Annotated in this window: 110 protein-coding genes, 1 other RNA gene and 3 pseudogenes (2 of these 114 running past the window's edge); 63 read left to right on the top strand and 51 right to left on the bottom strand. The window is 62.0% G+C overall.

Annotation, left to right across the window (positions count from 1 at the left end):
* Nucleotides 1–127: the 3' end of a DUF4870 domain-containing protein gene (locus QMK50_RS13360; protein WP_095164884.1), read on the top strand. Its footprint begins 242 nt before the window's first position; 127 of the gene's 369 nt are visible here — the last part of the coding sequence; the start codon falls outside the window, past its left edge; it ends in the stop codon at nt 125–127.
* A gap of 155 nt (nt 128–282) precedes the next feature.
* Here the strand turns inward: QMK50_RS13360 and QMK50_RS13355 are convergent, their stop codons facing one another.
* A complete protein-coding gene (locus QMK50_RS13355; protein WP_003176915.1) occupies nt 283–1,062 on the bottom strand; it encodes an exodeoxyribonuclease III in 780 nt (259 codons plus the stop codon).
* A gap of 82 nt (nt 1,063–1,144) precedes the next feature.
* On the opposite strand from QMK50_RS13355, the gene pyrE reads away from it, so the two are divergent.
* Entirely contained in the window at nt 1,145–1,789 is a 645-nt protein-coding gene (pyrE, locus tag QMK50_RS13350) for an orotate phosphoribosyltransferase (protein WP_159998584.1), read from the top strand.
* Between the two features lie 105 nt (nt 1,790–1,894).
* Here pyrE and argB read toward each other — a convergent pair whose 3' ends face one another.
* The 4 genes and pseudogenes from argB to coaBC form a co-directional block, all read right to left on the bottom strand.
* Nucleotides 1,895–2,800 (bottom strand): acetylglutamate kinase, encoded by a 906-nt coding sequence (gene argB, locus QMK50_RS13345; protein ID WP_095164880.1) that lies wholly within the window; start codon nt 2,798–2,800, stop codon nt 1,895–1,897.
* A gap of 39 nt (nt 2,801–2,839) precedes the next feature.
* A pseudogene (locus tag QMK50_RS13340) lies at nt 2,840–4,246 on the bottom strand (phosphomannomutase/phosphoglucomutase); the annotation flags it as partial.
* Between the two features lie 255 nt (nt 4,247–4,501).
* On the bottom strand, nt 4,502–4,957 hold the full coding sequence (gene dut, locus QMK50_RS13335) for a dUTP diphosphatase (protein ID WP_095081992.1): 456 nt from the start codon (nt 4,955–4,957) through the stop codon (nt 4,502–4,504).
* A gap of 5 nt (nt 4,958–4,962) precedes the next feature.
* Nucleotides 4,963–6,171, bottom strand: coding sequence for a bifunctional phosphopantothenoylcysteine decarboxylase/phosphopantothenate--cysteine ligase CoaBC (gene coaBC, locus QMK50_RS13330; protein ID WP_159998582.1), 1,209 nt, complete (start codon nt 6,169–6,171; stop codon nt 4,963–4,965).
* Between the two features lie 135 nt (nt 6,172–6,306).
* Here coaBC and radC point away from each other — a divergent pair, with 135 nt between their 5' ends.
* Nucleotides 6,307–6,981, top strand: coding sequence for a RadC family protein (radC, locus tag QMK50_RS13325; protein WP_320333271.1), 675 nt, complete (start codon nt 6,307–6,309; stop codon nt 6,979–6,981).
* Nucleotides 6,982–7,061: 80 nt separating this feature from the next.
* Here the strand turns inward: radC and QMK50_RS13320 are convergent, their stop codons facing one another.
* Nucleotides 7,062–8,651 carry an ABC transporter substrate-binding protein gene (locus QMK50_RS13320; RefSeq protein ID WP_320333270.1) on the bottom strand — a complete coding sequence of 530 codons (1,590 nt, stop codon included), beginning with the start codon at nt 8,649–8,651 and terminating at the stop codon, nt 7,062–7,064.
* A gap of 480 nt (nt 8,652–9,131) precedes the next feature.
* On the opposite strand from QMK50_RS13320, the gene rpmB reads away from it, so the two are divergent.
* Both rpmB and rpmG (QMK50_RS13310) read left to right on the top strand, forming a co-directional pair.
* Nucleotides 9,132–9,365 (top strand): 50S ribosomal protein L28, encoded by a 234-nt coding sequence (gene rpmB / locus QMK50_RS13315; RefSeq protein WP_007894701.1) that lies wholly within the window; start codon nt 9,132–9,134, stop codon nt 9,363–9,365.
* Nucleotides 9,366–9,376: 11 nt separating this feature from the next.
* On the top strand, nt 9,377–9,532 hold the full coding sequence (gene rpmG / locus QMK50_RS13310) for a 50S ribosomal protein L33 (RefSeq protein WP_007894709.1): 156 nt from the start codon (nt 9,377–9,379) through the stop codon (nt 9,530–9,532).
* A gap of 119 nt (nt 9,533–9,651) precedes the next feature.
* Here rpmG (QMK50_RS13310) and QMK50_RS13305 read toward each other — a convergent pair whose 3' ends face one another.
* Nucleotides 9,652–9,960: a hypothetical protein gene (locus QMK50_RS13305; protein ID WP_320333269.1), complete on the bottom strand. Its 309-nt coding sequence runs from the start codon at nt 9,958–9,960 to the stop codon at nt 9,652–9,654.
* 123 nt (nt 9,961–10,083) lie between these two features.
* Between QMK50_RS13305 and rpmG (QMK50_RS13300) the strand changes: the two are divergent.
* A pseudogene (gene rpmG, locus QMK50_RS13300) lies at nt 10,084–10,176 on the top strand (50S ribosomal protein L33); the annotation flags it as partial.
* 80 nt (nt 10,177–10,256) lie between these two features.
* Here rpmG (QMK50_RS13300) and QMK50_RS13295 read toward each other — a convergent pair.
* From QMK50_RS13295 to QMK50_RS13285, 3 genes are all read right to left on the bottom strand, one after another.
* On the bottom strand, nt 10,257–10,475 hold the full coding sequence (locus tag QMK50_RS13295) for a peptidase inhibitor (protein ID WP_320333268.1): 219 nt from the start codon (nt 10,473–10,475) through the stop codon (nt 10,257–10,259).
* A gap of 113 nt (nt 10,476–10,588) precedes the next feature.
* Nucleotides 10,589–10,792 (bottom strand): I78 family peptidase inhibitor, encoded by a 204-nt coding sequence (locus QMK50_RS13290; protein WP_320333267.1) that lies wholly within the window; start codon nt 10,790–10,792, stop codon nt 10,589–10,591.
* 85 nt (nt 10,793–10,877) lie between these two features.
* Complete coding sequence (locus QMK50_RS13285) at nt 10,878–11,240, bottom strand: cupin domain-containing protein (RefSeq protein ID WP_159998574.1); 363 nt, start codon at nt 11,238–11,240, stop codon at nt 10,878–10,880.
* Nucleotides 11,241–11,465: 225 nt separating this feature from the next.
* On the opposite strand from QMK50_RS13285, the gene QMK50_RS13280 reads away from it, so the two are divergent.
* Both QMK50_RS13280 and QMK50_RS13275 read left to right on the top strand, forming a co-directional pair.
* Complete coding sequence (locus tag QMK50_RS13280; protein WP_320333266.1) at nt 11,466–12,959, top strand: aldehyde dehydrogenase; 1,494 nt, start codon at nt 11,466–11,468, stop codon at nt 12,957–12,959.
* A gap of 173 nt (nt 12,960–13,132) precedes the next feature.
* Nucleotides 13,133–14,278, top strand: a complete 1,146-nt coding sequence (locus QMK50_RS13275) for an MFS transporter (RefSeq protein WP_320333265.1) — start codon at nt 13,133–13,135, stop codon at nt 14,276–14,278.
* A gap of 9 nt (nt 14,279–14,287) precedes the next feature.
* Here the strand turns inward: QMK50_RS13275 and QMK50_RS13270 are convergent, their stop codons facing one another.
* Both QMK50_RS13270 and QMK50_RS13265 read right to left on the bottom strand, forming a co-directional pair.
* Nucleotides 14,288–15,823: a phospholipase D family protein gene (locus tag QMK50_RS13270; RefSeq protein WP_413787321.1), complete on the bottom strand. Its 1,536-nt coding sequence runs from the start codon at nt 15,821–15,823 to the stop codon at nt 14,288–14,290.
* 140 nt (nt 15,824–15,963) lie between these two features.
* A complete protein-coding gene (locus QMK50_RS13265) occupies nt 15,964–17,385 on the bottom strand; it encodes a PLP-dependent aminotransferase family protein (protein ID WP_159998572.1) in 1,422 nt (473 codons plus the stop codon).
* A 175-nt stretch (nt 17,386–17,560) separates the two neighbouring features.
* Here QMK50_RS13265 and QMK50_RS13260 point away from each other — a divergent pair, with 175 nt between their 5' ends.
* On the top strand, nt 17,561–17,803 hold the full coding sequence (locus tag QMK50_RS13260) for a DUF1127 domain-containing protein (protein WP_095164856.1): 243 nt from the start codon (nt 17,561–17,563) through the stop codon (nt 17,801–17,803).
* Between the two features lie 13 nt (nt 17,804–17,816).
* Here the strand turns inward: QMK50_RS13260 and QMK50_RS13255 are convergent, their stop codons facing one another.
* Entirely contained in the window at nt 17,817–19,127 is a 1,311-nt protein-coding gene (locus QMK50_RS13255; RefSeq protein WP_320333263.1) for an FAD-binding oxidoreductase, read from the bottom strand.
* Nucleotides 19,128–19,276: 149 nt separating this feature from the next.
* Between QMK50_RS13255 and QMK50_RS13250 the strand changes: the two genes are divergently transcribed.
* Nucleotides 19,277–19,630, top strand: a complete 354-nt coding sequence (locus QMK50_RS13250; RefSeq protein ID WP_095164853.1) for a YkgJ family cysteine cluster protein — start codon at nt 19,277–19,279, stop codon at nt 19,628–19,630.
* A 30-nt stretch (nt 19,631–19,660) separates the two neighbouring features.
* Here the strand turns inward: QMK50_RS13250 and QMK50_RS13245 are convergent, their stop codons facing one another.
* Nucleotides 19,661–20,149 (bottom strand): Lrp/AsnC ligand binding domain-containing protein, encoded by a 489-nt coding sequence (locus QMK50_RS13245; protein ID WP_003177284.1) that lies wholly within the window; start codon nt 20,147–20,149, stop codon nt 19,661–19,663.
* Between the two features lie 156 nt (nt 20,150–20,305).
* Between QMK50_RS13245 and dadA the strand changes: the two genes are divergently transcribed.
* The 6 genes from dadA to QMK50_RS13215 all read left to right on the top strand — a co-directional run bounded on the left by dadA (nt 20,306) and on the right by QMK50_RS13215 (nt 26,433).
* Nucleotides 20,306–21,610, top strand: coding sequence for a D-amino acid dehydrogenase (dadA, locus tag QMK50_RS13240; protein ID WP_095164851.1), 1,305 nt, complete (start codon nt 20,306–20,308; stop codon nt 21,608–21,610).
* The gene (locus QMK50_RS13235; RefSeq protein ID WP_095164849.1) at nt 21,582–21,935 is read left to right on the top strand and encodes a RidA family protein; all 354 of its coding nucleotides are present in this window, start codon (nt 21,582–21,584) and stop codon (nt 21,933–21,935) included. The genes dadA and QMK50_RS13235 overlap by 29 nt, the downstream gene beginning before the upstream one ends.
* A 92-nt stretch (nt 21,936–22,027) precedes the next feature.
* Nucleotides 22,028–23,101, top strand: a complete 1,074-nt coding sequence (gene alr / locus QMK50_RS13230; RefSeq protein WP_320333262.1) for an alanine racemase — start codon at nt 22,028–22,030, stop codon at nt 23,099–23,101.
* Between the two features lie 128 nt (nt 23,102–23,229).
* Nucleotides 23,230–23,778 (top strand): cupin domain-containing protein, encoded by a 549-nt coding sequence (locus QMK50_RS13225; protein ID WP_019694258.1) that lies wholly within the window; start codon nt 23,230–23,232, stop codon nt 23,776–23,778.
* A 182-nt stretch (nt 23,779–23,960) separates the two neighbouring features.
* Nucleotides 23,961–24,374, top strand: coding sequence for a c-type cytochrome (locus QMK50_RS13220; RefSeq protein ID WP_095164845.1), 414 nt, complete (start codon nt 23,961–23,963; stop codon nt 24,372–24,374).
* A 136-nt stretch (nt 24,375–24,510) separates the two neighbouring features.
* Complete coding sequence (locus QMK50_RS13215; protein WP_320333261.1) at nt 24,511–26,433, top strand: acetyl-CoA hydrolase/transferase C-terminal domain-containing protein; 1,923 nt, start codon at nt 24,511–24,513, stop codon at nt 26,431–26,433.
* 39 nt (nt 26,434–26,472) lie between these two features.
* Here the strand turns inward: QMK50_RS13215 and QMK50_RS13210 are convergent, their stop codons facing one another.
* Together QMK50_RS13210 and rep are read right to left on the bottom strand one after the other, a co-directional pair.
* Nucleotides 26,473–27,045, bottom strand: coding sequence for a xanthine phosphoribosyltransferase (locus QMK50_RS13210; protein ID WP_095081958.1), 573 nt, complete (start codon nt 27,043–27,045; stop codon nt 26,473–26,475).
* 57 nt (nt 27,046–27,102) lie between these two features.
* Nucleotides 27,103–29,112 (bottom strand): DNA helicase Rep, encoded by a 2,010-nt coding sequence (gene rep / locus QMK50_RS13205; protein ID WP_095164841.1) that lies wholly within the window; start codon nt 29,110–29,112, stop codon nt 27,103–27,105.
* A 265-nt stretch (nt 29,113–29,377) separates the two neighbouring features.
* Between rep and QMK50_RS13200 the strand changes: the two genes are divergently transcribed.
* On the top strand, nt 29,378–31,051 hold the full coding sequence (locus QMK50_RS13200) for a bifunctional diguanylate cyclase/phosphodiesterase (protein WP_320333260.1): 1,674 nt from the start codon (nt 29,378–29,380) through the stop codon (nt 31,049–31,051).
* Between the two features lie 18 nt (nt 31,052–31,069).
* Here the strand turns inward: QMK50_RS13200 and QMK50_RS13195 are convergent, their stop codons facing one another.
* Nucleotides 31,070–32,467 (bottom strand): NorM family multidrug efflux MATE transporter, encoded by a 1,398-nt coding sequence (locus QMK50_RS13195; protein WP_320334516.1) that lies wholly within the window; start codon nt 32,465–32,467, stop codon nt 31,070–31,072.
* Between the two features lie 158 nt (nt 32,468–32,625).
* On the opposite strand from QMK50_RS13195, the gene QMK50_RS13190 reads away from it, so the two are divergent.
* Nucleotides 32,626–33,546 carry a LysR substrate-binding domain-containing protein gene (locus QMK50_RS13190; RefSeq protein WP_320333259.1) on the top strand — a complete coding sequence of 307 codons (921 nt, stop codon included), beginning with the start codon at nt 32,626–32,628 and terminating at the stop codon, nt 33,544–33,546.
* Between the two features lie 13 nt (nt 33,547–33,559).
* Here the strand turns inward: QMK50_RS13190 and QMK50_RS13185 are convergent, their stop codons facing one another.
* Both QMK50_RS13185 and QMK50_RS13180 read right to left on the bottom strand, forming a co-directional pair.
* The gene (locus tag QMK50_RS13185) at nt 33,560–35,053 is read right to left on the bottom strand and encodes a YifB family Mg chelatase-like AAA ATPase (RefSeq protein ID WP_320333258.1); all 1,494 of its coding nucleotides are present in this window, start codon (nt 35,051–35,053) and stop codon (nt 33,560–33,562) included.
* A 259-nt stretch (nt 35,054–35,312) separates the two neighbouring features.
* Complete coding sequence (locus QMK50_RS13180) at nt 35,313–35,573, bottom strand: accessory factor UbiK family protein (RefSeq protein WP_159998562.1); 261 nt, start codon at nt 35,571–35,573, stop codon at nt 35,313–35,315.
* Nucleotides 35,574–35,986: 413 nt separating this feature from the next.
* On the opposite strand from QMK50_RS13180, the gene glnK reads away from it, so the two are divergent.
* The 4 genes from glnK to sutA all read left to right on the top strand — a co-directional run bounded on the left by glnK (nt 35,987) and on the right by sutA (nt 38,768).
* The gene (gene glnK, locus QMK50_RS13175; RefSeq protein ID WP_095164831.1) at nt 35,987–36,325 is read left to right on the top strand and encodes a P-II family nitrogen regulator; all 339 of its coding nucleotides are present in this window, start codon (nt 35,987–35,989) and stop codon (nt 36,323–36,325) included.
* A 35-nt stretch (nt 36,326–36,360) separates the two neighbouring features.
* The gene (locus QMK50_RS13170) at nt 36,361–37,698 is read left to right on the top strand and encodes an ammonium transporter (protein WP_320333257.1); all 1,338 of its coding nucleotides are present in this window, start codon (nt 36,361–36,363) and stop codon (nt 37,696–37,698) included.
* Nucleotides 37,699–37,913: 215 nt separating this feature from the next.
* Entirely contained in the window at nt 37,914–38,339 is a 426-nt protein-coding gene (locus tag QMK50_RS13165; RefSeq protein ID WP_095164827.1) for a secondary thiamine-phosphate synthase enzyme YjbQ, read from the top strand.
* A 102-nt stretch (nt 38,340–38,441) separates the two neighbouring features.
* Nucleotides 38,442–38,768, top strand: a complete 327-nt coding sequence (gene sutA, locus QMK50_RS13160; RefSeq protein ID WP_095164825.1) for a transcriptional regulator SutA — start codon at nt 38,442–38,444, stop codon at nt 38,766–38,768.
* Between the two features lie 207 nt (nt 38,769–38,975).
* Here the strand turns inward: sutA and QMK50_RS13155 are convergent, their stop codons facing one another.
* The 6 genes from QMK50_RS13155 to lptM are packed head-to-tail and all read right to left on the bottom strand — an operon-like array spanning nt 38,976 to nt 43,592.
* A complete protein-coding gene (locus QMK50_RS13155) occupies nt 38,976–39,680 on the bottom strand; it encodes an HAD family hydrolase (RefSeq protein WP_159998560.1) in 705 nt (234 codons plus the stop codon).
* Nucleotides 39,677–40,576, bottom strand: coding sequence for a tyrosine recombinase XerC (xerC, locus tag QMK50_RS13150; protein WP_095164821.1), 900 nt, complete (start codon nt 40,574–40,576; stop codon nt 39,677–39,679). Before xerC ends, QMK50_RS13155 begins: the two co-directional genes overlap by 4 nt.
* Before the next feature lie 2 nt (nt 40,577–40,578).
* Complete coding sequence (locus QMK50_RS13145) at nt 40,579–41,304, bottom strand: DUF484 family protein (RefSeq protein WP_320333256.1); 726 nt, start codon at nt 41,302–41,304, stop codon at nt 40,579–40,581.
* Between the two features lie 13 nt (nt 41,305–41,317).
* A complete protein-coding gene (gene dapF, locus QMK50_RS13140; protein ID WP_095164817.1) occupies nt 41,318–42,148 on the bottom strand; it encodes a diaminopimelate epimerase in 831 nt (276 codons plus the stop codon).
* Nucleotides 42,149–42,152: 4 nt separating this feature from the next.
* On the bottom strand, nt 42,153–43,400 hold the full coding sequence (lysA, locus tag QMK50_RS13135; protein ID WP_095164815.1) for a diaminopimelate decarboxylase: 1,248 nt from the start codon (nt 43,398–43,400) through the stop codon (nt 42,153–42,155).
* Nucleotides 43,401–43,409: 9 nt separating this feature from the next.
* Nucleotides 43,410–43,592 carry an LPS translocon maturation chaperone LptM gene (lptM, locus tag QMK50_RS13130; protein ID WP_095164813.1) on the bottom strand — a complete coding sequence of 61 codons (183 nt, stop codon included), beginning with the start codon at nt 43,590–43,592 and terminating at the stop codon, nt 43,410–43,412.
* Between the two features lie 239 nt (nt 43,593–43,831).
* Between lptM and cyaY the strand changes: the two genes are divergently transcribed.
* The 3 genes from cyaY (at nt 43,832) to rnk (ending at nt 44,951) form a co-directional block, all read left to right on the top strand.
* Nucleotides 43,832–44,164: an iron donor protein CyaY gene (gene cyaY / locus QMK50_RS13125; RefSeq protein ID WP_095164811.1), complete on the top strand. Its 333-nt coding sequence runs from the start codon at nt 43,832–43,834 to the stop codon at nt 44,162–44,164.
* A 4-nt stretch (nt 44,165–44,168) separates the two neighbouring features.
* Nucleotides 44,169–44,393 (top strand): DUF1289 domain-containing protein, encoded by a 225-nt coding sequence (locus QMK50_RS13120; protein ID WP_320333255.1) that lies wholly within the window; start codon nt 44,169–44,171, stop codon nt 44,391–44,393.
* Between the two features lie 147 nt (nt 44,394–44,540).
* Nucleotides 44,541–44,951 (top strand): nucleoside diphosphate kinase regulator, encoded by a 411-nt coding sequence (gene rnk, locus QMK50_RS13115; RefSeq protein ID WP_095164808.1) that lies wholly within the window; start codon nt 44,541–44,543, stop codon nt 44,949–44,951.
* Between the two features lie 7 nt (nt 44,952–44,958).
* On the opposite strand, the gene QMK50_RS13110 is transcribed toward rnk, so the two are convergent.
* The 3 genes from QMK50_RS13110 to QMK50_RS13100 form a co-directional block, all read right to left on the bottom strand.
* Nucleotides 44,959–47,808 carry a class I adenylate cyclase gene (locus tag QMK50_RS13110; RefSeq protein ID WP_320333254.1) on the bottom strand — a complete coding sequence of 950 codons (2,850 nt, stop codon included), beginning with the start codon at nt 47,806–47,808 and terminating at the stop codon, nt 44,959–44,961.
* Between the two features lie 184 nt (nt 47,809–47,992).
* Nucleotides 47,993–48,238, bottom strand: a complete 246-nt coding sequence (locus QMK50_RS13105; RefSeq protein ID WP_095164804.1) for a TIGR02647 family protein — start codon at nt 48,236–48,238, stop codon at nt 47,993–47,995.
* Between the two features lie 107 nt (nt 48,239–48,345).
* Entirely contained in the window at nt 48,346–48,645 is a 300-nt protein-coding gene (locus QMK50_RS13100; RefSeq protein ID WP_095164803.1) for a hypothetical protein, read from the bottom strand.
* 125 nt (nt 48,646–48,770) lie between these two features.
* On the opposite strand from QMK50_RS13100, the gene QMK50_RS13095 reads away from it, so the two are divergent.
* Entirely contained in the window at nt 48,771–49,430 is a 660-nt protein-coding gene (locus tag QMK50_RS13095; RefSeq protein WP_095164801.1) for a glutathione S-transferase family protein, read from the top strand.
* A gap of 62 nt (nt 49,431–49,492) precedes the next feature.
* Here the strand turns inward: QMK50_RS13095 and argH are convergent, their stop codons facing one another.
* Complete coding sequence (gene argH, locus QMK50_RS13090) at nt 49,493–50,887, bottom strand: argininosuccinate lyase (protein ID WP_159998550.1); 1,395 nt, start codon at nt 50,885–50,887, stop codon at nt 49,493–49,495.
* 470 nt (nt 50,888–51,357) lie between these two features.
* On the opposite strand from argH, the gene QMK50_RS13080 reads away from it, so the two are divergent.
* The 7 genes from QMK50_RS13080 to rsd all read left to right on the top strand — a co-directional run bounded on the left by QMK50_RS13080 (nt 51,358) and on the right by rsd (nt 57,756).
* The gene (locus tag QMK50_RS13080) at nt 51,358–52,104 is read left to right on the top strand and encodes a LytR/AlgR family response regulator transcription factor (protein WP_095164799.1); all 747 of its coding nucleotides are present in this window, start codon (nt 51,358–51,360) and stop codon (nt 52,102–52,104) included.
* 137 nt (nt 52,105–52,241) lie between these two features.
* Nucleotides 52,242–53,183, top strand: a complete 942-nt coding sequence (gene hemC / locus QMK50_RS13075; RefSeq protein ID WP_159998546.1) for a hydroxymethylbilane synthase — start codon at nt 52,242–52,244, stop codon at nt 53,181–53,183.
* On the top strand, nt 53,180–53,944 hold the full coding sequence (locus tag QMK50_RS13070; RefSeq protein WP_159998544.1) for a uroporphyrinogen-III synthase: 765 nt from the start codon (nt 53,180–53,182) through the stop codon (nt 53,942–53,944). Before hemC ends, QMK50_RS13070 begins: the two co-directional genes overlap by 4 nt.
* A gap of 16 nt (nt 53,945–53,960) precedes the next feature.
* Nucleotides 53,961–55,100 carry a uroporphyrinogen-III C-methyltransferase gene (locus tag QMK50_RS13065; RefSeq protein WP_320333253.1) on the top strand — a complete coding sequence of 380 codons (1,140 nt, stop codon included), beginning with the start codon at nt 53,961–53,963 and terminating at the stop codon, nt 55,098–55,100.
* Nucleotides 55,097–56,335: a heme biosynthesis protein HemY gene (locus QMK50_RS13060; RefSeq protein WP_320333252.1), complete on the top strand. Its 1,239-nt coding sequence runs from the start codon at nt 55,097–55,099 to the stop codon at nt 56,333–56,335. Before QMK50_RS13065 ends, QMK50_RS13060 begins: the two co-directional genes overlap by 4 nt.
* A gap of 233 nt (nt 56,336–56,568) precedes the next feature.
* Complete coding sequence (locus QMK50_RS13055; RefSeq protein ID WP_159998538.1) at nt 56,569–57,120, top strand: disulfide bond formation protein B; 552 nt, start codon at nt 56,569–56,571, stop codon at nt 57,118–57,120.
* Between the two features lie 177 nt (nt 57,121–57,297).
* Nucleotides 57,298–57,756, top strand: a complete 459-nt coding sequence (rsd, locus tag QMK50_RS13050) for a sigma D regulator (protein ID WP_095164787.1) — start codon at nt 57,298–57,300, stop codon at nt 57,754–57,756.
* A gap of 67 nt (nt 57,757–57,823) precedes the next feature.
* Here the strand turns inward: rsd and QMK50_RS13045 are convergent, their stop codons facing one another.
* A complete protein-coding gene (locus QMK50_RS13045; RefSeq protein ID WP_320333251.1) occupies nt 57,824–58,489 on the bottom strand; it encodes an FKBP-type peptidyl-prolyl cis-trans isomerase in 666 nt (221 codons plus the stop codon).
* Between the two features lie 192 nt (nt 58,490–58,681).
* Here QMK50_RS13045 and QMK50_RS13040 point away from each other — a divergent pair, with 192 nt between their 5' ends.
* A complete protein-coding gene (locus QMK50_RS13040; RefSeq protein WP_320333250.1) occupies nt 58,682–59,716 on the top strand; it encodes an AlgP family protein in 1,035 nt (344 codons plus the stop codon).
* On the opposite strand, the gene QMK50_RS13035 is transcribed toward QMK50_RS13040, so the two are convergent.
* Nucleotides 59,713–60,177 carry a TIGR02444 family protein gene (locus QMK50_RS13035; protein ID WP_320333249.1) on the bottom strand — a complete coding sequence of 155 codons (465 nt, stop codon included), beginning with the start codon at nt 60,175–60,177 and terminating at the stop codon, nt 59,713–59,715. The two genes, QMK50_RS13040 and QMK50_RS13035, sit on opposite strands and share 4 nt — an antisense overlap.
* Nucleotides 60,178–60,227: 50 nt before the next feature.
* On the opposite strand from QMK50_RS13035, the gene QMK50_RS13030 reads away from it, so the two are divergent.
* The 5 genes from QMK50_RS13030 to QMK50_RS13010 all read left to right on the top strand — a co-directional run bounded on the left by QMK50_RS13030 (nt 60,228) and on the right by QMK50_RS13010 (nt 66,005).
* Complete coding sequence (locus QMK50_RS13030) at nt 60,228–62,138, top strand: ATP-binding cassette domain-containing protein (protein WP_159998529.1); 1,911 nt, start codon at nt 60,228–60,230, stop codon at nt 62,136–62,138.
* Nucleotides 62,138–62,719, top strand: a complete 582-nt coding sequence (locus QMK50_RS13025; protein ID WP_095081887.1) for a mechanosensitive ion channel family protein — start codon at nt 62,138–62,140, stop codon at nt 62,717–62,719. Before QMK50_RS13030 ends, QMK50_RS13025 begins: the two co-directional genes overlap by 1 nt.
* A 107-nt stretch (nt 62,720–62,826) precedes the next feature.
* Entirely contained in the window at nt 62,827–63,459 is a 633-nt protein-coding gene (locus QMK50_RS13020; RefSeq protein ID WP_095164777.1) for a LysE family transporter, read from the top strand.
* Between the two features lie 146 nt (nt 63,460–63,605).
* Nucleotides 63,606–65,504: an FTR1 family protein gene (locus tag QMK50_RS13015; RefSeq protein ID WP_320333248.1), complete on the top strand. Its 1,899-nt coding sequence runs from the start codon at nt 63,606–63,608 to the stop codon at nt 65,502–65,504.
* A 45-nt stretch (nt 65,505–65,549) separates the two neighbouring features.
* Nucleotides 65,550–66,005, top strand: a complete 456-nt coding sequence (locus tag QMK50_RS13010; RefSeq protein WP_095164772.1) for a YaiI/YqxD family protein — start codon at nt 65,550–65,552, stop codon at nt 66,003–66,005.
* Between the two features lie 54 nt (nt 66,006–66,059).
* On the opposite strand, the gene elbB is transcribed toward QMK50_RS13010, so the two are convergent.
* Entirely contained in the window at nt 66,060–66,728 is a 669-nt protein-coding gene (elbB, locus tag QMK50_RS13005) for an isoprenoid biosynthesis glyoxalase ElbB (RefSeq protein ID WP_320333247.1), read from the bottom strand.
* A 114-nt stretch (nt 66,729–66,842) separates the two neighbouring features.
* Between elbB and QMK50_RS13000 the strand changes: the two genes are divergently transcribed.
* The gene (locus QMK50_RS13000; RefSeq protein ID WP_320333246.1) at nt 66,843–68,078 is read left to right on the top strand and encodes a sterol desaturase family protein; all 1,236 of its coding nucleotides are present in this window, start codon (nt 66,843–66,845) and stop codon (nt 68,076–68,078) included.
* Here the strand turns inward: QMK50_RS13000 and QMK50_RS12995 are convergent.
* The gene (locus QMK50_RS12995; RefSeq protein ID WP_095164766.1) at nt 68,059–68,688 is read right to left on the bottom strand and encodes a DedA family protein; all 630 of its coding nucleotides are present in this window, start codon (nt 68,686–68,688) and stop codon (nt 68,059–68,061) included. The genes QMK50_RS13000 and QMK50_RS12995 overlap by 20 nt on opposite strands.
* A gap of 207 nt (nt 68,689–68,895) precedes the next feature.
* Between QMK50_RS12995 and hemB the strand changes: the two genes are divergently transcribed.
* Nucleotides 68,896–69,909, top strand: a complete 1,014-nt coding sequence (hemB, locus tag QMK50_RS12990) for a porphobilinogen synthase (protein ID WP_095164764.1) — start codon at nt 68,896–68,898, stop codon at nt 69,907–69,909.
* A gap of 18 nt (nt 69,910–69,927) precedes the next feature.
* Complete coding sequence (gene ppk1, locus QMK50_RS12985) at nt 69,928–72,171, top strand: polyphosphate kinase 1 (protein ID WP_095164762.1); 2,244 nt, start codon at nt 69,928–69,930, stop codon at nt 72,169–72,171.
* Between the two features lie 75 nt (nt 72,172–72,246).
* On the opposite strand, the gene ppx is transcribed toward ppk1, so the two are convergent.
* Nucleotides 72,247–73,749, bottom strand: a complete 1,503-nt coding sequence (gene ppx / locus QMK50_RS12980) for an exopolyphosphatase (RefSeq protein ID WP_095164760.1) — start codon at nt 73,747–73,749, stop codon at nt 72,247–72,249.
* Between the two features lie 355 nt (nt 73,750–74,104).
* On the opposite strand from ppx, the gene trxA reads away from it, so the two are divergent.
* From trxA to QMK50_RS12955, 5 genes are all read left to right on the top strand, one after another.
* Nucleotides 74,105–74,434 carry a thioredoxin TrxA gene (gene trxA / locus QMK50_RS12975; RefSeq protein WP_003206727.1) on the top strand — a complete coding sequence of 110 codons (330 nt, stop codon included), beginning with the start codon at nt 74,105–74,107 and terminating at the stop codon, nt 74,432–74,434.
* 248 nt (nt 74,435–74,682) lie between these two features.
* On the top strand, nt 74,683–75,942 hold the full coding sequence (gene rho, locus QMK50_RS12970) for a transcription termination factor Rho (RefSeq protein WP_025216061.1): 1,260 nt from the start codon (nt 74,683–74,685) through the stop codon (nt 75,940–75,942).
* A gap of 140 nt (nt 75,943–76,082) precedes the next feature.
* Nucleotides 76,083–77,549 (top strand): 4-hydroxy-3-polyprenylbenzoate decarboxylase, encoded by a 1,467-nt coding sequence (gene ubiD, locus QMK50_RS12965; protein WP_320333245.1) that lies wholly within the window; start codon nt 76,083–76,085, stop codon nt 77,547–77,549.
* Entirely contained in the window at nt 77,549–78,517 is a 969-nt protein-coding gene (locus QMK50_RS12960; protein WP_095164756.1) for a CDP-6-deoxy-delta-3,4-glucoseen reductase, read from the top strand. Before ubiD ends, QMK50_RS12960 begins: the two co-directional genes overlap by 1 nt.
* A gap of 257 nt (nt 78,518–78,774) precedes the next feature.
* Complete coding sequence (locus QMK50_RS12955) at nt 78,775–79,443, top strand: gamma-glutamylcyclotransferase (protein WP_320333244.1); 669 nt, start codon at nt 78,775–78,777, stop codon at nt 79,441–79,443.
* Here the strand turns inward: QMK50_RS12955 and glpT are convergent.
* Nucleotides 79,419–80,015 (bottom strand): annotated as a pseudogene (gene glpT / locus QMK50_RS12950) (glycerol-3-phosphate transporter); the annotation flags it as partial. The gene QMK50_RS12955 and the pseudogene glpT overlap by 25 nt on opposite strands.
* Before the next feature lie 182 nt (nt 80,016–80,197).
* Between glpT and QMK50_RS12945 the strand changes: the two are divergent.
* Nucleotides 80,198–80,806: an energy transducer TonB gene (locus tag QMK50_RS12945; RefSeq protein ID WP_095164749.1), complete on the top strand. Its 609-nt coding sequence runs from the start codon at nt 80,198–80,200 to the stop codon at nt 80,804–80,806.
* Nucleotides 80,807–80,854: 48 nt separating this feature from the next.
* Here the strand turns inward: QMK50_RS12945 and QMK50_RS12940 are convergent, their stop codons facing one another.
* On the bottom strand, nt 80,855–81,832 hold the full coding sequence (locus QMK50_RS12940; RefSeq protein ID WP_320333243.1) for an NADPH:quinone oxidoreductase family protein: 978 nt from the start codon (nt 81,830–81,832) through the stop codon (nt 80,855–80,857).
* A 158-nt stretch (nt 81,833–81,990) separates the two neighbouring features.
* Between QMK50_RS12940 and QMK50_RS12935 the strand changes: the two genes are divergently transcribed.
* Nucleotides 81,991–82,407 carry a flagellar basal body-associated protein FliL gene (locus tag QMK50_RS12935; RefSeq protein WP_095164745.1) on the top strand — a complete coding sequence of 139 codons (417 nt, stop codon included), beginning with the start codon at nt 81,991–81,993 and terminating at the stop codon, nt 82,405–82,407.
* Nucleotides 82,408–82,546: 139 nt separating this feature from the next.
* Here QMK50_RS12935 and QMK50_RS12930 read toward each other — a convergent pair whose 3' ends face one another.
* The 4 genes from QMK50_RS12930 to QMK50_RS12915 form a co-directional block, all read right to left on the bottom strand.
* Nucleotides 82,547–83,665, bottom strand: a complete 1,119-nt coding sequence (locus QMK50_RS12930) for an ABC transporter permease (RefSeq protein ID WP_095164743.1) — start codon at nt 83,663–83,665, stop codon at nt 82,547–82,549.
* On the bottom strand, nt 83,665–86,385 hold the full coding sequence (rbbA, locus tag QMK50_RS12925) for a ribosome-associated ATPase/putative transporter RbbA (protein ID WP_320333242.1): 2,721 nt from the start codon (nt 86,383–86,385) through the stop codon (nt 83,665–83,667). The genes QMK50_RS12930 and rbbA overlap by 1 nt, the downstream gene beginning before the upstream one ends.
* Nucleotides 86,382–87,347, bottom strand: a complete 966-nt coding sequence (locus tag QMK50_RS12920) for an efflux RND transporter periplasmic adaptor subunit (RefSeq protein ID WP_320333241.1) — start codon at nt 87,345–87,347, stop codon at nt 86,382–86,384. Before QMK50_RS12920 ends, rbbA begins: the two co-directional genes overlap by 4 nt.
* Before the next feature lie 140 nt (nt 87,348–87,487).
* Nucleotides 87,488–87,937, bottom strand: a complete 450-nt coding sequence (locus QMK50_RS12915; protein ID WP_095164737.1) for an EVE domain-containing protein — start codon at nt 87,935–87,937, stop codon at nt 87,488–87,490.
* A gap of 198 nt (nt 87,938–88,135) precedes the next feature.
* Here QMK50_RS12915 and QMK50_RS12910 point away from each other — a divergent pair, with 198 nt between their 5' ends.
* The gene (locus QMK50_RS12910) at nt 88,136–88,282 is read left to right on the top strand and encodes a hypothetical protein (protein WP_095164735.1); all 147 of its coding nucleotides are present in this window, start codon (nt 88,136–88,138) and stop codon (nt 88,280–88,282) included.
* Between the two features lie 3 nt (nt 88,283–88,285).
* On the opposite strand, the gene QMK50_RS12905 is transcribed toward QMK50_RS12910, so the two are convergent.
* The 4 genes from QMK50_RS12905 to QMK50_RS12890 form a co-directional block, all read right to left on the bottom strand.
* Entirely contained in the window at nt 88,286–88,915 is a 630-nt protein-coding gene (locus QMK50_RS12905) for a 5-formyltetrahydrofolate cyclo-ligase (RefSeq protein WP_095165195.1), read from the bottom strand.
* An 88-nt stretch (nt 88,916–89,003) separates the two neighbouring features.
* A non-coding RNA gene (gene ssrS / locus QMK50_RS12900) (6S RNA) lies at nt 89,004–89,182 on the bottom strand.
* 30 nt (nt 89,183–89,212) lie between these two features.
* Nucleotides 89,213–89,530 (bottom strand): cell division protein ZapA, encoded by a 318-nt coding sequence (locus tag QMK50_RS12895; RefSeq protein ID WP_095164733.1) that lies wholly within the window; start codon nt 89,528–89,530, stop codon nt 89,213–89,215.
* Complete coding sequence (locus tag QMK50_RS12890; RefSeq protein WP_058413757.1) at nt 89,527–89,736, bottom strand: TIGR02449 family protein; 210 nt, start codon at nt 89,734–89,736, stop codon at nt 89,527–89,529. The genes QMK50_RS12895 and QMK50_RS12890 overlap by 4 nt, the downstream gene beginning before the upstream one ends.
* Nucleotides 89,737–89,863: 127 nt before the next feature.
* On the opposite strand from QMK50_RS12890, the gene QMK50_RS12885 reads away from it, so the two are divergent.
* From QMK50_RS12885 to gcvH, 9 genes are all read left to right on the top strand, one after another.
* Complete coding sequence (locus tag QMK50_RS12885) at nt 89,864–90,421, top strand: YecA family protein (protein WP_159998515.1); 558 nt, start codon at nt 89,864–89,866, stop codon at nt 90,419–90,421.
* 20 nt (nt 90,422–90,441) lie between these two features.
* Nucleotides 90,442–91,776: a Xaa-Pro aminopeptidase gene (gene pepP, locus QMK50_RS12880; protein WP_095164729.1), complete on the top strand. Its 1,335-nt coding sequence runs from the start codon at nt 90,442–90,444 to the stop codon at nt 91,774–91,776.
* A complete protein-coding gene (ubiH, locus tag QMK50_RS12875; RefSeq protein WP_095164727.1) occupies nt 91,773–92,960 on the top strand; it encodes a 2-octaprenyl-6-methoxyphenyl hydroxylase in 1,188 nt (395 codons plus the stop codon). The genes pepP and ubiH overlap by 4 nt, the downstream gene beginning before the upstream one ends.
* A complete protein-coding gene (locus QMK50_RS12870) occupies nt 92,953–93,150 on the top strand; it encodes a hypothetical protein (RefSeq protein ID WP_095164725.1) in 198 nt (65 codons plus the stop codon). Before ubiH ends, QMK50_RS12870 begins: the two co-directional genes overlap by 8 nt.
* A 9-nt stretch (nt 93,151–93,159) precedes the next feature.
* Nucleotides 93,160–94,377 carry a 2-octaprenyl-3-methyl-6-methoxy-1,4-benzoquinol hydroxylase gene (locus QMK50_RS12865; protein ID WP_320334515.1) on the top strand — a complete coding sequence of 406 codons (1,218 nt, stop codon included), beginning with the start codon at nt 93,160–93,162 and terminating at the stop codon, nt 94,375–94,377.
* A 130-nt stretch (nt 94,378–94,507) separates the two neighbouring features.
* The gene (locus QMK50_RS12860) at nt 94,508–95,509 is read left to right on the top strand and encodes an extracellular solute-binding protein (RefSeq protein WP_320333240.1); all 1,002 of its coding nucleotides are present in this window, start codon (nt 94,508–94,510) and stop codon (nt 95,507–95,509) included.
* Between the two features lie 214 nt (nt 95,510–95,723).
* Nucleotides 95,724–97,334: an iron ABC transporter permease gene (locus QMK50_RS12855; protein WP_320333239.1), complete on the top strand. Its 1,611-nt coding sequence runs from the start codon at nt 95,724–95,726 to the stop codon at nt 97,332–97,334.
* A 155-nt stretch (nt 97,335–97,489) separates the two neighbouring features.
* The gene (gcvT, locus tag QMK50_RS12850) at nt 97,490–98,572 is read left to right on the top strand and encodes a glycine cleavage system aminomethyltransferase GcvT (RefSeq protein WP_159998509.1); all 1,083 of its coding nucleotides are present in this window, start codon (nt 97,490–97,492) and stop codon (nt 98,570–98,572) included.
* 51 nt (nt 98,573–98,623) lie between these two features.
* Entirely contained in the window at nt 98,624–99,007 is a 384-nt protein-coding gene (gene gcvH / locus QMK50_RS12845; protein ID WP_320333238.1) for a glycine cleavage system protein GcvH, read from the top strand.
* Between the two features lie 276 nt (nt 99,008–99,283).
* Here gcvH and QMK50_RS12840 read toward each other — a convergent pair whose 3' ends face one another.
* The gene (locus tag QMK50_RS12840; RefSeq protein WP_320333237.1) at nt 99,284–100,423 is read right to left on the bottom strand and encodes a DegT/DnrJ/EryC1/StrS aminotransferase family protein; all 1,140 of its coding nucleotides are present in this window, start codon (nt 100,421–100,423) and stop codon (nt 99,284–99,286) included.
* 151 nt (nt 100,424–100,574) lie between these two features.
* On the opposite strand from QMK50_RS12840, the gene gcvP reads away from it, so the two are divergent.
* Complete coding sequence (gcvP, locus tag QMK50_RS12835) at nt 100,575–103,448, top strand: aminomethyl-transferring glycine dehydrogenase (protein ID WP_320333236.1); 2,874 nt, start codon at nt 100,575–100,577, stop codon at nt 103,446–103,448.
* Between the two features lie 62 nt (nt 103,449–103,510).
* On the opposite strand, the gene QMK50_RS12830 is transcribed toward gcvP, so the two are convergent.
* The 5 genes from QMK50_RS12830 to QMK50_RS12810 form a co-directional block, all read right to left on the bottom strand.
* Nucleotides 103,511–103,828, bottom strand: coding sequence for a DUF2388 domain-containing protein (locus QMK50_RS12830; RefSeq protein ID WP_320333235.1), 318 nt, complete (start codon nt 103,826–103,828; stop codon nt 103,511–103,513).
* A 72-nt stretch (nt 103,829–103,900) separates the two neighbouring features.
* Nucleotides 103,901–104,350: an NfeD family protein gene (locus QMK50_RS12825; RefSeq protein WP_320333234.1), complete on the bottom strand. Its 450-nt coding sequence runs from the start codon at nt 104,348–104,350 to the stop codon at nt 103,901–103,903.
* A 10-nt stretch (nt 104,351–104,360) separates the two neighbouring features.
* Nucleotides 104,361–105,281, bottom strand: coding sequence for an SPFH domain-containing protein (locus QMK50_RS12820; protein WP_159998499.1), 921 nt, complete (start codon nt 105,279–105,281; stop codon nt 104,361–104,363).
* A 70-nt stretch (nt 105,282–105,351) separates the two neighbouring features.
* Entirely contained in the window at nt 105,352–107,133 is a 1,782-nt protein-coding gene (locus QMK50_RS12815) for a GspE/PulE family protein (protein ID WP_320333233.1), read from the bottom strand.
* A 139-nt stretch (nt 107,134–107,272) separates the two neighbouring features.
* Nucleotides 107,273–107,611 (bottom strand): hypothetical protein, encoded by a 339-nt coding sequence (locus tag QMK50_RS12810; RefSeq protein WP_159998495.1) that lies wholly within the window; start codon nt 107,609–107,611, stop codon nt 107,273–107,275.
* A gap of 125 nt (nt 107,612–107,736) precedes the next feature.
* Here QMK50_RS12810 and QMK50_RS12805 point away from each other — a divergent pair, with 125 nt between their 5' ends.
* A complete protein-coding gene (locus QMK50_RS12805; RefSeq protein ID WP_095164706.1) occupies nt 107,737–108,210 on the top strand; it encodes an Lrp/AsnC family transcriptional regulator in 474 nt (157 codons plus the stop codon).
* Between the two features lie 67 nt (nt 108,211–108,277).
* On the opposite strand, the gene QMK50_RS12800 is transcribed toward QMK50_RS12805, so the two are convergent.
* On the bottom strand, nt 108,278–109,645 hold the full coding sequence (locus QMK50_RS12800) for an inorganic triphosphatase (RefSeq protein ID WP_095164705.1): 1,368 nt from the start codon (nt 109,643–109,645) through the stop codon (nt 108,278–108,280).
* Nucleotides 109,646–109,801: 156 nt separating this feature from the next.
* On the opposite strand from QMK50_RS12800, the gene argE reads away from it, so the two are divergent.
* Nucleotides 109,802–110,950, top strand: coding sequence for an acetylornithine deacetylase (gene argE, locus QMK50_RS12795; RefSeq protein ID WP_095164704.1), 1,149 nt, complete (start codon nt 109,802–109,804; stop codon nt 110,948–110,950).
* 134 nt (nt 110,951–111,084) lie between these two features.
* On the top strand, nt 111,085–111,149 hold the beginning of the coding sequence (gene argA / locus QMK50_RS12790) for an amino-acid N-acetyltransferase (protein WP_095164703.1). Its footprint extends 1,234 nt past the window's final position; only the first 65 of its 1,299 coding nucleotides appear in the window; its start codon is at nt 111,085–111,087; its stop codon lies off the right edge, out of view.

Here is a 111,149-nt window from a genome sequence, read left to right as displayed (position 1 = left end):
GGTGATCGGCTTCTTCTTGTTTGGCCTATTGGCCATTGGCGCGTTGGTGCTGACCATCATTGCCGGAGTCAAGGCCAATGAGGGGCAGGTGTATCGCTACCCGTTCACCTGGCGACTGATCAAATAATAACCAGGTGCGTTGCCGGTGGGAGCGGGCTTGCCCGCGATAGCGATCTGGCAGGCAGCACATGGGCTGAAGGTCATGACCTCATCGCGGGCAATCCCGCTCCCACAAAAAAGCCGACATCGCTGTCGGCTTTTTTGTGTCTTGCGAAACGACGCCTAGATGGTCAGCGTCCAGTCGTAGTCCACGATCAGCGGTGCGTGCTGCGAGAACCGCGGTTGACGTGGCAGGCGTGCACTGCGAACAAAGCGGCGCAGGCCTGGGGTCAACAGCTGGTAGTCGAAGCGCCAGCCCAGGTTGAGCATCTCAGCCTGTTCGTTGTCTGGCCACCAGCTGTACTGGTCGCCTTCACGGCTGACTTCGCGCAGGGCGTCGACATAACCCATGTTGCCGACAATCTCGTCCATCCAGGCACGCTCAGGTGCCAGGAAGCCCGGGGATTGCTGGCTGTCGCGCCAGTTCTTGATATCCAGCTTCTGTTGCGCCACGTACAGCGAGCCACAATAAATGTACTCGCGCCGCTTGCGCCGCTGTTTATCCAGATAACGGGCGAAATCGTCCATTAGCTTGAACTTCTGGTTCAAGTCTTCATCGCCGTTCTGCCCCGAAGGGAGCAGCAAGGTCGCGATGCTGACCTTGTCGAAATCGGCTTGCAGGTAGCGCCCGTAGCGGTCGGCCGTCTCGAAACCGAGACCGCTGATGACAGCCTTCGGTTGCAGCCGCGAATACAAAGCCACGCCACCTTGGGCGGGGACTTCGGCATCGCAGGCATAAAGGAAGTAGCCATCCAGTTGGAAGGCTGGATCGTCCAGTTCAAAGGCGGAGGCGCGGGTGTCCTGCAGGCAGATGACGTCGGCATTCTGGGCTTGCAGCCAACTGAGCAAACCGCGCTCGACTGCCGCCTGAATACCATTGACGTTCACACTGATGATCCGCATAAATGGCCCCAAAAATCGCGTGCGTGTATGATACACGGCGTCAAGCTAATTAGCTAAATCCGTGGTATTTGGGGTTTTTTGCATGCAAGCGTATCAGCGCGATTTCATTCGTTTTGCCATCGATCGCGGCGTTTTGCGCTTCGGTGAGTTCACCCTGAAGTCCGGGCGCACCAGCCCTTACTTCTTTAATGCCGGCCTGTTCAACTCCGGCAGCGCCTTGGCGCAGCTGGGTCGCTTCTATGCGGCGGCCATTGTCGAGAGCGGTATTGCCTTCGACGTGCTGTTTGGTCCGGCGTACAAGGGCATCCCGTTAGCGGCAACCACCGCAGTGGCCCTGGCTGAACACCACGACCGTGACCTGCCATGGTGCTTCAACCGCAAGGAAGCCAAGGCCCACGGCGAGGGCGGCAGCTTGGTTGGCGCGCCGCTGACCGGCGAAGTGCTGATCATCGACGACGTGATTACCGCGGGCACCGCGATCCGTGAAGTGATGCAGATCATCGCTTCCCAGGACGGTGCCAAGGCCGCTGGCGTGTTGATCGCCCTCAACCGTCAGGAGCGCGGCAATGGCGAACTGTCGGCGATCCAGGAAGTGGAGCGTGACTTCGCGATTCCGGTGATCAGCATCGTTTCGTTGAACCAGGTCCTGGAGTTCCTGGCCGATGATCCTCAGCTCAAGCAGCATCTGCCAGCCGTAGAAGCCTACCGCGCGCAGTTCGGCGTCTGATACGCCGCCTTGTAGGAGCGAGCAAGCTCGCTCCTACAAGGACCGCAGGCAAAAAAAGACCCCGCTCAGCCAGGCTGAGCGGGGTCTTTTTGCAGGTGCCAGCGCTTAAGGACGCTTGCGATTGCTGATCAGGGTGCCCACGCCGGTATCGGTGAAGATTTCCAGCAGGATCGCATTGGGTACCCGGCCATCGATGATCAGCGAACTGCCCACGCCGCCCTGAACCGCTTCCAGCGCGCAACGGATCTTCGGTAGCATGCCACCGTAGATGGTGCCGTCGGCGATCAGTTCGTCGACCTGTTGGGTCGTCAGGCCAGTCAGCACAGTGCCTGACTTGTCCATCAGGCCGGCGATGTTGGTCAGCAGCATCAGCTTCTCAGCTTTCAGCGCTTCGGCCACTTTACCGGCCACCAGGTCGGCGTTGATGTTGTACGACTCACCGTTGGCCCCCACGCCGATTGGCGCGATCACCGGGATGAAGTCGCCCTTGACCAGCAGGTTGAGCAGATCGGTATTGATCCCGACCACTTCGCCCACTTGCCCGATGTCGATGATTTCCGGTTGGGTCATCTCCGGCGTCTGGCGTGTAACGGTGAGCTTCTTCGCGCGAATCAGCTCGGCGTCCTTGCCGGTCAGGCCGATGGCGCTGCCGCCATGGCGGTTGATCAGGTTGACGATGTCCTTGTTGACCTGACCGCCGAGGACCATCTCCACCACGTCCATGGTCTGGGCGTCTGTCACGCGCATGCCGTCGATGAAATGACTCTCGATCGACAGGCGCTTGAGCAGGTCACCGATTTGCGGGCCGCCACCGTGCACTACCACCGGGTTGATGCCCACGGCTTTCATCATCACGATGTCGCGGGCGAAGCCGGTTTTCAGCTCCTCGCTTTCCATCGCGTTGCCGCCGTATTTGATCACCAGCGTCTTGCCGACATAGCGGCGAATGTAAGGCAGCGCTTCGGACAGGACCTTGGCGGTGTTGGCGGCGGCTTCGCGTTCGAGGGTCATTCAGGGCTCCGGCACTTGTGTAAAAGGCGCTTCAAATAATCAAAACGGGAGTTGGAGGTCAGGTGCGACACGTTTCAGTTGAGCGTGGAACACATCCTTGATGCGCTGCAATTCGGCCTCGTCGTCGGCCTCGAAGCGCAGCACCAGCACCGGTGTGGTGTTGGAGGCGCGAACCAGGCCCCAGCCCTTGGCGTAGTCGACCCGTACACCGTCGATGGTGGTCAGGTCGGCGCCGTCGCCCCACTGGGCGTCGTGCAGTGCATCAATGATGCTGAATTTGCTCTCTTCGGTCACATGGATATTGATTTCCGGCGTAGAAATATCGTTCGGGAAGGTCTCGAACAGTTCCTGGGCCGTGGATTTCTCCTGGCTGAGGATCTCCAGCAGGCGAGCGGCGCTGTAGATGCCGTCGTCGAAACCGAACCAGCGCTCCTTGAAGAAGATGTGCCCGCTCATTTCGCCAGCGAGCAGGGCGCCGGTCTGCTTCATTTTTTTCTTGATCAGCGAGTGACCGGTTTTCCACATCAGTGGTCGACCGCCGTACTCCTTGATCAGCGGGGTCAGGCGACGGGTGCATTTGACGTCGAAGATGATCTCGGCGTCCGGGTTGCGTGCCACCACGTCCTTGGCAAACAGCATCAGCAGGCGGTCCGGGAACACGATGTCGCCGGTATTGGTCACTACGCCGACACGGTCACCATCACCGTCGAAGGCCAGGCCCAGGTCGGCATTGGTTTGCTTGACCTTGGCGATCAGGTCCACCAGGTTTTCCGGTTTGCCCGGGTCCGGGTGATGGTTGGGGAAGTTGCCGTCGACTTCGCAGAACAGCGGGATCACTTCGCAATTCAGGGCCTCGATCAGCTGTGGGGCAATCACGCCGGCAGCGCCGTTACCGCAGTCAACCACCACTTTCAGGCGGCGTGCGAGCTTGATGTCCTGGACAATCTGGGCGCTGTAGCGATCGAGAATCTCGACCTTGGTGATGCTGCCTTGGCCGCTAGTCAGGTTGTTGCTTTTCAGGCGCTGGTGCAGGGCCTGAATCTGTTCGTTGGCCAGGGTGTCGCCAGCGATCACGATTTTGAAGCCGTTGTAGTCCGACGGGTTATGGCTGCCGGTGAGCATCACCCCGGACTTGCCCGCGAGGACGTTGGCGGCGTAGTACAGCGCCGGGGTTGGCACCAGGCCGACGTCGCTGACATGGCAGCCGGCATCGGCCAGGCCCTGGATCAGTTGCTCGACCAGTTCCGGACCGGACAGGCGGCCGTCACGACCGACGCTGATGTTCGGCTCATCCTGGGCCAGGGTCTGGGCGCCGATGGCGCGACCGATCCAGTAGGCCGTTTCAGCGGTCAGGGTCTGCGGGACCACGCCACGGATATCGTAGGCGCGAAAGATGCTGTCGGGAAATGCAGGGGCGACGCGGGTTGTGTTGCTCATCACTGGGGTTGCTCCAACTCAAAGGTTGCTGGACGGGCCGACGAGAGGTTCGTCGACGGGTTCAAACTGAAGGCTTTGACGGCGTTTTCGGTACAGAGTTCGTGGTGCACAAGTGCCATGCCATGGGGCTGGCACTTGTGCAGTCGACTGTTGTCTTGAATTCGCTCGCCAGATCCTGCAGTTGGCGTCTGTGCAAGGTTCATCCTGAAATGCAAAGCGTAGTGCCAGGGCCGTGCAGAGCGCCCGGTCCTGGCACTGGTGTTATCAGTGGCTGCCGGAATGGCCGAAACCACCGGTGCCGCGTTCGGTTTCAACGAACTCTTCAACCAGATCGAAATGCGCCTGCACCACCGGTACCAGCACCAACTGGGCCAGCCGCTCACCCACCACGATGTTGAAGTCGGTCTGGCCACGGTTCCAGCAGGACACCATCAGTGGCCCCTGGTAGTCGGAATCGATCAGGCCGACCAGATTACCCAGCACGATGCCATGTTTGTGGCCCAGGCCCGAGCGCGGCAGGATCAATGCAGCCAGGCCCGGATCGCCGATGTATACCGACAGGCCAGTAGGGATCAGCAGGGTTTCTCCCGGCTTGATGACGGTGTCCTGTTCCAGCATCGCCCGCAGGTCAAGGCCGGCGGAACCGGGAGTGGCGTACTGGGGCAGCGGAAATTCGCTGCCGATGCGTGGGTCGAGGATCTTGGCTTGCAAAGCGTGCATACGAATTAAACCTGGTTCAGACGTTCGGCGATAAAAGTGATCAGCTGGCGGGCAATCTTGCCCTTGCTGGTCTGGGCAAAAAGGGTGGCGTGCAACTCACGGTCGATCACGCTGCAGGCGTTTTCCTCGCTGTTGAAGCCAATGCTGGGGTTGGCCACGTCGTTGGCGACGATCAGGTCGAGGTTCTTGTCCTTGAGCTTGCGTGCGGCGTAATCGAGCAGGTGTTCGGTTTCGGCGGCGAATCCGACGCTGAACGGACGATCAGGTCGGGTGGCAATGGTGGCCAGAATGTCAGGGTTACGGACCATTTGCAGGACGAAGCCGTCGCCAGTTGTAGGGTCTTTCTTGAGTTTTTGCGGGGCGACGACTTCCGGCCGGTAGTCCGCAACCGCAGCAGACGCGATGAACAGGTCGCAAGGGATCGCAGCCTCGCAGGCGGCCAGCATGTCGCGGGCGCTGACCACGTCGATGCGCGTCACCCGGTCCGGAGTCGGCAGGTGCACGGGTCCGGTGATCAGGGTCACACGGGCGCCGGCTTCCACCGCAGCTTCGGCCAGGGCAAAGCCCATTTTTCCGGAGCTGTGGTTGGTGATGTAGCGCACCGGGTCAATGTTTTCCTGGGTCGGACCGGCAGTGATCAGCACGTGCCGACCGGTCAGCGCCTGGCGCTGGAAGCAATCGGCGGCGCACTGGGCCAGGTCATCGGCCTCCATCATGCGGCCCATGCCGACGTCGCCGCAGGCCTGGCTGCCCGAGGCCGGGCCGAAGACCTTGAAGCCGCGGCTTTCAAGCAACTGGGTATTGGCCTGGGTGGCCGGGTCGCGCCACATCGCCTGGTTCATGGCCGGCGCCAGAGCCACGGTGGCGTCGGTGGCCAACACCAGGGTGGTCAGCAGGTCGTTGGCGATGCCTTGGGCCAGACGGGCGATCAGGTCCGCCGTGGCGGGGGCGATCAGCACCAGGTCAGCCCACTTGGCGAGCTCGATGTGGCCCATCGCGGCTTCGGCCGCAGGGTCCAGCAGGTCCAGGTGCACCGGGTGCCCGGAGAGGGCCTGCATGGTCAGCGGGGTGATGAACTCGCTGCCGCCGCGGGTCATGACCACGCGCACTTCGGCGCCCTGGTCGATCAGGCGGCGAACCAGTTCGGCGCTCTTGTAGGCAGCAATGCCGCCGCCGACGCCCAGAACGATGCGTTTCCGATACAGCCGCTGCATAGGTCTGCCTTTCAATTCGTTGGTGACATACGTGGCGAAACCCCCTCCCCAGGGAACAATCGCCCGCAAAAAAGATGGGCTACGATATCACAGCGACCGCTAGGGAACAGCGGCGCCCATCGACAGGGAGGTGCTATGAGCATTCGAGATTGGCCGACGACAGAGCGGCCGCGGGAGAAACTTCTGGAGCAGGGTCCGGCGAGTCTGTCCGACGCCGAATTGCTGGCGATCTTTCTGCGCACCGGGGTCGCCGGGAAAAGCGCGGTGGACCTGGCCAGGCACTTGCTGCAGCAGTTTGGCGGCTTGCGTAACCTGCTGGAGGCGGACCAGCAAACGTTTGTCGGCCAGTTGGGGCTGGGGCCGGCGAAATTCGCCCAGTTGCAGGCGGTGCTGGAGATGGCGCGTCGGCATTTGGCCGAGCACCTGCGCCAGGCATCCGTACTCAAGAGTCCGATCGAGGTGCGCAACTACCTCAAGGCCATGCTGCGACATGAGCCCCATGAAGTGTTTGCCTGCCTGTTCCTCGATTCCCGGCATCGGGTCCTGGCATTCGAAATCCTCTTTCGCGGCTCGATCGACACCACTAGCGTGCATCCGCGCCAGGTGGTCAAGCGCGCCCTGGCGCACAACGCGGCGGCGTTGATCCTGTGCCATAACCACCCCTCGGGAAACGCCGAGCCGAGCTCAGCCGACCGGGTGCTGACCAAGCGTTTGCAGGAGACGATGGAGTTGGTCGATGTGCGGGTGCTCGACCATTTCATCGTGGGTGATGGTGATCCGTTGTCGATGGCCGAGTATGGCTGGATATGAGCGCAGCGGCGGCAAGCTGCAAGCTTCCAGCGGCAAGCCTGGAGCAGTCCGCGGACTGCTTTGAGCTTGCCGCTTGCCTCTTATGGCTTGAAGCTGACCCTGGAATAGTCCTGGCGCCCGAACGGGCTGACCGAGTAACCCTGGACATCCTTGCGGGTCAGGGCATAGGCGGTCGGGTGGGCCAGGGGTAGCCACAGCGCCTGCTGCTGGATCTGCCCCTGGGCCTGTTCGTAGAGCTTGGTGCGCACGCCCTGCTCGGTGGTGGTCTTGCCGGCGTTGATCAGCTTGTCCAGGCCTTGATCGCAGTATCGTGCGAAGTTGGTCCCGGACTTCACGCCCGCGCAGGAGAATTGCGGGGTCAGGAAGTTGTCTGGATCGCCGTTGTCACCGGCCCAGCCCATGAACAGCAGGTCGTGCTCGCCGGCTTTGGCCCGACGAATCAGTTCGCCCCATTCGATCACGCGTATTTCTGCCTGAATCCCGATTTCCGCCAGGTCAGCCTGCAACAATTGAGCGCCCAGGCTCGGGTTGGGGTTGAGCAGGCTGCCGGAAGGGCGGGTCCAGATCGTGGTCTTGAAGCCGTCCTTGAGTCCTGCCTTGGCCATCAGCGCGCGGGCCTTGGTGAGGTCCTTCGGGTAGCCCGGCAGGTCCTTGGCATAGCTCCAGGTGTTGGGCGGGTAAGGGCCGTTGGCGGCTTGGGCGGTGTCCTCGAACACGGCCTTGAGGTAGCTGGCCTTGTCGAAGGCCAGATTGATCGCCTGGCGCACCTCCGGTTTATCCAGCGGCGGATGCTGGCTATTGATGGCGACGAAGGCGGTCATGAAGGCCGGCGTGCTCTCGATCTTGAGGTTCGGCTCCTTGGCGGCAGCCTGGACGTCCAGCGGCTTGGGCGACAGGGCGATCTGGCACTCGTTGCGCCGCAGCTTCTGCAGGCGCACGTTGGCGTCCGGGGTGATGGCGAACACCAGGGTGTCGATCGCGGGCTTGCCGGCGAAGTAGTCGCGGTTGGCCTTGTAGCGGATCGATGCGTCTTTTTGGAAGCGCCCGAAAATGAACGGCCCGGTGCCGATCGGCTGGTTATTGAGTTTCTCGGGTGTGCCAGCCTTGAGCAACTGATCGGCGTATTCAGCCGAGTAGATCGAGGCGAAACCCATGCTCAGCGTGGCGAGGAAGGTCGAGTCGGGGTGGTCAAGGGTGAAACGAATGGTCAGCGGGTCGAGTGCGTCGATTTTCTTGATCAGCGCAGGCAACTGCATGGATTGGGCGTGCGGGAAGCCACTCTGGGCGATTTTGTGCCATGGCTGCGCGGGGTCCAGCATACGGTCGAAGCTGAACTTCACGTCTTCGGCGGTCAAGGTACGCGTCGGGGTGAAGTACTCGGTGCGATGGAACTTCACCTCCGGGCGCAGCCTGAAGACATAGGTCAGGCCGTCGGCCGAGACTTCCCAGCTATCGGCCAGGCTCGGCACGACCTTGCCACTGGCGGTGTCAAAGTCCACCAGGCTATTCATCAACACGTCGGCCGAGGCGTTGGTGGTGGTCAGCGAGTTGTATTGAACGACATCGAACCCTTCCGGGCTGGCCTCGGTGCAGACGCTCAGGGCGGCAGCCTGGGCCAAAGGGCTCAGCAAGAGTGGGGCAAGCAACAGCGGTAGGGCAGCGAGGCGCATGTGTGGATTCCTTTGCAGATCGAAGGCCCATCTGCGAGTGCAGTCTGGAAAAGGCTTACCCTAGTGGCCTGCCCGGCAAATGACTATCCCCTTTTTGTTTTGTGTCCTGCTCGACGGTACGTATTTTCGCTGTTTATTGCGCTTCGGGCGCAGCGAATTAGCGTAAGGTGGCGTGCCGGTACCCTCCATATGGGGGAGCAGGGCGATGCTCTGCGACGAGCGGTCGCTACCATCGATAGCCTTTATCCAAGGCGTCTGGCGCCGTAATTCCGGGGTTTTTGAAAACTCTCTTCACACCAATAGTTGTTGCTATGGGGTCTTTCTGGTATAAAGCAGCGCTCTTTTCTAGGGGCCCGGTTCCTTCACTGTAGGTGTAGCCGGTAAGACCTCTAAAGAAACGCGGCGCCTGGCGCCAAATGACTGAGAGATTAAGCGGCCAACCCATGCCGGGTTGGGCATGTGGTTTTAGAGGGCTGAGGCATGTCGAGAGTATGTCAAGTTACCGGTAAGGGTCCGGTGACTGGGAATAACATTTCCCACGCAAACAACAAAACCCGTCGTCGTTTCCTGCCGAACCTGCAGCATCATCGCTTCTGGGTTGAAGAAGAGAAACGTTTCGTGCGTCTGCGCGTATCTGCCAAAGGCATGCGTATCATCGACAAGCGTGGCATCACTGTCGTGCTGGCCGAAATCCGCAAAGCTGGCAAGATCTAAGGGAGCTAATCATGCGTGAATTGATTCGTTTGATTTCGAGCGCCGGTACTGGTCACTTCTACACTACCGACAAGAACAAGCGCACTACTCCGGACAAAATCGAGATCAAGAAATTTGATCCGGTTGTTCGCAAGCACGTGATCTACAAGGAAGGCAAAATCAAGTAATTGATTTTTCCCTCTTGAGAAAAAGGCCCGTATCGCAAGATACGGGCCTTTTTTGTTGTTTTTTCGAACCTGATGCTTTTAACGACCCAGTAATTCCTCAGCGAGGATCGATCAACCGATTAGCCGCACTTGAAGTGGCTGTAGTTATTTTTTGCATCGCTGAACACTCGCAGGCGATCATTCCTGTAGTCCTGGGTATAGCTCTCGCCGGTTTTTTCATGGCGTACGATTGCAGCCCCTGACAACTCGCGCAGCTCTTCCAAAAGGAGGGGTGTGACCTGAGCCGGCCTGAGGGTGCTGTATCCAAAGTTGTCATTGCATAGGCCGGGCTGATCGTTGTTCTCGGAGGCCGAGGCTTCAAGCATTCCCATACTCAGTGCAAGCAGGGGGAGCAGGGCTATACGTTGCAGATAAGTGATTCCAGACATGTTTGCTTCCTTGCGTGATTGATTTCAAAGCCCCTCGTTTATCGGGGCACAGTGATATAGTCATGTGAAACAGCACGAGCGAGTGCGGTAAATATGTATCGCTCTGTGTAAGTACTTGCGTCAAACGCGCGCACTACTCCGGACAAAATCGAGATCAAGAAATTTGATCCGGTTGTTCGCAAGCACGTGATCTACAAGGAAGGCAAAATCAAGTAATTGATTTTTCCCTCTTGAGAAAAAGGCCCGTATCGCAAGATACGGGCCTTTTTTGTGGCCTTGGGAAAAGCTTCAGTTGCTCAACCGCACTGAATGCTGACGATGACATTGTCGGCATTGGTCAGCAGGCTGATCCGTCGCGGGACTCGCTTGCGGTCTGATGCATGGCGAGGGCCGGTGACCCGCACCGGTGCGCCGTTGGCCAGGGCTCGCACTTCCTCGAGCAACTGAGGGGTGTAGGTCTGGCCGATGGTGTACTCAGCGATGGTGACGTCGCATGAGTCTGCAGTATCGGGCATGTTGCCTCCTTGCGTTGTAGGTCTGGATTGAGGCACGTCCTGTGCGCTCCCGTTAAAAAGGCCGGTATCGCGAGATACCGGCCTTTTTATGTCAGTACTGGCCTGGCGGGCATTCAACCGAAGTTGAAGGCCTCGATGGTGCCAGAGGCATCGGCGACGATGTGAATTCGCGCTCTGTCCAGTTCCCTGGTCGAGCCGTCGCCGGGGCCGACTACACGCGGCCGTGCAGTCAGTTCGCTGATATAGGCCTTCACTGCAGGCGTGTAGGGCTTGCCAATCAGGTGTTGAAGTGCGGAGCTTACTTCTTCATTGGTCATGTTCTTTAATCCTTTAAAGTGAACGAAATGTCCTTGGGGACAACTCGATCCTCCTCCCGACCAGGACCCGTTGTGCAGTATATGCTTATGGTTTTTGTTCAAACGCCACGTAGATCTTTCGGCACGTTTCCAGGACTTCCCAGGTGCCACGGAACCCGGCCGGGATGACAAATCGGTCACCGGTGCGCAGGGTCTTGGCATTGCCGTCGGTGTCGCGCAACACCGAAACCCCTTGGACGATTTCGCAGTATTCGTGTTCGGTGAAATTCACCGTCCACTGACCGACTGCGCCTTCCCAGACCCCGGCATTGAGCTGGCCGCATGGGCTGTTGTAGTGGTTGTAGACGGTCTGCTCAGGGTCGCCCTTGAGGATTTTGGCCGCGTCCGGGCGGTAGCGTTCGGCGGCGGTGCCGGCCTGGCTGAAATCGACGATGTCCTGGATGCTCATTCTGGTAATCCCCCCGTGTTTGCTTGGAAAGCCCCGAGTCTATGTTTATTAAAATGAACATCGCAAGGTCGTTTGCCGGCCTTGTGTCAAATATATTGAAACTTGAGGTGTGGCTGGTTTAGGGTGGCGGGTGCCTAGGGCCGATTGCAAGGCTGGCCGGGCAGAATTCCTGACAGCGCCCGCGAAGAACGCGGGTGTCGTATTCAATAAGAGGAGGACACTCGTATGACCACCCTGACTCGTGCCGACTGGGAACAACGTGCCCGCGACCTGAAAATCGAAGGCCGCGCCTACATCAATGGCGAATACACCGATGCGGTCTCCGGCGAGACCTTCGAGTGCATCAGCCCGGTCGATGGCCGTCTGCTGGGCAAGATTGCCAGCTGTGATGCCGCCGACGCCCAGCGCGCCGTGGACAATGCCCGCGCCACGTTCAATTCCGGTGTCTGGTCTCGCCTGGCCCCGACCAAGCGCAAGGCCGTGATGATCCGCTTCGCCGGCCTGCTCAAGCAAAATGCCCAGGAGCTGGCCCTGCTGGAAACCCTGGACATGGGTAAGCCGATCAGCGACTCCCTGGACATCGACGTTCCTGGTGCCGCCCAGGCGCTGAGCTGGAGCGGTGAAGCGATCGACAAGATCTACGATGAAGTGGCCGCGACCCCTCATGATCAACTGGGCCTGGTGACCCGTGAGCCTGTGGGCGTGGTGGGCGCTATCGTGCCGTGGAACTTCCCGCTGATGATGGCGTGCTGGAAACTCGGTCCTGCGCTGTCCACCGGTAACTCGGTGATCCTCAAGCCGTCCGAAAAATCCCCGCTGACCGCCATCCGCATCGCGGCCCTGGCCGTCGAGGCCGGTATCCCCAAAGGCGTGCTCAACGTACTGCCAGGCTACGGCCACACCGTGGGCAAGGCCCTGGCCCTGCACATGGATGTCGATACCCTGGTGTTCACCGGTTCGACCAAGATCGCCAAGCAACTGATGATCTACTCCGGCGAGTCGAACATGAAGCGCGTCTGGCTGGAAGCCGGCGGCAAGAGCCCGAACATCGTGTTTGCCGATGCGCCGGACCTGCAGGCCGCCGCTGAATCCGCTGCTGGCGCAATTGCCTTCAACCAGGGCGAAGTCTGCACCGCCGGTTCACGCCTGCTGGTCGAGCGTTCGATCAAGGACAAGTTCCTGCCACTGGTGATCGAGGCCCTGAAAACCTGGAAGCCAGGCAACCCGCTGGACCCGTCCACCACCGTGGGTGCGTTGGTCGATACCCAGCAAATGAACACCGTGCTGTCGTACATCGAGTCTGGGCATACCGACGGCGCCAAGCTGGTGGCGGGCGGCAAGCGCATCCTCGAGGAAACCGGTGGCACCTACGTGGAGCCGACGATTTTCGACGGCGTGAGCAATGCCATGAAGATTGCCCAGGAAGAAATCTTCGGCCCGGTACTGTCGGTCATCACCTTTGATACCGCCGAGGAGGCTATCCAGATCGCCAACGACACGCCGTATGGCCTGGCCGCAGCGGTATGGACCAAGGACATTTCCAAGGCTCACCTGACCGCCAAGGCACTGCGCGCCGGTAGCGTGTGGGTCAACCAGTACGATGGCGGCGACATGACCGCACCGTTCGGCGGCTTCAAGCAATCGGGCAACGGCCGTGACAAGTCGCTGCACGCGTTCGACAAGTACACCGAGCTGAAGGCGACCTGGATCAAGCTGTAAGCCTTTCAGGGAGCCTGGCTCCCTGAACGACGTAGATCCCTTGTGGGAGCGAGCTTGCTCGCGATAGCGGTATGACAGTCGACGTCGTGTTGAATGTTGCGCCGCCATCGCGAGCGGGTTCGCTCCCACATTGCTTTGTGCCACACATAAGAATATCCACAGGAGCGTGGAACATGCGTTGGGCGACTTATTTCGCCGTTCTGGCCTCGGTCCTGAGTGTCGGCCTCGCCCTGGGCGTGAGCATGCCGTTGGTGTCGTTTCGCCTGGAAAGCTGGGGTTATGGCGCGTTTTCAATCGGGGTGATGGCGGCCATGCCGGCAATTGGCGTCCTGCTGGGGGCGAAGATCTCCAGCCACCTGGCGGCTCGCCTGGGTACGGCTAACCTGATGCGCCTGTGCTTGTGGGCCGGAGCCCTCTCCATTGGCCTGCTGGCGTTGTTGCCCAGCTACCCGGTGTGGCTGGTACTGCGGCTGATGATCGGGGTCATCCTGACCATCGTGTTCATTCTCGGCGAGAGCTGGATCAACCAGTTGGTGGTTGAGCAATGGCGTGGCCGGCTGGTGGCGCTGTATGGCTGCAGCTATGCCTTGAGTCAATTGGCTGGACCGTTGTTGCTGGGGGTGCTGGGTACCGACAACGATATCGGTTTCTGGGTCGGGGTCGCGCTGCTGGTGACTTCGCCGCTGGTCTTGATGGGGCGTAGCGGGGCACCGAGCAGCGAAGCCCTGAGTGTGACCTTCAGTGACCTGTTGGGTTTCTGCCGTGGCCTGCCGGCGATCGCTTGGGCGGTGTCGTTGTTTGCTGCGTTCGAGGCGATGATCCTGACCCTGCTGCCGGTGTATTGCCTGCAACAGGGGTTCACCGCAGAAATTGCCCTGGCCATGGTCAGCACCGTGGTAGTCGGCGATGCGTTGCTGCAATTGCCCATTGGCGCCCTTGCGGACTATCTGTCGCGGCGAACCTTGTTTGCCGGCTGCGCGGTGATACTGATGCTGTCGAGCCTGGCGATTCCGCTGTTGCTCGACACCTTGCTGATCTGGCCGCTGTGGGTGCTGTTCGGTGCCAGTGCCGGCGGCTTGTTCACCTTGTCGCTGATTCTGGTGGGCGAGCGTTATCGCGATGATGCGCTGGTGCGGGCCAACGCCCACATCGCCCAACTCTGGGGTATCGGTTGCTTGATTGGCCCGCTTGCAGCGGGTGCCGGCAGTCAGTGGGTCAGCGGACACGCCTTGCCATTACTGATGGCGGCCGGGGCCTTTGGCCTGGTGTTGTTGTTGCTGCGCCAAGGGGCGTTTGGCGAGGCGGCGGCGCCGATCTGAGATCCGGGTTTACAGTATCCGCTCCAGGCCCAGGGTGTCGCTGAACCAGGCATTGAAGCGGCGCCACCAGTTTCCCGGCTCGCGAGTCAGGGTGTGCAGCTTGCCATCGTCTTCAGTGACCCAGACCAGTTGGCCCTCCTGTAACCGCACCGCATAGCTGAGAGGAGGCGCCATGCCTTCCAGGGCGAGTTCGCGAACACGCTCGGCAAGCGCCGGGCTGTCGACCAGCACCCCCACTTCGGTGTTCCACAGCACCGAGCGCGGGTCGAAGTTGAATGAGCCGATGAACGCCTTTTGGCGATCGAAGATGATCGCCTTGCTGTGCAGGCTGGATTCGGAGCCGCGGTAGCTGGAACTGCGAAACAGGCTTGGCCCGCTACCGCCGCCTTCGCCCGGTTGCCGGCGTAGTTCAAACAGTTGCACGCCGTGCTCCAGCAGCGCCTTGCGGTAAGGGGCGTAGCCGCCGTGGACGGCGGGCACATCGGTGGCCTCCAGCGAGTTGGTCAGGAAGCTGACGGACACTCCGGCATCGGCCCGCCCGGTGAGATACACCAGTCCGGGTGGGCCGGGCACAAAGTAGGCTGAGATCATGATCAGCTCTTTGCTCACCCCTTGCAGTTCGGGGGCCAGTTGGGTGGTCAGTAGCAGTTGCGGATCCGGCTCACCCTTGGCCAGCACTTTGCTCGGAGCGTCCCACAACGCCTGGTTCCAGGCCCAGATCAGCTCGCTGCGCCAGAGGTCCAGGCGCGGATCGGTCTGGTAGGCCTTCAACTGCTGGTACAGGGCCTGGTTTTGCCGATGGCTTTCGTCCAGGGACGCTTGCAGCTGCGCGCGGGTCTCGGCCAGGTCCCTGGCCGTGGGCTGGCTGGAGACAAACTCATCGATCGGCTTGCTCAGGGCGCTGTTCCAGTACTGATCGAAGCTGTGGCCGAGCTGCTCAGCGACGGGTCCGACACCCAGCAGGTCGATGTCGGTGAAATTCAGCTTGGGCTGCGCATCGAAGTACTCGTCGCCCAGGTTGCGCCCGCCGACAATGGCGGCGCTGTTGTCCGCCAGCCACAGCTTGTTGTGCATGCGCCGGTGCTGCAGCGAGAGATTGAGCAGGCGGCCCATGGTGCGAGTGACGCCGGTGCTGCGGCCCAGTTCCAGCGGATTGAACAGGCGAATCTGAATCTGTGGGTGAGCGGCCAGTGTGGCAATGGTCTGGACCTGGCCATCGCTGGTGAGGTCGTCGAGCAGGATGCGCACGCGCACGCCTCGGTCAGCGGCCTTGAGCAGTTCGCTGACCAGCAGTCGGGTACTGATACCGTCGTGGACGATGTAGTACTGCAGGTCGAGGCTGCGCTGCGCATTGCGGATCAACTCGGCACGGGCGGCGAAGGCTTCGCTGCTGTCCGATAGCAGGCGAAATCCGGATCGCCCTTCATGGGGGGCGGCCTGGGCCTGGATCGAGCGCCCGAAAGAGGACTCGGCAGCAGGCAATGCCTGGCTAGGCTCGCGGGGCACGTTGAGCGAGGCGCAACTGCTCAGCAACGCGGCGAGCATCAGGCAGAGCAGGGCGTTTTTTCGGCGCAAGTCGAATGTTCCTGCAGATGGGCAGGTAGGGAGTATGGCACGGCTGGCGAAGTCGTCGCGGCGTGCCGATGGCGCCTAGGAAGCTCTCGGGCATCGAGTTCCCAGATGAACTAGCTGGCCTCGGCCAGCAGGGCGATCGCCGCTGCACCCACCTTACGCACCGCTTCCTCGACCTGAGCCGTGGGTTTGGCTGCGTAGTTCATGCGCAGGCAATTACGGTACTTGCCTGAGGCGGAGAAAATACTGCCAACGGCGATCTGTACGCCCTGGTCGAGCAGCACCCGATTGAGCTTGAGCGTATCAAACCCTTCCGGCAGTTCGACCCACAGCATGAAGCTGCCCTGGGGACGGCTGGCGCGGGTGCCGAGGGGAAAGTAGCGGCTGACCCAATCGAGCATCAGGTCGCGATTGCGCTGGTATTGGTTACGCATTCGCCGTAGATGCGGCTCGAAATGCCCGCCCTTGAGAAACTCGGCGATGGCAATTTGCGGTTGTGGCGCGGTCGAGCCGGTGCTGATGTATTTCATGTGCAGCACCCGCTCCAGGTACCGTCCGGGAGCGACCCAGCCGATCCGCAGCCCAGGTGCCAGGGTCTTGGAGAACGAACTGCAGAGCAGCACGCGACCGTCTTCATCGAAGGACTTGATGGTGCGCGGTCGAGGGTAGGTGTAGGCCAGTTCGCCATACACATCGTCTTCGATGATCGCCACGTCAAACCGTTGTGCCAGGGTCAACAGCGCACGTTTGCGCGACTCCGGCATGATGTAGCCGAGCGGGTTGTTGCAGTTGGGGGTCAACTGTATGGCTTTGATCGGCCACTGTTCGAGGGCCAGTTCCAGGGCGTCGAGACTGATCCCGGTGAGGGGGTCGGTGGGAATCTCCAGGGCCTTCATACCCAGCCCCTTGAGGGTCTGCATGGCGCCGTGAAAGCTCGGCGAGTCCACCGCGACGATGTCGCCTGGTTCGCAGATGGCGCGAATGCTGGTGGACAACGCTTCGTGGCAGCCCGTGGTGATCACCAGGTCGCTGGCGCTCAGTTGGCTGCCTGAATCGAGCAGCAGGCGGGCGATCTGCTCGCGCAGTTCCAGCACCCCGTAGATATTGTCGTAGTACAGCCCCGGCATGTCCTGGCGCCGACTGATCCGCGCCAGGCTGCGCAGCAGGGGCTGCATGGTCGGTGTGGTGATATCCGGCATGCCGCGGCCCAGTTGCACCACGTCCTTGCGTGGCACGGCGCGGATCAGCTCCAGCACCTGGTCCCACTGGGAGATGTCGACCGGGCGCTGGGCCGGGCGGCCTACCGCCGGCAGTTCGGGCAGTTCCCGCCCCACAGGGACAAAGTAGCCGGACTTGGGCTTGGGCCGCGCCAGCCCACTGTCCTCCAGCACCCGATAGGCCTGCTGCACCGTGCTCAGGCTGACCCCATGCTCGACACTCAAGGCCCGCACGGAAGGCAGACGGTCACCGGGCCGGTAGAAGCCCTGTTCGATGCGCGTGCCGAGCAATTCGGCGAGGTTGACGTACAGCGTCATGTTTCAGCCTCGGTGTGAGAGGAGGGACCAGTACAGATCAGGAAAAAAACCATCATTCAGCGGTTAATTCAGCAAATCTGTATGGAGGTAATACAGGTCCATTGAATCTGTAATGGTTTTGCCTGCCCGCGCATCATGGAATCTCTGGCTACCCAAGTAAACAGGAGCACTAAAAATGAACGGCTTGAGCGATGTGCGGCTGACGTTACACAGTCAGGAACTGGTGGCAGGGCACGACCAGGGCATGCCGACGGCGATCCGCAATGCCCCGTCCTGCCTGGGGCGCTGGGGTTTGCTGTGGCACCGTCTGCACACGCGCAAGACCCTGCTCGAACTCACCCCGGAACAACTGCGCGATGTCGGCTTGAGTCGTGAGCAGGCGAGGGAAGAGGGGCTGAAGCCGTTCTGGCAGCTTTGAGCGGCTCTTCGGATCAGGCCAGCTCTTTGAGTCGGTGCCACAACATCCCCAGGGCCAGCAATGGCGAGCGCAAGTAGCGGCCGCCCGGGAAGGTCACGTGCGGTACTTTGGCGAACAGGTCGAAACCGCCGCTGTGCTGGCCGCTGATGGCTTCACCCAGTAGTTTGCCGGCCAGGTGAGTGGCATTCACCCCGTGTCCGGAGTACGCCTGGGCGTAATACACATTCGGCTGGTCCTTGAGCCGGCCAATCTGGGGCAGGCGGTTGGCGCCGATGCCGATCATGCCGCCCCACTGATAGTCGATCTTCACCGCGCTCAATTGCGGGAAAACCTCCAGCATCTTCGGTCGCATGTAGGCGCCGATGTCCGCCGGATCGCGGCCCGAATAGTGGCAGGCGCCGCCGAACAGCAGGCGTCGGTCTGCCGAAAGCCGGTAGTAGTCCAGCGCCACGCGTTGGTCGCACACGGCCATGTTCTGCGGCAGCAGGGCGTGGGCCTGCTCTTCACTCAAGGGTTCGGTGGCGATGATGTAGCTGCCGGCGGGCAGCACTTTGCCGCTCAGGTGCGGGTTGAGGTGATTGAGGTAGGCGTTGCAGCCCAGCACCAGGGTCTTGGCGCGGACCGAACCTTGCGCGGTGTGGACCTTGACCTCGGGCCCGTAGTCGATGCGGGTCACTGCCGATTGCTCGAACAGACGGACCCCCAGTTGCAGGGCGGCAGCGGCTTCACCCAGGGCCAGGTTCAGCGGGTGCAGGTGCCCCGAGCCCATGTCGATCAGTCCGCCCACGTAGCGGTCTGAGCCCACCACGCTGTGCATCTCGTGCGCTTGCAGCAGGCGGGTGGTGTGGCGATAACCGAGGCTGCGCAACTCGTCCGCGTCCGCGGCGAAACCTTCCAGGTCGCGGGGTTTGTTGGCGAGGTCGCAGTAGCCCCAGGTCAGGTCGCAGGGGATCTGGAACTGCTCGACCCGCTGGCGAACGATGTCCACCGCCTCCAGGCCCATCAGTTTCATCTGGCGTACGCCTTCGACCCCCAGCACATTGCTGAATTGGTCCAGGCCATGGCCGACACCACGAATCAACTGCCCGCCATTACGTCCGCTGGCGCCCCAGCCGATTTTGTGTGCTTCCAGCAGCACCACGCGAAGACCGCGCTGGGCCAGTTCAATGGCTGTGTTCAGGCCGGAAAAACCACCGCCCACCACGCACACGTCGGCCAGTTGCTCACCGGCAAGTACCGGATGATCCGGCTGCGGCAGGCTGCTGGCGGCGTAATAGGAGGCGATATGGGTGCTCGGGACAGGCGGCTGAACACGGGCAGTCATGGGTTGATCCTGATTATCGGGTGTTGAGTAAATTTTACGGAGCATAAGCCGGACCTTTCTGCCTGGGCAACACTGGTCGGTTGTTGCTGTCTGGCGCAGGGCTTTTAGGGCAAAATCCAACCTTGTTCACCTTAGGGGTATTTGTTTCGATGAGCTGCAACCGCGAGACCGTTCGTACCCTGCGCCAGCAGATTCCCTCGTTCGAGTGCGTGCCCGGCTGTCATGACTGCTGTGGTCCGGTCACCACGTCGCCGGAAGAAATGTCCCGCCTGCCGCGCAAGACTCGCGCCGAGCAGGATGCCGCCCTGGACGAACTGAACTGCGTACACCTGGGTCCCAATGGCTGCACCGTGTATGGCGAGCGGCCGCTGATCTGTCGCTTGTTCGGCACCACCAAGACCCTGCCATGCCCCAACGGTCGCGGACCGGTGGAGTTGATCCACCCACGGGTCGAGGCGCAGGTGTTCGAGTACATGGCTGCTAACCGACAGGTTTTGGTGTAGGTCACAGCGCACGGACACTTACCACAGGCCTCAATCCGGAATCGGCAAGCTCAGGCTCTCCTTCACCTCTTCCATCACGATGTAGCTCTTGGACTCACGCACGTGGGGCAGTTTGAGCAGGATATCGCCGAGCAATTTGCGGTACGAGGCCATCTCGGAAATCCGTGCCTTCACCAGGTAGTCGAAGTCCCCGGATACCAAGTGGCATTCCAGTACGTGCGGCAGTTTCAGCACCGCGCGGCGGAACTCTTCGAAGGTGTCACCGGACTTGTAGTCCAGGCTGATCTCGACGAACACCAGCAGGCTGCCCTTGAGGTGTTGCGGATTGAGCCGGGCGTTGTAGCCCATGATGATCCCTTCGCGCTCCAGGCGCCGCACCCGCTCGGTACAGGGCGTGGTCGACAGGCCGACCTTTTCCCCCAGCTCAGTAAACGAAATGCGCCCGTCAGCCTGGAGGATGCGCAGGATGTTGCGGTCGATCTTGTCCAGCTCACGTTTGGTTTGAGTGTTGGTCCGCATAGGGGATGCGCCTCCGTGAAAAGCCAAATTGCCGAGAATTGTCGCCAAATATAGGCACTTATATAGTGAAAAGCACTGGCGAATGTTTTTTACACTGCGCTCATCATTGCTTGTACACAACAACGTCAGCGGTTTGCCGCGATGAGGGATAAAAAAATGCGCGTTCTGGTCTTGGGTAGCGGCGTAATCGGTACCGCCAGTGCCTACTATCTGGCTCGGGCCGGCTTTGAAGTGACGGTCGTGGATCGTCAACCGGCCGCTGCCATGGAAACCAGTTTCGCCAACGCCGGCCAGGTATCGCCGGGCTATGCGTCGCCATGGGCTGCTCCGGGTGTGCCGCTCAAGGCCATCAAGTGGCTGTTGCAGCGCCACGCCCCGCTGGCCATCAAGGCCACCGCCGATATCGACCAGTACCTGTGGATGGCGCAGATGCTGCGCAACTGTACCGCCAGCCGTTATGCGGTGAACAAGGAGCGCATGGTCCGCCTGTCCGAGTACAGCCGTGACTGCCTCGACGAATTGCGCGCCGAAACCGGTATCGCCTACGAAGGCCGCAGCCTGGGGACCACCCAGCTGTTCCGTACCCAGGCGCAACTGGATGGCGCCGCCAAGGACATCGCGGTACTCAAGGAGTCCGGTGTGCCGTTCGAGCTGCTCGACCGCGCCGGCATTGCCCGCGTCGAACCGGCCCTGGCCAGCGTCACCGACATCCTGGCCGGTGCCCTGCGCCTGCCGAACGACCAGACCGGCGACTGCCAGATCTTCACCACCCGCCTGGCGGAAATGGCGATCAAGCTGGGCGTTGAATTCCGCTTCGGCCAGGACATCCAGCGCCTGGACTTCGCCGGTGACCGGATCAACGGTGTGTGGATTGACGGCAAGCTGGAAACCGCCGACCGCTACGTGCTGGCGCTGGGCAGTTACTCGCCGCAGTTGCTCAAGCCGTTGGGCATCAAGGCCCCGGTGTATCCGCTCAAGGGTTACTCGCTGACCGTGCCGATCACCAATCCGGCCATGGCTCCGACCTCGACCATTCTCGACGAGACCTACAAGGTCGCGATCACCCGTTTCGACAACCGCATCCGCGTCGGTGGCATGGCGGAGATTGCCGGTTTTGACCTGTCGCTGAACCCGCGTCGGCGTGAAACACTGGAGATGATCGTCAACGATCTCTATCCTCAGGGCGGCGACCTGCAGCAAGCCAGTTTCTGGACCGGCCTGCGTCCGACCACGCCGGATGGCACGCCGATTGTTGGTGCCACCCCGTTCAAAAACCTGTTCCTGAACACCGGTCACGGTACGCTCGGCTGGACTATGGCCTGTGGCTCCGGCCGCCTGCTGGCCGATCTGATGGCCAAGAAAACGCCGCAGATCAGCGCCGAAGGCCTCGATATTTCTCGTTATGGCAACACCCACCAGGAGTCTGCAAAACATGTCAATCCAGCGCCAGCTCACCAATGAGCGTTTGAGCCAGATCGTAGTCCACAGCGGTACGGTGTACCTGGCAGGACAGGTCGGCGACGACATGAACGCCGGAGTTGAACAGCAGACCCGCGAGACCCTGGCCAACATCGAGCGTTTGCTCGATCTGGCCGGTACCGACAAGACCCGGTTGCTGTCGGCGACGATCTACCTGAAAGACATCGATGCCGACTTCCAGGGCATGAACAGTGTCTGGGACAGTTGGCTGCCGAAAAACGTCGCGCCAGCGCGGGCGACGGTGGAAGCCAAGCTGTGCGAACCAGAAATCCTGGTAGAAGTGTCGATAGTCGCCGCTCTGCCGTAAACGATCCCTCTGCCGGTGCTGTTGGCGGTTCATACTGTCTTCAGCAGCGGTTTTTTCTTCCCCCCCCGCCAACCGCCTGGAAGCCTGCCGCCATGCGTCCTGCTCGTGCCCTGATTGATCTGCAAGCTCTGCGTCACAACTACCAACTGGCCCGTGAAGTCTCGGGGGCGCGCGCCCTCGCGGTGATCAAGGCCGATGCCTATGGCCATGGCGCAGTGCGCTGTGCCCAGGCGCTGGAAGCGGATGCCGATGGGTTTGCCGTAGCCTGCATCGAAGAAGCCCTGGAGCTGCGCGCTGCTGGCATCCGAGCGCCGGTGCTGCTGCTCGAAGGCTTTTTCGAAGCCGATGAGCTGTCGCTGATCGTCGAGCAGGACTTGTGGTGTGTGGTGCATTCGTTGTGGCAGCTCGAAGTGATCGAGCAGGCGACGCTGCGCAAGCCGATCACCGTCTGGCTCAAGCTGGACTCGGGCATGCACCGCGTCGGCCTGCATCCTGCGGATTATCAGGCGGCGTATCAACGGCTGCTGGCCAGCGGCAAGGTCGCGAAGATCGTGCTGATGAGCCACTTCGCCCGCGCCGATGAGCTCGATAGCAGCAGCGCAAGCGAGCAGGTCGCGGTATTTGAAGCGGCGCGCCAGGGCTTGTCGGCGCAGGTCAGCCTGCGTAACTCGCCGGCCGTGCTGGGTTGGCCGCAGGTGCCCAGCGACTGGGTGCGCCCCGGCATCATGCTGTATGGCGCCACCCCGTTCGAGGAAGCCAACTCTGTGGCCGCGCGTTTACAGCCGGTGATGACCCTGGAGTCGAAAGTCATCAGTGTGCGCGAATTGCCGGCCGGCGAACCCGTGGGTTATGGCGCCCGTTACATCACGCCAAAACCCATGCGCCTGGGTGTGGTCGCCATGGGCTATGCCGACGGTTATCCGCGGCAGGCGCCGACCGGTACGCCGGTGCTGGTGGCGGGGCAGCGCAGTCAGTTGCTGGGGCGTGTGTCGATGGACATGCTGTGTATCGATTTGACCGATGTGCCCCAGGCTGGCCTGGGTTCGACGGTCGAGTTATGGGGCAAAAACATCCTCGCCAGCGATATCGCGATGGCTGCGGGCACCATTCCTTACCAGATCTTCTGCAACCTGCGTCGGGTGCCACGGCTCTATTCCGAGGCCTGACGGGCCGCGGGGTACAGCCGCTGGGGCGCTGGCGAACCGGACCTGGGCTCAAGTGTTGTAAATACTGAACGCTGTCGCCATGATAACGCTCAATATTTACATAACCTGAATCCTGGGAGGCAAATGCATTGGACGTCGGTGAACGACTGCAATCGATCCGCAAACTAAAAGGTCTTTCCCAGCGTGAGCTCGCCAAACGCGCGGGTGTGACCAACAGCACCATTTCCATGATCGAGAAAAACAGTGTCAGCCCTTCCATCAGTTCGCTGAGGAAGGTGCTTGGCGGCATCCCCATGTCCATGGTCGAGTTCTTTTCCGAAGAGATCCTCCAGGAAAAACCAACGCAGATCGTCTATAAAGCCAACGAGCTGATCGATATCTCCGATGGCGCGGTGACCATGAAACTGGTGGGCAAGGCCCATCCGAGCCGTGCAATCGCCTTCCTCAACGAGATCTATCCACCGGGTGCCGATACCGGTGAAGAGATGCTTACCCACGAAGGGGAGGAAACCGGGATTCTGCTCGAAGGGCGCCTGGAATTGGTGGTCGGGCTTGAGACCTTCGTGCTCGAAGCCGGTGACAGCTACTATTTTGAAAGCACCAAGCCACATCGTTTCCGCAATCCGTTTGATGCGCCTGCGCGACTAATCAGCGCAGCCACACCGGCCAATTTCTAAGAAAAGAGGCGTCCGCCAAGGTTTTTCGAGGCGCCCGAGCAGTATTTCGCCATGACTTAATACCCCTAGGACTTTAGGGTTGTTTCAGTGTGGCGGGCTAACCGTTATACTTGCGCCCGCCTGCGAAACCGTGGCCGTGGGCGTGACTAGCCACCATTGAGGGTGTACGCGTGAACCTAATTATGAAAATGCTGGCCGCACCAGCAACCGTATTGGCCCTTTGGGCAGTCAGCGCTCAAGCTGCGACCAACGACGATATTGCCAAGCGCCTTGAACCAGTCGGCCAGGTCTGTGTGCAAGGTCAGGAGTGCAAGGGGATGGAAGTCGCTGCTTCGGCAGGCGGCGGCGGGGCGAAAACCCCGGATGAGATTATTGCCAAACATTGCAACGCTTGCCACGGTAGTGGCCTGCTGGGCGCACCGAAAATCGGTGACACTGCAGCCTGGAAAGAGCGTGCCGATCACCAGGGCGGCCTTGACGGCATCCTGGCCAAGGCCATTACCGGGATCAACGCAATGCCTCCTAAAGGCACCTGCGCAGATTGCTCCGATGATGACCTCAAAGGTGCCATCCAGAAGATGTCCGGCCTGAAATAAGCCGCCGTCTTCAGCAAAAAAAGCCGCTTGCGAGCGGCTTTTTTGTGCCTGGGATTTGACCTCAAGACTGGTCATGGCACGCAAGACCCGGCAAGCTCGGGTTAGCGTCATTCATGGATAGGTCGGGAGGGGTCTGATGGTGCAGTCCGTTTCAATCGAGCAGGCAGTCGATGAAGTACTGGCGCGGTTACCCGCGCACATCCACCTCGGCATGCCGTTGGGATTAGGCAAGCCCAACCGCTTCGTCAACGCGCTCTATCAACGCGTCGCCCAACTGCCCGAGCGCCAGCTGACGGTCTACACCGCTTTGAGCCTGGGTCGTCCGCCCCTGGGTGACGGCCTGCAGCGACGGTTCCTGGAACCTTTCATCGAGCGCGTGTTTGGCGACTACCCGGAGCTGGACTTCCTCGCTGACCTGCGTAAAGACCAAACGCCCGCAAACATCCACATCCAGCAGTTTTTCATGCAGCCTGGCAGCTTGCTGCACAGCGCTTCGGCACAGCAGGACTACGTCAGCAGCAATTACAGCCACGCCGCCCGGGATATCAACGCTGCCGGCTTGAACCTGGTGGCGCAACTGGTGGCCCACGACCCACAGCACCCTGGCCGCCTGAGCCTGAGCTGCAATCCCGATATCACCCTCGACCTGCTGCCCATGATTGCCAAGCGCAGGGCGGCGGGTGAAACCATCCTGATGCTCGGCCAGGTGCACAGCGACCTGCCGTACATGCCCGGTGATTCAGAAGTCGACCGCGAGACGTTCGACTGGCTGATCGACGAGGAGGAGCGCAGTACCCTGTTTTCCACCCCCAACATGCCGGTGGGTTTCCAGGATCATTTCATCGGCTTGCACGCCAGCACCCTGGTGCGCGACGGTGGCACCCTGCAGATCGGCATTGGCTCCATGGGCGATGCGCTGACCGCCGCGTTGCTCGCGCGGCAAGCGGACAACGAGCATTACCGCACGCTGCTGACCGACCTCGACGCGCACTACTGGGCACCCCTGATCAGGCGCGAAGGGGGTGTCGAGCCTTTTGCCAAAGGGTTGTACGGTTGCAGCGAAATGTTCGTCAACGGCCTGTTGGCGTTGTCTGACGCCGGCATCGTGCGGCGCAAGGTTTACCCCGACGTTGCCCTGCAACAGCAGGCCAATGCCGGCACCCTGGATGAGTCGATGGCGCAGGGCGGCGTGTCGATTCACGGTGGATTTTTCCTCGGCCCGCGCAGCTTCTACCAACGCCTGCGCGATCTGCCCCAGGACCAGCTCGGCGAATTCAACATGACCGCCATCAGCTATATCAACGAGCTGTACGGGCAGGAGCAGCTCAAGCGCCTGCAGCGCCAGGATGCACGTTTCATCAACAGTGCCTTCACCATAACCCTGATGGGGGCCGGGGTAGCGGACCAACTGGAGGATGGGCGAGTGCTGAGTGGGGTCGGCGGACAATACAACTTTGTCGTCCAAGGCCATGCCTTGGAGGGTGCGCGCTCGATCCTGATTCTGCGCAGTTGCCGTGAGTCGGGCGGCGACATCAGCTCCAACATCGTCTGGCAATACGGCCACTGCACGATCCCGCGCCACCTGCGCGACATCGTGATCACCGAGTACGGGATCGCCGACCTGCGCGGTCAAACCGATGCCAAGGTCATCGAATTACTGCTGAACATCAGCGATTCACGTTTCCAGCCGGGCTTGATCGAGCAGGCGCAGAAAGCCGGCAAGCTGGCCAAGGATTTCCGCCTGCAAGAGCGCTTCACCGACAACACCCCGCAGCGCTTGCAGGCCATCGCCGCACGGCACCCACAGTTGTTCCCGGAGTATCCGTTGGGCAGTGATTTTTCCAGCGAGGAACGGGACTTGTTGCGGGCGTTGAACTGGCTCAAGAGCAAATTCAAGCTGACCGAGATCCTCCAGTTGGGCAAGGCCGCGCTGGATGCGCCGCAGGCATCGGAGTACCCGCAGCACCTGGCGCGCATGCAACTGACAAAGCCTGAGGGCTTGAAGGAGGATCTGTATCAGCGCTTGCTGCTGGCAGGCTTGAAGGCCACGGCGCAGTAGCAGCCCCCACCAAACACTGGTGGGAGCGAGCGGGGGGTATTACTCGATGAAGGTCACTACGCCGCCTGCCAGGGATTTGACCCGGGCCAGGGATTCCACGCGGTAGCCCTGGGAGTCCAGCTCGGCACGGCCGCCCTGGAACGACTTTTCGATCACGATGCCCAGGCCGGCCACGGTGGCGCCTGCCTGCTTGATGATCGAAATCAGGGCCTGGGACGCCTTACCGTTGGCCAGGAAGTCGTCGATGATCAACACGCGGTCGCTGCTGGTCAGGTGGCGCGGGGAGATGGCCACGGTGCTTTCGGTCTGCTTGGTGAACGAGTAAACGGTCGCCGACAGCAGGTTTTCAGTCAGGGTCAGGGACTGGTGCTTGCGGGCGAAGATCACCGGAACGCCCAGGTTCAGGCCGGTCATGATAGCCGGGGCGATGCCCGAGGCTTCGATGGTGACGATCTTGGTGATCCCCGAATCCTTGAACAGCGCGGCGAATTCGTCGCCGATCAGCTTCATCAACGCCGGGTCGATCTGATGGTTCAGAAAGGCGTCGACTTTCAGGACCTGGTCGGAAAGCACGATGCCTTCTTCGCGAATTTTCTTGTGCAGTGCTTCCACAACAGCTTCCTCTGGTGGCGCGACGGGCGCCGAAAGTAGATTAAAAAGTAGTCGATTCTAGCGCTTTAACATCGCGCGTATATCTGCCAATGCGGTATTACCGCGCACGGCTTTGACTTCGGTCGGGGTGTCGTCATTGCCTTCCCAGGCCAGGTCGTCCGGCGGCAACTCATCGAGGAACCGGCTCGGGGAGCAGTCGATGATCTCGCCGTACTGCTTGCGCTTGGCGGCGAAGGTGAAGGCCAGGGTCTGGCGTGCGCGGGTAATCCCGACATAGGCCAGGCGCCGTTCTTCCTCGATGGTGTCGGCTTCGATACTGGAGCGGTGCGGGAGGATTTCCTCCTCCATGCCCATGATGAATACGTAGGGAAATTCCAGGCCCTTGGAGGCGTGCAAAGTCATCATCTGCACGCCTTCGGCGCCGTCTTCCTCTTCCTGCTGACGTTCGAGCATGTCACGCAGGACTAGCTTGCCGATGGCATCCTCCACGGTCATGTCGCCTTCTTCGTCCTTCTCGAGGGTGTTCTTCAACGCCTCGATCAGGAACCAGACGTTGCCCATGCGGTAGTCGGCGGCCTTGTCGCTGGAGCTGTTGGTGCGCAGCCAGTTTTCGTAGTCGATGTCCATGACCATGCTGCGCAGGGCCGAAATCGGATCTTCGCCGGCGCACTGCTCGCGGACCTTGTCCATGAAGCGCTTGAAGCGCGCCAGGCGGTCGGTGAAGCGGCTATCCAGGTGCTCGCCCAGGCCGATCTCGTCGGTGGCGGCGTACATCGAAATCTTGCGTTCGGTAGCGTAGTTGCCGAGTTTTTCCAGGGTGGTCGAGCCGATTTCCCGGCGCGGGACGTTGATCACGCGCAGGAAGGCGTTGTCGTCATCCGGGTTCACAATCAGCCGGAAGTAGGCCATCAGGTCTTTCACTTCCTGGCGTCCGAAAAAGCTGTTACCGCCGGACAGGCGATACGGCACCTGGTGGTGCTGCAACTTCAGCTCGATCAGCTTGGCCTGGTAGTTACCCCGGTACAGGATCGCAAAATCGCTGTATGGGCGGTCGGTACGCAGGTGCAGACTGAGGATCTCCACGGCTACGCGCTCGGCTTCGGCGTCTTCGTTGCGGCAGCGGATCACGCGGATCTCGTCACCGTGGCCCATCTCGCTCCACAGCTGCTTTTCAAACTCGTGGGGGTTGTTGGAGATCAGCACGTTGGCGCAACGCAGGATGCGGCTGGTGGAGCGGTAGTTCTGCTCCAGCATCACCACTTTCAAAGACGGGTAGTCGTCCTTGAGCAGCATCAGGTTTTCCGGACGGGCGCCGCGCCAGGCGTAGATCGACTGGTCGTCGTCGCCCACCACGGTGAACTGGTTGCGCTTGCCGATCAGCAACTTCACCAGCAGGTACTGGCTGGCGTTGGTGTCCTGGTATTCGTCCACCAGCAGGTAGCGAACTTTGTTCTGCCACTTTTCGAGGATATCGGCGTGTTCCTGGAACAGCTTGACCGGCAACAGGATGAGGTCGTCGAAGTCCACCGCGTTGAACGCCTTGAGCGTGCGCTGGTAGTGGGTGTAGACGATCGCCGCGGTCTGTTCCTTTGGATTGCGCGCATTTTCCAGCGCCTCGGGCGGCAGGATCAGGTCGTTCTTCCAGGCGCCGATCATGTTCTTGATCTCGTCGACGCCGTCGTCGCCCGAGTATTCCTTCTGCATGATGTCGGTCATCAGGGCCTTGACGTCGGTCTCGTCGAAGATCGAGAAACCGGGCTTGTAGCCCAGGCGCACATGCTCCTTGCGGATGATGTTCAGCCCCAGGTTGTGGAAGGTGCACACCGTCAGGCCGCGGCCTTCACCGCCCTTGAGCAGGGTGCCGACGCGCTCCTTCATCTCGCGCGCCGCCTTGTTGGTAAAGGTCATGGCGACGATGTACTGGGCGCGGATGCCGCAGTTCTGGATCAGATGCGCAATCTTGCGGGTGATCACGCTGGTCTTGCCGGAGCCAGCGCCGGCGAGCACCAAAAGAGGGCCGCCGACGTAGCTCACGGCTTCTTGCTGCCGGGGATTGAGTCGGGACATGACGGAAAAAGGAGTCGTTTGCGAAAAGGGCGGGCATTTTAACAGGATGCACGGATTCTGCCGCCTCTCTCCGACTTGTGACGTAGCACTCGATCTGTATTTGCCGGTTTTGTTACTTTCGCGCAGGATGCAGGGAGAATTTGCGTCTAATGTTCGATCTCTGAAGTGGCACAAATTTATGATTGAGAATCAATGACATTTGTCATTGTTCAGCTGTGCGTCATAATGCCACCGCCAACATCTTTGCAGAGTCTAGGGAGCTAGCTTGTCTACGCCTGTCGAACCCTTGCGTTTGCTGCTGCTGGCCGAAGAGCCAGTATGGGCAGCGTTGTTGCGCGAGTGTCTGGCTCCGATGGGGAGCTCGGCTGTGCTGATCAGTGCACCGACCTGGGAGTCGGTGAGCAGTCTATTTACCGATAACCGCTCTGCGGTCCTGCTGACTATTCCTGCTCTGCAACCGGAACCTGGGCGGTGCAGCCTGCCGACGGTGTTGCTGCTCGAACATGAACCCCTCAACCCACCGGACGGTGTCAGCGACTGGCTGGTGCGCGATGCGCTGGATGCCGGCATCCTGCGGCGTTGCCTGCGGCATGTGCGCGAACGCGGGGTACTGGAAAACACCTTGCAACGTCTTGCCGAACAGGACCCCTTGACCGGCATCGCCAATCGCCAGGGCTTCCAGACCTTGCTGGCCACGCGCCTGGCGGAAAACGAAGGCCGGGGCCTGGCGCTGGGGCACCTGGATCTCGACAACTTTCGCTACGCCAACGACGCCCTGGGCCATCAGGCCGGCGACCGGTTGATCCTGCAGGTGGTCGCGCGGCTCAAAAGCCAGCTTGAGGCCGGTGATCAACTGGCGCGCCTGGGCAGTGACGAATTTGCCTTGCTCATCGACACCCGCCGCGCGCCGCAACGCGCCGAGTGGATGGCCGAGCGCATCACCGAAGCCTTGTCCGAACCCTACTGGATCGACGGTGAAAGCCTGTTGATCGGCGCTAGCCTGGGGATTGCCCACGCGCGTGCCCAGGCCGGTGCCGACCCGCTGATGTGGCATGCCCATATCGCCATGCAGCAGGCCAAGAGCACCCAGGGTTGCACCTTCCATATCTTCAACGAGCGGATCAACCGCAACGCCCGCAGCATGGCTGACCTGGAAAGCGAGTTGCGCCGAGCCTTGCGCCGCGATGAGCTGGAGCTGCATTACCAGCCACGGCTGAACCTGGATGACGGGCAAATTGTCGGCCTCGAAGCCCTGGTGCGCTGGCGGCATGCTGAACGTGGCTTGTTGCCGCCCAGTGAGTTCGTGCCGCTGGCCGAGCAGAGTGGGCTGATCGTGCCGCTCGGTTACTGGGTCATCTCCCGCGCCCTGCGGGACATGCAGGCGTTGCGCGAGCGCGGCCTGCCGCCGTTGCACATGGCGGTCAATCTGTCGTTCCGCCAGTTTCAGGACAGCCAGTTGCTCTCGACCTTGAGCCGCTTGATCGCCGAGCGGGGAGTCGATGCGCAGTGGCTGGAGTTCGAACTCACCGAAACCGCGGTGATGCGGCGCAGTGATCTGGTCCAGCAGACTATGGATGCCCTGGGTCGCCTCGGCGTGCGGTTTTCCCTGGACGACTTTGGCACCGGGTTCTCCTCGTTCGTGCACCTCAACAGCCTGCCGATCGCCTTGTTGAAAATCGACAAGAGCTTTGTTGGCGGTATGGAAGGGCGTGAAGAGAATCGCAAGCTGGTCCACGCGATGATCAACCTGGCTCACAACCTCCATCTGGAAGTCGTCGCCGAGGGCGTCGAAACCCCGGAGCAGCTTGAGTTGTTGCGCGGCTTTGGTTGCGACCAGGTGCAGGGCTACCTGATCAGCAAGCCGTTGCCGCTGTCTGAACTGGTGGAGTACCTGACCTTCGGCTCCAGCCAGCAGACGGTGCTGGAAATCGTCAACTGAGCTCGCCCCACGAGTTGATCAATCCGGCTGAGGCATCTGCAGATCAGCTTGCGATGCCGGCTCTTGCCGGATCATCCGCTTCATCTTCCACTCGAACCCCAGCGTCAGGCTCACAGCCGCGCAGGCCAGCCCCAGGGCCAGGCCCCACCAGACTCCGGTTGGCCCCCAGTGCAGGTGGAAGGCCATCCACCAGGCGGCCGGTGCGCCGATCAGCCAGTAGCAACCCAGGCCCACCAGAAAGGTGGTCTTGGCGTCCTTGAGGCCACGTATGCAGCCCATGGCGATGGTCTGCACACCGTCGAACAGCTCGAACCATGCGGCCACGGCCAGCAGGCTGACGGCCAGTTGGATGACGTCGGCAAACTGTGGGTCGTTGTGGTCCAGGAACAAACCGACCAGTTGATTGGGCAGCAGCCAGAACACCATGGCGAAACCCAGCATCGCCACCGCGCCAAAGCCAATCCCGACCCGTCCGGCCAGGCGTGCGTCGAGCAGTTGCCCGGCGCCGTAATGCTGGCCGATGCGCATGGTGATGGCATAGGACAGCCCTGCCGGCACCATGAATGCCACCGAGACAATTTGCAGGGCAATTTGGTGGGCACCCAGTTGCGTGCTGCCCATGGTGCCCATGCACAGGGCCGCGAAGGCGAACAGCCCGACCTCGACCGCATAAGTTCCGCCAATCGGCAGGCCCAGGCGCCACAACTCCCGCAGGTACTGGCGATTGGGCCGGGACAGGCCTGCGCGCAATGGGTACGCCTCGTACGCCGGGTGCCGGCGAATGTGCCAGGCCAGGCCCAGGGCCATGCAGTTGGCCACGATCGCGGTCACCAGGCCGATCCCCACCAGGCCCATTTTCGGCAGGCCGAACATCCCGGTGATCAGCGCGTAGTTGAGCAGGAAGTTGGCCAGGGTGCCGATGACGCTGATGACCATCACCGGAGTGGCCCGGCCGATGGCGCTGGTGAAGCCGCGCAACGCCATGAAGCTCAGGTAACCAGGCAGGGCAAACGGCAGGATCAGCAGGAACTGGCCGGCCATCTCGACGTTACTGGCCGTCTGGCCGAACAACAGCAACACCGGTTTGAGGTTCCACAACAGCAGGCCCGCGACCAATGCCATCAGCCAGGCCAGCCATAGCCCGGCCTGGGTCAGGCGTGCCGCACCGGGAATGTCGCCCGCGCCCTGGCGGATCGAGACCAGCGTGCCGACCGCGGCGATCACGCCGATGCAGAAAATCGACACGAACGAATAGGTCGCCGCTCCCAGGCCACCACCCGCCAGCGCCTCGGGGCTGATTTTGGCCATCATCAAGGTGTCGGTGAGCACCATCAGCATGTGCGCCAACTGCGAGGCGATCAACGGCCCCGCCAGCCGTAGGATGGCCCGCAATTCGGTACGTGCTGGATGCTGCATGGTCATCACGCGTGTTTCCTGGAAATAAAGGGGAGCCGCTGATTCTCGGCGCTCTCAGACGAATGCACAAAGGGATAAAAACGATCACTGGCATGATTAAAACTCATGTTGGCGAGTTTCTGCTAGGGTTTGCCCATTGCGCTATAGGAGCTTTCCCAATGTCCCGTCGTCTTCCTCCGCTGTATGCCCTGCGTGCTTTCGAGGCTGCGGCGCGGCACAGTTCGTTCACCCGTGCCGCGCAAGAGCTGTCGATTACCCAGAGCGCCGTCAGCCGGCATATTCGTACGCTGGAAGATCACTTTGCCTGCCGACTGTTTCAACGCAGTGGTCGCAACCTGCAATTGACCGAGGCCGCTCGCCTGTTGCTGCCCGGAGTGCGTGAAGGTTTTGGTGCACTGGAGCGCGCCTGCAACACCTTGCGCAGCGAAGATGACATCTTGCGCATGAAAGCTCCTTCGACCCTGACCATGCGCTGGTTGCTGGCGCGGCTTAGTCGCTTTCGGCATCTGCAGCCGGGCAATGAAGTGCAACTGACCAGCGCCTGGATGGACGTCGACTCGGTGGATTTCAATCATGAACCCTTCGACTGTGCGGTACTGCTGAGCAACGGGCATTTTCCACCGGACTGGGAAGCCAGTTACCTGTTCCCGGAGCTGTTGATACCGGTCGGTGCGCCGAACCTGCTCAACGATCAGCCCTGGGATGTCGAGCGGCTGGCCAGTACCGAACTGCTGCACCCCACCCCTGATCGTCGCGACTGGCGCAGTTGGCTGGAGCGCATGGGGCTCTCCGAGCAGGTGTCGCTCAAGGGCGGGCAAGTGTTCGATACCCTGGAACTGGGGATGATCGCCGCGGCACGTGGCTATGGTGTGTCCATGGGCGACCTGTTGATGGTGGCCGAGGATGTGGCGCAGGGACGCTTGAGCCTGCCCTGGCCGACCGCCGTTGCCAGTGGCCTGAATTACTACCTGGTCTGGCCGAAAACCCGTCCGGGTGGTGAGCGTTTGCGGCGGCTCAGCGACTTCCTGCAAGGCGAGGCGCAGGCCATGGAGCTGCCGGACGTCGAGCGTCTGGACTGAGTCGGAGGCGGGTTTATTGATTGGCCGGCCGATAGTGCAGTGCTTCAGCCAGGTGTTCGCGGCTGATGTCCTGCGCCTGTTCGAGATCGGCCAGGGTCCGGGAGACCTTGAGTAGTCGATGGGCCGCCCTGAGCGACAGGGTCAGGCGTTCGCAGGCGCTTTCCAGCCAGCGTTCGTCCACTGTGGACAACTGGCAATGCCGGCGCAGCCCCGGCAGGTCGAGGAAGGCGTTGGCGCAGCCCTGGCGCTGCTGCTGAATCTCACGAGCCATGGCAACGCGCTCGGCAGCACGGGCGGAGTTGTCGCCCGGCTGGGCGGCGGGATTGAGTGCAGTGGTCTCGCGGGCGACGGTCAGGTGCAGGTCGATGCGGTCGAGCAGCGGGCCGGAGAGCTTGTGCCGGTAACGCTGGACCATCTCCGAGGTGCAGGAGCAGCGCCCGCTGGGCTCGCCCAGGTAGCCACAGGGGCAGGGATTCATGGCCGCCACCAGTTGGAAACGCGCCGGGAAACGCACTCGGTCCCGGGCGCGGGAAATCACGATATAGCCAGATTCCAGCGGCTCTCGTAATACCTCCAGCACCTTGCGATCGAACTCCGGCAGCTCGTCGAGAAACAGCACGCCGTGGTGGGCGAGGGTGATTTCCCCGGGCTGGGGTTTTGAACTGCCGCCTACCAGCGCCGGGCCGGACGCGGAGTGATGGGGCTGGCGGAAAGGTCGTTGCGGCCAATGACTCAACGGCACACCACTGGCAACCGACTGGATCGCCGCCACCTCCAGGGCCTCACTTTCCGTCAGCGGCGGCAGTAATCCGGGCAAGCGACTGGCCAGCAGGGTTTTCCCGGTCCCGGGTGGCCCGCTGAACAGTAGGTTATGGGCGCCCGCCGCGGCAATCAGCAGGGCCCGCTTGGCGGCGGCCTGGCCTTGTACTTCGCTCAAGTCGGGGTAGGGCTTGCTGGCATGGAGCAAACCGTTGGAGCGGTAAGGCTCGATGGGGGTATGGCCGTTGAAGTGAGCGACCGCTTCTAGCAAATGATGCACCGCGAGCACCTTGAGCCCGGAGGCCAGGCAAGCTTCCTCGGCATTCGCCCAGGGCACCACCAGCGCCCGCCCGGCCTGGCGCGCCGCCAAGGCGGCCGGCAACACGCCGCGAACCGCCCGCACCTCACCGGAAAGCGCCAGTTCCCCCAGGCACTCCACGTCATCCAGGGTCAGGGTTGGCACCTGCACGCTGGCCGAAAGAATCCCCAGGGCAATCGCCAGGTCAAAGCGCCCACCGTCCTTGGGCAAGTCGGCGGGAGCGAGATTCAAGGTGATGCGCCGCGCTGGAAACTGCAGGCCCGAATTGATGATCGCGCTGCGCACCCGGTCCTTGCTCTCTTTCACTGCCGCTTCGGGCAAGCCGACCATCGTCAGTGATGGCAAGCCATTGGCCAGGTGGACTTCGACAGTGACAGCCGGTGCCTCCACGCCAATCTGGGCGCGGCTGTGGACGATGGACAGGGACATGAGCATTCCTTGAACGAAAAAGAGCCGCTTCCTGCGGTTGTTCAAGGGTAGTTGCGAGGGGGTGTTCTAGCACCGCGCGAGACGCGCCAAACGTTCGCAGGATGTTGCCGGTGGCCTGCGCGGGGTTCGTGTAGGAGCGAGCTTGCTCGCGAAGAACTCGAGGGCGACGCGTTGAGTCAGGCTTGACGCGTTATCGTTGATGTCCATCTCGAGCAGGCTCCCACAGTGTGATCAGCCAGTGCCCACAAGGGGCAGGGAATTACTCGGCAGGCGGATTGAGCCTGGCTTCCAGCTCCGCGACTTTCGCTTCAAGGCTTTCCAGGCGTGCCCGGGTGCGGGCCAGGACGATCATCTGGCTGTCGAATTCTTCCCGGCTGACCAGGTCCAGCTTGCTGAAGCCGCTTTGCAGCAGGGCCTTGAACTGGCTTTCGATTTCGCTTTTGGGCAGCGGGGTGTCGCCGCTGAACAGGCGGGAGGCGTGGCCGCTCAGGGCGTCGAGGAGGTCTTTGGGCGCGAGCATGTAGGGAGTCCTTAAACTGATGGCGGGCAGTGTATCACGCAGTGTTCAGGCTCATTTATCCCGGTGCGGCGCACGCTTTTCGCGCATCGGTCCGTCTGTCGGCGCACCGTTATTGTGCGTATCTCTGGGCGCGCATTTCTGCACTGGCCTGGGTTTAAAGGCAAGAGATTGAAATCAGTGGTTTTTCTGGAGATGGCAAGCTTTCTGCTAAGGCTTGAGTAACCCATGCACTGATGCAGTCGCTGTGACGAATGCAGTGCGGCAGGCGAAACGGGGAGTTTCGTCGGCAGCGGTTAACTGGCGTCAGTCGGGCAGGTACGGCCGACGATGCGTTACAAAGCCAGGCACTGCGCTTAGACTTGAGTCGGGTTTGTTTTCCTGGGGCAAGTCCACCAATTCGGGAGAGAGTTTTCATGAAGCTAGTCACTGCCATCATCAAGCCGTTCAAACTGGATGACGTCCGCGAGGCACTGTCCGAGATCGGCGTGCAGGGCATTACCGTCACTGAGGTCAAAGGCTTCGGTCGGCAGAAGGGTCACACCGAGCTGTATCGCGGCGCGGAGTACGTGGTCGATTTCCTGCCCAAGGTGAAGATCGATGTCGCCATTGACGACAAGGATCTGGACCGGGTTATCGAGGCGATAACCAAGGCGGCCAACACCGGGAAGATTGGTGACGGCAAGATCTTCGTGGTCAATCTGGAACAGGCTATTCGCATCCGTACCGGCGAAACCGATACCGACGCAATCTAAGCCGCCACAACCCCAACGCCCCAGGAGAAAACAATATGACTCTGCGTAAATTCGCAGGGCTAGGAGCCCTGTTGTCCCTCGTAATGCCCAGCCTGGCCATGGCGGCAGACGAAGTGGCGGCTCCAGTCCTCAACTCCGGCGATACCGCCTGGATGCTGACCGCGACAGCCTTGGTGCTGTTCATGACCATTCCCGGCCTTGCGCTGTTCTACGGCGGCATGGTGCGCTCCAAAAACATTCTTTCCGTGATGATGCAGTGCTTCGCCATTACCGGTCTGATCAGCATCCTGTGGGTCATTTATGGCTACAGCATTGCGTTCGACACCGCGGGCATGGAGCAGGGCGTCGTCAACTTCAACTCGTTCTTCGGCGGCATGGGCAAGGCGTTCCTCGCCGGTGTCACCCCGGCGAGCGTGACAGGGCCGGCGGCACTGTTCCCTGAAGCGGTGTTCATCACCTTCCAGATGACTTTCGCCATCATCACCCCGGCGCTGATCGTCGGTGCCTTCGCCGAGCGGATGAAGTTCTCCGCAATGCTGATCTTCATGGGTGTGTGGTTCACCCTGGTGTACGCACCGATCGCGCACATGGTCTGGTCCGGCCCCGGTGGCCTGATGTGGGACTGGGGCGTCCTGGACTTCGCAGGCGGCACCGTGGTGCACATCAACGCCGGTATCGCCGGTCTGGTGGCCTGCCTGGTGCTGGGCAAGCGCAAGGGTTTCCCGACCACCCCAATGGCTCCGCACAACCTCGGTTACACCTTGATGGGCGCGGCCATGCTGTGGATTGGCTGGTTCGGCTTCAACGCCGGTTCCGCCGCGGCGGCCAACGGTACTGCCGGCATGGCGATGCTGGTAACCCAGATCGCAACCGCTGCCGCTGCCCTGGGCTGGATGCTGGCCGAGTGGCTGACCCACGGCAAACCTAGCGCCCTGGGCATCGCCTCGGGTGTGGTTGCCGGCCTGGTGGCCATTACTCCAGCCGCTGGCACCGTGGGCCCGATGGGCGCCCTGGTGATCGGCTTGTCGGCCGGCGTGGTGTGCTTCTTCTGCGCTACGACCCTGAAACGCAAAATGGGCTACGACGATTCCCTCGACGCCTTCGGCGTGCACGGTATTGGCGGTATTCTCGGTGCGATCCTCACCGGCGTATTTGCTGCACCGTCGCTGGGTGGCTTCGGCACCGTGACCGACATCGCTGCACAAGTCTGGATTCAGTGCAAAGGCGTGGGTTTCACGGTGATCTACACCGCGATCGTCACCTACGTCATCCTCAAGGTATTGGACGCCGTCATGGGTCTGCGCGTGACCGAAGAGGAAGAGGCAGTCGGCCTGGACCTGGCACAACACAACGAGCGCGGCTACAACCTGTAAGCATGCGCGGAAAAAAACTTGCCCGGCTTGCCGGGCATTTTTTTGTTCAGGATTTGTCACTCAGGCCTAGGCTGAAAGGATTTTTCTGGCAGCTTTGCCGGGGTTTTTCGCAGCGGTTTTTCCAGGGGCGATGGCTTACAGCATGGCGCGAATATTAGGGTCTTTGTTTTTTCCCAGAGCGCGCTAGAATGCGCCCCGAACGTGCGGAGAACTGTATGTGGCAACAGACTCTGATTACCCTGCGGGCCAAGCCCCGGGGCTTTCATCTGGTAACGGACGAGTTACTCGCCGGCCTGCCTGAACTCAAGGCATGCCGGGTCGGTCTGTTGCACTTGTGGCTGCAGCATACCTCGGCGTCGTTGACCATCAACGAGAACGCCGATCCGGCGGTACGTCGCGACTTCGAACGGTTTTTCAACCGGTTGATCCCACAAGGCGCAACCGGTTATGAGCATAACGACGAAGGCCTGGACGACCTCCCGGCGCACTTCAAGGCCAGTTTGCTAGGCTGTCAATTGAGTTTGCCGATCACGGCGGGCCGATTGGCGTTAGGTAGCTGGCAAGGTGTTTATCTGGGCGAGCACCGAGATCATGGCGGTGCTCGTAAAGTCCTCGCCACCGTGCACGGTGAAGGGGCATAAACCGCTGGTTACCAGTGGATTTTGAATTTTTTCTGGCAGTCGTCGACAGACGACGAAGCTGGGCTATAACTAATCTGCTTTTCGCAAGTCATGAGGTAGAACATGAGCGACGATGATCTGGAAAACGACGACCTCGAAGTAGGCGACGAAGACGAGGCCGAAGAAGGCCTTGAAGCTGCGGCGGAAGACGTTGCTGACGACGATGGTGGCGACGATACGCCGGCCCCGACCGCCAAAGGCAAGGCCAAGGCTGCGGTGTCGGTAGACGAGCTGCCAAGCGTTGAAGCCAAGAACAAGGAGCGTGATGCTCTGGCCCGCGCGATGGAAGAGTTCCTGGCCAAAGGCGGCAAGGTTCAGGAAGTCGAGGCCAACGTGGTGGCCGATCCACCAAAGAAGCCTGATAACAAGTACGGCAGCCGGCCTATCTAAGGGTCTGCACTGTGTTTGCTGAAAAAGCCCGCCGTCGCTGCGGGCTTTTTTATGGGTGGTGGTGGGTGGATCCGTTGCTGCGGTAACGGCTGCTTAGGGTTTCGCCCTTACGTGAACTGCCCTCCAATCCCCCGTAGCAGCTGCCGAGCCCGCGAGGCAGCGTTCGAAGACGCAGTCCTCGCCACCGTCAATACCACAAGCAGAGGCTTAACGCAGCTCCGACCAGCGTGCCAGCAACTCCGGCAGTTCTGTCAGGCAACGAATCTCGGCATCCGGTGCCTGGTCTGCTTCCCATGCCTTGCCCGCCGGGTTGAACCAGATTGCGCGCAACCCCGCTTGCTGGGCCCCGGCGATGTCATCACCGGGATGATCGCCGACATGCACCGCATTGGCGGCAGTGGTTGCACCGCGCTGCAGGGCTTCGTGGAACAGGCGGGCATCGGGCTTGGCGATGCCGATGTCTTCGGCGCACAGGGCAAATTTGAAGTAGTCGGCCAGCCCCAGGCGGCGTACGTCGGCGTTGCCGTTGGTGACCACGCCCAGGGCGTAGCGGTTGCGCAGGATCTCCAGTGTCGGTTGCACCTCGGGGAATATCTCGAGCTGGTGCCGTGCGTGCAGGAAGACTTCGAAAGCTTGCTCGGCCAGTTCGCTTGCCTGTGGGTGGGCGTAGCCGGCTTCTTCCAGGGCGTGCAGCAACACCCGGCGGCGCAAGGCGCTGATGCGGTGTTTGAGCTGCGGTTCGAGGCCCAGTACCCGTTCACGGATGGCCCACAAATGCTCGACCGGCAAGGCGCCCAGGACCGGCGTGTGCTCGGCCAGCCACTGGCGCAGTACGGCTTCCGCGCTGACGATCACCGGGGCGGTGTCCCACAGGGTGTCGTCGAGGTCGAAGGTGATCAGTTGGATTGTCATTGCTCATCGCCCTTGATGCGTTTGGCCCGAGGGTGGGCGCTGTCGTAGACCGTGGCCAGGTGCTGGAAGTCCAGGTGGGTGTAGATCTGGGTGGTCTTGATGTCCGAGTGGCCAAGCAACTCCTGCACGGCGCGCAAGTCTTGGGAAGACTCCAGCACGTGGCTGGCGAAGGAGTGCCTGAGCATGTGCGGGTGCAGGTTCTGCCCCAGCTCCCGCTCGCCTGCGGCCTTGACCCGAAGTTGCACGGCGCGTGAACCGAGGCGTCGGCCTTTTTGGCTGACGAATAGCGCATCGTCCGGCGGATTGGCCAGGGCGCGCAAGGGCAGCCAGCACTCCAGGGCCTCGCGGGCTTTCCTGCCGATGGGCAGCACCCGGGTCTTGCTGCCCTTGCCGAGCACTTGCACCAGGCCGTCCGCGAGGTCGAGCTGGTCGAGGTTCAGGCCGGTGAGCTCCGACAGGCGCAGGCCACTGGAGTAGAACAGCTCGAGAATCGCCTGGTCGCGACGGGCCAGGAAGTCGTCCTCGACGGCCCCTTCGAGCAGTTGCAGGGTGCGGTCGGTGTCGAGGGTCTTGGGCAGGCGTCGCTCGCCTTTGGGCGGGGCCAGGCCGTTGGCCGGGTCGTGGTCGCACAGGCCTTCGCGGTTCAGGTAGTGATAGAGCCCGCGCACGGCCGACAGCAAGCGCGCCAGGCTGCGCGAGGACTGGCCCTGGGCATGCAGGCGCGCGACCAGGCCGCGCAGGCGCTGGATGTCCAGTGCGCTCCAACTGCCGATGTGCAGTTTCTCGCAGTGTGCCAGGACCTTGTTCAGGTCACGGCGGTAGGCTTCAAGCGTGTGCGGCGACACCTGACGCTCACTGCGCAGGTGCTCGCAGTAGGCGTCCAATTGCCGTTCCATGGTCAGCGCACCGAGCGCAGGGTGCTGTTGACCCGTGGCAATACGCGGCCCATGACTTCGGCGATGTAGCTGAGGAACAGGGTGCCTACCGAGCTCTTGTAGTGCTGCGGATCGCGGCTGGCGATGGCCAGCACGCCATGCAGGCCCTGGTGACTGATGGCAACCACGGCCGTGGAGCCGATCTGCAGGCGTTGTTCTTCGCCAAACAGGAAGTCCAGTTCATGCTCGCGCAGGGTGCCGCTGACGCTTTTGCCTTCGGACAGCAACCCGCCAATGGCCTTGTGCGCTTCGGCGTCGCTGACCCAGCGGCCGACCGGCAAGGGCTCGTCGTTGAACAGGATCAGACTGACAAAGGGCACCTGGAAGTCCTGGCGCAGGCTGTCTTCAACACTGATGACCAGGTCATCCAGGCTGTTGGCGTCCATCAGGGCGAGGATCAGGCGGCGGGTCTTGTCGAACAGCCGATCGTTGTCGCGGGCGACATCCATCAACTGCGAAAGACGGTGGCGCATCTCGATGTTGCGTTCGCGCAGGATTTTCATCTGCCGCTCGACCAGCGAGATGGTATCGCCACGCTGGTGCGGTATGCGCAGGGCCGGGAGCAGTTCTTCGTGCTCGACGAAGAAATCCGGATGAGCCTCAAGGTACGCGGCAATCGCCGCCGCCTCCAGGCTCTCGGAAGGGCATTCGTCGGGCTGCGGGGCTGGAACCTTGGGCTGATCAGTCATGGATTTAGCTCACTCAAAGACGCACTTGTCCTTCGTATACGCGTACTGCCGGACCGGTCATCATCACCGGTTGGCCAGGACCTGCCCATTCAATGGACAAGCGCCCGCCGGGCAGGTCGATCAATAGCGGCGAATCCATCCACCCCTGGCTGATCGCGGCCACTGCAGCGGCACAGGCGCCGGTACCGCAGGCCTGGGTTTCCCCGGCGCCCCGCTCCCAAACGCGCAACTGCGCACGATTGCGGTCGATGACCTGGAGGAAACCGACGTTGACCCGTGCCGGAAAGCGCGGGTGATGTTCGATCTTCGGCCCCAGTGCATGCACTGGCGCGTTGTTGATGTCGTTCACGCGCAGCACAGCGTGCGGGTTGCCCATGGACACCGCGGCCAGCTCGACGGTCTGGCCGTCGACCTCGACCGGGTAGCTGTTGGCTTGCGCGTCGGCCTGGAACGGAATGTCCGCTGGCACCAGGCGTGGTGCCCCCATGTTGACGCTGATCTGACCGTCATTGCGAATATCGAGTTCGATAATGCCGCTCTTGGTCTCGACGCGGATCTGGCGCTTGGCCGTCAGGCGCTTGTCCAGCACGAAACGGGCGAAGCAACGCGCGCCGTTGCCGCACTGCTCCACTTCGGAACCGTCGGAGTTGAAGATCCGGTAACGGAAATCCACCTCCGGGTTGCTCGGTGCTTCGACAATCAACAACTGGTCGAAGCCGACACCGGTGTGGCGGTCGCCCCATTGCTTGGCGTGCTTGGGCAGAATGTGCGCGTGCTGGCTGACCAGGTCGAGGACCATGAAGTCGTTGCCCAGGCCGTGCATCTTGGTAAAACGCAGCAGCATGGGTTTACTCCGGCAGCAGGCTTTCGCCAGCAAACAACTCGGCTACCGTCTCGCGGCGACGCACTTCGAATGCCTGATCACCGTCCACCAGCACTTCGGCGCAACGGCCGCGGGTGTTGTAGTTGGAGCTCATGACAAACCCGTAGGCACCGGCCGAATGCACGGCCAGCAAGTCGCCTTCTTCCAGCGCCAGTTGACGATCCTTGGCCAGGAAGTCGCCGGTTTCGCAGATCGGGCCGACGATGTCGTAGGCGCGTGCCGCAGTGTCGCGTGGGCGCACGGCCGTGACGTCCATCCAGGCCTGGTACAGCGCCGGGCGGATCAGGTCGTTCATGGCCGCGTCGACGATGGCGAAATCCTTGTGTTCGGTGTGCTTGAGGTACTCGACCTGGGTCAGCAGCACGCCGGCGTTGGCGACGATGAAGCGGCCCGGCTCGAACACCAGCGCCAGGTCGCGACCGTCGATACGTTCGCGCACGGCCTTGATGTAGTCGGCAGCCAGCGGTGGCTCCTCATCGCGATAACGCACACCCAGGCCGCCACCCAAGTCGATGTGGCGCAGGTAGATCCCGCAATCGCTGAGGCGGTCGATCAGCGCCAGCAGGCGGTCGAGGGCATCAATGAAGGGGGGCAGGGTGGTCAGTTGCGAACCGATGTGGCAATCGACGCCGACCACTTCCAGGTTCGGCAGTTGGGCGGCGCGCACATAGACGTCTTCGGCGTCGGCGATGGCGATGCCGAACTTGTTTTCTTTGAGGCCGGTGGAGATGTACGGGTGGGTGCCGGCATCGACGTCCGGGTTCACGCGCAGCGAGATCGGTGCACGCACACCCAGCTCGGCGGCCACCACTTGCAGGCGCTCCAGTTCGTCGGTGGACTCGACGTTGAAGCAGTGCACGCCGACTTCCAGGGCGCGGCGCATGTCGTCGCGGGTCTTGCCCACGCCGGAGAATACGATCTTGTCGGCCGCACCGCCTGCAGCCAGGACCCGTTCCAGCTCGCCACGGGAGACGATGTCAAAACCGGCGCCCAGGCGCGCCAGGACATTCAGTACGCCCAGGTTGGAGTTGGCCTTGACCGCGAAGCAGACCAGGTGCGGGGTGCCAGCCAGGGCATCGGCATACGCCAGGTACTGGGCTTCGATGTGCGCACGGGAGTAGACATAGGTGGGGGTGCCAAAGCGCTCGGCGATGGCGGACAAGGCAACACCTTCCGCGAACAGCTCACCGTCACGGTAGTTAAAAGCGTCCATGATGTTCCCTTAGTAGGTGCTGTTGCTGTTGCTGTGTTCGTGCGCTTTGGACTGCGACGATTTGGCCTGTTCATCTGCAGGCTTGCTGTCATCGGGCAGGTACAGCGGGCCTTTTTGACCGCAGGCCGATAACAGGCAGGTAAAAGCGACGAGCGAAGCGAGCGCAGCAAGGGAAGAGATCAGGCGCTTCATGGCGAAATCCTTGAGAATGCGTTAATTGCGCCGGAGTATACCGGCCACCCGGCAGCTTGCCTATGCGACGGGCCACCCGTCCGGCGGGCCTTTGCCCGTGGCTTGCGATCGGGCAGACAATGGCAGGCGGTTATTGGTCCACCTTGCCCGGTGCTTGGTCGGTATCCTTTGCAATCGCCGGGGCGCGTCCGTATCTTGCGGCGCTTGAGCGTAAGTAGACACTTTTTGAGGTTGCCGCAATGAGTTTGACTGAAGCCCGTTTCCACGACCTGGTCGATGCCACCCAGCAGACACTGGAAGATATTTTCGACGACAGCGGACTGGATGTTGATCTGGAAAGTTCGGCTGGGGTCCTGACCGTCAAGTTCGAAAGCGGCAGCCAGTTGATCTTCAGCCGCCAGGAGCCACTGCGCCAGTTGTGGCTGGCAGCGGTGTCCGGCGGGTTCCACTTCGACTACGACGAAGAAAGCGAGCGCTGGATGTGTGACAAGAGCGAAGAGCAGCTGGGCGAAATGCTCGAGCGCATCGTCAAGCAGCAAGCCGATGCCGAGCTCGACTTCGAAGGTCTCTGACAGCGTGACTGAACCTGCCCCCGTTCGTGCGCCCAAGCCGCTGTACAGCAATGTCAGCCCGGCCGTGCCATCGCCCTGCACCAATGTCTGCCGGCTGGATGAGGAAAAAGTCTGCAAGGGCTGTTTCCGCCATGTCGAAGATATTCGTGAATGGCGTTCGGCGGACGATGAACGACGCCGGGTGATTTGCACCCAGGCGCACAATCGCCGCGCCCACGCCGTTCGGTAGGCGCCACCTGCCGCGACCGGCTTGTATATTTTTTGAGCTGTGATAGTGTCCGGTTACGCCTCAACCCATCGAGGCGCGTGAAAACCCCGCCTGTTTTATGGCGGGGTTTTGCTTTTTTCGTGCAGAAGAAAGGAGTCTGCCTGAATCATGACCGTACCTTCCATCACTCTTACCCGTCTGGACGTACAACGTCTGGAGCGCCTGATCGACAGCCTGGATGACACGCTGCCGGGCGTGATCGCGCTGCAAACCGAACTGGATCGCGCCGATACTCTGGTCGGTCACGATGAGGTGCCTGCCGATGTCGTAACCATGAACTCGCGTGTTCATTGCCGTGAAGAAAGCGGCGGCAAGGACTATCACCTGACCCTGGTCTACCCCAAGGACGCGAATGCCGATGAAGGCAAGATTTCCATTCTTGCGCCGGTCGGCAGTGCACTGCTGGGCCTGAAGGTTGGCCAGCACATCGACTGGCCAGCACCGGGTGGCAAGACCCTGAAGCTGACCCTGCTCGAAGTCGAGAACCAGCCAGCCAATGGCGGCGATTTCTCCCTCTGAGAAGGCTTCAAACCTGTTCGAGCGCCTTGTTCAAAGCGCGCTCCAGGTCTGCCTTGTAGCGCAGGTACAGATTGCTCGAGCCGGGGCTGTCAGCCAACAGCCCTGACAGATCCAGGTCGGTGATATAGCAGCGATAGGGCTGCATCTCCCGGCGACGCCCGACTATCTCCCGCGCCACCACGGCAAACAACTGATCGCCGTACTCCAGTTCGCTGTACTCCCGTTGATTGCAATACAGGGTGACCTGCACCTTCCCCGGCGCAGCTTTGCCGACAATCGCCTGCACGTCATAGAACGGCCTGTCGGCGGGGATCTGCGGTGCTGGCTGCGGCTCTGCCCGGCGGGCCCGCCCAGTGCCCGCGGGCAGTAACTGGTAGTAGTGGATGTCCAGCTGCGGCAGCGGCTGCGTGGCGTCCATGGGCAGCATGGCGTCGCGGCGAAACAGGATCGACTGCACGAACCGCTGCAGGGGCACCAGCAGGCTGTTGTCATCGTGATAGGGCTGGCGCTGGTACCACAGGGCGTTGAACTCATCCAGCACATACAGCTCGGCCCCGCTGTCGCCGACGCGGTAGAACACTTGAATGCAGCCGGGCTGGCCCATGGGCAGGATCAGCGCCAGGTCGTGCTCTTCCAGGGCCATTGGGTCCAGGTGCAGTGGGCTGTAGGCGGTCTGTTCCTGGCCCAGGTAATCGAGCAGGGCGGGCAGGGTGCCCAAGGCCATATGCCGGACCTGGCCGGGTACCAGCTCCAGCACGTGGTAGTGCTGCTGGACCTGGATCAGGTAGCGCTGGTTGAGGTCGCTCAGCAACAGGTGCTGCGCGGTGTCGAAGATTTCCTCGACCCGCCGGGCAATGAACTGTGCGCGGTTGTGGCAGAAGCACTGGACCCGCAGGCGCGGCTGCCGGGGGCCTTGGGGCAAGTGGTTGAGGTAATCGCGCAGGCAGTCGAGCAGGGCGTGGGGCCCGTCATGACGATTGACCAGCACTTCATTCCAGCTGTTGAGCGTGACCAGGTCGAGGGTCAGTACCAGGTTTTCACGGACCCCGGCATAACTCAGCGAGTCGGTGCGCTCGGTGGTCATCAGGATGTTCAGGTCGCGGTGATGCTTGAGTGGGTCGATGCCCACGTTCACCAGAATCAGCACCTCGGCTGGCTCGATGGCACGCAGCAGTTGCTCCTCGTCGACGCTGGCCAGGGGCAGGGCGATGGTCTGCTGCAGGCTGCCCAGCAGGTTGAACAGCTCGAACTCACTCAGGTCGCTGCTGCCTGGGTGCAGCGCCAGGCGGGTGCTGCTGTCGATCACGCCGTTTCGGTGGCACCAGGTCAGCAACTCGAGGAGGTGGCTGCTGCGTTTGAGCGGCGCGAAGTGTTCCCACTCCAGGTTACCCAGGCTGCCGTTGTACAGGCCCCAATGGGTCTGCCCGGGGGCTTTTTTGTTGGCCGACTGCACCAGCGTCAGGGTGTCTTCGGCCAGGTCCGGGGCAATGCCCGGGTTGATGAACTCGACCTTGTCGGCCTTGCGTTCGAAGGCCGCATAGAGCCGGCGGCCGAGTACATTGAGGTCGCGTTTGTTGATCAGGCTGACGCTGCGTTCAGTGCGGGCAAACTGGCTGAGGAAGCGATAGCTGTAGTTGAGCTCGTTGACCAGGGCCCGACGCTCGGCACTGACCTGGCGGACCTTCCACTGGCTGCGGCTGTCGAGCAATGCCAGTTGTCGATGGTCCCAGCGCCACTCCTCGGCCAGCCGTTGCAGGAGCTGGCTCTGCCAGCGGCTGTTGCGTTGAGCGCTGGTGCCGGTGAGCTTGCGGTTGACCTTGAGGTACAAGGCGCGTCGCACCAGCTCCAGGCGTTCCGTTTCGCCCCGGGCGTTGAGGTATTGCTCGATACGGCGGTACACCATGATGTAGGGGTCGAGTTCGTCCAGCTCCAGGCGGTTGGCGAACACCGCTTGCTTGAAGCGCAGGCTCAGGCATTCGACCTGCGGATGCTCACTGGCGTAGACCTCGATCAGCAGCAGTTTGAGCACCGACTTGTAGGGCGACTCGATGCCTTTGAACAGTTGCCAGAGCCCGGCGCCGATGAATTCCCCGGGCGGAATGTGGGCCAGGTGACCGAGGTCGAGGGTCTCCTCGGCGCGCACAAAACGCTTGGACAACAGGGTGTGGGTGTACAGCTCGTAGCCGGGCTCTTCATACACCGGTACCAGCCACCAGATTGGCGTGCGCCCGGCAAGCCAGATCGCAGTGCGATAGAACTCGTCCAGCAGCAGATAGTGCTGGCTGGTGCCGCAGTCTTCGGAGCTGAGCTGGCTATCGCGCTCGCCGCGGACAAACCGCTGTGGCTCGATCAGGAAGCAATGGGCCTCGGCGCCCTGGCTGGCGGCCCAGGCTTCGAGCAACTGAGCCTTTTTTCCCAGTTCAGCGAGTTCGTCCGCGCGAAGGTCCGGGGCGTGGCAGATCCACAGGTCCATATCGCTCTGATCGGCCTGGGCCAGGGTGCCGAGGCTGCCCATCAGGAACAGGCCGTGAATCGGCTGTGGCGGGTTGCCGCGCCGGGCCTTGTAGGAAAAGGATCGGGTCAGGCGCTGCGCTTCCGCGAGGGTGCCGGCATCAGGTTCGAAATTCGCCACGCCGGCGGGGGTGCTGCTCGAGACGTAGCCCGGCAACAGGGGATGATTGACATGGAAAAACAGCGGCAGCAGCTTGAGGACCATTTGCTGGCGCGGTGTTAACCCTTCCATGGCCCGGGCCATGCGGCCGTTATTGAGCGTGAGGAAGCGTGTGCGCAACTGGCTGAGAACCTTGCGATCGATTCCCTCGTCCAGGTCGGGGCGGATTTCATGGGTGCGGGTCATGTCAGCTCAAACCGGCTCGCAGTCAACGAACGTGGGAAAGTTTCAGATGCTGGGGCAGTCTACAGCCTCGCGCACAGGACTTTTAAGCTGATTGTTGATTTCTGGCGCCAAAAATCTATCGGTTGGCGACAGTCTGCCCGCGGAAATCCCGATGCAGGGGTTCCCGTGGGCGATACCGGTGTCGTTATGCGGTTTCTTCGACGGACAGGATGGTCAGTACAGTCTGCACATTCTGCGCGGCGTCACGCCCCAGGCTGGTCAGATACCCGCCATCGGGTTGATCGATCAATTCTTTTTCGAACAGGCGTTGTGCGGCAGCAATAGCTTTCGGGGCAGCGGTCTGATGAATTTTCAAACCTTCCTGGGAACTGTCCAGGTTGAAGAGTGCGAGGATTTCCAGTTCGGCAACCAGCTCAGGGGTAAGCGACATAAGGACTCCAGACTTTCTAGGAATATGACTGTAGCGCCCCTAAGGTGAACGCACTCGGGCGAGCTGTCCAGTGTTGGCTGCGGGCTTTTCGCCCGCCCGGGTGATTCTTATTTCTTTTCCGGTGGCAGCTCGGGCAGGGCGCGCAGGGCAGCTTCGTACCACTGGGTGTCGAACGCGCGGTCTTCTTCGAGGATCGCGTCGATTTCCACCGCCAGCACGTGGGCCATCAGGCTGAGAATTTCCTCGCGCTCGTAACCCACCAGGGTCAGTTTGTTGAAGGTGGCTTTGGCCGCGGGCGGGTTGTCGCTTGCGATCTGGTTTTCGATGGCTTCGACCAGGGTGTTCTCGGCGAACTCTTCGTCGTCGATGTCGTCGTTCGTATTGGTGCCGGGGGTCAGCTCGCTCATGGCAGGCTCCTCAAGGTAAGGCCAGCAGTTTACCTGCATTCAGCGCCGTGATGCTGCTGGCGAGAGTGCCCCTGAGGATCTATAACAGTCGCTGCCAACCCCCTGCACGGCCTGGAGGCTTTGTGATGCTCAAGCTTTATGGTTTTTCCGTCAGCAATTACTACAACATGGTCAAACACGCCTTGCTGGAGAAGGGCCTGGCATTCGAGGAGGTCGCCTTTTATGCCGGTCAAAGCCCGGAGGCGTTGGCGATCAGCCCGCGCGGCAAAGTACCGGTGCTGGGGGTCGAACAGGGATTTATCAACGAAACCAGCGTGATCCTGCAGTACCTCGAAGACACCCAGGGAGGCACTGTGCTGTTACCCAAGGCGCCGTTCGAGCGGGCCCAGGTGCTGGCACTGGCCAAGGAAATCGAGTTGTACATCGAACTGCCGGCCCGCGCGTGTTTCGCCGAGGCGTTTTTTGGCATGCCGGTACCTGACGCGATCAAGGAAAAAGCCAAGGGCGAGCTGCTGCTGGGTATTGCGTCCCTGGGGCGGCACGGCAAGTTTTCCCCTTACGTGGCGGGTGACAGCCTGAGCATCGCCGATCTGTACTTCCTGTACAGCGTCAGCCTGGCCTGTGCGGTGGGGAAAAAACTGTTCGAGCTGGACCTGTTGGCAGAGCTGCCGGCGGCCAGGGCATTGCTGGAGCGCTTGCAGGAAACGCCGATTGCGCAGCGCATCAATGCCGACAAAGAGGCGGGGATGCCTGCATTTTTGGCGATGATCGCTTCAAAGAAGTAAAGCTTTCGCTGGCGAGCCGCAAGCGGGCGCCGCAAGCGGGCGCCAGCGAAGCTTCCAGCGATTTAGCGGCTGGCCAACAGCGCCTGGCCGCGAATCACCGCCGCCTTCACCTGAGCCGGTGCAGTGCCGCCAATGTGATTACGGGCATTGACCGAACCTTCCAGTGTCAACACGGCAAATACGTCCTGCTCGATCTGGTCGCTGAACTTGCGCAGCTCTTCCAAGCTCATTTCCGCCAGGTCCTTGCCACTTTCCACGCCGTACTTCACGGCGTGACCGACGATTTCGTGGCAGTCACGGAACGGCAGGCCGCGGCGTACCAGGTAGTCGGCGAGGTCGGTTGCGGTGGAGAAACCACGCAGGGCCGCTTCACGCATGATGGCGTGTTTTGGCTTGATCGCCGGGATCATGTCGGCGAAGGCCCGCAGCGAGTCGCGCAGGGTGTCGGCAGCGTCGAACAGCGGTTCCTTGTCTTCCTGGTTGTCCTTGTTGTAGGCCAGGGGCTGGCCTTTCATCAGGGTCAGCAAGCCCATCAGCGCGCCGAACACCCGGCCGCTCTTACCGCGCACCAGTTCCGGAACGTCGGGGTTTTTCTTTTGCGGCATGATCGAGCTGCCGGTGCAGAAGCGATCAGGCAGATCGATGAACTGGAACTGCGCACTGGTCCACAGCACCAGTTCTTCGGAGAAGCGCGACAGGTGCATCATGGCGATGCTCGCGGCGGCGCAGAATTCGATGGCGAAGTCGCGATCCGAGACGTTGTCCAGCGAGTTGCCGCCCACGGCGTCGAAGCCCAGCAGTTGTGCGGTCAGCTCGCGGTCGATCGGGTAGGTAGTGCCAGCCAGCGCGGCGCTGCCCAACGGCATGCGGTTGGTGCGCTTGCGGCAGTCGACCAGGCGCTCGTAGTCACGGCTGAGCATTTCGAACCAGGCCAGCAGGTGATGTCCGAAGGTCACTGGCTGGGCGGTCTGCAGGTGCGTGAAGCCCGGCATGATGGTCTCGGCTTCGCGCTCGGCCTGCTCCAGCAGGCCTGTTTGCAGGCGAGTGATTTCAGCCAGGATCAGGTCGATCTCGTCGCGCAGCCACAGGCGGATATCGGTCGCTACCTGGTCGTTACGGCTGCGGCCGGTGTGCAGCTTCTTGCCGGTGACGCCGATGCGGTCGGTCAGGCGCGCTTCGATGTTCATGTGCACGTCTTCGAGGTCGATGCGCCAGTCGAAGGTACCGGCCTCGATTTCACCCTGGATGGTGCGCAGGCCGTCGATGATGCTGTCGCGCTCGGCGTCGGTCAGCACGCCGACCTTGGCCAGCATGGTGGCGTGGGCGACGGAGCCCATGATGTCGTGGCGATACAGGCGCTGGTCGAAAGTGACGGAGGCGGTGAAGCGGGCGACGAAGGCGTCGACGGGTTCACTGAAGCGGCCGCCCCAGGACTGATTGGTCTTGTCAGTGCTCATGAATTCGCTCGTGATCGGCTGAAGGAGAATGGCGTAAAAACCTGCGGCGGATAATAACAGGGTTGCCAATCGTGTCGTTGACGCTGGTCGATACGTTTTTTCCTGATGGAGGGCCATACTCAAGAGGTCGCCGCCACGAATGCGCAACGATATTTGTCAATTGCCCACTTTTGGCACGGCGAGCGTCTACAGTTGCACGTTAGGAGCCGCGCGAACGATACGCGCAGGGCTCAGACGCCAGGCCGAAAACCAACGAGCGGGGTGTTCATATTGGCTACCAACATTCCCTGCGGTGATGCCTGGCCAGGACTGATTTCGAACGCGTCTGCACCGGCACCGATAAATATTGCTGTCCGACGTGCGGCACTTTTTGGCGCTCGCGCTAGTCTTAGCGTGGATCGCGGTGACGGATGTCACTTCACCTGTCTACGCTATCCTTGTGCGAGACTCACGCAGGAATCCAGCGCAATATGAATGTCCTGATCGTTGATGACGAACCCCTAGCCCGCGAGCGCCTGAGCCGTATGGTCGGCGAACTCGAGGGATACAGTGTCCTGGAGCCCAGCGCCACCAATGGCGATGAGGCGTTGACCCTGATCGACAGCCTGAAACCTGACATCGTGCTGCTCGATATCCGTATGCCCGGCCTGGACGGGCTGCAAGTCGCTGCCCGCTTGTGCGAGCGTGAAACGCCACCAGCGGTGGTGTTCTGCGCAGCCCAGGATGAATTTGCCATTGAGGCCCTGCAAGCCAGCGCAGTGGGTTACCTGGTCAAGCCGGTGCGTTCGGAGCAACTGCTCGAAGCCCTGAAAAAGGCCGAGCGGCCCAACCGGGTGCAGCTCGCGGCACTGACCCGCCCAGCGGCCGAAAGCGGCAGCGGGCCACGCAGTCATATCAGCGCCCGCACCCGCAAAGGCATCGAGCTGATTCCGCTGGGGCAAGTGGTCTATTTCATTGCCGACCACAAATACGTGACCTTGCGCCACGAAGGCGGCGAAGTGCTGCTGGATGAACCCCTCAAGGCCCTCGAAGACGAATTTGGCGACCGTTTCGTGCGCATCCACCGCAATGCGCTGGTGGCCCGCGAGCGTATCGAGCGTCTGCAGCGTACGCCACTGGGGCATTTCCAGCTGTTTCTCAAAGGCCTCAACGGCGATGCGCTGATTGTCAGTCGGCGCCATGTAGCCGGTGTCCGCAAGATGATGCAACAGCTGTAGAACGCTGTCGGGCAACGATTACGCGGCCTTTTCGCGGGCAAGCGAGGCCAGGGAGGCCGCGCTGTTTCTGATACAAGTCAAAGCGAATTTGGCTGAGCTGTTATTATCCGCCGTATCTATTCAGTACGGATTGATCCATGTCCCCTCGCGAAATCCGCATCGCTACCCGCAAAAGTGCCCTGGCCTTGTGGCAGGCCGAATACGTCAAAGCTCGTCTGGAGCAGGCTCATCCCGGCCTGATCGTGACGCTCGTGCCCATGGTCAGTCGCGGCGACAAGCTGCTTGATTCGCCCCTGTCGAAGATCGGTGGCAAGGGCTTGTTCGTCAAGGAACTGGAAACCGCGCTGCTCGAAAACGAAGCCGACATTGCCGTGCACTCGATGAAAGACGTGCCCATGGACTTCCCCGAAGGCCTGGGCCTGTTCTGCATCTGTGAGCGCGAAGACCCGCGCGATGCCTTTGTCTCCAACACCTACGCCAGCCTCGACGCGTTGCCCCAGGGCAGTGTGGTCGGCACTTCGAGCCTGCGTCGCCAGGCGCAACTGCTGACCCGTCGTCCGGACCTGCAGATCCGCTTCCTGCGGGGCAACGTCAACACGCGCCTGGCCAAGCTGGATGCCGGCGAGTACGACGCGATCATCCTCGCCGCCGCGGGGCTGATTCGCCTGGGCTTCGAAGACCGCATCAGCGACTCGATCAGCGTCGACGACAGCCTGCCGGCCGGTGGCCAGGGCGCCGTGGGCATTGAATGCCGCAGCGCCGACAGCGAGATTCACGCGCTGCTGGCGCCTCTGCATCACCAGGACACTGCTACCCGGGTCACTGCCGAGCGCGCCCTGAACAAGCACCTCAATGGTGGTTGCCAAGTGCCGATCGCCTGTTACGCCGTGCTTGAAGGCGAACAGCTGTGGTTGCGTGGCCTGGTCGGCGATCCAAATGGTGGCCTGTTGCTCAGTGCCGAGGCCCGTGCGCCGCGCGCCGCTGCCGAGGCCTTGGGTGTGCAAGTGGCCGAAGACCTTCTGCGCCAGGGTGCCGATGACATTCTGAAAGCGGTCTACGGTGAGGCAGGTCACGAGTGACCGGCTGGCGCCTGCTGCTGACGCGTCCGGCAGAGGATTCGGCGGCACTGGCGAGCCTGCTGGCCGAACAGGGGATTTTCAGCAGCAGCTTGCCGCTTTTGGAAATGGCTCCCCTGGCATTGACTGACACAATGCGTGCGGTGATCGACGGTTTCGACCGTTACTGCGCGGTGATAGTGGTCAGCAAGCCGGCGGCCAAAATGGGCCTGGCCCTGCTCGAGCAACGCTGGTCGCCGTTACCACGCTTATCGTGGTTCAGCGTCGGCGCGGCGACGGCCCAGGTTCTGCAGGCACACGGCCTGGACGTCAGCTTTCCGCTGGAGGGCGATGACAGCGAAGCGTTGCTGCAGGTCAGGCAGTTGCGTGAGGCGATCGCGCAGCCCGCCGCGCGCGTGTTGATCCTGCGCGGCGAGGGTGGGCGCGAGCTGCTGGCTGAGCGTTTGCGCGAGCAAGGTGCTAGTGTCGATTACCTGGAGGTGTACCGGCGCGACTTGCCGCAGTACGCCGAGGCGGCCTTGCCGGAGCGGATTCAAGCGGAACGCTTGAACGGCCTGGTGGTCAGCAGTGGACAGGGTTTTGCGCACCTGCACCAAATGGCCGGTGATGCCTGGCCGGCGTTGGCGCAGTTGCCCTTGTTTGTGCCGAGCCCGCGTGTCGCCGAGATGGCACGGGCGGCAGGCGCCCGAACAGTTGTGGATTGTCGTGGTGCCAGTGCCACGGCCTTGCTAACGGCGTTGGGAGCAACCCGACCCGTTCTCTAATGCAAAGGATGGATACGTGAGCGAAACAGCCTTGCCTAAAGATGACGTCCAGCCCGCGCTCGAGGCGCCGGTTGAAACTGTGAACAGCCCAGAGCCACGCCGGGGTAACGGGCTGGCGATTCTGGCGTTGTTGGTGGGCGCCGCGGGCGTGGCCGTTGGCGGCTGGGGCGTCTGGCAGATGCGCAGCCTGCAGGTCAACACCCAGCAACAAGTGGCGCAATTGCAGGCACTGAGCGACCAGGCGCAAGGCCTCAAGCTCAATGAGCAACGCCTGACGACACGCCTGGAGCAATTGCCGGGCGCCGACGAACTGGACGCCCGGCAGCGCCTGGTCACCCAGTTGCAGGGCGACCAGCAGCGCTTGAACCAGCGATTGGAAACCGTGCTGGGGGCCAGTCGCAAGGACTGGCGCTTGGCCGAGGCCGAACATTTATTGCGCCTGGCCAGCCTGCGTTTATCCGCCCTTCAAGACATCAGCAGCGCCCGGGCATTGGTCCAGGGTGCTGACGAAATTCTTCGTGAGCAAAATGATCCCGGTGCCTTTGCGGCCCGCGAGCAGCTCGCCAAGAGCCTGGCAGCGTTGCGCAGCACCGAGCAGCCGGACCGCACCGGGTTGTTCCTGAAGCTGGGCGCCTTGCGTGACCAGATCGCCGAGCTCACCGAACTGGCGCCCGAGTACCACGACCGCGGCGACTCGCTGCTCGGCCTGACCGCCGATGGCGATGGGGCCAGTCGCTGGGCGCAGTGGTGGGATCAAGTCTCGCGCTACATCCGCATCGATTTTAATGCCGACAAAAACATCCGTCCGTTGCTTGCCGGCCAGAGCCTGACCCAAGTCCGCCTGGCCTTGAGCCTGGCGATCGAGCAGGCGCAATGGGCCGCGCTCAACGGTCAGGCGCCGGTCTACAGCCAGGCGCTGACCGAGGCACGGGATGTGCTCAAAGGCAGCTTCAATCAGGACAACCCGCAAAGCCAGGTGATGCTTGAACAGCTCAATGAGCTGAGCCAGCAGCCGGTCACGGTGCTGACCCCTGATCTGGCGACCACCTTGAGCGCGGTCCAGGGTTATCTGGAGCGGCGTAACGTGAATGCCGAGGAGTCGGTCAAACCTGCGGCCAAGGCCGCTGCGGGCGTCACGCCGGAGACCAGTCCATGAAACGTCTCTATGTGATTGTGTTCCTGGTGATCGCCGCCGCTGGCGCTTTGGGGCTGGCGATTGCCCAGCACTCTGGGTATGTACTGATCGCCTACAAGACCTTCCGTTATGAGTCGAGCCTGTGGGCGACCTTGCTGCTGGTCGCGCTGATCTGGCTGGTGCTGTGGGGGATCAAGGCCCTGGTCGAGTTGGTGGCGGTCTCCAGCGGTGTAGTCAACCCCTGGTCGAACCGCAACCGCAGTCGGCGGGTTCAGGTGGCGATCGAACACGGTCAGCTGGATCTCGCCGAAGGCCGCTGGGCGAGCGCCCAACGCCACCTGCAGCGGGCCGCCGAAGCCGAGCGCCAGCCGCTGCTCTACTACCTGGGGGCTGCCCGGGCCGCCAATGAGCTGGGGCGCTATGAAGAAAGCGACAACCTGCTGGAGCGCGCCCTGGAGCGCCAGCCCCAGGCCGAGTTGGCGATTGCCCTGAGCCACGCGCAATTGCAGACCGATCGTGGCGATACCGACGGCGCCCTGGCCACGCTGCTGGCCATGCACGAGCGTCATCCCCACAGTGTTCAAGTGCTGCGCCAATTGCAGCGCCTGCATCAGCAACGTGGCGATTGGTCCTCGGTGATCCGCCTGTTGCCCGAGCTGCGCAAGGACAAGGTCTTGCCGGCCAGTGAACTGGCTGAGCTGGAGCGGCGGGCCTGGGGTGAAAACCTGACCCTGGCGGCGCGCCAGGAAGAGGGTGGGGCCGTGGGCTTGCAATCGCTCAATCGCGCCTGGCAACAGCTGACTGCGGCCCAACGCCAGGAACCACAACTGGTGCTGGCCTATGCCGAGCAGTTGCGTCAGCTGGGCGCCGAGGTCGAAGCCGAAGAGGTCCTGCGGGCAGCCCTCAAACGTCAATACGACAGCCACCTGGCGCGCCTGTATGGGTTGTTGCGCGGCAGTGATCCGGCGCGCCAGTTGCAGACCGCCGAGGGTTGGCTGAAGCAGCACCCCGACGATCCGAGCCTGTTGCTGACTCTCGGCCGCCTGTGTCTGCAGACCAGCCTGTGGGGCAAGGCGCGAGACTATCTGGAGAGCAGCCTGCGTCTGCAGCGCAATCCGGAAGCCTGTGCCGAGCTGGCGCGGCTGTTGGCTCAATTGGGTGATACCGACCGCAGCAATCAACTCTTCCAGGAAGGGCTGGGGCTGCTGGATGAGCGCCTGCTGGCTTCACCGTTACCGGTTCCCGTTCGCGCGTAGGATGGGGTCAGGCAGGGCCGTCCAAAAGGGGCGGGCCTGCCGTGTCACGAAGGCCGGATTACACCTCGATCTTGGCGGTGTAGGCGCAGTCTTACAGTGGGCTACATGGGGTCTTGCTGCACCTGTTGGCGTTTCCCTACGTTCTTGTCGAAGTCTCCACGCCCCCCCCGCCTTGAAAGGCGTCAGCGCTTTCCTCTACCGTAATGACCTGTCCCTTCTTCTACGGATATGCCATGTCTTTGGCCTGCTCACGCTCCTTGTTCTTCATGGCGTTCCTTGCTGGCGCCATGGCCTTGGGCGCTTCGTATTATCTGGAGTACGCCATCGGGCTCGAGCCTTGTGGCCTGTGCATGCTGCAGCGGGTCTGTCTGCTGCTGTTCACGCTGGTCTGCATGAGTGCTGCTTTGCACGGCCCTCAGCGCCTGGGCAGCGTCGTGTACTGGCTGGCGGGCCTGACCTGTGCCGGCGCGGGCACGGCCATTGCGTGGCGCCAGGTGCTGTTGCAAAGTGACCCGGTCAAGCAATTGGTGGCCTGTGCGCCAGAAGCCCTGGGCTATTCACCCGACACTCCGTTGTTGTGCCTGCTCAAGCGAATGTTCGATGGCACTGTCGATTGTGCGCATATTTCCTGGTCGCTGTTCGGCCTGAGCATCGCCGAGTGGAGCTTGATGTTTTTTTTCGCGGTGCTGATTCTCGCCGCGTACCAAACCCTCCGCCTGGTCTGGTATGCCTGTCAGCGACCGTCCAGCGGCGAGTCGTCGCACCCGGGCTGGACAACGGATTAAACACTTGTATGAACTTTATCTCCTGCGTACCTTGAAGCAGTTGGCGTGCGAGCATAATCTGGCCCGCACGTGTCATTGGATTCATGTTGCTCGATGGTGCCTTGCCTGGCCGAACCTTGATCCTCAAGTCTTGCGGCCAGCGCGGGTGGCATTACCCAAAAGGGAAGAGAGATCACCATGCTCGAAAGTTGTCAGAATGCTCAGGAACGCTGGGGTGGAGTGCACCTGCTGATCGATCGCTGGTTGCAGGAGCGTCACGAGCTGGTTCGGGCCTATGATGCTCTCGGTGCCAAGCCCGAGGCGCTGGGCGACAATCGACAGCCTTTACAGGAGTTCTGCGGGGTCCTGGTCGACTACGTCTCTGCCGGCCATTTCGAGATCTACGAACAGCTCACCGGCGAGGCCAAGGCGTTTGGCGACAAGCGCGGTCTGGAGTTGGCTGAAACCCTCTACCCACGCATCGATGTCATCACTGAAAAGCTGCTGGCGTTCAATGATCTGTGCGATGCCGGCAAGTGTGTTGCCGAGAAGTTCAAGGAGCTGGGTGGCTTGCTCCACGAGCGCTTCGAACTGGAAGACTGCCTGATCGAAGTGCTGCACACCGCCCACAAGGAAGAGGCTCCGGCACAAGCCTGAACCTTGAGCGGTTGGTAACCTCCAAAACGGTGCGCATGGCGCGCCGTTTTGCGTTTTCGCGGATTGATCAGCCGGAGACGCCGAGCAGCTCCACTTCAAATACCAAGGGTGTAAACGGGGCGATCAGGTCTGCGGCGCCGTCGGCACCATAGGCCTGCGCCGAAGGAATCACCAGGCGCCATTTTGCCCCCACCGGCATTTGCTGCAGGGCGGTGCGCCAACCATGAATCACGCTGTCGAGACTGAACCATTGTGGCTGCTCGTTCTGATCGAACACCGTGCCGTCGGGTAGCCTGCCAACGTAGCGAACCTGGACCTTGCCATGGGGACCGGCCTTGGCGCCGCTGCCGGCAACTTGCTCGGTCAGCAGAATGCCGTCCGCCAGTTCGCGCACGCCCGGGCGGGACTTTTCGCTAGCCAGAAAACGCTGCTCCGTTTGCAGGGCAACTTCACTTTGCGGTACGCCTGGCTGCTCGCTCATCCGTGCTTCGTGCTCGGTCAGGATCCGCTCGATCTGCTGGTCGTCGAGCGCCAGCGGCTTGCCTTGATAGGCCTGTTGCAAACCTTCGATCAGTGCCTGGATCTGCAGGTCGGGAGCCTCCTGGCGCAGGCGTTCACCCAGGCTCGCACCGAGGCTGTAGGCGAGATCATGAGCCTCATCCCCAGGTTTTTTTTCAGCAGCCTGCGCCATTGAAAAAATCAGGCACAGGGGTAAAAAAAGCAGACGCGACATGAGCATTCTCCAGCGTGGAATGCGCAGGATTATGCCAGTGAGAATGTCTCGGTCGGTGAACTGCTTTGAGGTGCAGGCGGAACATTTTCAGTTCCGTGCAACCCACGGCAATCGATACTGTCAACATGCCCTAGCGGCGGTAGCAGCAGAGGTCTAGTATGAGCCGCACTCACGTCAGCCAGGAGGTAACCCATGTCGGCCAATAAGAAGCCTGTAAATACTCCGTTGCACTTACTCCAACAGCTTTCGGGCAGCCTGCTCGAACATTTGGAAAATGCTTGTTCACAAGCCTTGGCTGATGCTGAAAAACTGCTCGCCAAGCTGGAAAAGCAACGCGGAAAAGCTCAGGAAAAACTGCACAAATCGCGCACCAAATTGCAGGACGCTGCGGCGGCCGGCAAGTCCAAGGCACAGGCCAAGGCCAAGGGTGCGGTCAAGGAACTTGAAGACCTGCTCGACGCGCTCAAGGACCGTCAATCCGAGACGCGCAACTACATCCTCAATCTCAAACGCGATGCCCAGGAAAGCCTGAAACTGGCCCAGGGTGTAGGCCGGGTGAAAGAGGCCGTTGGCAAGGTCTTGACCCAGCGTTCGGCCAAGCCAGCACCGGCGGCAAAAAAAACTGCGGCCAAACCGGCAGCGACCAAGGCTCCAGCTAAAACTGTGGCCAAGCCTGCAGCCAAGACCCCGGCTAAAACTGCAGCCGCCAAACCAGCGGCCAAGCCAGTGGCAAAAACCGCTGCAGCCAAACCAGCGGCCAAGCCAGTGGCGAAAACTGCTGCGGCCAAACCAGCAGCCAAGCCAGTGGCAAAACCAGCCGCCGCCAAGCCTGCCGCGAAAACCGCCGCCGCAAAACCGGCCGCCAAGCCAGTAGCGAAAACCGCTGCCGCGAAACCGGCCGTCAAGCCAGCAGCCAAACCGGTTGCCGCTAAACCAGTGGTCAAGCCGGCTGCTAAACCAGCCGCCAAGCCTGCTGCCAAGGCACCTGCCAAGCCAGCAGCAAAACCTGCAACCAAGCCAGTAGCGGCCAAGCCCGCCGCCAAGCCTGCGGTGAAAAAGCCGGTGGCCGCGAAACCGGCTGCTGCCAAGCCTGCCACCGCTGCCGTGGCTGCCAAACCGGCGACCCCCACGCCAGCCGCTGCGCCAGCGTCAGCGCCGGTCGCAGTGACCAGCACCGCGCCAGCCGCCACCAACAGCACCACCAACACCCCGACCAGCGCTTCCTAAGCCGAGGTCAACGCGACGCGCAGCTGCTGCAGCGCGTCGCGATCAAGGTTGGCGGCGTCCGTCGCCAATCCTTCCAGCCACGCGGCCAAGTCGTTCGCTTGAGCTGCCGGCCAATCCTGTGCCGAACTTTCCAGACGCCCCAACAGTTTCCGCTCGGCTGCAAGCTCCAGTGCCTTGACCTGCGCGCGCAGAGTCGCGAGCTGTGGGTCAGCTGCCGCGGCAGTTTTCCATGACGTGCGCAATTGCCGGAGGGGCTCCACCACGTCGCGGGACCAGGGCAAGGCGACTTGCTGAAGGTCTAGAAGGCGTTGGCGGTTGCAGGCGACACCCCGTGCACCGAGCCAGGCCGCGCAGAGCAGCAGGCAGACATTGGCCCCGGCGCCTTGCAATCGCAGGCACGCGTCCTCCACGCCAGGTCGTGCATAGGTGTCGAGGGAAAAGCTCCACAGGTCAGAGGACATAGTGCTACTCGCGCTAGTTGCGAGCGAAGCTGGTAGACTCCGCCGCCATTATGATTCGACTTCAGAACCTGACTTTACAGCGTGGCCCGCAACGTCTGCTAGAAGACGCCGAGCTGACCCTGCACGCCGGCCACAAAGCCGGCCTCATCGGTGCCAACGGCGCCGGCAAATCGAGCCTGTTCGCCTTGATCCGGGGCGAGCTGCACCCGGATTCGGGTGACTGCTTCCTGCCGGCCGATTGGCGTATCGCCCACATGCGCCAGGAAATCGAGACGCTCGAACGCCTGGCGGTCGACTACGTGCTCGATGGCGACCTGCGCCTGCGCGAGGTCCAGCGCGACCTGGCGACAGCCGAAGCGGCCCATGATGGTGCCGCCCTGGCGCGCCTGCATTCGGAACTCGATAGCGCCGACGGCTATACCGCCGACGCCCGTGCGCGCAAATTGCTCGCCGGGTTGGGGTTCACCAACGAGCAGATGGACCGTCAGGTCGGAGATTTCTCCGGTGGCTGGCGGATGCGTCTGAACCTGGCGCAGGCATTGATGTGTCCATCGGACCTGTTGCTGCTCGATGAGCCGACCAACCACTTGGACCTCGACGCCATCATCTGGCTCGAAGAGTGGCTAAAGAGCTACCCCGGCACCCTGCTGCTGATTTCCCACGACCGTGACTTCCTCGATGCGGTGGTCGATCACGTGGCCCACGTCGATCAGCGCAAGATCACCCTGTACCGCGGTGGCTACACGGCGTTCGAACGGGCCCGTGCCGAACGTCTGGCGCAGCAGCAACAGGCCTACGAGAAGCAGCAGGCTCAGCGGGCGCACATGGAAAGCTACATCGCCCGTTTCAAGGCCCAGGCCACCAAGGCCCGCCAGGCCCAGAGCCGGATCAAGGCGCTGGAGCGGATGGAGGAGTTGTCCGCTGCCCACGTCGATTCGCCGTTCGACTTCGTGTTCCGCGAGTCGACAAAGATCTCCAGCCCACTGATCGACCTGTCCGACGCCCGCCTGGGGTATGGCGACAAGACCATCCTGGAGAAGGTCAAGCTGCAACTGACCCCCGGCGCCCGGATCGGCCTGCTCGGCCCCAACGGTGCGGGCAAGTCGACCCTGATCAAGAACCTAGCCGGTGAGCTCGAGCCGCTGGCAGGCCGCCTGACCCGTGGCGAGAACACGGTGGTGGGTTACTTTGCCCAGCACCAACTGGACTCGCTGGATGCCAAGGCCAGCCCGTTGCTGCACTTGCAGCGCCTGGCGCCGACCGAGCGTGAGCAGACCCTGCGCGATTTCCTCGGCGGCTTCGACTTCCGTGGTGCGCGGATCGACGAGCCGGTGCTGAACTTCTCCGGCGGCGAAAAAGCTCGCCTGGCGCTGGCCCTGATCGCCTGGGAGCGGCCGAACCTGCTGCTGCTCGACGAACCGACCAACCACCTGGACCTGGAAATGCGCCTGGCGCTGACCATGGCCCTGCAGGAATTCAGTGGTGCGGTACTGGTGGTCTCCCACGACCGTCACTTGCTCAAAAGCACCACCGACAACTTTTTCCTGGTGGCCGATGGCAAGGTCGAGGAGTTCGACGGCGACCTGGAAGACTACGCCCGCTGGCTGGTCGAGTATCGCCAGCGCAACGCGCCCGTGAGCAACACCCCGGTCAACCCGGACAAGACCGACAAGAAGGCCCAGCGCCAGGCAGCCGCGGCGTTGCGCCAGCAACTGGCACCGCACAAGCGCGAAGCCGACAAGCTGGAAGCCGAGTTGGGCAAGCTGCACGAGAAACTGGCCAAGGTCGACACCAGTCTGGGCGACAGCGATATCTACGAGCCGGCGCGCAAGAACGAATTGCGTGACCTGCTGGCCGAGCAGGCCAAATTGAAAGTCCGTGAAGCCGAGCTTGAAGAAGCCTGGATGCAAGCCCTGGAACTGCTGGAAGGCATGCAGGCGGAGCTGGAGGCGTTGTCGTGATGGAAGCCTTCAAGCTGCCATTGCCGGCCGTGTGGGTCGAGCCGATCTGGCTCGGCGTGCAGATCCTGCTGATCCTGTTGGCGGGTTACCTGACGCAGCGCTTCGTGGCGAAAGGCCTGACTCGTCTGGGTGAGCGTTACCCGTTTCCGCCGCAGTTGCTGATGCCGCTGCGCGGCGGCCTGCGCTGGCTGATCATGGGCAGTGCGCTGATCTTTGTCCTTGAGCGCCTGGGGGTTTCCGCTACGGTGCTGTGGACCGCGCTGTCTGGGTTTGTCGCGGTCGCCGCGGTGGCTTTCTTCGCCATGTGGAGTGTGCTGTCGAACCTGCTGTGCGCGATCCTGATCTTCACCGTCGGGCCGTTTCGCCTGGGGGATGTGGTCGAGTTGGTGGACACCACCGATAAGCCCGGCGTCAAGGGTCGAGTGGTGGCGATCAACCTGCTGTACACCACGTTGATCGAGGCCGAGGAACTGGGCACCGGTAGCGCCATGGTGCAAGTGCCCAACAGCCTGTTCTTCCAGCGCTCCGTGCGCCGCTGGCGCGGTAGCGACGTACTGCCTTCCAGTGGCTTTGAAAAATAGCCGACACGCTGGTCGGCAGCGGCCACTTCCTGCAAAAAATCGATAGTCATTCGCCGGCTGGCGCATTAGCTTAGACGCCTGACAAGAAGCTTGAGTCGAGGTGTGCGATGGTGCTTGAAACATGGCTGGCGTTTTTTGCCGCCTGCTGGGTGATCAGCCTTTCTCCGGGCGCCGGCGCCATCGCGTCGATGTCCAGCGGTTTGCGCTACGGGTTCTGGCGCGGTTACTGGAACGCCCTGGGCCTGCAACTGGGCCTGGCCTTGCAGATTGCAATCGTCGCGGCCGGGGTCGGGGCGATTCTGGCGACGTCGGCCACTGCGTTTTATGTGATCAAGTGGTTTGGTGTTGCCTACCTGGTGTTTCTCGCCGTCAAGCAATGGCAAGCGCTGCCCAGCGACCTGAACGATGATGCGGCGGTTCGCCCGATCGGCAAGCCCTTGGCCCTGATGTTCCGCGGTTTCCTGGTGAACGTCAGCAATCCCAAGGCGTTGGTGTTCATGCTGGCGGTACTGCCACAGTTCATTGACCCGCACGCACCGCTGGTGGCGCAGTACCTGATCCTGGGGGCAACGATGATCTGCGTCGACCTGGTGGTGATGGCCGGCTACACGGGCCTTGCGTCCAAGGTGCTGCGCCTGCTGCGTACTCCCAAGCAACAGAAACGCATGAACCGTACCTTTGCTGGTTTGTTCATTGGTGCTGCGGCGTTTATGGCGACTCTGCGTAAAGCGGTGGTGTAAGCCGTCCGGCACCCGGCAAGGCGACCCCGAGAGGTCGCCTTTTTCATTTCTGCGCGGGATAAAACGCCCAAAGCACGACAAAGCTTGAGTGAAGCTCATTCGAAGTGAACAATATGTAACTTCGTATTTCCAATTGAGATTCATTCATGACTGCCCCGTCCCGTTTTCTGGCCTGGCTGGTGCTCCCGTGGTTATCGCTGTGCAGTTTCAATCTGCTGGCCGACACCGTGGAAGGCGCTCCCCAGGCCCTGCATGTACTCGATTACATTGGCGCCGATTACCCGGCGGCGGTCGAGGCAGGCAAGGTCATCGATGCCGCCGAGTATCAGGAGCAGGTCGAGTTTCTGCGGGCGCTGCAGGGTTTTGTCGCGGGATTGCCAGCCAGGCCGCAGAAGCCTGAGTTGGAGCAGGGCGTGCTCGCACTGAGCAAGGCGGTCGCCGAGCGCCAGGACGGTGTGAGTGTCGCCCGCCAGGCGCGGCAGTTGGGTGCGAAGCTGGCGGTGGCCTACGAGGTCAGCCAAGCGCCGATCATTACCCCCGACCCCGTGCGCGGTGCACCGTTGTATGCCCAGCATTGCTCGGTGTGCCATGGCGCCAGCGGTGCTGGCGATGGCCCCGCCGGGGTCGGCCTGGAGCCTGCGCCGGCGAACCTGCGGGATAGCTCGCGCCAGGACCGCCTGAGTCTCTACGCGATCTACAGCACCCTTGGGCAGGGCATCGAAGGCACCGACATGCCGGCGTTCGCCGATCAGCTGGACGAGCGTCAGCGCTGGGACCTGGCGACTTACATCGCTAGTTTCAGCGTCGACGCGGCGGCGGTGAAAAACCAGCAGACCTACAACCTGGCCGATCTGGCGCGCCAGACGCCGGCCGAAGTGCTGGCGGCCGACGGACCTGAAGCGGCGGCCACCTTCCGTGCGCAACGGGCCCAGCCTCCGCAAGTCAAGCGTGGCCCGGGGCAGTTGCTCGACTACACCGCCGCGACCCTGGACAAGAGCATCGCCGCCTACCGTGCCGGCGACCACGACCAGGCCTACGACCTGTCGGTGGCGGCGTATCTGGAGGGGTTCGAGCTGGTCGAGAGCTCGCTGGATAACGTCGACGCCACAGTGCGCAAAGACACCGAAAAGTCGCTGATGGCCTACCGTCAGTCGCTGCAGGACGGTTTGCCGGTGGAGCAGGCCCAGCAGCGCCTGGATACCGCCAAAGCCAAGCTCAAGGAGTCCGCCAGCCTTCTGGGCAGCGATGGCTTGAGCTGGTCGCTGAGCTACATCTCTGGCCTGTTGATCCTGTTGCGCGAAGGCCTGGAGGCGATCCTCGTACTGGCGGCGATCCTCGCGTTCCTGCGTAACACTGGCCAGCAATCGGCGGTGCGCAGTGTCAATGTCGGCTGGGGCCTGGCCTTGCTGGCCGGTCTTGCCACCTGGGCGTTGGCCGCCTATGTGATCGATGTCAGTGGCGCCCAGCGCGAACTGCTCGAAGGGGCGACCGCCCTGTTCGCCAGCGTCATGGTGCTATGGCTGGGTGTCTGGATGCACGACCGTCGCCATGCGGCGGCCTGGCAGGATTACATCAAGAGCAGCCTGGTGGGCGGAGGTGGGCGTTTCGGTTTTGCGATCCTGGCGTTTTTCTCGGTGTACCGCGAGCTGTTCGAAGTGATCCTGTTCTACGAAACCCTGTGGCTGCAAGCCGGCCCGGCCGGGCACAACGCGGTGCTGGCGGGTGGTGCAACCGCGCTGGTGCTGCTGATCGGCCTGGCCTGGGTGATTTTGCGCGGCTCGGCGAAATTGCCCCTGGCCCTGTTCTTCGGCATCAATGCCGGGCTGCTCTGCGCCTTGTCGGTGGTGTTTGCCGGGCATGGTGTGAAAGCCTTGCAGGAAGCCGGGGTCTTTGGCACGCGTCCGGTGCCATTCTTTGACTTCGACTGGCTGGGGATTCACGCTGATGCCTATTCGCTCGGTGCGCAGGCAGTGGCGATCCTGGCGATTGTCGTGTTGTACAGCCGCAGTCGTATGGCCGAGAAGCGGCGCATGCCGGTTTCGTAACCAGCATTCGACTTGCCCGCGATGCTTTCAACAGAGGAAAACACAATGCGAGTCTGGATCGATGCCGATGCCTGCCCCAGGGCGGCGAAGGATCTGGTAGTGAAGTTTGCCCTCAAGCGTCAGTTCGAGGTGCTGCTGGTGGCGGGGCAGCCGCAGACCAAGCCGGGCCTGGCGCTGGTCAAGTTGATCGTGGTGCCCAGCGGCCCGGATGCGGCGGACGACTACCTGGTGGAGCATGCCGTACCCGGCGAGTTGGTGATCTGCAGCGATGTGCCGCTGGCCGACCGCCTGGTGAAGAAGGGCGTTGCCGCGCTGGACCCGCGCGGCAAGGAGTTCGATGCACAGAACATGGGCGACCGCCTGGCGGTGCGCAATCTGTTCACCGACCTGCGTGAACAGGGGCAGATGAGTGGCGGTCCGGCGCCGTTCGGCGAACGGGAAAAACAGGCGTTCGCCAATGCGCTGGACCGGATCCTGACCCGGCTCAGCCGCCAGGCCTGAACGTTGCCACCCAGGCCCTCTGCGCTGGCACGCCAGCGCCTGCTGCGGGGTAGGTCAGGCGTCGTTTTCGTGGGTCAGTTCGAGCACCCGGTCCACCAGCTTGTTGATACCTGAAGCCACTTCGCTGATCGACTGCGCCATCATGTAGGCCGGGGTGCTCACCAGTTTGCGCGCCTTGTCTTCGACGATGTCGGTGACGGCGCAGTCGGTGTGGGTGGCGCCCATCTTGGTCAGCGCCGCAGCGGTATCGGCATCGTTGCCGATGGTGCAAGTGACGCCGGGACCGTAGATCTTCGCCGCCAGGGCTGGGGAAATACAGATCAGGCCCACCGGCTTGCCGGCTTCGGCAAAAGCCTCGGCCAGGGCCAGGACTTCTGGTTGCAGGCTGCAGCCCGCGCCTTCGATGGCAAAGTTGGAAAGGTTCTTGGCGGCACCAAACCCTCCGGGAACGATCAGCGCATCGAAGTCCTCGGCGTTGGCGTCACGCAGGTCCTTGACCTGGCCACGGGCGATGCGGGCCGACTCCACCAGCACATTGCGCGACTCGGGCATTTCTTCGCCAGTCAGGTGATTGATCACATGCAACTGGGTGATGTTCGGGGCAAAGCACTGCACCTGTGCGCCACGCTGGTCGAGGCGCAGCAGGGTAATCACGCTTTCGTGGATCTCGGCGCCGTCATAGACGCCACAGCCGGAAAGTATCACTGCAACTTTTTTGCTCATGGGTTCTTCTCCAGGTTCATGGCGCTAAATGTCCACTAATTTGTCGCTCGTTGCCATAGGGTTGCTGCGTGTCTGGGCCTAATCTCTGGACAACCACTGCCCACGGGTCGCGTCATGAATTTCATTTTGTATGCGGTGCCGTTTTTCTTCGTGCTGATTGCCATCGAGCTGCTGGCCGACCGTTGGCGGGGAGTCAGTCATTACCGCCTGGCGGACGCGATCAACAGCCTCAGCACGGGCGTGTTGTCGACCACCACCGGGCTGCTGACCAAGGGCGTGGGCCTGCTGACCTACGCCTTTGCCCTCGAGCACCTGGCGCTGTTCGAACTGTCGGCGGACAACCCGTGGACCTGGGTGTCGGCCTTTGTCCTCTATGACTTGTGCTACTACTGGCTGCACCGCTGTGGCCATGAGCGCAACATCCTCTGGGCGGCGCATTCGGTGCACCATCAAAGCGAGGACTACAACCTGTCCACGGCGCTGCGCCAGACCAGCACCGGGTTCCTGCTGGGCTGGATCTTCTATCTGCCGCTGGCAGTGCTCGGCGTGCCCCTGCTGGTGTTTGTCAGTGTCGCGGCGCTGAACCTGCTGTACCAGTTCTGGGTCCACACCCAGCACATTCCCAAGCTGGGCTGGTTCGAGTGGTTCTTCGTGACCCCATCCAATCATCGTGCTCACCATGCACAGAACGCTCTCTACATGGATCGCAACTATGGCGGGGTGTTCATTATTTGGGACCGGCTGTTTGGTTCTTATCAGGAAGAGGACGACAACGAGCCGGTGATTTTTGGCGTGACCACGCCGCTGGCCAGCTGGAATCCGTTGTGGGCGAACGTGCAGTTCTACGCGCAGTTGTGGACCGATGCGCGGCGCGCCGAGCGGCGATGGGACAAGCTGCGGATCTGGTTCATGCGTACCGGTTGGCGGCCGGCGGACGTTGCCGCCAAGTACCCGCTACACAAGCCGCAGTTGAGCCAGTTCCGCAAGTTCGAGGTGCCATTGGCCGGGCGCCAGCAACTGTACGTAACCCTGCAGTTCTGTGTGTACGTTGCCTTGGGCAGTTACCTGCTGGGTCGCGAGCAACACCTGCCCGGCAGCGCGTTGCTGCTGGGTTGGGCTGCGCTGGCGTTCGGTCTGTTTGTGCTGGGCATGGCCCTGGAGAATCGCCCGCAGGCGCTCAGGCTGGAACTGCTGCGGCTGCTATCGAACCTACCGCTGGTGTGGCTGGCACCTCTGGCGGGGCTATGGCCGGCCAGCAATCTGATCTGGGTCGGCCTGAGCGCTTACAGTGTGCTGAGTGGGATTGCGTTGTACGCTTGCCAAAAGTCGTTCACTCGGCTGGCGTCGTAGGCTCGTTCTTGGCCTTTTCGGCGATCAAGGCCTGCTCGTCGGCATAGACCTGGCGGGCCAGGCGAGCGTTCTTGAAACGGCGACGCAGCCACAGGACGACGCCCAGCACCAGCAGGGCGCCAAGCACCCATAGCTCGTACTTCTTGACGCTGCCCAGCATGCCTTCGAGCACTGCGCCAAAATGATAGGCGGCAGCCGCCAGCGCGGTAGCCCAGATCGCCGCGCCGATGCCGTTGAGGATCAGGTAGCGTCCCGGCGGGTATCCCGAAAGGCCGATGGCCACCGGCATCACCGTGCGCAGGCCGTAGACGAAACGAAAGCTCAGGACCCAGATGTCCGGGTGCTTGCGGATATGCTCCAGCGCCCGGTCGCCCATCATTTGCCAGCGTGGTTTGCGCGCCAGCAGCTTGCGCCCGTGCTTGCGTCCCAGGAAGTACCACAGCTGGTCACCGGCATAGCTGCCGAGGAACGCCACGACCACCACCACATTGATGTCCATGTATCCGCGGAACGCGAGGAATCCCGCAAGAACCAGGATGGTTTCGCCTTCGAAGAACGTGCCTAGAAAGAGGGCAAAGTAGCCAAAATCATGCAGGAATTGTTGGAGCATTGTCTGGGTGCTGGCGAAATGAACGCGCAGCCTAACCCTTCGGGCTCAGGGAGGAAAGTATCCAAATGTGTCTCGACGTGAACATTTCCTACAAGGACAATGAATGCGGCTACTGGTCACAGGGGTGCACACAACTGTCATACGACGGTCATAATGAGCGCTTATAACTGTCACGCTCGCCCGCCAGCGCGGGCTCAGGAGTCTGCCGTGAGCTTTACCCCCGCCAACCGTTTGTTTCCTGCAACCCGCCTGCGTCGCAACCGTCGCGATGACTTTTCGCGCCGTCTGGTGCGGGAAAATGTCCTGACCAGCAACGACCTGATTCTGCCGGTGTTTGTGCTGGACGGTGAGAACCGTCGCGAAGCGGTGGCCTCGATGCCGGGCGTAGAGCGCCTGACCATCGACTTGTTGCTCGAGGAAGCGGCCCAGTGGGTAGAACTTGGCATCCCGGCCATCGCGCTGTTCCCGGTGACCCCGAGCGAGCTCAAGTCCCTGGACGCCGCCGAGGCCTGGAATCCGGACGGCATTGCCCAGCGCGCTACCCGCGCGCTGCGTGCACGGTTCCCGGAGCTGGGGGTGATCACCGATGTCGCACTGGACCCGTTCACCACCCACGGCCAGGACGGTATCCTTGATGAAGAAGGCTACGTGCAGAACGACATCACCGTCGATGCATTGGTCCGCCAGGCTTTGTCCCATGCTGCGGCAGGTGCCCAGGTGGTGGCCCCCTCGGACATGATGGATGGACGGATCCAGGCGATCCGCGAAGCGCTGGAGCTGGCCGGTCATGTCAACGTGCGGATCATGGCTTACTCGGCCAAGTACGCCAGTGCCTACTACGGTCCGTTCCGCGATGCAGTCGGCTCGGCCCTGAACCTGGGCAAGGCAAACAAGGCGTCCTACCAGATGGACCCGGCCAACGGCAACGAAGCCTTGCATGAAGTGGCTAGCGACTTGTCAGAAGGTGCGGATATGGTCATGGTCAAGCCAGGCATGCCGTACCTGGATATTCTTTATCGAGTCAAAGAAGAATTTAAAGTGCCGACCTTTGTCTATCAGGTCAGCGGTGAATACGCCATGCACATGGCGGCAATCCAGAATGGCTGGTTGAGCGAAGGGGTGATTCTTGAATCCCTGACCGCTTTCAAACGCGCCGGTGCTGATGGCATCCTCACCTACTTTGCCGTACGTGCCGCTCAATTGTTACGAGAGCAAAAATAGCCCTCCCAGGAACACGCGATGAATACCGAAGGACTCACTGAAGTTGCTGTAAACGAAGCTCAGCCCGTGGTCGAGCCCGTCGTTGAATCCACCCCCGAAGCGCTGCCGGAACGTGAACCGGTCGCAGCGCCGCCGGTGGTGGTCGCCGACGCCGCCCCTGCGGCGCCGGCCATCGCGATCCCGGGCCTGGATGACAGCAGCCTGTACATCCATCGCGAGCTGTCGCAACTGCAGTTCAACATCCGCGTGTTGGAACAGGCGCTGGATGAGTCCTATCCCTTGCTGGAGCGGCTGAAGTTCCTGCTGATCTTCTCCAGCAACCTGGACGAGTTCTTCGAGATTCGTGTCGCCGGGCTGAAGAAACAAATCACCTTCGCCCGCGAACAAGCCGGTGCCGACGGCCTGCAGCCGCATCAGGCGCTGGCCCGCATCAGCGAACTGGTGCACGGCCATGTCGATCGCCAGTACGCCATCCTCAACGACATCCTGTTGCCGGAGCTGGAGAAACATCAGGTCCGCTTCATCCGTCGGCGTCACTGGAACACCAAGATCAAGACCTGGGTGCGCCGCTATTTCCGCGACGAGATCGCACCGATCATCACCCCGATCGGCCTCGATCCGACGCACCCGTTCCCGTTGTTGGTGAACAAGAGCCTGAACTTCATCGTCGAGCTCGAGGGCATCGACGCCTTCGGTCGTGACTCCGGCCTGGCGATCATCCCGGCACCACGTTTGCTGCCACGGGTCATCAAGCTGCCGGAAGAAGTCGGCGGCACCGGCGATAACTATGTGTTCCTGTCGTCGATGATCCATGCGCACGCCGACGACCTGTTCCAGGGCATGAAGGTCAAGGGCTGCTACCAGTTCCGCCTGACCCGTAACGCCGACCTGTCGGTCGACACCGAAGATGTCGAAGACCTGGCCCGCGCCCTGCGCGGCGAGCTGTTCTCGCGGCGCTACGGCGATGCGGTGCGCCTGGAGGTGGCCGACACTTGCCCGAAACACCTGTCCGACTACCTGCTCAAGCAGTTCAACCTGCACGAGACCGAGTTGTATCAGGTCAACGGCCCGGTCAACCTGACGCGCCTGTTCAGCATCACCGGCCTGGACAGTCACCCCGAGCTGCAATACACGCCGTTCACCCCGCAGATCCCGAAACTGCTGCAGAACAGCGAGAACATTTTCAGCGTGATCAGCAAGCAGGACATTCTGCTGCTGCACCCGTTCGAGTCGTTCACCCCGGTGGTCGACCTGCTGCGCCAGGCTGCCAAGGACCCGCATGTGCTGGCGGTCCGCCAGACCCTGTACCGTTCCGGCGCCAACTCGGAAATCGTCGATGCCCTGGTCGACGCCGCGCGTAACGGCAAGGAAGTCACTGCGGTGATCGAGCTGCGTGCGCGCTTTGATGAAGAGTCCAACCTGCAACTGGCCAGCCGCTTGCAGGCTGCCGGTGCGGTGGTGATCTACGGTGTGGTCGGCTTCAAGACCCACGCCAAGATGATGCTGATCCTGCGTCGCGAGGCTGGCGAAATCGTCCGCTACGCGCACCTGGGTACCGGTAACTACCACGCCGCCAACGCCCGCCTGTATACCGACTACAGCTTGCTGACGTCCGACGATGCCTTGTGCGAAGACGTCGGCAAATTGTTCAGCCAGTTGATCGGCATGGGCAAGACGCTGCGCATGAAGAAGCTGCTGCACGCGCCGTTTACCCTGAAGAAGGGCATGCTCGACATGATTGCCCGCGAAACCCAGTTCGCGCTCGACGGCAAGCCGGCACATATCATTGCCAAGTTCAACTCGCTGACCGATCCGAAGATCATCCGCGCGCTGTACAAGGCCAGCCAATCAGGGGTGCGCATCGACCTGGTGGTGCGTGGCATGTGCTGCCTGCGGCCAGGCATCGCCGGGGTCTCGCACAACATTCACGTGCGCTCGATCATCGGTCGCTTCCTCGAGCACACACGGGTGTTTTACTTCCTCAATGGCGGCGAGGAGCAGATGTTCCTGTCCAGTGCCGACTGGATGGAGCGCAACCTGGATAAACGGGTTGAGACCTGCTTCCCGGTAGAAGGCAAGAAACTGCTGACCCGGGTCAAGAAAGAGCTGGAGCTGTACCTCAGCGACAACACCCACAGCTGGAGCCTGCAGTCGGACGGCCGGTACATCCGCAACACCCCGACCGGCAACCAGAACCCGCGCAGTGCGCAGGCGACGTTGCTCGAACGTCTGGGCAGCCCGATCTTGCCGGTCAGCAGTTGATCGACAGATAGCAGGCAAAAAAATGGCGATCCCTGGGGATCGCCATTTTTGTTTCTGCACCGCTCAGGCCATGCCTCAGCGCACGTTGAGGGTGAACCCGATCCGCGCCAGCCACTCGGCCTCCAGGGCGAAGTCGGCCTGGGTCAGCTGATTGTCGTCCAGCCACTGTTCCGGGAACTGCACTTCCAGGCTGTCGCGGTTGGCGTGCAGGGTGACCTGGGGCATCGTCTGGGTGCCGCGGATGTGATGGAACAGGATCGCGAAGCGCAGCAGCACGCACAGGCGGATCAGCTTGATGCCTTCGTCGCCGAACTCGGCAAACTTGTCCTTGGGAATGTTGCGTCGGTGACCACGTACCAGCAGCGCCAGCATCAGTTGGTCTTCGCGGGAGAAGCCGGCGAGGTCGGAGTGCTCGATCAGGTAGGCGCCGTGCTTGTGGTAATGGTAGTGAGCGATATCCAGGCCGACTTCATGGACCTTGGCGGCCCAGCCCAGTAGCTCGCGCCACACACCGTCATCCAGCTCCCAGTCCACCGCCACCTGGTCGAACGCGTGCAGGGCCTTGCGTTCAACCCGAGCGGCTTGCTCCAGGTCGACGTGGTAACGGTCCATCAGCGAGCTCAGGGTGCGCTCACGGACGTCTTCGTGGTGATGGCGGCCCAGCAGGTCGTACAGCACGCCTTCGCGCAGGGCACCGTCGCAATGGTCCATGCGCTGCAGTTCAAGGGCGTCGAAGATGGCTTCGAGAATCGCCAGGCCGGCCGGGAAGATCGCCCGACGGTCAGGCTTGATGCCTTCGAAGTCGATCTTCTCGGCGTCGCCCAGCTTGAACAGCTTGCGCTTGAGCCAGGCCAGGCCTTCGGCATTGACCTCGCCCGCGCCGTGGCCGCCGGCCTTGAGGGCCAGGCCGATGGCGCGAATGGTGCCCGAGGAGCCGATGGCCTCATCCCAGGTCAGGCGGTGCAGGGCGTGTTCGATGCTCATGATCTCCAGGCGCGCTGCGGTGTACGCCTGGGCGTAGCGTGCCGGGGTGATCTTGCCGTCCTTGAAGTAGCGCTGGGTGAAACTCACGCAGCCCATTTGCAGGCTTTCGCGCAGCAGCGGCTCAAAGCGCTGGCCAATAATGAATTCGGTACTGCCGCCACCGATGTCGGCGACCAGGCGCTTGCCCGGAGTGTCGGCGAGGGTGTGGGAGACGCCCAGGTAAATCAGGCGCGCTTCTTCACGCCCGGAGATGACTTCGACCGGGTGGCCGAGGATTTCTTCGGCGCGGCGGATGAATTCGCCACGGTTGCGCGCTTCACGCAGGGCGTTGGTGCCGACGATCCGCACCGCACCCAGGGGCATGCCGTTGATCAGTTGGGCAAAACGCTTGAGGCAATCGAGCCCGCGCTGCATGGATTCTTCGTTGAGTTGGCGGGCCTCGTCGATCCCGGCCGCCAGTTGCACCTTTTCGCCGAGCCGCTCGAGAATGCGGATCTCATTGTGGTGAGCCTTGGCCACGACCATATGGAAGCTGTTCGAGCCCAGGTCGATAGCGGCGATCAGGGACAGATTCTTGGCTTGGGATTGGGGCATGGTCTAGAGGTCTCGGTCGATAACCCGACCATCGTGCCACGATCAATCGCTGCCGCCAACGCGCAGTGTTTAAAGCATTGATCCAACTCAGTTGTGTGGGTGAGCGCTGTGGGGGCAATCGCGAGCAGGCTCGCTTTCACATGGACTCAGGCAATGCACGCGACGGGCGGTCGGCGAACCGCCAAATCCTGCTGGGCGTCGCCAAATGGCATCCCTGGCTCCCGCCGCCGCCGGAGTTGAGCTATACCCAAACTCACGCAACACCATAGCGAGACTCAATCAACTGCGGCTTCCTGAACGAGGGAAGGGCGGCTATGATGGGCCACGTTTTTTTGCTTACAACCTGGAGACTTCCATGAGCAGCGATCTTATCAAACACGTTAGCGACGCTAGCTTCGAAGCTGACGTACTCAAGGCCGAAGGTGCTGTACTGGTCGACTACTGGGCTGAGTGGTGCGGTCCATGCAAGATGATCGCTCCGGTCCTGGACGAAATCGCTGAGACCTACAAAGGCAAGCTGACCGTTGCCAAGCTGAACATCGACGAAAACCAGGAAACCCCGGCCAAGCACGGCGTGCGTGGTATCCCGACGCTGATGCTGTTCAAGAACGGCAACGTCGAAGCCACCAAGGTCGGTGCGCTGTCGAAGTCGCAACTGGCTGCCTTCCTCGACGCCAACATCTAAGCGTCGTTGCAGGTGGTACCCGAAAAGCCCCGCAAATTGCGGGGCTTTTTCGTTATTGAGGGCTAGACGCTCCGAAACTCAGGTGGTACATTCGGCCCCGCACTGGTTTCTCCATTGCCCCCTGCTAGCCGTCGCCGACGCACTCCTTTTCGAATAAGTACGCGATCCTGTCGCCTTCTCTGCGGCGCGGCCTCATTAAGCCAAAAGCTTAATTTCCCCCCCTCCATAAATGATTACGTCATTCCTATATGAATCTGACTGAACTCAAGCAAAAGCCGATTACCGAACTGCTCGAATTGGCCGAACAGATGGGCATAGAAAATATGGCCCGTTCGCGCAAGCAGGACGTGATTTTCTCCCTGCTGAAAAAGCACGCGAAAAGCGGCGAGGAAATCTCCGGTGATGGCGTGCTGGAGATCCTCCAGGACGGCTTCGGCTTCCTGCGCTCTGCAGACGCTTCCTATCTCGCCGGCCCAGACGATATCTACGTCTCGCCGAGCCAGATCCGCCGTTTCAACTTGCGCACCGGTGACACCATCGTTGGCAAGATCCGCCCTCCAAAGGAAGGCGAGCGTTACTTCGCACTGCTCAAGGTCGACACGATCAACTTCGATCGTCCGGAGAACGCGAAGAACAAGATTCTCTTCGAGAACCTGACCCCGCTGTTCCCGACCGTGCGCATGAAGATGGAAGCCGGCAACGGTTCCACCGAAGACTTGACCGGTCGTGTCATCGACCTGTGCGCCCCGATCGGCAAAGGCCAGCGCGGTCTGATCGTTGCACCGCCGAAAGCCGGTAAAACGATCATGCTGCAAAACATTGCAGCGAACATCGCCCGTAACAACCCGGAAGTTCACCTGATCGTGCTGCTGATCGACGAGCGTCCGGAAGAAGTAACCGAAATGCAGCGCACCGTGCGCGGCGAAGTGGTTGCCTCGACGTTCGACGAGCCGCCAACCCGCCACGTGCAGGTTGCCGAAATGGTTATCGAGAAGGCCAAGCGCCTGGTTGAGCACAAGAAAGACGTGGTCATCCTGCTCGACTCCATCACTCGTCTGGCGCGTGCCTACAACACCGTGATCCCGAGCTCCGGCAAGGTCCTGACCGGTGGTGTCGATGCCCACGCCCTGGAGAAGCCAAAACGTTTCTTCGGCGCGGCACGGAACATCGAAGAAGGCGGCTCGCTGACCATCATCGCCACCGCGCTGGTTGAAACCGGCTCGAAGATGGACGAAGTGATCTACGAAGAGTTCAAGGGTACCGGCAACATGGAACTGCCCCTGGACCGCAAGATCGCTGAAAAACGCGTCTTCCCGGCCATCAACATCAACCGTTCCGGCACCCGCCGCGAAGAGTTGCTGACTGCCGACGACGAGTTGCAGCGTATGTGGATCCTGCGCAAGCTCCTGCATCCTATGGATGAAGTGGCTGCCATCGAGTTCCTGGTCGACAAGCTGAAACAGACCAAGACCAACGATGAGTTCTTCCTGTCGATGAAGCGCAAGTAAGTCGAGCGGGACCGCAAGAGCCGGGGAAACCCGGCTTTTTGCTATCTGACTTTTCATGATCTGAGCTGTCACTATTTTGAACCGTCGGGTTCGGCGCTAAACTCATGCCCCCGAACGCCACGGCCAAGCGAGGCTAACGCATGCAGTATCGCGACTTGCGCGACTTTATCAGCGGCCTGGAACAGCGCGGCGAACTCAAGCGCATCCAGGTTCCAGTGTCCCCTGTGCTGGAAATGACCGAGGTTTGCGATCGCACCCTGCGGGCCAAAGGGCCGGCGTTGCTGTTCGAGAACCCCACCGGCTACGACATCCCTGTGCTCGGCAACCTGTTTGGCACACCTGAGCGCGTGGCGCTGGGCATGGGCGCCGAAGCGGTCAGCGAACTGCGCGAAATCGGCAAGCTGCTGGCCTTCCTCAAGGAGCCAGAGCCGCCGAAGGGCCTCAAGGACGCCTGGTCGAAGCTGCCGATCTTCCGCAAGATCATTGCCATGGCGCCCAAGGTGGTCAAGGACGCGGTGTGCCAGGAAGTGGTCATCGAGGGCGACGACGTCGACCTGGCGATGCTGCCTGTGCAGACCTGCTGGCCGGGCGACGTCGGCCCGCTCATCACCTGGGGCCTGACGGTCACCAAGGGGCCGAACAAGGACCGCCAGAACCTGGGCATCTATCGCCAGCAAGTGATTGGCCGCAACAAGGTCATCATGCGCTGGCTGAGCCACCGTGGCGGCGCGCTGGACTACCGCGAATGGTGCGAGAAGCACCCGGGCCAGCCGTTCCCTGTGTCCGTGGCCCTGGGGGCAGATCCTGCGACCATTCTCGGCGCGGTGACGCCCGTGCCGGACAGCCTGTCCGAGTACGCGTTCGCCGGGCTGCTGCGCGGTAACCGCACCGAGCTGGTGAAGTGCCGTGGCAACGACCTGCAAGTGCCGGCCACGGCCGAGATCATCCTCGAAGGCGTGATCCATCCGGGTGAAATGGCCGACGAAGGTCCCTATGGCGACCACACCGGCTATTACAACGAAGTCGACAGCTTCCCGGTGTTCACGGTCGAGCGCATCACCCACCGCATCAAGCCGATCTACCACAGCACCTACACTGGCCGGCCGCCAGATGAGCCGGCGATTCTCGGCGTGGCGCTCAATGAAGTGTTCGTGCCGATCCTGCAAAAGCAGTTCCCGGAGATCACCGACTTCTACCTGCCACCCGAAGGCTGCTCGTACCGCATGGCGGTGGTGACCATCAAGAAGCAGTACCCGGGCCACGCCAAGCGGGTAATGCTGGGTGTCTGGTCGTTTTTGCGACAGTTCATGTACACCAAGTTCGTTATCGTCACTGACGACGATATCAACGCCCGCGACTGGAATGACGTGATCTGGGCCATCACCACGCGCATGGATCCCAAGCGCGATACGGTGATGATCGATAACACGCCGATCGATTACCTCGACTTCGCCTCGCCGGTTTCCGGCCTGGGCTCGAAGATGGGGCTCGATGCCACGCATAAATGGCCTGGTGAAACCACCCGCGAGTGGGGCCGGGTTATCGTCAAGGATGAGGCGGTGACGCGCCGGATCGATGCCATCTGGAATCAGTTAGGAATAGATTGATGCGTGTAACCTTGCAGCCGTCCGGAGCAGTGCTTGAGATACTGCCCGGCGAGCGGATCCTCGATGGAGCGCGGCGCCTGGGCTACGACTGCCCGCAGAGCTGCCGCAATGGCAATTGCCACGTGTGCGCGGCGTTGCTGGTCGAAGGCCGGGTCGAGCAGAGCGGTCATGTGCGCGACCACGGCGAGTTCTACACTTGCATTGCAGAGCCGCTGGAAGACTGCATTGTGTTGTGGGATGGCGTCCTTGCGCTGGGAGAACTACCGGTGCGCAGCGTGTCGTGTCAGGTAATTGAGTGCGTGGACGTGGGTGGCGATACCTGGCGGGTACGCTTGCGCGCACCGGCAGGCAAGCCGCCGCGCTATCACGCCGGCCAGTACCTGATGATCGAACGGGAAAACGGCGAAAAGTCGGCGTTTTCCCTGGCCTCGGCGCCCCACTCGGGGCGTGACCTGGAAATCCACGTGCTCGCCCGCGAAGCCAGTGCCCTGAGCCTGATCGAGCAGTTGCAACGCAACCGCATGGCCCGGGTCGAGCTGCCATTCGGCGATACCCACCTGGCCGAGTTACCGGAGGGTCCGCTGGTGCTGATTGCGGCGGGTACCGGCATGGGGCAGATCCACAGCCTGCTAGAACATTGCCGGGCCAAAGGCTTCAAGTACCCGGTGCACCTGTACTGGGGCGTGCGCCGCCCGGAAGATTTCTACCAGATGGAGCACTGGGACGAATGGCTGAAGTTGCCCAACCTGTTCCTGCACCAGGTGGTCAGCGACCTGTGTGGCTGGGAAGGGCGCTGCGGCATGTTGCATCAAGCGGTCTGTGAGGATTTCCCGGACCTCAAGCCCCTGCATGTCTACGCCAGCGGCTCGCCGGCCATGGTCTATGGCACGCTGGATGCCTTGGTCGAGGCGGGTATGGACGCCCACCAGATGCGCGCCGACGTATTTGCATATGCGCCTCGATCTTGATCCGCGATCTTGAGCCTCGATCTTGATCCGCGCTCTTGAGCGACGCAATTGAGTTCGAAACTTCGTTATAACTCCCTATATAGCCTATCGGTATTTATTCAAACGGATAAATACCGATAGGCTATATGTCATTCAGGCGCTGGATTAATTTCGGTGCCATGCTCTATAAACTGTCTTAAAACAAATGTGCCTTATTGTTACAGCGGTGCGTTCTATTAAGTAATTGTTTACCCGCGGGGAGCTGAACGCTATTCGCCATGACAGCCATTGAATCTGATTTTCTCAATCTGGCTTACCCTCCGCGGCTCGATCTGGGGCCGCAGCTGACGCACGAGCAATTGCTCCACTCCATGCAAAACACCATGGCCCGCCACCAGGGTGGACCGGTCTGGTTGTTCGCCTACGGCTCGTTGATCTGGCGCCCCGAATGCTCGGCGGTCGAGCGGGTGCGCGGTCGAGTGCATGGCTACCATCGTGGTTTGTACCTGTGGTCCCACGAACACCGGGGCACGCCGGAGTTGCCAGGGCTGGTATTTGGCCTGGATCGCGGCGGTTCATGCAGTGGTTTTGCCTACCGCTTGCCCGAGGAGCAACTGCAAGCATCGTTGTTTGCCCTGTGGCAGCGCGAAATGCCGGTCCCGTCGTACCGCCCACACTGGCTCAACTGCCGCCTGGAAGATGGCAGCAAGGTTCAGGCATTGGGTTTTGTCCTGGAGCGACACCTGCCCAGCTATGCCGGCAACTTGCCGGACCATGTGCTCAGCCAGGTCTTTGAAAGTGCCAGCGGACGCTATGGCAGCACGCGCGATTATGTCGAGCAGACCGCCAGCGCCCTGCGCAGCCACGCCATGCCAGACCGGAATCTGGAGGCGCGGCTCAAGCGTTGTGGGTCATCCAGGGATCAGGCGATGGCTTCGCGGCCCTGACTGGCGATTTGCTTGTGGCGCAGGGTTGGCGCCAGGAACGCCATGGCCAGCAGGCACGCACCGATCAACAGCACAAACCCGCCATCCCAACCGAAGTGGTCGACGGTGTAGCCCATGGCCGCACTGGCGGCGACCGAGCCGCCCAGGTAACCGAACAGTCCGGTGAAGCCCGCCGCCGTACCTGCGGCTTTTTTCGGTGCCAACTCCAACGCCTGCAAGCCGATCAGCATCACCGGGCCGTAGATCAGGAAGCCGATGGACACCAGGGCGATCATGTCGACGGTGAAGTGCTTGGCTTCCTTGAGGTAGGTCGGAGCCCAGTCCAGCACGCCATAGCGCAGCAGGTAGACATATACGTTGGCGAGGGCGATGTACCAGAGCATTTTGTTGCGCAGCACTTATTTGACGAAGATTTCCTTGGCGCTGAATTCTTCTTCATGGCTGGCATCGTAGCTGTGGGGATAGTCGTTCTTGTACTGCTCGATGGGCGGCAAGCCCACGGATTGCGGGGTGTCGCGCATCACGATGAAGGCAAACACCGCCACCAGCAGGGCCACTGCAGCGGGTATGTAACTGGAGGGCGGTGTAGGAGATTTCCCCGGAGGCGAACTCCGGCGGTTGCCTGGTAAAAAACGGCAATGATTTGGGAGACATCCCGCGAAGCTGTCGGAAGTTGGGGGATAGGGCGGCAAAGCCCTTCGCCTTAACCTTTTGCGTAGGTGCCAACAGTGGCACAGAGATCGCGGAGGGTGTCATGCGTTGGTTAGGTTTGCTTTTGGTCTGGTGTATTTCGAGTGACGGCTTGGCCGCGCAGTTGTTCCTGATTCCAGAGAACACGCCCAAACCGGTTTATCCCCGGGCACTGCATAGGGCTGGGATCAACGGTGAGGTACGGGTAGGTTTTACGGTGCAGGCCGATGGTTCGGTGAGCGGGGTCAGGATTCTCGAAAGTGTTCACCCGGATCTCAGCGCGGTAAGCCAAGAGGCGATTGAGCAGTGGCGCTTCAAGCCCTGGACGGTGGGGGGCGAGAAGCCGGCTGAACTGGAAGTCATAGCGCCGATGCAGTTTCACCTGGATGATTCGACCGGCCTCAACCAATGGCTCAAAGAGGTGAAATGCCGAGAGATCAACCCGGGTTTCGCCCATACCGCCGATTACCTGTGGGTCGACCTCGCAGCGTTCCGATACACCCGGGCTTACTTGTCGAGTGGCTTTTTCCAGCATCAATGGACGACGGCAGAGCGCCTGGCAATGATTAAAAGGCTGAACCGCCAGGTGCTGAGCATTGCCAGGCGCTGCCTGGATTACCCCGCATCCAGGTTCTTCCGGTTCCTGCCGGAGGAGATTCGCAAGGTGCTTTAGCCGGTACGCTCTGTACAGCGTTGTCAGCTGTACAGCGCGCGCCCCGACTCAGCGAACCTGCACCACCACCTTGCCCACCGCCTTGCGCTGGCCCAGGTCATTGATGGCCTGGGCCGCGTTGGCCAGGGGATAGACCTGCGACACCAGCGGCTTGAGCTTGCCTTCGGCAAACCAGCCGAACAGTTGCTGGAAGTTCGCCGCGTTGTCCTGGGGTTGGCGTTGGGCGAACGAACCCCAGAATACTCCGACCACAGCAGCGCCCTTGAGCAGGGCGAGGTTCACCGGCAATTCAGGGATCCGCCCGCTGGCGAAACCGACCACCAGCAGGCGGCCGTTCCAGGCGATGGACCGGATGGCCTGGTCGAACAGGTCGCCGCCGACCGGGTCGTAGATCACGTCGGCGCCCTGGCCGTCAGTCAGGCGCTTGATTTCGTCCTTGAGGTTGGTTTCGCTGTAGTTGATCAGCTCATCGGCACCGGCGGCCTTGGCCACTGCCAGTTTCTCGGCGCTGCCGGCCGCGGCGATGACCCGGGCACCCATGGCCTTGCCGATTTCCACGGCAGCCAGGCCCACGCCGCCGGATGCACCCAGCACCAGCAGGGTTTCCCCCGGCTGCAGGTGGCCGCGTTGTTTGAGCGCGTGCATCGAAGTGCCGTAGGTCATGCTGAAGGCGGCGGCGGTGTTGAAGTCCATGGACGCAGGGATAGGCAACACGTTGTAGCCCGGTACCGCGACCTGCTCGGCAAAACTGCCCCAGCCGGTCAGCGCCATGACCCGGTCGCCGACCTTGAGGTGGCTGACCTTCTCGCCCACCGCGCTGACCACGCCGGCCGCCTCACCCCCCGGGGAAAACGGGAAGGGTGGCTTGAACTGGTACTTGCCCTCAATGATCAGCGTGTCCGGGAAGTTGACCCCCGCGGCGTGCACTTGCAGGAGGATTTCGTTCTTCTTGGCGACAGGACTGGCGACTTCTTCCAGCACCAGCGATTCGGCAGGGCCGAAGGCTTTGCACAGCACGGCTTTCATCAGGGCTATTCCTTTGGGAGTGATGGCCGATAAGTGTAGGTGGGTGAGTCAAGGGGTCAACGAGCATGCCCCACCCTGATAGCCGCCCATAAGCTTTGCGCTTGGGCGCTGGGGGGTGGATGGTTATGCTAGGCCGCAAACCGGATAAGGAGCGAAGTGTGAAAGCGTGGATCATGTTGATGCTGGCCCTGTCGCTGCCTATGGCAGCGCAGGCCGAAGAAGCCAAGGAAGCCAAAGAGGGCGAAGCGCCGAAGGTCAGCTATATCAGTTTGACCCCGCCGTTCGTGGGCAATTACGGCCTGGATGGCACGGCCAGGCTCAAGGTCTATAAAGCCGACGTGGCGCTGCGGGTCACCGGGGAGGAGGCCGCCAAGGCGGTCAAGGCCAATGAGCCGTTGATTCGTAACCAACTGGTGGCGCTGTTCGGCCAGCAAACCAGCGAGACCATGAACAACGTCGAAGCCAAGGAAAAACTGCGCCAGGAAGCCCTGAAGCAGACCCAGCAAGTGATGAACGACGAAACCGGCAAGCCGATGGTCGATGATCTGTTGTTCAACAACCTGATCATCCAGTAAGGCCCCTGTTGAATGGGCTGGCCCCATCGCGAGCAAGCTCGCTCCCACAGGCTTTGTGGCGTGTATGCGGGATCTGTGGGCACCCAGAGCCATTGTGGGAGCGAGTGCCCGCTTGCGGCTTGCTCGCGATAGCGGTCTGTCAGGACGCCAGGCTCTTGCGAAACCGCGCCAGGGCAATCGCAAAGAACGCCAGGCCGATCACTGCCAGTGCCAGCAGGTCCGGCCAGACCACGTCGAGCGCGGCATCGCGGAACAGGATCGCCGCACTGAGGCTGACGAAGTGGGTGGAGGGCGAGCCCTGCATCACCCACTGCAGCCACTGCGGCATGCTGTCCAGCGGGGTGCTGCCGCCCGAGAGCAGCAGCATCGGAATGATCACTGGAATTGCCAGCAGGCCGAACTGCGGTGTCGAGCGGGCCAGGGTTGCGAGGAATATCCCCAGCGCCGTACTGGCGAACAGATACAGCGCAGTCACCAGCAGGAACAGCCCCAGGGAGCCCGCTAGCGGAACTCCCAACAGCCCTTTGACCACCACCTCCAGCGACACCCAGGTGCACAGCACCACCACCAGCATGTTGCTGCCGATTTTCGCCAGCATGATTTCCAGCGCCGTCAGCGGCAGCACCAGCAAATGGTCGAGGGTACCGTGTTCGCGCTCGCGCAGCAGCGCGGTGCCGGTCAGGACGATGGCGAGGATGGTGATGTTGTTGACGATCTGGATCACCGCCAGGAACCAGCCGCCCTCCAGGTTGGTGTTGAACAGTGCGCGGGTGGTCAGCAGGGCCGGTGCCTTGCTGGCCGTATCCGGCTGCCCGCCATAGTTGAGCAGTTCACGCTGGAAGATCCGCCCGATGTAGCCGGCCCCCATGAAGGCCTGGCTCATGGCGGTGGCGTCGACGTTGACCTGCACGGCCGGCGAGCGACCCGCCAGGAGGTCGGCCTGGAAGTTGGCCGGCACGTTGATCACAAAGGTGTACTGCCCGCGGTCCATGACCTGGTCCAACTGGTCGTAAGGCAGCGGTACGGCAGCCTGGAACTGCGGCGGTTGCAGGGCGTCGGCGAGCTGGCGCGAGAGATGACTGTGGTCTTCGTCGACGATCGCCACGCTGGCGTTGTTGACCCCGATCACCGAGCCGGCGGCGGGCATGTAGATCGCCACGCTGAAGGCGTACAACAAGAACAGCAGCAAGACGCTGTCGTGGCGCAGGCTGGTGAGCTCCTTGAGCCCCAGGCGCAGGATGTGCGAGAGCTGGTGCATCAGACCTCCTGCTTCTTGAGCATGATCAGGCTCAGCCCGGTGAAACCAAGGAAAAACCCGAACAGTGCCAGGCACTGTGGCCACAACTGGCGCACATCCAGGGCTTTGGTGAAGGTGCCGACGGCGATGTCGAGGAAGTAGCCGGCTGGGAACAATTGCCCCATCAGGGCTGCGGCGCCTTCGAGCGAGGAGCGCGGCACGATCAGGCCGGAGAACTGGATGGTCGGCAGGCTGGTGATAATCATGGTGCCGAGGATGGCGGCGATCTGGGTGCGGGTGAACGCCGAAATCAGCAGGCCCATGCTGGTGGTCGCCAGCACATAGAGCAGGCCACCGAAGGCCAGGGTCAAGCCGCTGCCTTTGAACGGCACGCCGAACAGCCAGCGGTTCATTGCCACCAGTAAGCCCAGATTGACCAGGCTGACGGCCAGGTAGGGCGCCTGTTTGCCCAGCAGGAACTCCAGGCGGGTCAGCGGCGTGGCGTAGAAGTTGGTGATCGAGCCCAGCTCTTTTTCCCGGACGATGCCCAGCGCGGTGAGCATGGCCGGGATGAAAGCCAGGATCAGCGCCATGACTCCCGGGCCAATGGCGTTCACGCTGACCACGTCCTGGTTGTAGCGAAAGCGCGTTTCCAGTCTGGCCGCCGGGCGTTGGTTGAGCGCCGGGCTGCTTTGCGCGGCGAGTTGCTCGAGGTTGGCCTGGTGCACCGCCTCGACGTAGTTGCGGCTGGTCTCTGCACGAAACGGCATGCCGCCATCGAGCCACGCGGCCACGGCCGGTTGACGCCCGGCGTACAGATCGCGGCCGAAGCCTGGGGGAATTTCCAGTGCAAGCTTGATCTCCGAGCGTTGCAGGCGCTGGTGCAATTGCCTGGCATCGTGGATAGGCGCTTGTTCGGCGAAGTAGCGCGAGCCGCGAAACGCCTCGAGGTAAGCGCGGCTTTGCGGGGTCTGGTCCTGGTCGTAGACGGCGAAAGCCAGTTTCTCGACGTCCAGGGAGATGCCGTAGCCAAAGATCACCATCATGAACAAGGCCCCGGCGAGGGCGAAGGCCAGGCGCACTTTGTCGCGCAGTAACTCCTTGCCCTCGCGGCTGGCCACGGCAATCAACCGCCGCAGGCTGAATGCGGCGCCGCCCGTAGGTGCCGGAGCTGTCGCGGCGTTGACCGCTGCCGGGGGTGGCGCTGCCGGGCTGGCGTCCTGCGCATCTTGCAGGCAGCGGACGAAGGCGTCTTCCAGGGTGTCTCCAGCAAACTGCTGCTGCAGCGCCGCCGGGGTGTCGCAGGCCAGCACCTTGCCAGCGTGCATCAGCGAGATCCGGTCACAGCGCTGGGCTTCATTCATGAAGTGGGTCGACAGGAAGATCGTCACCCCTTGCTCGCGGGACAGCTCGATCAGCAGTCGCCAGAAATCATCCCGGGCGGCCGGGTCGACGCCGGAAGTCGGTTCGTCAAGGATCAGCACTTCCGGGCGGTGCAGTACCGCGACCGCCAGTGACAAGCGCTGCCGCAAGCCCAGCGGCAGTGCTCCCGACTGTTGCCCGGCAATGCTGCCCAGGTCGAACCGCTGGATCAGTTCCTCGATGCGTGTGGCGCTCTCGGCCTTGGGCAAGTCGAACAGTCGCGCGTGCAACTCGAGGTTCTGGCGCACGCTGAGTTCGCCATAGAGCGAGAAGCTCTGCGACATGAAACCGACCCGCTTGCGCGTGGCCAGGTCCTTGGCATCCACCGGTTTGCCGAGCAACGTGGCGCTGCCTTCGCTGGCCGGCATCAGGCCGGTGAGGACCTTCATCGTGGTGGTCTTGCCGCAGCCGTTGGAGCCGAGGAAACCGAAAATCTCGCCACGACCGATGGCAAAGCTGACCTTGTTCACGGCCGTGAAGTCGCCGAAGCGCAGGGTCAGTTCGTGGGCCTGGATGGCGATGTCGAGGTTGTCGTGGGGGCGCGGTGGAATAACCAGCGGTTGGCTACTGCGTTTGCGGTCACCTTGAAAGTAGGTGAACGCATCGTCCAGTTTGCCGCTGGGGGTCACGGCTGCCAGGTCGCGACTCAGGCCGTCGGCGATCAGCTTGCCGGCGTCGAGCATCAAGCAGTGCTCGAACTGTTCGGCCTCCTCCATATAAGCGGTGGCGACCAGCAGGGTCAGTTGTGGGCGCTGGCGGCGGACATCCTCTACCAACTCCCAGAAGTGCCGGCGGGACAGCGGGTCGACGCCGGTGGTCGGCTCATCGAGGATCAGCAGGTCCGGTTCATGGATCAGCGCGCAGCACAGGCCGAGTTTCTGCTTCATCCCGCCGGACAGCTTGCCCGCCGGCCGCTCGGCGAACCGTGCCAGGTCGGTGGCCAGCAACAGGCTCTGCATGCGTTGCTCGCACTCGTCCTTCGACAGGCCGAACAGGGTGGCGAAGAAGCGGATGTTCTCGTTGATCGACAGGTCCGGGTACAGGTTGCCACCCAGGCCCTGGGGCATGAAGGCGATGCGCGGGTACAGGCTGTTGCGATGGCGGCGCTGGTCGATAGAGCCACCCAGCACCTGCAGGTCTCCGCGTTGCAGTTTCTTCACCCCGGCAATCAGCCCCAGCAGGCTGGATTTGCCCGCACCATCGGGGCCGATCAGGCCGCAGCGTGTGCCGCTGGGTAGGCTGAACGCGATGTCGATCAGTGCCTGTTGTGCGCCGTAGGCATGGCACAGGCCTTTGGCCTGCAGCGCCAGGGCGCTCATTGCAGGTTGGCCGGCCAGTCCACCGTCGCCGTGCGCACATAACCGGCGCCCGGCATTCCCGGTTTGGCCTCGGGCACGGCGGCCGGGTCAGTCAGTTTGAGCTTGACCCGGAACACCAGCTTTTGCCGCTCGTCACGGGTTTCCACTTCCTTGGGGGTGAACTGCGACTTGGCCGCGACAAAACTGATTCTGGCCGGCAATGGCCGGTCGGGCAGGGCGTCGAGCAGGATGCGCGCCTCGGCACCGACGGTCAGGCGCCCAGTGACCGAGGCCGGCAGATAGAGGTTCATGTACTGGTCGTTTGGGTCGATCAACAGCAATACCCGGCCGCCGGCACCGAGTACTTCGCCCGGTTCCGCCAGGCGCAGCTGGATCACCCCGTCGATGGGCGCGCGCAAGCTGCTGTCTTCGATTTCACTGGTCAGTTGCGCGACTTGCGCCTGGGCTGCACCGATCGCCGCCTGCACTGCCGCGACCTGGGCATTGGCGGCCTGGACTGCAGCGTTGCCGGTATTCAGGCGAGCCTGCTGCTGGTCGAGAATCTGCTGGCTGGCGAAACCGCGATTGAACAGTTCCCGTGAGCGCTTGATTTCCTGGCTGGCCAGCAGCAGTTCGCTTTGGCGCAACTGCACATTGGCCTCGGCCGCCGCGTAGTTTTGCCGGGCGCGCAGCACCTCGGCCTCGGCCTGGTTGCGCTGGGCCTCCAGGGTGCGGGTGTCCATGCGCGCCAGCAACTGGCCCTTGAGCACCTTGTCGCCTTCGTCGACATGCACGTCGGCGAGGCGTCCGGGGAGCTTGCTGGCAATCTGCACTTCGGTGGCTTCAAGCCGCCCATTGCCCATGCTCAGGCCTTCGGGCAGGCGGTCGCGCAGGGATTTCCAATAGCCGAAACCGCCGGCGGCGACTAGCAGGACCATTAACGAAACGGCAAATAGACGGGATGAGCGATGGTTTGTCGACATGAGTGCATCCTGCAACTGTAGCGTCCTAGTCTGACGGGTTCAGCGCAGTGGCGACTTGATGCCCGTCAAATGAAAGGCGAGCCTAACCCTTACTGGGGGCTTATGCATCCGCTGCGGGCGTGACCGCCGGGTTCTGCTGTTCAGCGCAAGGCGAGCACCGCCGCCCATTGCTCGGCCGTGACCGGCATCACCGACAGCCGGCTGCCTTTTTGCACCAGGGGCATCTCTGCCAATGCTGCTTGCTGCTTGAGGTAATCGAGCTTGAGCACCTTGGCGAAGGTGTCCACGTGCGCGACGTCGATCGCGCTCCAGGGATTTTTTTCGGCGTTGGCCTTGGGGTCGTGGTAGTGGCTTTGCGGGTCGAGGGCCGTCGGGTCCGGGTAGGCGGCTTCGACGATCTTGCCGATCCCGGCAATTCCCGGCTCCGGGCAACTGGAGTGATAGAAGAAGAACTCGTCACCCACCGCCATGGCCCGCAGGAAGTTGCGGGCCTGATAGTTGCGAACCCCATCCCAGCGGGCTTGCCCGAGCTTTTCCAGGCCCTTGATCGAGAGCTCGTCGGGCTCGGATTTCATCAGCCAATAGGCCATCTTTTTTGCTCCAGGAGAGGGGGGCGGAAAAGGGTTCCGGCAAATACATGACAAACCGACGGTCGGTTGACGCCAGCGTTTGCGTGTCGCCTCACGTTACCGCAAAATGCCGGACTTTTAAGCAAGACGCGGCAAGCACGGCCTGTAACGGACACCGCTGCTGACATCGTGTGTGAAATGCCTTGAGGGGGGCAATCGATGAAACGCAAACCGGATTTACTCTGGGTTCTGGTCATAGTGTTCGGTTTGGGTGTGGTGACTACCGGCTACGCGCAGAGCCTGTGGGCGAACAAAACCGATGCTCCGATCGAGCTCGCGCAACAGATTCAACCCTTCAAGCGCTGATCTTCACGCAACAGGGTTCGCTGCCAGCGGACCCGCGACATACCACTGGCGATCAGTCACCGTTCCTTGCAACGGCACATCCCAGCTCGCCTGATCCAGCTTCGCGACCTTCTGACATTCATGGGCCAGGCCCAGCAGCGTCGGCTTGCGCCAGCTCTGGCGGCGTGCCAGGTAAGCCAGGCTGCGGTCATAAAACCCGCCGCCCATGCCCAGGCGTCCACCTTCCTGATCAAAGCCGACCAATGGCAGCAGCACCAGGTCCAAGGTCCAGACCTTGCGCTGGCGGGCCTGGTTGGCCCGTGGTTCGAGAATGCGGAAACGATTGGGCCGCAGTTTTTCGCCCGGGCGAATGCGCTGGAACACCATCTTGGTGCGTGGCCAGGCGCTGAGCACCGGCAGGTAGGTCGCCTTGCCCCGGCGCTGTGCCGCACGCAGCAGCAGGCGCGGATCGATTTCACCGTCGGTGGGCAGGTACAGGGAGATGTGTCTGGCGCGGCGGAACAGCGCGTGTTGGGCCAGTTGCCGATACAGCCCGTGGGCGGCTTGGCGTTGCTGGCTGGCGCTCAGTGCGCGGCGGGCCTGGCGCAGCTTGCGTCGAAGTTGCGGGCGGGAAAGCGGCGCAGGTTCGGTCATCGTCATGGGCTGTTCGAGTGGCGAGGGCACCAGCACGGTGGTCGCGTAATAAAGCCGATGCCAGCATGGGCTGGCATCGGCTTGAATCAGGCTCCCCGGATGAACCGCTGCTGACTTAGCCCTTGAACCCGAAAGTTCAAGGTGGAAGATGCAGTAGGCTTTCAGGCTTTCCGTCTAGCGGACATGCACACCAGCCCAACGTGCAACCTCCAGGGTAGTGCGAATCGGCTCAGGGACATCGTCAACTGGCAAGCACCCCAGGGAGTGGCGCGAGTATACCGCAACCACCCCGAGGAATCAGCCTTTGCTGACATCCGGATCGGTGGCCAGCACCAAGTCCACACGATCGAGCAGGTCGCGCACTTGCTCGCGAGTCGAGCCGCTGGCCTGCACGTCCGGTCGTTCCTGGCTGTGCAACAGGTCGTGGGTGATGTTCAAGGCGGCCATCACGGCGATGCGGTCGGCGCCGATGACTTTGCCGCTGCTGCGGATTTCGCGCATCTTGCCGTCCAGGTAACGGGCAGCGCTCACCAGGTTGCTGCGCTCTTCCTGTGGGCAGATGATCGAATACTCTTTGTCGAGAATCTGCACGGTAACGCTATTGCTTGAACTCATGAGTCTTGCTCCAGGGCCTTGAGGCGCGAAATCATCGATTCGACCTTACGCCGGGCGATTTCATTTTTTTCAATGAGGTGCGCGCGTTCCTCGCGCCAGGTCTTTTCCTGAGCTAATAAGAGTCCGTTTTGGCCCTTAAGTTGCTCGACCCGGGTAATTAGCAGTTCGAGTCTGGCCATCAGCGCTTGCAGGTCGGTGTCTTCCATAGCGTTCCACGGTTTTTGTCTGATGGGCGGTAACTGGCGGACAGCCTTTAATAGTCTTGGCGAGTCTGTCGATGTAGGATACAAGGCCTTCATTCTAGACATAGCGCCGCTTGGCGCCTAGCTGCCCATGACCAATCAGAATTCCCCGTATAACGCCTTTGCCACCCTGCTGAGCACCAGCGGCCATCCTTGCTCTCCTGCCGAGCTTCACGGCGTGCTGCTGGGCCGCAGTTGCACCGGTGTCGGCTTTGATGCCGACAACTGGCTGGCGGATGTCGCCGAACTGCTGGAAACCGAACCTGCGGACAACGTACGCAACGCGCTGATCGGCCTGCAGGAAATGGTCAAGGGCGAGTTGACGGGCGACGAAGTCACTGTAGTCCTGCTGCTGCCGACCGACGACGCGCCGCTTACCGAGCGTGCTGCCGCGCTGGGCCAATGGTGCCAGGGCTTCCTCCACGGCTTCGGCGTCAACGCCTCCGGCCTGGATCTGAGCACCGATGCCCGTGAAGTGCTGCAAGACCTCGCTGCCATCTCCCAGGTGCAAGACGCCCTGGAAGAGTCCGAAGACGGTGAAAGCGACTATATGGAAGTGATGGAATACCTGCGCGTTGCGCCGCTGCTGCTGTTCGCCGAGACCAAAAAACCGGTTGTACCGGCTGCACCCAAGCCGTCGCTGCACTAAGAAAGGATCCCCATCTGCCCATGATCCATATCCCGAAGTCGGAATACGCGCGCCGGCGCAAGGCGCTGATGGCGCAGATGGAACCCAACAGCATCGCAATCCTGCCGGCCGCCGCCGTGGCGATCCGCAACCGTGACGTCGAGCACGTGTATCGCCAGGACAGCGACTTCCAGTACCTCAGTGGTTTCCCCGAGCCTCAAGCCGTCATCGTCTTGATGCCTGGCCGCGAGCATGGCGAATACCTGCTGTTTTGCCGTGAACGCAACGTCGAACGCGAGTTGTGGGATGGCCTGCGCGCCGGCCAGGAGGGCGCAATTCGCGACTTCGGGGCCGACGACGCCTTTCCGATCACCGACATCGACGACATCCTGCCGGGCCTGATCGAAGGCCGCGACCGGGTTTACTCGGCCATGGGCAGCAATCCGGAATTCGATCGGCATTTGATGGACTGGATCAACGTGATCCGCTCCAAGGCGCACCTGGGTGCGCAGCCGCCGAACGAATTTGTTGCCCTGGATCATCTGCTGCACGACATGCGCCTGTATAAATCGGCGGCAGAAGTGAAGGTGATGCGCGAGGCGGCGCGGATTTCCGCCCAGGCCCATGTTCGTGCAATGCAGGCCAGCCGTGCCGGGCTGCATGAGTTCAGCCTGGAAGCAGAGCTGGATTACGAGTTCCGCAAGGGTGGGGCGAAAATGCCGGCCTACGGCTCGATCGTCGCTGCCGGGCGCAACAGCTGCATCCTGCATTACCAGCAGAACGACGCGGTGCTCAAGGACGGTGACCTGGTATTGATCGACGCCGGGTGTGAAATCGACTGCTATGCCAGCGATATCACCCGCACCTGGCCGGTCAACGGCACGTTCACCGCGGAGCAGAAGGCGATCTACGAACTGGTGCTGGCTTCCCAGGAAGCGGCCTTTGCCCAGATCGCGCCGAACAAGCACTGGAACCAGGCCCACGAGGCGACGGTCCAGGTGATTACCGCCGGGCTGGTGCACCTGGGCCTGTTGCAGGGCGACGTTGACGAACTGATCGCCAGCGAAGCCTACAAGGCGTTCTACATGCACCGCGCCGGCCATTGGCTGGGCATGGATGTGCACGACGTGGGTGAGTACAAGGTGGGCGGTGAATGGCGGGTGCTGGAAGTCGGCATGGCCTTGACCGTCGAGCCGGGCATCTACATTGCTCCGGACAATCTGCAGGTGGCGAAGAAATGGCGCGGCATTGGCGTGCGCATCGAGGATGACGTGGTGGTAACCAAGCAAGGCTGTGAAATCCTGACCCGTGGCGTACCCAAGACAGTCGCCGAGATCGAAGCCCTGATGGCCGCGGCACGGGGCCAAGCGGCATGAGCCGGGTCAACCTGGCGATCATCGGTGGCGGGCTGGTGGGCGCCAGCCTGGCGTTGGCGCTGCAGGCCGGGGCCAAGGCCCGTGGCTGGAAGATCGTGCTGATCGAACCCTTCGCCCCCGGCGACAGCTACCAGCCCAGCTACGACGCACGTTCCTCGGCGTTGTCCTTCGGTGCCCGGCAGATCTACCAGCGTCTGGGCCTGTGGCAGGAGATCTCCCGCCGGGCCGAGCCAATCAAGCAGATTCACGTCTCCGACCGTGGACGGTTTTCCACCGCCCGCCTGTCCGCCATGGAAGAAGGCGTTCCGGCGCTCGGTTACGTGGTGGAAAACGCCTGGCTCGGCCAATGCCTGTGGCAGGGCCTGGACAAGGACGTGATCACCTGGCGTTGCCCGGCCGAAGTCACGCGCATGGAACCCTTGGTGGATGGCTACCGCCTGACCCTCAACGATGAAACCAGCCTGGATTGCGACCTAGCGGTGCTGGCCGACGGCGGCCGCTCGGGGTTGCGCGAGCAGTTGGGGATTGGCGTCAAGACGCGTCCCTATAACCAGAGCGCGCTGATCGCCAACATCACGCCCAGCGAAGCCCACAACGGCATGGCGTTCGAACGGTTCACCGATGACGGCCCGATGGCCCTGTTGCCGCTGCCGGAAAATCGCTGTGCGCTGGTCTGGACCCGCCTGGGCATGGACGCACAACGCCTGGCGCAGCTGGATGAACGCAGTTTCCTCAGTGAATTGCAGGGCGTGTTCGGCTATCGCCTGGGTACGCTCAAACAAGTGGGCGCGCGGCATCTGTATCCGTTGTCGCTGATCGAGGCCGAGGAGCAGGTGCGCCCGCACCTGGCAGTGCTCGGTAACGCCGCCCACAGCCTGCATCCGATAGCCGGGCAGGGCTTCAACCTGTCGCTGCGCGACGCCCAGGCCCTGGCCGAAGCCCTGCTTGGCAGTGACCAGCCGGCGGGCGACTTCGCCACCTTGCAGGCCTATCGCGAGCGCCAGCGCCTGGACCAGAACCTCACCGTGGGTTTCTCCGACCAGGTCACCCGTTTGTTTGGCAGCACCCAGCCACTGGTGTCCCTGGGCCGCAACCTCGGCCTGCTGGGGCTCGATCTGTTACCGCCGGCCAAGCGCTGGTTCGCTCGCCAGGCCATGGGGTTGGGAACCCGGGCCGATGGTTAAGTGGCTGACCCGGCGGCTGGGCAAGGCGCGGTTGCTGCGTTGGTTCATGGGTTTCTACCCGCCGTACCTCGGCGCGGGCGTGCGGGTGCGCCCTATCAGCGATGACATTCACGACGGCGCTGGCACCTTGGTAGCCCGGGTCGAAAAAACCCTTTACGTGCGGCTCAAGCCGCAAGCGAGACAGGCTTAAAGCATGGAAATGCGCGCAGATCTGCTGATTGTCGGGGCCGGGATGGTCGGCAGTGCCTTGGCACTGGCCCTCCAGAACAGTGGCCTGGAAGTCCTGCTGCTCGATGGCAGCCCGATGAGTGTCAAACCCTTCGATGGGCAATCGGCGTTCGAGCCGCGAGTCAGTGCCTTGTCGGCCGCCAGCCAGCGCATTCTCGAGCGCCTGGGAGTGTGGGACGGTGTGCTGCGGCGCCGTAGCAGTCCCTACTGCGACATGCAGGTGTGGGACGGCAGCGGCACCGGGCAGATTCACTTTTCTGCCGCCAGCGTGCACGCCGAAGTCCTGGGACATATCGTCGAGAACCGCGTGGTGCAGGATGCGTTGCTCGACCGTCTGCACGACTGCGACCTGGGCCTGCTGGCCAATGCGCGCCTGGAGCAGATGCGGCGCTCCGGCGACGATTGGCTGCTGACCCTGGCCGATGGCCGGACCTTGCGCGCGCCCTTGGTGATCGCCGCCGATGGCGCCAACTCGGCCGTGCGACGCTTGACCGGGGTGGCGACCCGGGAATGGGATTATCTGCACCACGCCATCGTCACCAGTGTGCGCAGCTCCCGGCCACACCAGATGACGGCCTGGCAGCGTTTTACCGATCACGGCCCGCTGGCCTTCCTGCCCCTTGCGCGCGACGGCCAGCAGGATTGGTGCTCGATCGTCTGGTCGACCACCCCCAGCGAAGCCGAGCGCCTGATGGGGCTGGACGAGGAGGCTTTCTGTGCAGAGCTTACGCGCGCTTTCGAAGGGCGCCTGGGCCAGGTGCTGAGTGCCGACCCGCGCCTCTGTGTGCCCCTGCGCCAGCGCCACGCCAAGCGCTATGTGGCCGAAGGCCTGGCGCTGATCGGTGACGCCGCGCACACCATTCACCCGTTGGCCGGGCAGGGGGTCAACCTGGGTTTCCTCGATGCCGCGGTGCTGGCCGAGGTGCTGTTGCAAGCAGCGGCACGGGGCGAACGGTTGGCGGATGTGAAGGTGCTGAGCCGCTACGAACGCCGGCGCATGCCCCACAACCTGGCGTTAATGGCGGCGATGGAAGGCTTCGAGCGCTTGTTCCAGGCCGATCCCTTGCCCGTGCGCTGGTTGCGCAATACCGGTTTGAAGCTGGTCGACCAGATGCCCGAGGCCAAGGCGCTGTTCGTGCGCCAGGCGCTGGGCTTGAGCGGTGATCTGCCGGAGCTGGCCAAGGCTTGAGGGGGCGGTTGGGGCGAGCCTCCGCGAGGTCATGCAACATCTGGTAACTCCTCCACAGAGGGATCGGTTGAGATGGCAAATGTGACTCCTTATCATTTGGCCTCATTTCTGATATCGAGAGACCGCTCCCATGTTGGCACCGAAGCGTCTACTGACAGCCATCGCCCTGACCCTGATTGGCACCACGGCGCAGGCCGCCGACGAAGTTGTGGTCTACTCCTCGCGTATCGATGAGCTGATCAAGCCGGTCTTCGATGCCTACACCGAGAAAACCGGTGTCAAAGTGAAGTTCATCACCGACAAGGAAGCGCCGCTGATGCAGCGCATCAAGGCCGAAGGTGAAAACGCCACCGCCGACCTGCTGCTGACCGTCGACGCCGGCAACCTTTGGCAGGCCGAGCAGATGGGCATCCTGCAGCCGTTCACCTCGAAGGTGATCGATACCAACATTCCCCTGCAATACCGCGCCGCGTCCCACGCCTGGACCGGCCTGAGCCTGCGTGCACGGACGCTGGCCTACTCCACCGACCGGGTCAAGCCTGAGGAAATGACCACCTACGAAGCCCTGGCCGACAAGAAGTGGGAAGGCCGCCTGTGCCTGCGCACAGCGAAGAAGGTCTACAACCAGTCGTTGACCGCGACCCTGATCGAAACCCATGGCGCCGGCAAGACCGAGGAAATCATCAAGGGCTGGGTCAACAACCTCGCCACTGACGTGTTCTCCGATGACACCGCCGTGCTCGAAGCCATCGCCGCCGGCCAGTGCGACGTCGGCATCGTCAACACCTATTACTACGGCCGCCTGCACAAGCAGAAGCCGGAACTGCCGGTCAAACTGTTCTGGCCAAACCAGGCCGACCGTGGCGTGCACGTCAACCTGTCGGGCATTGGCCTGACCAAGCATGCGCCACACCCGGAAGCCGCCAAGGCCCTGGTGGAGTGGATGACCACTGCCGAAGCCCAGAAGATCTTCGCCGACGTCAACCAGGAGTTCCCGGCCAACCCGAACGTCAAGCCGTCGGCTGAAGTCGAGGCCTGGGGCAAATTCATCCCGGACACCCTGCCGGTCGAAGTGGCTGGCCTGCGCCAGGCCGAAGCGATTCGCCTGATGGACCGCGCCGGCTGGAACTGAGTTATCAAGGGGAGCCACCCCCGAGCTATTTGTAGGAGCGAGCTTGCTCGCGATGGCGGTATGCCAGACAACATTGATGTTGAATGACACACCGCCATCGCGAGCAAGCTCGCTCCCACTGGTTTTGTGCAGGACCTATGGGGGGCAATCTCCTCTGCACAAAACAAAGCTGTTAGCCTTCGCTCCCCCGGCCCCGCCTTTTTCGAGACATCCCTTGGCCCATCCCGCACAACGTCGCTGGTATCCGCTGGTTTTCACTGTCGCCGCCCTGGTGCTGCTGCCGCTGAGCGTACTGCTGCTGTCGTGGCAGAGCGTCGACCTGCAGATCTGGTCGCACCTGTGGGACACCCAGATGCCGCGTCTGCTGGGCAACACCTTGACCCTGATCCTCGGGGTTGGCGTTGGCGTCACGCTGCTGGGCGTCAGCCTGGCCTGGCTCACCAGCCTTTGCGAGTTTCCCGGCCGGCGCTGGCTGGACTGGGCATTGATGCTGCCCTTTGCCATTCCGGCCTACGTCCTGGCCTTCGTGTTTGTCGGCTTGCTGGACTTCTCCGGCCCGGTACAGACCCTGCTGCGTGAATGGTTCGGCAGTGGCCTGCGCCTGCCACGGGTGCGCTCCACTGGCGGGGTGATACTGGTGCTGGTGCTGGTGTTCTATCCCTACGTCTACCTGCTCGCCCGCACGGCGTTCCTGGCCCAGGGCAAGGGCTTGATGGAAGCGGCGCGGGTGCTCGGCCAATCCCCCTGGCAAGCCTTCTGGCGAGTGGCCCTGCCTATGGCGCGACCGGCGATCGGTGCCGGTGTGGCCTTGGCATTGATGGAGACCCTGGCGGACTTCGGCGCGGTCTCGGTGTTCAACTTTGATACCTTCACCACTGCGATCTACAAGACCTGGTATGGCTTCTTCAGCCTGTCCAGCGCGGCCCAACTGGCCAGCCTGTTGCTGCTGGTGGTGATGCTGTTGCTGTACGGCGAGCGCCGTGCGCGGGGCCGAGCGAGCAACGAGCGGCCACGGGGCAAGGCGCTCTATCACCTGCATGGCTTCAAGGCGCTGGCGGCCAGCAGTTGGTGTGTCCTGGTGTTCGCCTGCGCATTTGTCATTCCCTTGCTGCAACTGCTGGCGTGGTTCTGGCAGCGCGGGCGCTTCGATCTCGACGAGCGGTATGCCGGGCTGATCCTGCACACCCTGTACCTGGGCGCCATGGCCGCGCTGATCACCGTCAGCGTCGCGCTGCTCCTGGCGTTCGCCCGGCGCCTGGCACCGACCCGGGCGATCCGCTCCGGGATCAGCGTGGCCAATATCGGCTACGCCTTGCCCGGCTCGGTACTGGCGGTGTCGATCATGCTGGCGTTCAGTTACCTGGACCGTGAACTGGTGGTGCCTCTGTCGAGCTGGCTGGGCGGTGCCGGCAAACCGCTGCTGCTGGGCAGTCTGTCGGCCTTGCTGCTGGCGTACCTGGTGCGGTTCATCGCGGTGGCCTACGGGCCGCTGGAAAACAGCCTGGCGCGGATTCGCCCCTCATTGCCGGAAGCCGCCCGCAGCCTGGGGGTGAGTGGGCCACGACTGTTTTTCAAAGTGTATCTGCCATTGTTGCTGCCCGGCACCCTGAGCGCAGCGCTGCTGGTGTTCGTCGATGTGCTCAAGGAAATGCCGGCGACCTTGCTGATGCGCCCGTTTGGCTGGGACACGCTGGCTGTGCGGATTTTCGAAATGACCAGTGAAGGCGAATGGGCGCGGGCCTCGTTGCCCGCCTTGAGCCTGATTCTGGTGGGCCTGTTACCGGTGATTGGCTTGATCCGGCGTTCGGCTCAGCGAATCGGTTAGGTGCCAGTCCTACATCATGCGGCTACAATGCGCGGCATTCGGTGTGGATCGTCCTTCAGACCAGGTTCCTGAAATTGACTGAAAGCCTTCTATTTCAAGGCCTTCAACCAACCAGCGCCTGTCCGCACCTTCGCCACGCCCGGAAGGAGAAACCCATGGGACAGCGTACGCCTCTGTATGACCTTCATCTCGCCCTCGGCGCGAAGATGGTCGATTTTGGCGGTTGGGATATGCCACTGCATTACGGCTCGCAGGTCGAGGAACACCATCAGGTGCGTCGCGACTGTGGGGTTTTTGATGTGTCCCACATGACCGTGATCGATGTCAGCGGCCCCCAGGCCAAGGCCTGGCTCCAGTATTTACTGGCCAATGATGTCGAACGCCTGCACAACTGCGGCCGTGCCCTGTACAGCACCATGCTCAATGAGCGGGGCGGGGTGGTCGACGACATGATCGTCTATCGCCTGGAAGACTGTTACCGCCTGGTAGTGAACGCCGCCACTCGGGATCAGGACCTGGCCTGGATGCAGGCGCAAGTCGGCGACTATCAAGTGCAACTGCACGAGCGCAGCGAACTGGCGATGCTGGCCATCCAGGGCCCGCACGCTCGGCAGAAAATTGCCGAGCTGGTAACGCAGGCGCGCGGTGCACTGATCCAGCAACTCAAGCCCTTCGAAGGCCAGTACGACGGTGACTGGTTCATCGCCCGTACCGGCTATACCGGCGAAGACGGCCTGGAAATTGCCATGCCGGCCAGCCAGGCGCCGGGCTTTTTCAACGATCTGGTCGGTGCCGGCATTTCGCCCATCGGTCTCGGCGCGCGCGACACCTTGCGCCTTGAGGCGGGCATGAACCTTTATGGCCAGGACATCCACCAGGATGTTTCGCCACTGGCCTCGAACATGGCCTGGAGCATCGCCTGGGCACCGGCCACTCGTCAGTTCATCGGCCGGGCCGCGTTGGAGGCCGAGCTTGCCGCCGGCGTACAGCACAAACTGGTCGGCCTGGTACTCGAGGAACGTGGGGTTTTACGGGCGCACCAGGTGGTTCGTATCGCCGATGTTGGCGAAGGAGAGATCACCAGTGGTAGTTTCTCTCCTACGCTTAGCAAATCGATCGCCCTGGCGCGGGTGCCGATGGCTACCGCCGACCGCGCCGAAGTGGAAATCCGTGGCAAGTGGTACCCGGTCCGGGTGGTAAAACCGACCTTCGTGCGTCATGGCAAAACCTTGATCTAACTATTTCCGGCGGACCAATACCGCTGACATTTCTTCTTGAGGACACAGAACATGAGCGATATCCCTGCCGACCTGCGTTTTGCCGAAAGTCACGAATGGGCCCGTCTGGAAGCCGATGGCAGCGTGACCGTGGGCATCAGCGATCATGCCCAGGAAGCCTTGGGTGACGTGGTCTTCGTTGAGCTGACCGAAGTGGGCACTGCGTTCGGCGCTGGAGATCAGGCGGGCGTGGTGGAGTCGGTCAAGGCTGCCTCGGACATCTACTCCCCGGTTGCCGGCGAAGTGATCGCGATCAACGAAGAACTGAGCGCCAACCCCGAGCTGCTCAACTCCGACCCGTACGGTGCGTGGATCTTCAAGCTCAAGCCAAGCAACAGCGCCGACCTCGACAAATTGCTCGACGCGGCTGGCTACAAGGTGGCCATCGGCGAGTAATCACGCCAACCTGTGGGGGGGCATGCACAACCGGCAAGCACCCACAATCACTAATGTGGGAGCGGGCTTGCCCGCGATGGGCATAGGTATCTACACAACCGTGGTGCGACGTTGCACCTGTGGGCCTCTGGGGTGTTGGATATGTACCCCGCCTAATCCAACACCCCAGAGGCCGCTACGAAGTTGTGTAGATACCTATGCCGCGATGGGGCCGGTACATTCAGCATCGATGGTGCCTGATGTACCGCCATCGCTGGCAAGCCAGCACCCACAGGGTCATTTTTGTAGAACTGCTTTTACCGCCGCGACAACCCGCTCGACATCATCGGTGCTCATGCTCGTGAACATCGGCAGCGACACGATCAGCCGGCCAACCCGCTCGGCCACCGGGAACATCCCGTCCTTGAAACCGCGCTCGCGGTACAGACTCAGCAGATGAATCGGCGGGTAGTGATAGCCGACGCCAACTCCCAGTGCCTGCATCTTTTCCATGAACGTGGCCCGTGCCGGTTGGCCATCCGCACGTTCTGGCAGCACCAGCTGGAACAGGTGCCAGTTGCTCTGGGTGAAATCGGCCGGCGGTAGCTGTGCACCGTACCGGGCCTCGAAATCACCGCCAAAACACGCGAAGTAATGTTGCGCCAGCATGCGGCGATGGGCGGTGATCGCCTCGATCCCGGCAAACTGGCCCAGGCCGATGGCGGCGGCGACGTCGGTCATGTTGAACTTGCCACCCAGCACGTCCACGTCCAGGCCATCAAAACCGCTGCGGGTCACGCCTTGCAGACGGTACTTCTCGGCCAGCCGCGCTTCTTGCGCGTTGTTCAGCACCAGGCAGCCGCCCTCCGAGCAGGTGACGTTCTTGTTCGCCTGGAAACTGAACGACACGAAGTCCCCCGTCGCCCCGATGCGCTGCCCATTCCAGCTTGAGCCCAGCGCTTGGGCGGCATCCTCGACAATGCGCAGGCCGTGCTTGCGCGCAATGCCGTACAGGCGCTCCATGTCCAGTGGCAACCCGGCCAGGTACACCGGGATTATTGCCTTGGTGCGCGGGGTGATGGCGGCTTCGAGCCGGTCCAGGTCGATGTTGCGGGTGATCGGGTCGATGTCGGCGAACACCGGGGTGGCGCCGACTTCGAGAATCACGTTGGCCGTGGCCACCCACGAGATCGGTGTAGTGATCACTTCATCACCGGCGCCGATCCCGGCGATGCGCAAGGCGATCTCCATGGTGCAGGTGCCGGAGTTGAACGTACGCACCGGCCGTCCGCCGAAATACTCGGACAGCTGGGCTTCGAAGGCCTGGACCTTGGGCCCGCTGGTGATCCAGCCGGAGCGCAGGACATCGCCTACGGCGGCAATAGTGGCTTCATCAATGACGGGTTTGGAAAACGGCAGAAAAGGCTGTTGGCTCATGGCGATCTGGGGACCCGAGTGGCGGACGTGGGTGATGCGCTGTACAGAATGGCTCCGATTGGCCGAAGACACCATACCGTGCGCACAGGGCAGCTATGCTGCCAGAACCGAGTTGAACAGACGCTGAGCGCCATTCAAGAGAGAGCCCGTCATGTCCCAGTTGCCCAGCTTGAGCCAGTTACGCGATCCCAATGCCTTCCTGCGCCGCCACCTGGGGCCGGACGCCGCCGAGCAGCAGGCCATGCTCGACAGCCTCGGGCTTGGCAGCCGGGTCGAGTTGATCGAGCAGACGGTACCGCCGGGCATTCGCCTGAATCGACCGCTGGACCTGCCGCCGGCCCTGGACGAGCAGAGCGCCCTGGCCAAGCTGCGCGGTTATGCCGAACAGAATGAGGTCTGGACCAGCCTGATCGGCATGGGCTACCACGGCACCCTGACGCCCGCCGTGATCCTGCGTAATGTGCTGGAAAACCCCGGTTGGTATACGGCCTACACCCCGTACCAGCCGGAAATCGCCCAGGGCCGACTCGAGGCGCTGCTCAATTTCCAGCAATTGACCATCGACCTGACAGGCCTGGAGCTGGCCAACGCGTCGCTGCTCGATGAAGCCACGGCGGCGGCGGAAGCCATGGCCCTGGCCAAGCGTGTGGCCAAGTCGAAAAGCAATCTGTTCTTCGTCGACGAAAACTGCCATCCGCAGACTATTTCCGTGGTGCAGACCCGGGCCGAGGGGTTTGGCTTCGAACTGATCGTCGACGCTGTGGATAACTTGCCCCGGCACCAGGTGTTTGGCGCGCTGCTGCAGTACCCCGACACCCACGGCGAGATTCGTGACCTGCGGCCGTTGATCGACCACCTGCACGCCCAACAGGCCCTGGCCTGCGTGGCTGCCGACCTGTTGAGCCTGTTGTTGCTGACCCCGCCCGGCGAGATGGGCGCCGACGTGGTGTTCGGTTCGTCCCAGCGCTTTGGCGTGCCCATGGGTTATGGCGGCCCGCATGCGGCGTTTTTCGCCAGCCGTGACGAATACAAGCGGGCGATTCCCGGGCGCATCATCGGTGTCTCGAAAGACGCCCGGGGCAATGTTGCCCTGCGCATGGCCTTGCAAACCCGCGAGCAACATATCCGCCGCGAGAAGGCCAACTCGAACATCTGCACCGCCCAGGTGCTGCTGGCCAATATTGCCAGCTTCTATGCGGTCTACCACGGCCCGCAGGGCCTCAAGCGCATTGCGCAACGGGTGCACCGCCTGACGTGCATCCTCGCCGCCGGCCTTGAGCGCAACGGCATTACCCGGCTCAACCAGCAGTTTTTCGACACCCTGACCCTGGAAGTCGGCGGCAGCCAGACGGCAATCATCGAATCGGCCAAGGCGGCGCAGATCAACCTGCGGATTCTCGGTCGCGGCCAGGTCGGCCTGAGCCTCGACGAAAGCTGCGACGAAAGCACGGTGGCGAAGCTGTTCGACGTGTTCCTCGGTGCCGACCATGGACTGCAGGTGGCCGAACTGGATGGGCAGGCGCTGGCCTCGGGCATCCCGGCAGGGTTGCTGCGCACCAGTGGTTACTTGCGCCACCCGGTGTTCAACGCGCACCACAGCGAAACCGAGATGCTGCGCTACCTCAAGCAACTGGAGAACAAGGACCTGGCGCTTAACCAGTCGATGATCCCGCTGGGCTCTTGCACCATGAAACTCAACGCCACCAGCGAGATGATCCCCATCACCTGGCCAGGTTTTGCCGACCTGCATCCCTTTGCCCCGAAAGAGCAGGCGGCGGGCTACGGGTTGATGATCGACGAGCTGGAGCGCTGGTTGTGTGCGATCACCGGTTTCGATGCGATCTGCATGCAGCCCAACTCCGGCGCCCAGGGCGAATATGCCGGGTTGTTGGCGATCCGCAAATATCACGCAAGCCGTCAGCAGGGTGCGCGCGATATCTGCCTGATCCCGGCATCGGCCCATGGCACCAACCCGGCGTCGGCGCAGATGGCCGGGATGCAGGTGGTGATCGTCGAGTGTGACGCTGCCGGCAACGTCGACCTTGACGACTTGAAGAACAAAGCCGCAGCGGCCGCTGACAAGCTGGCCTGCCTGATGGCCACCTACCCCTCGACCCATGGGGTGTACGAGGAGGGCATCAGCGCGATCTGCGAAGTTATCCACAGCCACGGCGGTCAGGTGTACATGGACGGCGCCAACCTCAACGCGCAGGTCGGGCTGGCGCGGCCGGCGGATATCGGTGCCGATGTGTCCCACATGAATCTGCACAAGACCTTCTGCATTCCCCACGGTGGCGGCGGTCCGGGGATGGGACCGATTGGCGTGCGCGCGCACTTGGCGCCGTTCGTGGCCAATCACCCGGTAGTGCCGCTGGATGGGCCGGACCCGAAGAACACTGCAGTCAGCGCCGCGCCCTGGGGCAGTGCAAGCATCCTGCCGATCAGTTGGATGTACATTGCAATGATGGGCCCGCAACTGGCCGATGCCAGCGAAGTGGCGATCCTGTCGGCCAACTACCTGGCCGAACACCTGTCTGGCGCCTTCCCGGTGCTGTTCAGTGGGCGTAATGGGCGGGTGGCCCACGAATGTATCCTTGATCTGCGACCGCTCAAGGCCCAGACCGGGATCAGCGAAGAGGACGTGGCCAAGCGTCTTATGGACTACGGCTTCCATGCGCCGACCATGTCGTTCCCGGTGGCGGGGACCTTGATGGTCGAGCCCACCGAAAGTGAGTCCAAGGCGGAGCTGGACCGTTTTATCGGTGCGATGTTGAGTATCCGCGCGGAAATTACCGAAGTGCAGAACGGTAACTGGCCGGCCGACGACAACCCGCTGAAGCGCTCGCCCCATACCCTGGCGGACGTTACCGGGGTCTGGGAGCGGCCCTACAGCATTGAACAGGCGGTGACCCCGGATGCCCACACCCGTGCGCACAAGTACTGGCCGACGGTGAATCGGGTGGACAACGTCTACGGCGATCGCAATCTATTCTGTGCCTGCGTGCCGCTGGATGAGTATCGATAAGGGCTGATTGCCAGGCAAAAAAATGCCGCTCGAACGAGCGGCATTTTGCTTTCGACAACGAGTTACTGTTGCGCGAGGGTGTTGCTGGCCAGGATCGCGTTGGCCAATTCCATGTCGGTGGCCTGCAGGCCCGGGTTGTCGGCACGGACTTTTTGCAGCGCCGACTCGAAGAACGGGCCACGAATGTTGCCATCACTGGCCACGAAGCTCCCGGCGTCGTCCTGGGCGGCAAGCACCATCTTGTGGTCCTTGGAGGTCAGGTAGGTGGAAGCGGTGGTCGCCCCCGAGGAGATGACATTGCGCCAGAAAGTATCGGCCATAGCGGACCCGGCAGACAGGGAGAGCAGGGCAAGGGTAGCGGCGGCCAGTTTGACACGCATGTAAGGTGACTCCAGTGGGTTCAGATTAACTGGCGGTTTGGATCGGAAAACCTCACCTGAGTTCCGTGACTGCTAATCAACCTCTTCAACCAGGATCACCACCCCTTCCAGGCCCACCACCCGCACTTTGGCCCCCACCGGGGTATCCGGCCCCCTGGCCATCCAGACACCGTCAGCAACCTTGACCTTGCCGTGACCGTCGACAATCGCCTGATGCACCACAAAGACCCTGCCGATCAGCTCCTGGCCACGCAGGTTGAGGTTCGGCTGGTCGCTTTCGCGTACTGCGCTGCGCTGGCGGTGCCACCAGTACAGCGCGGTGAGGATCGACAGCAAGCCGAACAACAGCAGTTGCAGCTCCCAAGACAGGCCGGGCAGGATGAAAGTCAGCACCCCAACGGCGGCAGCGGCCAGGCCGATCCACAGCAGGTAACCCCCGGCGCCGAACACTTCGAGGATCAACAGCACGGTGCCCAGTGCCAGCCAGTCCCAGAACGAGAGGTGTTGCAGGAATGCCCACATAGCTCGTGCCTCAGGCTTTCTTGGAGTCGAACGTGGCCTTGACGATCTCGCCGATACCGCCGACCGCGCCGATCACCTGGCTGGCCTCCAGTGGCATCAGGATCACTTTGCTGTTGTTGGCCGAGGCCAGTTTGCCCAGGGCGTCGATGTATTTTTGCGCGACGAAGTAGTTCACCGCCTGCACGTTGCCATTGGCGATCGCCTCGGACACCACCTTGGTGGCCTGGGCTTCTGCTTCGGCTTGTCGTTCGCGTGCCTCGGACTCGAGGAACGCCGCCTGCCGGCTACCCTCGGCTTCGAGGATTTGCGCCTGCTTCTTGCCCTCGGCGGTGAGAATCGCTGAAGCCCGCAGGCCTTCGGCCTCGAGGATTTGCGCACGCTTGATCCGCTCGGCTTTCATCTGCCCGGACATGGCCGCCATCAGGTCGGCGGGTGGGCTGATGTCCTTGATCTCGATCCGGGTGATCTTGATGCCCCAGGGTGCGGTGGCTTCGTCCACTGTGCGCAGCAGTTTTTCGTTGATCCCGTCACGCTGGCTGAGCATGGCGTCCAGTTCCATCGAGCCGAGCACGGTGCGGATGTTGGTTTGCAGCAGGTTGCGGATAGCGTGTTCGAGGTTGTTGACCTCGTAGGCCGCCTGCGCGGTGTTGACCACTTGGAAGAAGCATACGGCGTCGATCTGTACCGTGGCGTTGTCGGCGGTGATGACTTCCTGCGGCGGAATATCCAGCACGCTTTCCATCACGTTGATCTTGCGACCGATGCGGTCCATCACCGGAATGATGATGTTCAGGCCGGGCTTGAGGGTGTTGGTGTAGCGGCCAAAACGCTCCACGGTCCACTGGTACCCCTGGGGCACCACCTTGAAGCCCATGAACAGAATGGCGACCACCAGGCCGAGGAAAAGTAAAAGTACGCTACCGGTTTGCATGAAAAGTCCCTATTCAATCAATGAAGGTGCAGGCCTGAGTGTAGCGGCGCGAGCTTGCAGCGGACACGCTTTACTTTGGTTCAGCCTGTGGCGTGACCCGCAACACTTCTTCGACCGTGGTCAAGCCTTGCGCGACCTTTTCCGCACCTGCCAGGCGCAGGCTGCGCATGCCGTCCCGGGCGGCCTGGCGGCGGATGGCCGGCAGGTCGCTGTCGGCGCCGATCAGGGCCTTGAGACTAGCGCTCAGTAGCATGATTTCGTAGACCCCGGCGCGGCCGCGATAGCCGCTGTCGCGGCACTCCAGGCAACCGACGGCGTGGCACGCCTGGTGGGGCATAGGCACGCGACTGGGTTGGTTCAGGCTGTGCCAGGTGTCGGCGTCCAGGGCCAGCGGTGCCTTGCAGTGCGGGCACAGGGTGCGCACCAGGCGCTGGGCCATGACGCCGAGCACGGTGGCCTTGATCAGATAGGGCGCGATGCCCAGTTCCAGCAGACGGCTGATGGCGCTTGGCGCATCGGTGGTGTGCAGGGTCGATAGCACCAAGTGTCCAGTGAGCGCCGCCTGGATGGCCATCTCGGCGGTTTCCAGGTCGCGGATTTCACCGATCATGATGATGTCCGGGTCCTGGCGCATCAGGGCGCGTACGCCGCTGGCAAAACTCAGGTCAATGTTGTGCTGGACCTGCATCTGATTGAACGCCGGCTCGAGCATCTCGATCGGGTCCTCAATGGTGCAGAGGTTGATCTCCGGTGTCGCGAGTTGCTTGAGGGTGGTGTAGAGCGTGGTGGTCTTGCCCGAGCCGGTGGGTCCGGTAACCAGGATGATGCCATTGGGCTGGCGGGTCATGTCCTGCCAGCGGCGCAGGTCGTCGGCGCCAAAGCCCAGTTGATCGAAGTCCTGGAGCAGCACCTGGGGGTCGAAGATGCGCATCACCAGTTTTTCACCGAAGGCGGTGGGCAGCGTCGACAGCCGCAATTCCACTTCACCGCCTTCTGGCGCCCTGGTCTTGACCCGGCCGTCCTGGGGTTTGCGTTTTTCGGCGACGTTCATCCGTCCCAGGTTTTTCAGGCGACTGACCATTGCCAGGGTGACCTGCGGCGGGAACTGGTAGACGTTGTGCAGCACGCCGTCGATGCGAAAGCGCACGGTGCCTTGTTCGCGCCGCGGTTCGATGTGGATATCGCTGGCGCGTTGCTGGAAGGCGTACTGGAACAACCAGTCGACGATATTGACGATGTGCGCGTCATTGGCGTCGGGCTCCTGGTTACTGGCGCCGAGGTTGAGCAGTTGTTCGAAGTTGCCCTGAGGGGTGGGAGGCTGATCTCCATGGCTGGCGCCGATGACCGATTTGGCCAGGCGATAGAACTCCACACAATAGCGCCGGATCTCCAGCGGATTGGCCACCACGCGCCTGATTGGCAGTTGCAGGACATGGCTCAGGTCGGCTTCCCAACTGCGCACGTAGGGCTGCGCGCTGGCCACGGTGACAGCCTCGCGGTCGATTGCCAGCGCCAGAATTGCGTGGCGTTGGGCAAAGGCATAGGACATCAACGGGGTAATGCGCGCGACGTGGATTTTCAACGGGTCGATGCGCACATAGGGCTGGCCGGCCTGCTGCGCCAGCCATTGGGTCAAGCGTTCGAGGTCCAGCGGCTGACCGCCGTGCAGGGAGTCGGCCAGGTGTTGGTCGGCGAGTAGCTCCAAGGGGTGCAACTGATGGTTAGCGGCGCTGCGGAGTGCGCTCAGGGCCTGTTCGGCTGCGGCCTGGCCGATCACGCCTTGAGCGATCAGGTCGCGCAGCAATTGATTGAAATCCAGCCAGCGATCCTGCGGGGCGAATTGAACGGACATCCGGACTCCTTGGGCAATAACCCTGCACTCGGCGCTGTCGATCGCTGTGTCGGCAGCTCTGAATGCCAAGCCTAGTCCCCGTGCGGGCCGTCCGTTCGAGCCTGGCCCGATCAAGCGTTGCGAGGTTTTACCGCGAGCCTCAGCCTGCCGCCTGTACCGGTGCAAGCCATTGTGAATCAGCCGGTTGCAACTGGACCGAGCAGACGCTGATCAAGTTACGTAGTTTTTCTGCGAGCACCTCGGCGCGGTGCCAGCTCAGGCCGTCGATCACGATATCGAGGGACAGCAAATCATTCTCGCGGGTCATGTGGACGGCTTGTGGCAGTAGCAACTGCAGGGCAAACAGGTTCAGTGCCCGGCACAACAGGTCGGGTTCGGCTTCGGCGAGCACCTGGTAGTGCACGCAGCAGTGGGCGTTGCCGGCATGCCAGGCATCGGCGCGGCTAGAGGTGGTGCTGACGGCTTCGAGTGGGGGCATGGTAGGTCTCCAGATCAATGGAGGAATTTTTACATTCGAAGCCGGGTATTTCTTATCTATGATGGGGCATATAGGCTTGATATCGAATCAAGCAATTCATCAATGGCGTATTCAAGGGTTTTTTTATGCACAGTGAGCTGGACGTCTATGACCGCCGCATCCTCGCGCTATTGCAAGAGGACGCCTCGCTGTCCAGCGCGCAGATTGCCGAGCAGGTCGGTTTATCGCAGTCACCTTGCTGGCGCAGGATTCAGCGGATGAAGGAGGAGGGGGTGATTCGCGGGCAGGTGACGCTGCTTGACCGCAAGAAGATTGGCCTCAACACGCAGATCTTCGCCGAGGTCAAACTCAACGCTCACGGGCGCTCCAACTTCACCGAATTCACCGAGGCGATTCGCGGTTTTCCCGAGGTGCTGGAGTGTTATGTGCTGATGGGCGCGGTAGATTTCCTGCTGCGCATCGTCACCGCCGACATTGAGGCCTACGAGCGCTTCTTCTTCGAGAAGCTGTCGATGGTGCCGGGGATCCAGGAAGTGAACTCGATCGTGGCCTTATCGCAGATCAAGTCGACGACCAGTTTGCCGGTGTTGCGGGGGTAAAGATTTTTGGTGAATGTGCGGGCCTCATCGCGAGCCGGCCGCAAGCGGGCGGCTCGCGATGACGGTGTTACATGCGCAACAGCATTTTCCACGCACGGTTCTGATACACCGCGATCGCCTGCTGCTTGCGTGCGTCCAGCGCTTCGTCGGTTATTGGCTCGTTGGCCAGTTGCGCCAGTTTGTTCAGTTCACCGTACAGGCGATCCATTTCCGGGATGTCCAGCACTGCGCGGGCATGGTGCAACCAGGCCTGGATGCGCTCGATGCGCGGCAGTTGCTCGGCGAGGTCTTCGGGTTGTTGCTGGTAGCGTTGCAATTGCAGCGAAGTGGCTTCTTCACCCAGCAGGCGCGGCAACCAGTTACCCAGTTGCGCGGCGCCCTGGCGATTGCCGCGGGTGTTGCGCTCGGCAGTCCAGGTGCGGGCCAGCAGCCAGCGCGAGGCGTTCAGCGAGAACTGGCCCCAGCGCGGATCTTCGAGTTCTTCGAGGAACTGTTCCGGTGCGGCCTTGCGCACGTCTTCGTCGTCCTGGCCGAACTGCACCAGCGGACGCCAGTCTTCGAGCAAGGCATCCAGGGCCACACGCAGGTCGTGGGTCGACTGACGCGGGGCGGCCTGGCCCAGGCTGCCGATCAGGGCGCGCAGTTCGGCGAGGCTCTCGACCCAGTCTTGCAGCAAGCGCCAGTGACCATTGAAGCGATACTGCTCGGCCAGGCGCTGGCTGCTACCCAGCAGGTACCAGCCCAGCGCGGCGAAGGCGTCGTCCAGCGGCAGTTCGAAGCTCAGTTGCGGGGCCGGCAGGCTCAGCGAATAGCTGTGGGCGTCGAACAGGCGATAGCCACGTTCAGCCTTGCTGATGTCGCACGGCATCAGCGCCAGGGTCGCGGCCAGTTCGGCGGCCAGTTCCAGCAATGCAGCCGGCTCGCCTTCGCGCAGCTCCAGCTCCAGTTCGCAGATTTCTTCTTTCTGCTTGCCGACTACCACGTGGCCGAGGTCCAGGGCGGCTTCGATGACCACCTTGGCCTTGCCGCGACCCCAGGCGATTTCGGCGCGCTCGCGGACGAAGTCGGTGGTGAAGATCGGCTTGAGGGTTTTTTTGTCCAGTTCTGCCAGCTCTTCAGGCCAGCATTCGCCGTCGAGTTTTTTCACGTCGAGCTTGGCTTTGGCCAGGCTCCAGTCGTATTCGTTACGCTCGGACAGGCCGGCGATGCTCTGGCCACGGGTCTTGAGGGTCTGAATCACTTCTTCGCCGTCGCGGCGCAGGCGCAGGGCAACCTTGGCACGGGCCAGGTCACGCTCTGGCGTGTCGAAGTACTGGTTCATCAACTCACGGCGTTCCCAGCCACTTTTGTTGCGTTTTTTCAGTAACGGGTGCTCGCGCAGGGCGGCGAGGGTTTCGCGGCTGACGCGGAGTTTGATTTCGGTTTCTTTCTGCATGGCCGGAAAATCCAGGATCGGGAGCGCAGCCGGGGAAATGTGTGGCTGCCAAGGCCGTGCAGTGTACAGCACTCACTAAACCTGCGCGCCGCGACGGTTTATTCCGGTGACCGGATGGTTCTATGATGGACTTCAATCCGGGAGTTGGAGTCAGCGATGCCTTTGCCATCCATGAAAGACCAGTTCGCTGCACTGATCGCCGCACCGTCCGTCAGTTGCACTCAAGCTCACCTGGATCAGAGCAATCGGCCGGTCATTGATTTGCTGGCCACCTGGCTCGGCGACCTGGGTTTTGCCTGTGACATCCAGCAGGTCAGCCCCGGCAAATTCAATCTGCTGGCCACCTTCGGCACCGGCCCTGGCGGCCTGGTGCTGGCCGGGCACAGCGATACGGTGCCGTTCGACGGTGCGCTGTGGCAGACCGACCCGCTGAAACTCACCGAAGTCGACGGCCGCTGGGTCGGCCTGGGCAGTTGCGACATGAAAGGCTTTTTTGCCCTGGCCATCGAAGCCGTGCTGCCGTTGCTCGACCAGCCGTTCAAGCAACCGCTGATGATTCTTGCCACCTGCGACGAAGAAAGCTCGATGTCCGGTGCCCGCGCCCTGGCGGCGGCCGGCAAACCCTTGGGCCGGGCGGCGGTGATCGGTGAGCCGACGGGGCTCAAGCCGATCCGCCTGCACAAGGGGGTGATGATGGAGCGCATCGACATCCTCGGGCAAAGCGGTCACTCCTCCGACCCACGCCTGGGTCACAGCGCCCTGGAAGCCATGCACGATGCGATGGGCGAGCTGCGCGGCTTGCGCCTGCTGTGGCAGCGCGAGTTCCGCAACCCGCAGTTCAGCGTGCCGCAACCGACCCTCAACTTTGGCTGCATCCATGGTGGTGACAACCCGAATCGCATCTGTGGCCAGTGCTCCCTGGAGTTCGACCTGCGGCCCTTGCCCGGCATGGACCCCAACGCCCTGCGCGATGCCATTCGACAGAAGTTGGGGCCGGTCGCCGAACGCCATCAGGTGAAGATCGACTACGCACCGCTGTTCCCCGAAGTGCCGCCATTTGAGCAGGCGCAAGATTCGGAACTGGTGCAGGTGGCTGAAAGACTCACCGGGCATAGCGCCGAAGCAGTGGCGTTCGGCACTGAAGCGCCTTATCTTCAGCGCCTGGGTTGCGAAACCCTGGTGCTCGGTCCTGGCGATATCGCCTGCGCCCATCAGCCGGGGGAATACCTGGAAATGTCACGTTTGACGCCTACCGTGCATCTATTACGGCAACTGATCGAACATTACTGCCTGACCCCGGCTTGAATCCCGGGGCCAACCACCCGTATTCATGAGGAGAGCGCGCGTGTCGCCAAGCCTGTTCCGACGATAACCACCAGCCCGCTGTGCGTTTTGCTTCGTCCTTTTTTCGGCTGTTATTTATTACAGGTGCAGGTGTTATGCCCGAATACGTCAACTGGCTTCGTCACGCTTCCCCTTACATCAACGCTCACCGCGATTGCAC

The sequence above is a fragment of the Pseudomonas sp. P5_152 genome (assembly GCF_033989915.1).
Lineage (GTDB): Bacteria > Pseudomonadota > Gammaproteobacteria > Pseudomonadales > Pseudomonadaceae > Aquipseudomonas.
The sequence above is the reverse complement of the archived record's forward strand: the minus strand, read 5'-3'. Positions and strand labels throughout refer to the sequence as shown.

Coding starts and splice junctions, on each gene's coding strand:
- QMK50_RS13355 (WP_003176915.1), bottom strand. CDS start 1,062: ATGCGGATCATCAGTGTGAACGTCAATGGTATTCAGGCGGCAGTCGAG.
- pyrE (WP_159998584.1), top strand. CDS start 1,145: ATGCAAGCGTATCAGCGCGATTTCATTCGTTTTGCCATCGATCGCGGC.
- argB (WP_095164880.1), bottom strand. CDS start 2,800: ATGACCCTCGAACGCGAAGCCGCCGCCAACACCGCCAAGGTCCTGTCC.
- dut (WP_095081992.1), bottom strand. CDS start 4,957: ATGCACGCTTTGCAAGCCAAGATCCTCGACCCACGCATCGGCAGCGAA.
- coaBC (WP_159998582.1), bottom strand. CDS start 6,171: ATGCAGCGGCTGTATCGGAAACGCATCGTTCTGGGCGTCGGCGGCGGC.
- radC (WP_320333271.1), top strand. CDS start 6,307: ATGAGCATTCGAGATTGGCCGACGACAGAGCGGCCGCGGGAGAAACTT.
- QMK50_RS13320 (WP_320333270.1), bottom strand. CDS start 8,651: ATGCGCCTCGCTGCCCTACCGCTGTTGCTTGCCCCACTCTTGCTGAGC.
- rpmB (WP_007894701.1), top strand. CDS start 9,132: ATGTCGAGAGTATGTCAAGTTACCGGTAAGGGTCCGGTGACTGGGAAT.
- rpmG (WP_007894709.1), top strand. CDS start 9,377: ATGCGTGAATTGATTCGTTTGATTTCGAGCGCCGGTACTGGTCACTTC.
- QMK50_RS13305 (WP_320333269.1), bottom strand. CDS start 9,960: ATGTCTGGAATCACTTATCTGCAACGTATAGCCCTGCTCCCCCTGCTT.
- QMK50_RS13295 (WP_320333268.1), bottom strand. CDS start 10,475: ATGCCCGATACTGCAGACTCATGCGACGTCACCATCGCTGAGTACACC.
- QMK50_RS13290 (WP_320333267.1), bottom strand. CDS start 10,792: ATGACCAATGAAGAAGTAAGCTCCGCACTTCAACACCTGATTGGCAAG.
- QMK50_RS13285 (WP_159998574.1), bottom strand. CDS start 11,240: ATGAGCATCCAGGACATCGTCGATTTCAGCCAGGCCGGCACCGCCGCC.
- QMK50_RS13280 (WP_320333266.1), top strand. CDS start 11,466: ATGACCACCCTGACTCGTGCCGACTGGGAACAACGTGCCCGCGACCTG.
- QMK50_RS13275 (WP_320333265.1), top strand. CDS start 13,133: ATGCGTTGGGCGACTTATTTCGCCGTTCTGGCCTCGGTCCTGAGTGTC.
- QMK50_RS13270 (WP_413787321.1), bottom strand. CDS start 15,823: ATGCTCGCCGCGTTGCTGAGCAGTTGCGCCTCGCTCAACGTGCCCCGC.
- QMK50_RS13265 (WP_159998572.1), bottom strand. CDS start 17,385: ATGACGCTGTACGTCAACCTCGCCGAATTGCTCGGCACGCGCATCGAA.
- QMK50_RS13260 (WP_095164856.1), top strand. CDS start 17,561: ATGAACGGCTTGAGCGATGTGCGGCTGACGTTACACAGTCAGGAACTG.
- QMK50_RS13255 (WP_320333263.1), bottom strand. CDS start 19,127: ATGACTGCCCGTGTTCAGCCGCCTGTCCCGAGCACCCATATCGCCTCC.
- QMK50_RS13250 (WP_095164853.1), top strand. CDS start 19,277: ATGAGCTGCAACCGCGAGACCGTTCGTACCCTGCGCCAGCAGATTCCC.
- QMK50_RS13245 (WP_003177284.1), bottom strand. CDS start 20,149: ATGCGGACCAACACTCAAACCAAACGTGAGCTGGACAAGATCGACCGC.
- dadA (WP_095164851.1), top strand. CDS start 20,306: ATGCGCGTTCTGGTCTTGGGTAGCGGCGTAATCGGTACCGCCAGTGCC.
- QMK50_RS13235 (WP_095164849.1), top strand. CDS start 21,582: ATGTCAATCCAGCGCCAGCTCACCAATGAGCGTTTGAGCCAGATCGTA.
- alr (WP_320333262.1), top strand. CDS start 22,028: ATGCGTCCTGCTCGTGCCCTGATTGATCTGCAAGCTCTGCGTCACAAC.
- QMK50_RS13220 (WP_095164845.1), top strand. CDS start 23,961: ATGAAAATGCTGGCCGCACCAGCAACCGTATTGGCCCTTTGGGCAGTC.
- QMK50_RS13215 (WP_320333261.1), top strand. CDS start 24,511: ATGGTGCAGTCCGTTTCAATCGAGCAGGCAGTCGATGAAGTACTGGCG.
- rep (WP_095164841.1), bottom strand. CDS start 29,112: ATGTCCCGACTCAATCCCCGGCAGCAAGAAGCCGTGAGCTACGTCGGC.
- QMK50_RS13195 (WP_320334516.1), bottom strand. CDS start 32,467: ATGCAGCATCCAGCACGTACCGAATTGCGGGCCATCCTACGGCTGGCG.
- QMK50_RS13190 (WP_320333259.1), top strand. CDS start 32,626: ATGTCCCGTCGTCTTCCTCCGCTGTATGCCCTGCGTGCTTTCGAGGCT.
- QMK50_RS13185 (WP_320333258.1), bottom strand. CDS start 35,053: ATGTCCCTGTCCATCGTCCACAGCCGCGCCCAGATTGGCGTGGAGGCA.
- QMK50_RS13180 (WP_159998562.1), bottom strand. CDS start 35,573: ATGCTCGCGCCCAAAGACCTCCTCGACGCCCTGAGCGGCCACGCCTCC.
- glnK (WP_095164831.1), top strand. CDS start 35,987: ATGAAGCTAGTCACTGCCATCATCAAGCCGTTCAAACTGGATGACGTC.
- QMK50_RS13170 (WP_320333257.1), top strand. CDS start 36,361: ATGACTCTGCGTAAATTCGCAGGGCTAGGAGCCCTGTTGTCCCTCGTA.
- QMK50_RS13165 (WP_095164827.1), top strand. CDS start 37,914: ATGTGGCAACAGACTCTGATTACCCTGCGGGCCAAGCCCCGGGGCTTT.
- sutA (WP_095164825.1), top strand. CDS start 38,442: ATGAGCGACGATGATCTGGAAAACGACGACCTCGAAGTAGGCGACGAA.
- QMK50_RS13155 (WP_159998560.1), bottom strand. CDS start 39,680: ATGACAATCCAACTGATCACCTTCGACCTCGACGACACCCTGTGGGAC.
- xerC (WP_095164821.1), bottom strand. CDS start 40,576: ATGGAACGGCAATTGGACGCCTACTGCGAGCACCTGCGCAGTGAGCGT.
- QMK50_RS13145 (WP_320333256.1), bottom strand. CDS start 41,304: ATGACTGATCAGCCCAAGGTTCCAGCCCCGCAGCCCGACGAATGCCCT.
- dapF (WP_095164817.1), bottom strand. CDS start 42,148: ATGCTGCTGCGTTTTACCAAGATGCACGGCCTGGGCAACGACTTCATG.
- lysA (WP_095164815.1), bottom strand. CDS start 43,400: ATGGACGCTTTTAACTACCGTGACGGTGAGCTGTTCGCGGAAGGTGTT.
- lptM (WP_095164813.1), bottom strand. CDS start 43,592: ATGAAGCGCCTGATCTCTTCCCTTGCTGCGCTCGCTTCGCTCGTCGCT.
- cyaY (WP_095164811.1), top strand. CDS start 43,832: ATGAGTTTGACTGAAGCCCGTTTCCACGACCTGGTCGATGCCACCCAG.
- rnk (WP_095164808.1), top strand. CDS start 44,541: ATGACCGTACCTTCCATCACTCTTACCCGTCTGGACGTACAACGTCTG.
- QMK50_RS13110 (WP_320333254.1), bottom strand. CDS start 47,808: ATGACCCGCACCCATGAAATCCGCCCCGACCTGGACGAGGGAATCGAT.
- QMK50_RS13105 (WP_095164804.1), bottom strand. CDS start 48,238: ATGTCGCTTACCCCTGAGCTGGTTGCCGAACTGGAAATCCTCGCACTC.
- QMK50_RS13100 (WP_095164803.1), bottom strand. CDS start 48,645: ATGAGCGAGCTGACCCCCGGCACCAATACGAACGACGACATCGACGAC.
- QMK50_RS13095 (WP_095164801.1), top strand. CDS start 48,771: ATGCTCAAGCTTTATGGTTTTTCCGTCAGCAATTACTACAACATGGTC.
- argH (WP_159998550.1), bottom strand. CDS start 50,887: ATGAGCACTGACAAGACCAATCAGTCCTGGGGCGGCCGCTTCAGTGAA.
- QMK50_RS13080 (WP_095164799.1), top strand. CDS start 51,358: ATGAATGTCCTGATCGTTGATGACGAACCCCTAGCCCGCGAGCGCCTG.
- hemC (WP_159998546.1), top strand. CDS start 52,242: ATGTCCCCTCGCGAAATCCGCATCGCTACCCGCAAAAGTGCCCTGGCC.
- QMK50_RS13060 (WP_320333252.1), top strand. CDS start 55,097: ATGAAACGTCTCTATGTGATTGTGTTCCTGGTGATCGCCGCCGCTGGC.
- QMK50_RS13055 (WP_159998538.1), top strand. CDS start 56,569: ATGTCTTTGGCCTGCTCACGCTCCTTGTTCTTCATGGCGTTCCTTGCT.
- rsd (WP_095164787.1), top strand. CDS start 57,298: ATGCTCGAAAGTTGTCAGAATGCTCAGGAACGCTGGGGTGGAGTGCAC.
- QMK50_RS13045 (WP_320333251.1), bottom strand. CDS start 58,489: ATGTCGCGTCTGCTTTTTTTACCCCTGTGCCTGATTTTTTCAATGGCG.
- QMK50_RS13040 (WP_320333250.1), top strand. CDS start 58,682: ATGTCGGCCAATAAGAAGCCTGTAAATACTCCGTTGCACTTACTCCAA.
- QMK50_RS13035 (WP_320333249.1), bottom strand. CDS start 60,177: ATGTCCTCTGACCTGTGGAGCTTTTCCCTCGACACCTATGCACGACCT.
- QMK50_RS13030 (WP_159998529.1), top strand. CDS start 60,228: ATGATTCGACTTCAGAACCTGACTTTACAGCGTGGCCCGCAACGTCTG.
- QMK50_RS13025 (WP_095081887.1), top strand. CDS start 62,138: ATGGAAGCCTTCAAGCTGCCATTGCCGGCCGTGTGGGTCGAGCCGATC.
- QMK50_RS13020 (WP_095164777.1), top strand. CDS start 62,827: ATGGTGCTTGAAACATGGCTGGCGTTTTTTGCCGCCTGCTGGGTGATC.
- QMK50_RS13015 (WP_320333248.1), top strand. CDS start 63,606: ATGACTGCCCCGTCCCGTTTTCTGGCCTGGCTGGTGCTCCCGTGGTTA.
- QMK50_RS13010 (WP_095164772.1), top strand. CDS start 65,550: ATGCGAGTCTGGATCGATGCCGATGCCTGCCCCAGGGCGGCGAAGGAT.
- elbB (WP_320333247.1), bottom strand. CDS start 66,728: ATGAGCAAAAAAGTTGCAGTGATACTTTCCGGCTGTGGCGTCTATGAC.
- QMK50_RS13000 (WP_320333246.1), top strand. CDS start 66,843: ATGAATTTCATTTTGTATGCGGTGCCGTTTTTCTTCGTGCTGATTGCC.
- QMK50_RS12995 (WP_095164766.1), bottom strand. CDS start 68,688: ATGCTCCAACAATTCCTGCATGATTTTGGCTACTTTGCCCTCTTTCTA.
- ppk1 (WP_095164762.1), top strand. CDS start 69,928: ATGAATACCGAAGGACTCACTGAAGTTGCTGTAAACGAAGCTCAGCCC.
- ppx (WP_095164760.1), bottom strand. CDS start 73,749: ATGCCCCAATCCCAAGCCAAGAATCTGTCCCTGATCGCCGCTATCGAC.
- trxA (WP_003206727.1), top strand. CDS start 74,105: ATGAGCAGCGATCTTATCAAACACGTTAGCGACGCTAGCTTCGAAGCT.
- rho (WP_025216061.1), top strand. CDS start 74,683: ATGAATCTGACTGAACTCAAGCAAAAGCCGATTACCGAACTGCTCGAA.
- ubiD (WP_320333245.1), top strand. CDS start 76,083: ATGCAGTATCGCGACTTGCGCGACTTTATCAGCGGCCTGGAACAGCGC.
- QMK50_RS12960 (WP_095164756.1), top strand. CDS start 77,549: ATGCGTGTAACCTTGCAGCCGTCCGGAGCAGTGCTTGAGATACTGCCC.
- QMK50_RS12955 (WP_320333244.1), top strand. CDS start 78,775: ATGACAGCCATTGAATCTGATTTTCTCAATCTGGCTTACCCTCCGCGG.
- QMK50_RS12945 (WP_095164749.1), top strand. CDS start 80,198: ATGCGTTGGTTAGGTTTGCTTTTGGTCTGGTGTATTTCGAGTGACGGC.
- QMK50_RS12940 (WP_320333243.1), bottom strand. CDS start 81,832: ATGAAAGCCGTGCTGTGCAAAGCCTTCGGCCCTGCCGAATCGCTGGTG.
- QMK50_RS12930 (WP_095164743.1), bottom strand. CDS start 83,665: ATGCACCAGCTCTCGCACATCCTGCGCCTGGGGCTCAAGGAGCTCACC.
- rbbA (WP_320333242.1), bottom strand. CDS start 86,385: ATGAGCGCCCTGGCGCTGCAGGCCAAAGGCCTGTGCCATGCCTACGGC.
- QMK50_RS12920 (WP_320333241.1), bottom strand. CDS start 87,347: ATGTCGACAAACCATCGCTCATCCCGTCTATTTGCCGTTTCGTTAATG.
- QMK50_RS12915 (WP_095164737.1), bottom strand. CDS start 87,937: ATGGCCTATTGGCTGATGAAATCCGAGCCCGACGAGCTCTCGATCAAG.
- QMK50_RS12910 (WP_095164735.1), top strand. CDS start 88,136: ATGAAACGCAAACCGGATTTACTCTGGGTTCTGGTCATAGTGTTCGGT.
- QMK50_RS12905 (WP_095165195.1), bottom strand. CDS start 88,915: ATGACCGAACCTGCGCCGCTTTCCCGCCCGCAACTTCGACGCAAGCTG.
- QMK50_RS12895 (WP_095164733.1), bottom strand. CDS start 89,530: ATGAGTTCAAGCAATAGCGTTACCGTGCAGATTCTCGACAAAGAGTAT.
- QMK50_RS12890 (WP_058413757.1), bottom strand. CDS start 89,736: ATGGAAGACACCGACCTGCAAGCGCTGATGGCCAGACTCGAACTGCTA.
- QMK50_RS12885 (WP_159998515.1), top strand. CDS start 89,864: ATGACCAATCAGAATTCCCCGTATAACGCCTTTGCCACCCTGCTGAGC.
- pepP (WP_095164729.1), top strand. CDS start 90,442: ATGATCCATATCCCGAAGTCGGAATACGCGCGCCGGCGCAAGGCGCTG.
- ubiH (WP_095164727.1), top strand. CDS start 91,773: ATGAGCCGGGTCAACCTGGCGATCATCGGTGGCGGGCTGGTGGGCGCC.
- QMK50_RS12870 (WP_095164725.1), top strand. CDS start 92,953: ATGGTTAAGTGGCTGACCCGGCGGCTGGGCAAGGCGCGGTTGCTGCGT.
- QMK50_RS12865 (WP_320334515.1), top strand. CDS start 93,160: ATGCGCGCAGATCTGCTGATTGTCGGGGCCGGGATGGTCGGCAGTGCC.
- QMK50_RS12860 (WP_320333240.1), top strand. CDS start 94,508: ATGTTGGCACCGAAGCGTCTACTGACAGCCATCGCCCTGACCCTGATT.
- gcvT (WP_159998509.1), top strand. CDS start 97,490: ATGGGACAGCGTACGCCTCTGTATGACCTTCATCTCGCCCTCGGCGCG.
- gcvH (WP_320333238.1), top strand. CDS start 98,624: ATGAGCGATATCCCTGCCGACCTGCGTTTTGCCGAAAGTCACGAATGG.
- QMK50_RS12840 (WP_320333237.1), bottom strand. CDS start 100,423: ATGAGCCAACAGCCTTTTCTGCCGTTTTCCAAACCCGTCATTGATGAA.
- gcvP (WP_320333236.1), top strand. CDS start 100,575: ATGTCCCAGTTGCCCAGCTTGAGCCAGTTACGCGATCCCAATGCCTTC.
- QMK50_RS12830 (WP_320333235.1), bottom strand. CDS start 103,828: ATGCGTGTCAAACTGGCCGCCGCTACCCTTGCCCTGCTCTCCCTGTCT.
- QMK50_RS12825 (WP_320333234.1), bottom strand. CDS start 104,350: ATGTGGGCATTCCTGCAACACCTCTCGTTCTGGGACTGGCTGGCACTG.
- QMK50_RS12820 (WP_159998499.1), bottom strand. CDS start 105,281: ATGCAAACCGGTAGCGTACTTTTACTTTTCCTCGGCCTGGTGGTCGCC.
- QMK50_RS12815 (WP_320333233.1), bottom strand. CDS start 107,133: ATGTCCGTTCAATTCGCCCCGCAGGATCGCTGGCTGGATTTCAATCAA.
- QMK50_RS12810 (WP_159998495.1), bottom strand. CDS start 107,611: ATGCCCCCACTCGAAGCCGTCAGCACCACCTCTAGCCGCGCCGATGCC.
- QMK50_RS12805 (WP_095164706.1), top strand. CDS start 107,737: ATGCACAGTGAGCTGGACGTCTATGACCGCCGCATCCTCGCGCTATTG.
- QMK50_RS12800 (WP_095164705.1), bottom strand. CDS start 109,645: ATGCAGAAAGAAACCGAAATCAAACTCCGCGTCAGCCGCGAAACCCTC.
- argE (WP_095164704.1), top strand. CDS start 109,802: ATGCCTTTGCCATCCATGAAAGACCAGTTCGCTGCACTGATCGCCGCA.